Genomic DNA, 115,343 nt, shown 5'->3' on the forward strand with positions numbered 1-115,343 from the left:
CCATGGCGATGTAGCCATTGCCGCCATTACGTCTTGCACCAACACCTCCAACCCATCGGTGCTGATCGCTGCCGGCCTTCTGGCCCGCAACGCGGTTGCCAAGGGTCTGAAGTCCAAGCCTTGGGTCAAGACCTCGCTTGCACCTGGAAGCCAGGTCGTGGCGGAATATCTGGAGAAGGCTGGCCTGCAGAAGGAGCTCGACGCGCTCGGCTTCAACCTCGTCGGCTTCGGCTGCACGACCTGCATCGGCAACTCCGGCCCGCTGCCTGCGCCGATCTCCAAGACCATCAACGACAAGGGTCTGATCACCGCTGGCGTTCTCTCCGGTAACCGTAACTTCGAAGGCCGTATCTCGCCCGACGTTCAGGCGAACTACCTAGCTTCCCCGCCGCTCGTCGTCGCCTATGCGCTGGCCGGCACGGTGCAGAAGGACCTTACCACGGAGCCGCTCGGCGAAGACCAGGATGGCAACCCGGTATACCTGAAGGACATCTGGCCGACCTCTGCGGAAGTCCAGGAGTTCATCCAGAAATACGTTACGCGCGAGCTGTTCGAAACCAAGTATGCGGACGTGTTCAAGGGCGACGAAAACTGGCAGGCCGTGCAGGTTCCCGATGGCCAGACCTATGCCTGGGACGACAACTCGACTTACGTCCAGAACCCGCCTTACTTCGTCGGCATGGGCAAGAAGGGCACTGGCCTCAAGGACATCAAGGGCGCTCGCGTTCTCGGTCTCTTCGGCGACAAGATCACCACCGACCATATTTCTCCGGCCGGTTCGATCAAGGCAGCGTCTCCAGCCGGTGCATACCTCACCGAAAACGGTGTGGCGGTTGCCGACTTCAACCAGTACGGCACGCGCCGTGGCAACCACGAAGTGATGATGCGCGGCACCTTCGCCAACATCCGCATTCGCAACCACATGCTCGGGCCGAACGGTAAGGAAGGTGGCTACACCATCCACTATCCGTCCAAGGAAGAGATGTCGATTTACGACGCAGCGATGAAGTACAAGGATGAGGGCGTTCCGCTCGTCATCTTCGCTGGCGTCGAATACGGCAACGGTTCTTCGCGTGACTGGGCTGCAAAGGGCACCAACCTGCTCGGCGTCAAGGCCGTGATCGCGCAGTCCTTCGAGCGTATCCACCGCTCCAACCTGGTCGGCATGGGCGTCGTGCCCTTCACCTTCCAGGAAGGCACGACATGGGCAAGCCTTGGCCTGAAGGGTGACGAGACGGTTACGATCGAAGGCCTCGAAGGCGAGATCAAGCCACGCGAAACCAAGATCGCCAAGATCACCTACTCGGACGGCACAGTGAAGGAAATCCCGCTGCTTTGCCGCATCGATACGCTGGACGAAGTGACCTACATGGACAATGGCGGCATTCTGCAGACCGTTCTTCGCGATCTGGCAGCCTGATCCGATAGTCCAAATACATCGAACGCCGGGAGCGATCCCGGCGTTTTTTTGTGACCTGCGGGGCAGCATCTTCCGAGGGTCTGATCGGTGCGAAGGAACGGGTCTTAGCCCCTGCCTTTTCGCCGTCATGCGAAGGCTGCGAAGCTCACCCCATCGTGACTTCCTCTTGAACGGAGTTCGAGGCTATTTTCCGCCTTGCCACCATACCCGAATTGATTGCATCAATGGTTCGGACCGGCCTTCAGACAAGGGTTCACGCTATGCCGAATACAATTGGCCCGCAGCGAAGCGGCATTTTCAGAAACGGGCTTCGCAGCGTTGGCGTTTCGCTATGCCTGTTCGGCGGGCTTTCTGCGGGTGCGGCCTATGCTCAGGATCAGCTGAAAGGCGTGGTCGAACTCTTCACCTCGCAGGGCTGCGCCTCCTGCCCGCCGGCAGATGCCAATCTGCGCAAGCTCATCCAGAATGGCGATGTGATCGGCCTGTCCTACCATGTGGACTACTGGAATTATCTTGGCTGGACGGATTCGCTGGCGTCGAAGGAAAATACCGAGCGGCAGTACGGCTATGCCCGCGCGCTTGGGCGCAACAACGTCTACACACCGCAGGCGGTGGTCAATGGGCGTGACCATGTAAAGGGCGCGGATATCCAGACGATCTACCGCCGCCTGGACGATTTCAACAAGGCGGGCGAGGGCTTGAACGTGCCTATCAGCACCGAGCGGGTCGGCGATGAGATCGAGATCGATATCGGTGCCGGGCAGGGCAAGGCGGAGGTCGTGGTTGCCTATTTCAACCGCGAGCAGGTTGTCGACGTGCAGAAGGGTGAGAACCAGGGCAAGACGATCTCCTACTGGCACAGCGTCTATGATGTGCAGACGGTCGGCATGTGGGATGGCAAGGCGATGACCGTAAAGCTGCCGGCAAGCGTCATGAGCAAGGCGAAATCCGGCGGCTGTGCCGTACTGCTGCAAAAGATGGATGCGGCTGGCAATCCATCGGCCATCGTCGGCGCGAATGTGCTGATGCAGTCAGAGGGATAAGACGAGATTTTTGGGGATCCCCGCTGGGGGGGAGATCCGGCCCGGGCATTGGGGGCTGGGGGTAAAGGGTCAATGCACCGGACCGGGTCATCTTGGTGCCTAGGCATCAATTGACAATCGCACTATTCCATTGAATTCGGGCCATGATTTGTTCGAAATTGGGCATTTGCGCCCGCTTGTTCTGCCTCATTGGTTACCGGAAAAGCCGCTCCTTGCCGGACGACTTTGCGGGCTTGCAATTTCGCCAAGGCGAGGACAGACTGTCGCAGAGATGTCATAAGCAGTCGAGCGAGGTGCCGGATGGCCGATCAGCCGGATTTGCAATACGCGACTTCCCAGACCCGGGAAGGCTCTACCGTCGTTGATCTTCGGGAATACAAGCGAGCCAAGGACCCCTTGCCCGTGACCTTCCACCGCCGGGAACTGGACGCCATTTTGCGCGTCTACGGCCGCATGGTGGGCGAAGGTGAGTGGCGCGACTACGCCATCGACCACATGAAGGAAAAGGCAGTCTTCTCCGTCTTCAAGCGCTCCGGCGAAATGCCGCTCTTCAGGATCGAGAAGAACCCGAAGCTTGCTGCCAAGCAGGGAGCCTACAGCGTCATCAACACCGATGGTCGCATTCTCAAGCGCGGGCATGAATTGCCTCAGGTGCTGAAGGTGTTCGACAAGGCCTTGAAGCTGATCGACTAGAGTTGTGCGTCCGATGGGACGCAAAAGGGACGCATTACCTTTTTGAATCGACGCATGGTGCTTTCCGGACATCGAGTCCGATCTTCGGGCCGATGTTGTCAGGCGGCAGGGGAGCGACGCTTCCTCGGCCTCATAGGCGGGCATGAAAAAGGCGGCCAGTGGCCGCCTTTCTGTTTGAGCGCTATTGCGATCCTTAGTTGTTCCGGTTGCCCAGGAACTGAAGCAGGAACATAAACAGATTCAGGAAGTCGAGGTAGAGCGTCAGCGCACCCATGATCGCCTTGCGACCGGCCACGAGAACGTCGTCACCTTCGAAGTACATTTCCTTGATCTTCTGCGTGTCGTAGGCGGTCAGACCTGCAAAGATCAGAACGCCGATTGCAGAAGCTGCAAAGCTAACAGCGCTGGACTCCAACCAAATGTTAACGACCGACGCGATGATCAGGCCGAACAGACCCATGATCAGGAACGAGCCCATGGCGGACAGGTCCTTCTTGGTCGTGTAGCCGTAGAGCGACAGCGCGCCGAAAGAAGCAGCGGTGATGAAGAACGTTTGGACGACGCTAGCTGCGGTGTAGGCCACGAAAATCGACGAAATCGATAGTCCAACCAGGGCCGCGTAGACCCAGAACGTCGCTTGAGCAGCAGAAACGCTCATCTTATGAACGCGGAAGCTCAGAAAGAAGACGAGGGCCAGCGGTGCCAGCATGACGACCCAGCGAAGAGGCGATGCGTAGACCGCAGCGCCGAGCTGCGTGAGCATTGTACCGTTGCTAAGCGTCGCGACGGCCGCCGCAGGATCGGTTGTTACAGCAAGGCTAGCAAAACCGAAGGCAGCAACACCGGTAATCACCAGCGCGAGCGCCATAAGGTTGTAGACCTTCACCATGTAGGAGCGAAGACCTTGGTCGATCATCGCACCAGACTGAGCACGGCCTTGGGCCATACGGTTCTGGTAGTTGTTAAAGTCAGCCATTGTTTCCTCTTTTAGCTCCGAAGTTGCTACGGTGTCGGGATAAGACCGTTATGTGGATACTATCCCAGGCGCCGCTGCGGAGCTACAGCAAGCCTACCAGAGAATATGAGGCGATGGCGCAGCCGTTACAAGTGCCAAAAATAACGAAAAAACACCGTATGCGCGAAAAGCGATAACGTTTTTGACATCATTACCAAGAATTAATCGTAAAAGTTAAATCGCGCACAACTTTTCCGTTTTTTAGATTTTCACTTGCATCCAACGGCTTACTCGCCCGCCTGGCGCAGCACCGGTGCAGCCTTCTGGCCGAGGATGCGCCATGTGCCGATCAGCCCGATGCCCACCGTCATCACCAGCGAAACGACAAGCGTGCCGATTGCCACATCGGGCAGGAAGCTGGAGGGCAGCTTCATGATGCGGGCAATCACGAACCATGCGGAGACGCCGCCCGCCAGAAGGGCGAAGGTGGCGGTCGCTACGCCGAGGATCATGTATTCATAGGAGAAGGCGCGGATCAGCATGGATCGTGTGCCGCCGAGCGTTTTCAGGATCACGGCATCGCGGGTGCGCGCACGGTTGCCCGCCGCCAGGGCGCCTGCCAGCACCAGCACGGAGGCGATCAGCGCAACGGCAGCTGCCGCACGGATCGCGGTTGCGAGCTGACCGACCAGCCGGTCGACGATATCGAGCGCATCCTTGACGCGCACCGTGGTGATCGTCGGATAGGCGTTGGTGACGCTGCGCAGGATTTCGCCTTCCTTGGCGGGTGTCGCCGACGGGTCTGCCAGCGTTGCCAGCCATGCGTGCGGTGCGCCCCGGAAAGTGTTGGGTGAAAACACCATGACGAAATTGATCGACATGGACTGCCACTGCACATCGCGCAGATTGGCGATCTTGGCGGTGATGCTGCGGCCGAGGACATTGACGGTGACCGTATCACCGATCTTGAGGCCGAGTTCGCCCGCCTCTTCGGCAGCAAAGGAAACCAGCGGCTCGCCGCTATAATCCTTGCCCCACCACGTGCCTTGCGTGAGCTTGGCATTTTCCGGCAGATCTTCTGAATAGGTAATGCCGCGATCGCCGCGCAGAACCCAGCGGCCGGATGGCGGTACTTCGATCTTGGTGACGTCTTGGCCGTTCAGCGCCAGAATACGGCCGCGCAGCATCGGAACTTCCGTCAGCGTGCCTTCCGGCGCCTCGCGCTTGACGAGGTCGCGGAAGCCATCGCGCTCGCTTCCCTGAATGTCGACGAAGAAGAAGTTCGGCGCTTTCTCCGGCAGTGTCGACGTCAATTCCCGCCGCAGATTGCCGTCGATCAGTGTCAGCGTCACCAGAAGCGTAAGGCCAAGACCTAGCGATAGCACCACGGAGGGCGTCAGCGCGCCGGGGCGGTGGATATTGCCGATAGCGAGCCGGAGGGCTGCGGAGTGAACGCGTGGACTGCGTCTCGCCAGGGCGCGGATGCCCCAGGCGACAAGCCTCAGCACGACGAAGGCGAAGGCGATCGCACCGAGAAAGACCGAGGCGATGAAGCGATCATCCGCCGTGAAAATCGCAAGGCTCGCAAGCACTGCAAGAAGGATTGCCGTTGCAGCGAGATACGGCCAGGAGGGAAGCTTCCCTTCATCGAAGCCTTGCTCGCGGAAGAGTGCGGTTGCCGGCACTTCGCGTGCCTGACCGAGCGGCACGATGGCGAAGGCAAGTGTGGTCAACATGCCGAAGACGGCGGCAAGCCACAATGCCGAAGGATAGAAGGCAAGCTCCTTCGGCACCGGCAGCACGCCGTCGAGAAAGCGCATGGCGATGAGTGGTGCTATGGCGCCGAACAACAACCCGATCACAATGCCGACGCAGGCAATGAAACCAATCTGGAACAGATAGGTCATCGTCACCACGCTTGCCGGCGCGCCAAGGCATTTCAGCGAGGCAATCGTGGTGCGCTTGGAATCGAGAAAGGCGCGCACGGCATTGGCAACACCAACGCCGCCGACGATTAACGCAGTGAGGCCAACGAGCGTCAGGAATTGGGAGAAGCGATTGACGTTTTCGGTGAGTTGCGGCGCGGCGCGATCGCTGGTGCGAATGGACCAGCCGGCGTTCGGAAACTGCTTGTTGGTCGTTTCGATGATTGTCGCGCGTTGCGACGGGTCGGTCAGACGCACCTTGTAGGCATGCTCGACAAGGCTTCCCGTCTGGATCAGGCCGGAGGCGATCAGCGCATCGCGGCTGATGAGCAGACGGGGCGCGAAGCCGAAACCGTCAGACAGCGTGTCCGGCTCGGTGACGATGGTACCCGTCAGTTTCAGCCTGGCATTGCCAAGAAGCAGTTCGTCGCCGACCTTGATGCCGAGACGCTCAAGCAGCAGGGGGGCCGCGACCGCGCCGAAGCTCTCGCCTTGTTTGGCCAAAAGCGCGGGAAGGGGTTGCGCCGGCTCGGCGACGAAATCGCCATAGAGCGGATAGGCGCCATCGACGGCCTTGACCTCGGCCAGGCTCTGCTGTGAGCCGTCTTCCAGTCGCGCCATGGAGCGCAGCCCGTCCGAGACGGCGACATCACCGAGGCTGTCGATATAAGCGCGCTCTTCAGCACTCGCCTCGCGGTTTCTGAGTTCGAAGCGCACGTCGCCAGCCAGGATCGACTGGCCTTCGTCGGCGATAGCGCTGGTGACTGCGCGCGAGACCGAGTTGACGGCTGCGATAGCACCGGTGCCAAGCGCGATACAGGCGAGGAAGATGTAGAAGCCACCGAACCCGCCGCGGATTTCCCGGCGTGCCAATCTCAGCGCATTTCGAATGTTGGCGGCAGACGGGATCATGCGCTTGCCGCCTGTCTGGCGGCTGTGGAGCCGGCACTTTCGCCTTCGATCTGGCCGGAGCGAACCTTGATCTGGCGGGTGCAGCGGGCGGCAAGCGACGGATCGTGGGTCACGAGGATCATCGTCATGCCGCGCTCGGCCTGCTTCGAAAACAGCAGATCCGCGATCTGCTTGCCGGTATCGGTATCGAGATTGCCCGTCGGTTCGTCGGCGATCAGCACGGCAGGCGAGGGGGCAAGCGCTCTAGCAATCGCCACACGCTGCTGCTCGCCGCCGGACAATTGGCCGGGATAGTGGTTAAGGCGCTGGCCGAGGCCGACCGCGGTCAGTTCTCGCGTCGCAATGTCGAAAGCATTCGGCACATTGGCAAGTTCAAGCGGAACGGCGACATTCTCGAGCGCGGTCATGTTGGCGATCAGGTGAAAGGACTGGAAGACGATCCCGATATTCTTGCCGCGAAAATCCGCCAGCGCATCTTCGCCAAGCGTATGGAGATGCGTTCCCGCAATTGTGATCTCGCCGCTATCGAGCCTTTCAAGGCCTGCCAGAACCATCAGCAGCGTGGACTTGCCGGAGCCGGAAGGCCCGACAATTCCGACGGCTTCGCCCTCTTCAATGGTGAGATCGATGCTCTTCAAAACGTGGACGGAGGCGGCGGCGCTGCCAAGGGTGAGATCCGCTTTCTTCAGCTCGATGGTGCTTTTCGCCACGTTTTTGCGTTCCTATATGATCAAGAGTGCAGAAGCCTTGCTGGCTTCACCAATTAGGAAGGCTGGAATGAATTTTAAAGCCGTTGCCGCTCACTTCGTCGTCATCCTTGGGGCGTTTCTTTCTTCTTCATCCGCTGGCGCTCAAGATAAACCTTTGCAGATCGTCGGCTTTGGCGACAGCCTGATGGCCGGCTATCAGCTTGCGCCGAACGAAAGCTACGCCGCCCAGCTCGAAGCCGCGCTGAAAGCCAAGGGCGTCAATGCGGTCGTGACCAATGCGGGCGTTTCGGGTGACACGAGTTCTGCCGGCCTTGCGCGCGCCGAATGGTCGGTGCCGGATGGGACCGATGGCGTGATCCTGGAGCTTGGCGCCAACGATGCGCTGCGGGGCATTCCGCCTGCCGATACCGAGAAGAACTTGGCGGCCATCATCGAAGGGTTTCAGAAGCGCAATATCCCGGTTCTCATGATGGGCATCATCGTGCCGCCAAACATGGGCGGCGACTACGGCAAGGCGTTCAACCCTATCTATGAACGGCTGGCGCAGAAGTATCAGATCCCGCTCTACCCGTTCTTTCTGGACGGTGTCGTGCTCGATCAAAGCCTGCAGCTGGAAGACAGAATGCATCCCAATGCCAAGGGCGTTGCAGTGATGGTGGAGAAGTCTCTGCCCGCCGTCGAGGCCTTTGTTAAGACTATCCGTGAGCAAAAAAAATAAGCACTTGCGCAGCGAAGCTTTGCATGATTCGCTGTCCTTGTTCTGCCAAGAGATTCGGGGAGCTCGCCATGCCGAGACTGTTTACCGCCCTCGAAATTCCGCGCAATGCGGCGATGAGCCTTTCATTGTTGCGCGGTGGTCTACCGGGAGCCCGGTGGATTGACGTGGAGAATTATCACATCACCTTGCGCTTTATCGGCGATATAGACGGACGCACCGCTGACGAAGTGGTCGATCGGCTGGATCGTATCGATCGCGAGGAGTTTCAGATCAACCTGACGGGCATGGGCTCCTTCGGATCGAAGAAGCCGCATTCCCTCTGGGCCGGGGTTTCTCCCTCTCCGGAAATGGTCGCTCTCCAGGCAGAAATCGAGCGCATCTGCCAGCGTCTCGGGTTGCCGCCGGATCCGCGAAAGTTCACGCCGCATGTGACGCTGGCGCGGCTTCGCAATTCCAGGCTCGACGATGTGGTCCATTATCTTTCAGGCCGCGGGGATTTCCGAACCTCGCCCTTCACCGTCGGGCGCTTCGTGCTGATGTCCTCGAAGGAATCGGTCGGCGGCGGGCCTTACATCGTCGAAGAGGCCTTCCCGCTCTATGAGAGCCGTTCGACTGGCGTCTATGCCGACGCTGGACTGCTTCCGGAGAAGAGCCTGTTCTAACTCCATGATACCTGATCATAGCATCGGCTGGGCGAGCGCCCCGGCCGAGCATCCATTTGCGCGGTTGATCTGACGGTCAAAGGTGAACCAAAGCGCATGTCCGTCCGTTCAGTTGCATAGAACAGTCTATCAGGGGAAGGGACCATCATGACCTATGCGAAACTTGAAGCGGACGCAGTGCGCACGGCGCTTGAGACGCTGGACGGCTGGTCTTTGCGCGAAGACGGTCTGGCAATCGTCAAGGCCTACAAGTTTGCCAGTTTTGCCGAAGCCTTCGGTTTCATGGCTGAGTGCGCGCTGGCGGCAGAAAAGCTCAATCACCATCCGGAATGGTCCAATGTCTATTCGCGGGTGAAGATCTGTCTGACCACGCATGATTCCCAAGGGATTACCGAGCGCGATATCCTGCTGGCAAAGGCGATGGAGAAGGCGGCTGCCGGGCGCGGCAATTGAACAGCGGTCTTCATCGCCTATATTATCCGTCATGACCAAAGGAACTACGACCATGGATGACGTCAAGATCGGTGAAATCCTGCTTCCCGGCGATCCCGACACGCAGAAGGAACGCGAGGAGACTGTTCGATCCAAGTTCTGGCCGAAGATGAAGCGGGTCGTCAGCAAGGTACCTTTTGCCAGAGACGCGGCTGCGGCCTATTATTGCGCTGTCGATCCCTCCACGCCGCTTCGAGCCAAGGGTATTCTGCTTGCAGCACTTGGGTATTTCATCATGCCGATCGATGTGGTGCCGGATGTTCTGGCGGTCATCGGCTTTACCGACGATATTGCGGTTTTGACCGCAGCCCTTGCGATGATCCGTGCCCATATCAAGATGGAGCATTACGACGCCGCCGATCTTGCGCTGGAAAAGATGCGCGAGGAATAACGGCTCTGTGATGTGCCGTTAGACGCGGTTCCAAATCCCGACAAATTCTTGCCTGAATTGCCGTGTCATACCTTTTGCGTGGCGCTGACTCGCGTCGCTCGAAGCGTGTTTTACATGCGTTGAGGACCTCTGACGCATGCATTTCTGTCAAGGCGTTTTCAGCCTTGGCGCAGCATGGATCTTGGGGCGCGGGGAGTATCCGAACTGTAACACCGCGATACAATTCTCACCTTTTAATGATGGCGTTGACGGTTTGGTAACCGTTCCTTAGCCAAAATGAAGATGACGGCCTTCACCTCGCACCGGCCCGGCCTAGCCGTTCGGGCAACTGGAAGACAATAAACCCGGCAGGAATTTCAATGTTTGTAAGAAGTGTAGCAACCGCAGCCGCCATTTTGCTGACCAGCGTCAGCATTGCCTCTGCACAGTCGCCCACGCGCATCCAGCAGTTCAACGCTTGGGGTGCCTATTCGTACAAATCGGGTAAAAGCACCGTTTGCTATGTTCTTTCCGTTCCAACCGCCAAGGAGCCGGCAAGCGTCGACCATGGCGATATCTTTTTCATCGTGTCGCAGCGTCCCGGCCAGAACATTTCCTATGAGCCGCAGGCCATGGTTGGCTATCCTTTGAAGGAAGGCTCCAAGGTCAATGTGACGATCGATGCCAAGAACTTCGTGATGTTCACCAAGGACAAGGCGGCCTGGGTCGAAAATGCCGCTGAAGAACCGGCACTCGTTGCGGCCATGAAGGTTGGCAAGAGCATGACCGTCAAGGCGACCTCCGGTCGCGGGACGGCAACCTCCTATTCCTATTCGCTGTCTGGCATCTCGGCTGCTCTCAAGCAGATCGAAAGCTGCAAGTAAGCAGTTCTAAAAAAATTAGAGTCTGATGGCCGGTCCCTGACCGGCCATTTGCGTTTTTGCCGGTTTGATGCTAGATGCGCGCCAACACGAATGCTGGCGACACCAGGTGATCGCCGCGCTTTTGGATTTTCTCGACATGCAGATGACGTTCCGCCGTTTCGACTGGTCGGTTTCGCTCGTGCATTGGATGATGGGATAGGACGATGTCCACTTTGGAAGCTACACCCGGTCTTGCAGTCAAGGCGCCTCTGGTCGCCAACAGCGACCTCATGTCGGACAAGCCGTCGCTGATCGGCATGACGCGCGACGAGATGGCGGATGCGCTGATGGAGATCGGCGTGCCGCAAAAGCAGGTCAAGATGCGCGTCAGCCAGTTGTGGAACTGGCTCTATGTGCGCGGCGTCTCCGATTTCGACAACATGACCAATGTCGCCAAGGAGCTTCGCGAGACGCTGAAGGCGAAGTTCACCATCGCGCGGCCGGAAATCGTCGAAGAGCAGATCTCCAATGACGGCACGCGCAAGTGGCTGATGCGCTTTCCCCCGCGTGGCGCCGGTCGCCCGGTGGAAATCGAGACCGTTTATATTCCTGAAGAAGGCCGCGGGACACTTTGCATCTCCAGCCAGGTCGGCTGTTCGCTCACCTGTTCCTTCTGCCACACCGGCACACAGCGGCTGGTGCGCAACCTGACGGCGGAAGAAATTCTCTCGCAGCTTCTGCTCGCCCGCGATCGTCTGGGTGATTTCCCGGATGGCTCGACGCCGGTCGGGGCCTATGTGCCGAGCGAAGGCCGCAAGGTGTCCAACATCGTGATGATGGGTATGGGCGAGCCGCTCTATAATTTCGAGCATGTGAAGACCGCACTCCTGATCGCAACCGACGGTGACGGTCTGTCACTCTCCAAGCGCCGCGTCACGCTCTCCACCTCCGGCGTCGTGCCGGAAATCTTCCGCACCGGCGACGAAATCGGCGTGATGCTGGCGATCTCCCTGCATGCCGTGCGCGACGAGCTGCGCGACATGCTGGTGCCGATCAACAAGAAGTATCCGCTGAAGGAGCTGATCGACGCCTGCCGCAACTATCCGGGTCTCTCGAATGCGCGCCGCATCACCTTCGAATATGTGATGCTGAAGGACGTCAATGACAGCCTGGAAGATGCCAAGATGCTGACCCAGCTTCTCAAGGGCGTTCCGGCCAAGATCAATCTCATCCCCTTCAACCCATGGCCCGGCACCAATTATCAGTGCTCGGACTGGGCGCAAATCGAGAAGTTCGCCGACTTCATCAATCAGGCCGGCTACGCCTCACCGATCCGCACCCCGCGTGGCCGCGATATTTTGGCAGCCTGCGGCCAGCTGAAGTCGGAATCCGAACGCATGCGCAAGACCGAGCGCCTGGCGTTTGAAGCGATGATGATTGCCAATCACGGGGCTGACGACTGATTCTACGGTGTCGTCGCTCCGAGAGCAGCTTCAGTCTTGAGCTTCTCCGGTACGGGTCTGTGGCGACGCTCTTTCCGACGTCACGCCTGAAGCCAGATCATCTCCCGCTGCCTCCGGCAGCTTTTACCTTATCCGGTATGTTCCGCTGACGATTGCAGCTTGCTCGGCACGGGGTTCGTCCATAACTCATCCAGCTTAGCAAACATTTGCTTGGCAAAATCGTCTTCCAAGAGGGCAAGTGCTGAGATTGCCACTGGTTCTATGGTAAACCGTTCGGCATAGCCCAGCGCTGAAAGGCGTTGAGCACAGGAGGGATGAGAGGACAGTTCGTCAACCTCCATCGACCATGCGTGGCGCGCATAGATGTTTAACAGCTCACTCATATTGAGCATAGACACCGCGTTCAAAAGGCGTTTCGTGGGCGAAATGACAGTTGGCATTGTATCCGTGCGTTCTTTCCGCAACGACTCGTAAAATGTTTGCTCCAGAAATATGGCGGACGCATCGACCAGAAGCAGGGCGCGAGCGGCCTCTTCGCCGTGACCACCATTCGCCGCTTCAAGATCGGCCTTAATCTCGGCGTCTCGAGATAGGCGCATCTTCTCAAGCTCAAATGATGGTGAGAGTGTTTTCCATAAGGAGTAGAGCAGGTGTCCGGTGATTGATTTCTCCGGTGAAGCGAAGTCGAAGACGATGTTGAGGCTTTCTTCGAGTTCTGCCAGACGGAGCTTTCCGTTCACATCCTCGTTCAGCACGTGACCATTCTCATGCATCAGAATGGCGAACATCGCTTCTTTATCTGTGACTGCCAGCAAAGGAATGCCGACTATCAACTCGTAATGGCGGCGCAATCCGAGCAGAGTACGATGCATCCTGACGCCCGCATTCATCGCGTCACTCAATGTAATCGCGGTTTTCCTGGCTGTGGCCTTTCCGGCGACAGCTTCCCACATGGACCATAGTCCAGGGGCTTGGGCTCGACTGATCCCATTGACCTTTTCACGCGATAGATTTGTAAAGAATATGCCCTTCAACAGAGCGATCGTGATGTCTACCGTCCACAAGGCAAAGCCGATCAGAGCAAAAAGCCAAATGAAGTGCTGATCCAGCAAAAAGAACAACAGACTCATGATGAGCGCCAGCAGCGCGATCAGAAACAGTAAGGTAAATCGCCCGAAACGGCGACCGGCAGCCAGAATAATCTTTGCCAAATCAAGTCTCACTCAAAGGCTGACGCCACCAATCGCGCAGGATGGTTTCCTGAACATTCCGATGACATTTCCCATCCACCGTCTCAAGACCCTCATTCCTGTGACTTTGGTGATCTATCCAGGATAGTGCATGCCGACAAAGGCGTAAGGCGTCCTGTTTGCGGCAGGTTTGAGTGCTTATTGCGAGAACAAACCTCCATCGCGACCGCGGAAAACTTGTTTTACGTCAAGCGGTCGTGCGCTTCCGGCTTCAGAGTATCAGGCTTGCGCGGTATGGACCGCATTTGCGAGTAGAGGATCGGCAGTTTCGTTCCATTTTTCGACGGACTTACAGACCTCAGCAGCTTTTGATTGAACCTTACCCCTCCACCCAATCAAATATTTGATCGCTCCGATCTCTCCCGCGCGATTGATTTCGGCTTAACCCTTTCTTAAAGAGAGCGGGAAAAGCAAAATAATCGGAGGAATACCCTATGCGCGCACTTATTCTGGCGCTCGCCGCCGCCACGGCTCTCGTCCTACCTGCCAAAGCGGAAGACGTGACCGTTGCCGTGACTGCCATCGTCGAACATCCGGCCCTCGATGCCGCACGTGATGGTGTGAAGGCCGCGCTTGCCGAAGCTGGCTATAAGGAAGGCGAAAACCTGAAGTTCGTCTACCAGTCCGCGCAGGGTAACCCAGGTACCGCCGCACAGATCGCCCGTCAGTTCGTTGGCGACGCTCCGAATGTCATCGTGCCGATATCCACGCCTTCGGCTCAGGCCGTCGTTGCCGCAACGCGCGATATTCCAGTCGTCTTCACCGCCGTTTCCGACCCCGTCGGCGCGCAACTGATCAAGTCGATGGAAAAGCCCGGTCGCAACGTCACCGGTCTTTCGGACGCGCTTCCCGTCAACGAGCATCTGGCTCTGGTCAAGGAAATTGCACCGTCGGCAAAGACGATAGGCTACATCTACAACTCGGCCGAGGCCAACTCTGTCTCGACGCTCGCTCTGTTGAAGGAAGCCGCTGCAAAGGCCGGTCTGACGGTTGTCGAATCCGTCGCCACCAAGTCCTCCGAAGTTCAGGGCGCGACCCGCGCATTGGTCGGCAAGACGGATGTAATCTACGTTCCGACCGACAACACTATCGTTTCCGCCTTCGAGGCGGCTGCCGGTGTCGCGGCTGAGGCGAAGATCCCGCTCTTTGCTGCCGATACGGATTCCGTGGCACGTGGCGCTATCGCAGCGCTCGGCTTCAACTATTTCGATGTGGGCAAGCAGACGGGTGCTGTCGTCGTGCGTATCCTGAAGGGTGAGAAGCCTGGTGATATTGCGGCAACCACAGCTGTCGGCACCGACCTCGTTCTCAACAAGAAAGCCGCTGAAAAGATTGGCGTGACCTTCCCTGAGAGCGTCGTGAAGCGCGCTACGAAGGTGATCGAGTAAGGTCTCGTCGTCCGCCTCGCGCGATTGACATTGTTTATGTCGTTTCGTCCACACAAGGCCGGATCACCGAGATACATCACTTCCAATCGAGAGTGCCGCGCTTCAGCGGCACTCTTGCTCTATCGGCCCGGCGAAACGCCCGGTCGAAAAACCCAAGGACTTCTGTCGTGAGCCAAATCGCCTTCTGGGGTGCCGTCGAACTGGGGCTGGTCTTCGCCTTTGTCGCGATCGGTGTTTATCTCGCCTTTCGCGTGCTCGATTTTCCCGATCTGACCGTTGATGGTTCTTTTCCGCTCGGCGCTGCCGTGGCGGCGGTGCTGATCATTGCCGGTCTCAATCCATGGCTTGCAACAGGCGTTGCGATGATCGCCGGTGCTGGCGCTGGTATGGTCACAGCACTTTTGAATGTCCGCTTCAAGATCCTCAATCTTCTGGCCTCGATCCTGACGATGATTGCGCTGTTCTCAGTCAATCTGCGCGTCATGGGCAAGCCGAATGTCGCGCTTCTCAATCAGGAAACGGTCATCGAGCCCTTCTATGGTCTTGGCATATCCGATTATCTGGTGCGGCCGCTCTTCGTCGGCCTGCTGGTTATCGTTGCTGTCATCCTCGTGTGGCGCTTTCTGGAAAGCGATGCAGGTCTTGCCATGCGCGCCACTGGCGCGAATGCCCGCATGGCCCGCGCTCAAGGGGTAAAGACCGGCAACCAGATCTATCTCGGCATGGCGCTTTCCAATGCGCTCGTTGCGCTGGGCGGGGCGCTGTTTGCCCAGACCAACGGCTTTGCCGATGTGACATCGGGTGTCGGCACCATCGTTGTCGGGCTTGCCGCCGTCATCATCGGCGAAACGCTGTTCGGCTCTCGCGGCATTCTGATCGCGTTGATCGGCTGCGTCTTCGGCTCTATTGCCTATCGGCTGGCCATCCAGCTGGCGCTCTCCAGCGATGCGCTGGGCCTCAAGGCCTCCGACCTTAATTTCGTTACCGCCGTTCTGGTTGCCGTCGCCCTCATCCTGCCGCGCCTGCGCCGTGGAGGAGCCGCATCATGATTTCGCTGTCGGATATTCAGGTCATCTTCGGCAAGGGAACGCCCCTGCAAAAGCAGGCGCTCTCCAAGCTCAATCTCACCATCGAAAACGGCTCCTTCGTCACCGTGATCGGCTCGAACGGTGCTGGCAAGTCGACGCTTCTCGGCGTTCTGGCGGGCGACGTGCTGCCGAGTGCTGGCAAGGTGACGATCAGCGGCGTGGACGTCACACGCAAGCCGACCGCCAGCCGTGCGGGCCAGGTGGCGCGTGTGTTTCAGGATCCGTTGGCCGGAAGCTGCGGTGCGCTGACCATTGAGGAAAATCTGGCGCTCGCGGCTGCACGCGGCAAGGTGCGCGGTCTGCTTCCGGCGCTTGGCGGCGGCCGTCGTGCCTTCTTCCAGGACCGCATCGCCTCGCTTGGCCTTGGGCTGGAAAACCGGTTGAAGGACCGCATGGATCTTCTCTCCGGTGGCCAGCGCCAGGCGGTCTCGCTGGTCATGGCAACGCTTGCCGGATCCGATGTTCTGCTGCTGGATGAACATACCGCAGCGCTCGATCCGGGCATGGCCGAATTCGTCATGGAACTGACCCGCAAGGTGGTGGAGGAGCGCAAGCTCACCACGCTCATGGTGACGCACTCCATGCGCCAGGCGCTGGATTATGGCGACCGCACCATCATGCTGCATGCCGGTGAAATCGTGCTCGATGTCTCCGGCGAAAGCCGCAAGGGTCTCCAGGTGGAAGATCTGATCGAGATGTTCCGCAAGATCCGTGGTCAGACTCTCGATGATGATGAATTGCTCATCGGGTGATGCACAGGACGGGCTATGCTCCTGTCACCGTTAAAATGCGGGCAACAAGACCACGCTGGAACTTCACGACCGCTGCACCATTTCTACCGCATCCAATCCCTCACGAGGGACTGGATGTCCTGTCATGTTCGTTTCAGGTCGAATGTCACAGTCATGGAGAAATGATGTTTTTCAGAAAAAGTCTTTTCGCCGCACTCGCCGCCGCTTTTGCAATTCTTCTGACCGGTTGCAACGACAAGGATAATGAAAATAAGGGTGTTGTCGCCCCAGCGGCAGACCAGGCGGCGGTTTCCAAATACAACGCTTATGTCAAGGCAGCCAATTCGCTGGCGGTGAGCTTTAACCAAGTTCTGCAAAGCCACGTTCAGACATATGCTCGTGCCTTGGCTGGCGACAAACCGCTCCAGAATTACTCCGTCGCAAGCCCCATAGACGTTACCAAGGTTAAGTCTGCGCTGAATGAGGCGTTCGTCAAGGAGGCGACGTTTGCAGATATCGATCCTGCAGCGAAGTCTTATGCCGATGCTCTGGCCGGTTTCGAGCCGATCAACACTGACCTTGCGAATTATGCGCAATCCAAAGGGTATCTCGCAGATGGCGGCAAGACCGCACGTGAGAAGGACCCAGCCTTTGTGGATGCCCTGAAGAAGGTAGCGGCGGCAGAGGAGGCCTTCTTCAATAGTATGCAGAAGCACGATTACGATTTGGCGCGCAAAGCCTATGACGAGGCTGCGCCGGATAGTGTGGAGCGTGATCGAGCAGGGATCATTTTGTTTTCAAAGGACACAGTCTCCAAACTGACTGCCATGTTCGCAGCACCTGGTGACGCCAATCTCCGCGATGATACGAAAGCCAGCCTTAACCGCCTGAGTGATGTGTCGGTGGCATGGGACAAGAAACTTCGGTCCAGCGATGCGAAGGGATGTCCCGCCACGATGAGCGCTATCAACACCTTCATTGCTGGCGCACGCACAGCCGTGCAAAGAGCGGAAAAGGGCGATTACAGTGTTGAAATTGATCCTCGCTACGTCAACACCATCCAAGATCCCGTTTACACGGATGGCCGTCAGTTGAACATGAACTATAGCTGGCTGATCAGTTCATTTAACGGCAACAGGTGCTGATGGGCGCTGACTTGTAAGCTCACCCTCATCCTCGCCCTCGAGGCTGAGATCAATGTACTACGATGACTTACAAACGGTATTGAAAAGCCAGACCCCACGACGTTGCGGCTCCGTCTGGCAAGGCGGCAGTATGGTCCACGCAAAAATGTGCAACGGTTGCGATAACGACATGCGATAAAACAAGGATCCAGAGCTTGTGAGCAGATCTGAAAGATCGCGAAACGCTTTGGACAGCTCTCGCCTTACTTTGCCTGCGTCAGGAAAATCTTGACGGCGAAGAGCGAGAAGACGCCAGCGATGGTGTAATCCAGGCCGCGAAGAACCTTGCGATTGCGCTGCAGCCAGTCGGAGAGCGAGTCTGCAGCCACCACGATTCCGATGCCGATCGGCAGGGCGACGATGATCGACCAGAGACCGAGGAAGATCAGCTTGCCTGTCACGTGCGGATCGGAGGCTGTGACGAATTGAGGCAGGAAGGTCATGAAGAAGATGATGACCTTTGGATTGAGCAGGTTAACCCACAGCCCGTTGACCAGAGCAGACGTCATCGACGCGCCGGCCTTCTGTTCCTTCGGGCGCTCCATCACGAAGTTTGAGCCGTGGCGGATGGCCTGGATGGCGAGCCAGACGAGATAGGCAGCACCGCCCGTCTTCAAGATCATGAAGGCTGTCGGCGAAGCGACGATCAGCGCTGCCACGCCAAAGGCGACCAGCAGCGTATGGACGGTGATACCGAGATTGGTGCCCACGAGCGTCATGAAGCCTGCCTTGCGGCCCTCGCGCAGGGAGCGGCTGATCCAGAGCGTCATGTCCGGACCGGGCGTCACCGCCAGAACCAGGATGGCGACGGTGAAGGCAATCAGGGTTGGCAGGCTCGGAATGAAGTCCACGGTGATACCATCCAAAACGGGGTTGCTGCATACTCATAACGCCGTTTCGTGAGCCTGCCAATTCCTCTTCGTATTGCGTCAGCTATTCAAAAACGTCTTGAAGTGCTCGGCATAATCGCCATGCCAGCGCGACAGCGGTGGTCTGTTCTGGACAATGTCGTTGGCAGCCCAGAGAATGCGCTTCTCGTCGGTCTTTCTATCCACCTCGTTGTCGGGGCAGAGAATGTAGAAATCGCCGCGCCCAATGCTCTCCAGCATGAAGTCCACCGTCTGCTCCGGCGTCCATGCGCCATCCGGCTTTTCCGTGCGCTCGCCCGCGGTAAGACCGGTGAAGACGAAGCCGGGAATCAGGAGATGCGCTGAAATCGCGCCGGTGTTTGAAGTGCGCAGCTCATGTTGAAGCGCTTCGGTGAACGCCTTCACGCCCGCTTTCGATACGTTATAGGCCGGATCCCCGGGTGGCGTGGTGATGCCCTGTTTCGAGCCGGTGTTGATGATGAGGCCCGGCTCTCCATGGGCGACCATGCCCCCACCGAATACGCGGGCGCCGTTGATGACGCCCATAAGGTTGACGCCGATCACCCTGTCCCAGTTGACTTGGGGGCCGAAAAGGACGCTGCCCGGCTGGATGCCGGCATTGTTCATCAGCAGATGGACGCGGCCAAAGCGCTGAATCACCGCTCGTTCGAGTGCCTCGAGTTCATCGAGCTTGGAGACATCCGTCGGGATGGCGACGATCTTCGCCGCGCCATCCTCAACCGTGGCGGCAATGTCACGTTCTGCCGCTCGCAATTTCTCACCGTCCAGATCGACCAGCACGACGCTCATGCCGAAACCGGCACATTGTTTTGCCGCTGCAAGACCTATGCCGGAGGCGGCTCCGGTGATGACGGCAACATTATCCTGTTGGAATGCGGGGTGAAATGTCGACATTGGTTTCTCCTTCTCCAGGGCCGTCCTCATCAAACGGCAGTGGCATCCCATGCAACCAGACGCCTTTTGGCGCGCCTTTTGAAATCTATCGCTTTTCTCGTCTCAGTCACGTGACAAGTCATCCGGCAAGCAAAGCGTTCCCAGGTCCGATCCGTTTTCATTATCTCTTGCGCCGACCGATAAACTCGCTAAAAGTGCCGCAATCCCAAGGAAAGGCGAGGCTTGAAGCGATCGCCGGTTATGCAAATGGATTTCACGAATGGCACTCCCGAAAGACGTTAAGAAAGTCGTTCTCGCCTATTCCGGCGGTCTCGATACCTCGATCATCCTGAAGTGGCTGCAGACCGAACTCGGCGCGGAAGTCGTCACCTTCACCGCCGATCTCGGCCAGGGCGAGGAGCTGGAGCCGGCGCGCAAGAAGGCCGAGATGCTCGGCATCAAGGAAATCTTCATCGAGGATGTCCGCGAGGAATTCGTTCGTGATTTCGTATTCCCGATGTTCCGCGCCAACGCCGTCTATGAAGGCGTCTATCTGCTCGGCACGTCGATTGCCCGCCCGCTGATTTCCAAGCACCTGATCGAGATTGCCAAGAAAACCGGTGCTGACGCCATTGCCCATGGTGCGACCGGCAAGGGCAACGACCAAGTGCGTTTCGAGCTTTCCGCTTACGCCTTGAATCCGGATATCAAGATCATCGCACCGTGGCGCGACTGGACCTTCAAGAGCCGTACGGATCTCCTGAACTTCGCCGAACAGCACCAGATCCCGGTTGCCAAGGACAAGAAGGGCGAAGCGCCGTTCTCCGTCGACGCCAACCTGCTGCACTCCTCGTCCGAGGGCAAGGTTCTGGAAGACCCGGCGCAGGAAGCCCCGGAATATGTGCATATGCGCACCATTTCCCCGGAAGCTGCACCCGACAAGGCAACCGTCATCAAGGTCGGTTTCCGCAAGGGCGATGCCTGCTCGATCAACGGTGTTGAAATGTCGCCTGCAACCCTTCTGCAGACGCTCAACGATTATGGCCGCGACAATGGCATTGGCCGTCTCGACCTCGTGGAAAACCGCTTCGTCGGCATGAAGAGCCGTGGCGTCTACGAAACCCCCGGCGGCACGATCCTGCTTGCAGCGCACCGCGCCATCGAATCCATCACGCTCGACCGCGGTGCAGCACACCTTAAGGATGAGCTGATGCCGCGTTACGCCGAGCTGATCTATTACGGCTTCTGGTTCTCGCCGGAGCGCGAAATGCTGCAGGCCCTGATCGACAAGAGCCAGGAGCATGTGGAAGGCGAAGTGACCCTGAAGCTCTACAAGGGCAATGTCATGGTCACCGGTCGCGAGAGCGCGAAGTCGCTCTATTCCGACAAGCTCGTCACCTTCGAAGACGACCAGGGCGCCTACGACCAGAAGGATGCCGCCGGCTTCATCAAGCTGAACGCGCTGCGTCTGCGTACGCTCGCAAAGCGTAACCTCGGCAAGTAAGAGGTCCGCAAGGGCCGTCCTGAGCCTCCGCTTTTGCCGGGGCTCAGGTCTCTCAACCAACTTGGCTTAGAGGGCGTAAAGCCTCTCGGCCGTCATCCTCGGCTTTGAGCCGAGGATCCATAAACCGTTGACGCCATTGGAAAACTTGGATCCTCGGGTCAAGCCCGAGGACGACCAGAGGCGGAGGACGAGATCACCTCACGCATGGAAGCCCCGTTTTGCGCGGGGCTTTTTATTGCTCCCGGCTCAGCCTTCTGTCCGGTTCTTATCCATCGCCGCGGTGTGGAGGTTCTTCTGCAAGACGGAGAGCAGCGCATGGAAGCGCTCGATGTCTTCCCTGCCCAAACCTTCGGTCGCCTGCGCCATCAGGCCATCCACCTCCTCGCGCACCGATTTCAGCATCTGCGTCGAGCTTTCCGTCAAGTAGATGCACTTCGACCGGCGGTCGTCCGGGTTGGGGCGGCGCTCCACGAGGGCAAGCGATTCCAGCTTGTCGAGATAGGTGCAGACCGTCATCGGTTCGAGACCGATGCGAGCGGCAATGTCCGCCTGCTTGGCACCGTCGATGGCAGCAACGGTCAGCAGCGCGCGGGCCTCGCCGGGCGTCAGCCCAAGGCCTGCATTGGCAATACGCCGTTCGAACACGCTGTTGAGAAAACGGGCGCTGCTATTGAGCAGAAAGGCCAGCGGTTCTCGTTCGGGATTGGATGTCATCAAATGGGTGCTTTTCACTAGAACTATTCTACGTTGTGACAACTTCTGTCTTTCCATGCAATCGGATGGAAGAAGAAAGTGTTCCGCACGCTCCATGTCTTTGACATCCACGCATCGTGCTTTTGCGGAATCGACGCCGATTTTTAGGGCCGTTGCCGTTGCCCTTCTTGCGGTCTGATATTGAAAGCTTGCCGTCAGCATGCCCATATGGCTGACAATCACATCTGCATGAGGACATCACCATGACATCGACGATCGCGTATTATTCCGCTCTAACCGACTGGAACGGGAAAAACGGACTGCCGCGTTTCGATGCCGTCAAGGATGAGGATTTTGCCGGTGCGTTCGATGCGGCCCTTGCCGCCCATGATGCAGAGATCGATGCCATTGCCGGCAACAGCGAAGCGCCGAGCTTCGCCAATACGGTGATTGCGCTCGAAATCGCTGGCGACGAGTTGTCGCGCGTCTCGGCGCTGTTCTGGAACAAGGCGGGCGCCCATACAAACCCGCAAATCCAGGCGCTGGAACGCGAGATCGCGCCAAAAATGTCGCGCCACTATTCGCGCATCGGCATGAATGAGGCGCTGTTCAAGCGCATCGATACGCTGTGGGACAAGCGCGAGACGCTGGGACTGACCCATGAGGAACTGCGGGTCCTGGAGCGCCACTGGAAGGGCTTCGTGCGCGCCGGCGCGAAACTGCCCAAACCCGAGCAGGAGCGTCTTGCCGCCATCAACGAGGAGCTGGCAGGTCTTGGCGCAAACTTCGGCCAGAACGTACTTGCGGATGAAAAGAACTGGAAGCTGCTGCTGTCTTCTGATGAGGAACTTGCCGGCATTCCGGGCTTCCTGCGCGATGCCATGGCGGGTGCCGCCAAGGAGCATGGCGAGGAGGACAAGTTTGCAGTGACGCTGTCGCGCTCGATCATCGAGCCCTTCCTCACCTTTTCCGAGCGCCGCGATCTGCGCGAACAGGCCTTCAAGGCCTGGGTGGCTCGCGGTGAAAATGGTGGCGAGACCGACAATCGCGAGATCGTCAGGAAGACGCTGGCGCTGCGCGAAGAAAAGGCAAGGCTCTTGGGCTATGAGAGCTTCGCGGCCTACAAGCTGGACGACACGATGGCGAAGACGCCGGATGCAGTGAACGGTCTCTTGACCCAGGTCTGGGAAAAGGCCGTCGCGCGCGCTGGCGAAGAGGAAGCCGAGCTTGCCACGATCATTACCGACGAAGGCAAAAACCACGAGGTCATGCCCTGGGACTGGCGCCATTATGCGGAGAAGCTCAGAGCAAAGCGCTTCAATTTCTCCGAAACCGAGCTGAAGCCCTATCTGCAGCTGGAAAAGATCATCGAGGCCTGCTTCGACGTGGCGACACGCCTCTTCGGCATCCATGCCGTCGAACTGAAAGACGTCAAGGCCTACCACCCCGATGTCCGTACCTTCGAAATCCGTGACGCCAATGGCGAGCTGAAGGCTATGTTCCTCGGCGACTATTTCGCCCGGCCCTCCAAGCGCTCGGGCGCTTGGATGAGCTCCTTCCAGTCGCAGCACAAGCTGCCGCTGAAGAACGGCACGGTCGGTGAACTGCCGATCATCTACAATGTCTGCAACTTCGCAAAGCCATCAGCCGGCAAGCCAGCACTCCTGTCGCTCGATGATGCGCGCACGCTGTTCCACGAGTTCGGCCACGCGCTGCATGGCATGATGTCGAACGTCACCTATCCGTCCGTTTCCGGTACCGGCGTTTCGCGCGACTTCGTTGAACTGCCCTCGCAGCTTTACGAACACTGGCTGACCGTGCCGGAAATTCTCGAGACCTATGCGCTGCATTACGAGACCGGCGAGCCCATGCCGAAGGCGCTGCTGGACAAGGTGCTTGCGGCCCAGACCTTCAATGCCGGCTTCAACACGGTAGAGTTCACCTCCTCGGCGCTGGTCGATATGGCGTTCCACACCCGTGGCACGGTGGAGGATCCGATGGCGGTGCAGGCAGAGGTGCTGACTTCGCTCAACATGCCGAAGTCGATCACCATGCGCCACGCCACGCCGCACTTTCAGCACGTATTTTCCGGTGACGGCTATTCTGCCGGCTACTATTCCTACATGTGGTCGGAAGTGCTGGATGCCGACGCCTTCGAGGCTTTCGAGGAGACGGGCAATCCTTTCGATCCGGAAACGGCGCGCAAGCTTCTCGATAATGTCTATTCCGTTGGCGGCGCGGTCGATCCGGAAGTGACCTACAAGGCCTTCCGCGGCAAGATGCCGAGCCCGGAGGCCATGCTGAAGAAGCGCGGACTGGTCGCTGCGTAACGCATGCCGCGCAGAAGCGTGAAGCCGTCCTGCGACGCTGATATGCTGTCAAAGAAAGGGTGAGGGCGGGAAGAGCGAATCTGAACGATCGCACCCGCTTCAACCTTAAAAGCGCGCAAAAACCTGTCACACATCTCTGATACGGCGTTTTCGCAAGGGCCTTATGTCACAGGCCCCCCTTTCGCATTTGCAAAAAAAAGGTTATGAGCCCGCCAAACTAAATTGGCGCATCCCATACGATCAGCGCCCCAACCTCAGAGATTTAATCATATGGCCCTTCGCAACATCGCGATCATCGCGCACGTTGACCATGGAAAAACGACACTTGTTGACGAGCTTCTGAAGCAGTCTGGTTCGTTCCGCGACAACCAGCGCGTTGCCGAGCGTGTTATGGATAGCAACGATCTGGAAAAGGAACGCGGCATCACCATTCTCGCCAAGGCGACCTCGGTTGAGTGGAAGGGTGTTCGTATCAACATCGTCGACACCCCCGGCCACGCCGACTTCGGTGGTGAAGTCGAGCGTATCCTCTCCATGGTGGACGGTGCGATCGTTCTGGTCGACAGCTCCGAAGGCCCAATGCCGCAGACGAAGTTCGTCGTCTCCAAGGCGCTGAAGGTTGGTCTTCGCCCGATCGTCGCGATCAACAAGATCGACCGCCCGGATGGCCGCCACGAAGAAGTCATCAACGAAGTCTTCGACCTTTTCGCCAATCTCGACGCGACCGACGAGCAGCTGGACTTCCCGATCCTGTACGGCTCCGGTCGTGATGGCTGGATGAACGTCAACCCGGAAGGTCCGAAGGACCAGGGTCTTGCACCGCTGCTCGATCTGGTTCTCGAGCACGTGCCTGAGCCTACGGTCGAAGAAGGTCCGTTCCGCATGATCGGCACGATCCTTGAGGCCAACAACTTCCTCGGCCGTATCATCACTGGCCGTATCGCGTCCGGCTCGATCAAGCCGAACCAGGCCGTCAAGGTTCTGGGCCAGGATGGCAAGACCATCGAAACCGGCCGTATTTCGAAGATCCTCGCTTTCCGTGGTATCGAGCGCACCGCGATCGAAGAAGCCCATGCAGGCGACATCGTCGCTATCGCTGGCCTTTCCAAGGGCACCGTCGCCGACACGTTCTGCGATCCTTCGGTCACTGAAGCCATGACCGCACAGCCGATCGATCCGCCGACCGTCACCATGTCCTTCATCGTCAATGACAGCCCGCTGGCTGGCACCGAAGGCGACAAGGTCACGAGCCGCGTCATTCGCGACCGTCTGCTCAAGGAAGCCGAAGGCAACGTTGCGCTGAAGATCGAAGAAGCCGAAGGCAAGGACTCGTTCTTCGTGTCCGGCCGTGGCGAATTGCAGCTTGCGGTTCTGATCGAAACCATGCGTCGCGAAGGCTTCGAGCTTGCCGTGTCGCGTCCGCGCGTCGTGATGCACAAGGATGAGAACGGCACCCTGCTGGAGCCGATCGAAGAAGTCGTCATCGACGTCGATGAAGAGCATTCCGGTGTCGTCGTTCAGAAGATGTCCGAGCGCAAGGCTGAAATGGCCGAGCTTCGTCCTTCCGGTGGCAACCGCGTTCGTCTGAAGTTCTATGCGCCGACCCGTGGCCTGATCGGCTACCAGTCGGAACTGCTGACCGACACGCGCGGTACGGCCATCATGAACCGCCTGTTCCACGATTATCAGCCCTTCAAGGGTCAGATCGCGGGCCGCGTCAACGGCGTTCTGCTGTCGAACGGTTCGGGCGAAGCTGTCGCCTACGCCATGTTCAACCTGGAAGACCGTGGCCCGATGATCATCGAGCCGGGCGAAAAGGTTTATGCTGGTATGATCATCGGCATTCACACCCGCGACAACGATCTCGAAGTCAACGTGCTGAAGGGCAAGCAGCTCACCAACATCCGCGCCGCCGGCAAGGATGAAGCCGTGAAGCTGACGCCGCCGATCCGCATGACGCTCGACCGCGCGCTTTCCTGGATCCAGGACGACGAGCTGATGGAAGTGACGCCGAAGTCGCTTCGTCTGCGCAAGCTCTACCTCGATCCGAACGATCGCAAGCGCTTCGAAAAGGCCAAGATGGCCGGCTGATCGCCCTGCCATTAATCATGTTTCCAAGAACCCGGCTTGAGCGCGCCTCAGGCCGGGTTTTTCTTTGCCCGCGCGAATCAAGCCCGCTTGTCTCAATGGTAAAAAAAGCGTTAATCTTTTCTCCATCGTCCACATGATTAGGCTGTGGGTAAGCTTCCCGCCGTTAACCTTTATGGCTGGTAAGTTTTCATGGCCGGGGCCAGAATCGCGTTATGAAAACGTTATCCATCGATGTGCGCCGGGCTGAACCGGAAGACGCTGCCGCTATTGCAGAGACGCATCGGCTGTCCTGGGAGCAGGCCTATGCAGGACTTATTCCCCACAAGCCGCTCTGGCAGATGCTGGATCGTCGCGACGAGGACTGGTGGCGCCGTGCTGCCCGTGGTTCCGCCACGCTGTTGGTGGTCGAAGTGGCGGGTGTGGTGGCAGGCTACACGACGCTTGGCCTCAACCGTGCTCGCGGTCTTCCCTATGATGGCGAGATCTACGAGCTTTATCTGCGTCCGGAATATCAGGGCATCGGCCTTGGGACCGTTCTTTTCAAGGAAGGACGCCGCCTGTTGAAGTCGCTCGGCTGCAACGGCGTTGTGGCATGGTGCCTCGAGGACAGCGATGTCGCCAGCCGCTTCTTCCGCTCGCATGGCGGCAAGGATATTGCCGAAGGCATGGAAGACTTCGCCGACAAGCAGCTGCGCAAGATCGGTTTTGCCTGGCGCTGACTGTTCTTCAAGCCGCGTCATGTGCGCATTGACGCAAGTATCACGATTGGCCCGATCCCGTGATGCCGCCAGGGCACCTGTTAAAACTTCTCGCCCGTCGTTTCTTGTAGCGCTCTCAAACCTTTAAGCTCAGCCCATTCTTGGTTCGACAAAAGCGCAAAGGTTGCGGCGGGCGATGTTGCAAAGCGCTGCCTTTCCCAGTATCGAGGATCAATCTCAACTCACCGAAATAAGGAAAGAGTATGCGTATTGATGCAATCTCCGTCGGCAAGAACCCGCCTGAAGACGTCAATGTGATCGTTGAAGTGCCGGTCGGCGGCCATCCTATCAAGTACGAGATGGACAAGGATGCTGGCGCACTGATCGTCGATCGCTTCCTCTACACGCCGATGACCTATCCGGGCAATTACGGCTTCGTGCCGCACACGCTGTCGGAAGATGGCGACCCGATCGATGTGTTGATCTGCAATACCCGCCCGCTGGTGCCTGGCTGCGTCATCAATGTGCGCCCGATCGGCGTGATGATCATGGAAGACGATGGCGGCAAGGACGAAAAGATCCTCGCAGTTCCGGCTCCCAAACTGACGCAGCGTTACGACAAGGTCAAAAACTACACCGACCTGCCGGACATCACGCTGAAGCAGATCGAGCACTTCTTTGAGCACTACAAGGATCTGGAACCCGGCAAGTGGGTGAAGATGGGCGGCTGGCAGGATGTCGACGTTGCCAAGAAGCTGATCCTCGAAGCCGTCGAACGCTACAAGGCGCAGGGCTGATCTCAGCCAATCACCTTTTCAAGCTTACCTAAAAGATCCTCCGGTTCGCCATCGAGCCGGAGGATTTTTTTGCGCGATGTTTCCCCGGACACGAAACTGATCGATGACTTTGGGATCTTCAGCGTCTTAGACAGAAGCGCAATCAGCGCCTTGTTTGCCTTGCCGTCTTCCGGCACGGCGGTGACGCGGGCTTTGAGATAGGGCAGCCCTTCGGCATCCTTCTCCACCCCATCGATGGCATCACGCCCACCTGAGGGCGTGAGCCTCAATCTCAGCTCAATCTGCCGACCGGCGATCTTCCAGGGCTGGAGCGTCAAATGAAGAGCGAGATCAGGAAAGGTCTGATCGGATTCGCGATGATCATCTGAAGGAAGACAATGCCAAGCAGCACCACGAGCGGCGAAAGATCGATGCCACCCATGTTCGGAAGAATCCGGCGGATGGGGCGCAGAACCGGCTCGGTAGCCTGATACAGGAAGTTGCCGATCGCGTTTACGAACTGATTGGAGGAGTTGATGACATTGAATGCGTAGAGCCATGAGAAAATGGCGCTGGCGATCAAGATCCACCAGTAGATTTGCAACGCCAATAATATGATTGTAATCACCGCGTCGATAATGCCTACCATCAATGTCTCCTATGTTGTTGGCAGACATTTAGACATTACCACATGAGCCGACAAGTACCGTCACACGGAAGTGCGCGTTTAGAAAGTGTGTTGTCTTAGCGGCCTCTTTCCAAGGTGGGTAAAAAGCCGAAGACCAATCTCGGCTTTTGCTGCACCGAAAGCGTGACTGGATCTCTCATGCCAGCTTCCTCCGCTTTGCCACTCCAGCCTGCCGCGCGTCTTCGTCGCAAAACTGCTCTACACCGTCGCTCGACGCGGCTTAGATCGCGTCTGCGTCGGCCTCATCATGACCTTCAAGGTGCTTGTGGCTTGCCACCTGCTGGCGCTGCAGCACGCGGTCGCGCACGGAGACGCCAAGAAGCTCGGCGATTCGCCAGATGACGTTGTCTTCCATCTCGTTGCGCTCACCGTCTGCGTAGACGATGTCCCAGAGAATGCCGATGAGTTCGACGCGTTCCTGTTCGTTCAGGTGGCGGCGAATGTCGGTGGTGAAGCGGTAGTAATCCACCGCCTCCTTGCCGGCTTCCTGCCCCGCATCCATCAGCGCATCCAGCTTGCCGGAACTGAGGTCATAATGCTCCTGCAGCAATTCGCGCAGGCGCTCACGCTCCACCTTGGACACCGTTCCGTCCGCTTCCATCACCTGAAAGCAAAGGGCGGCGATGGCGACGCGCAGGTCGTCGGGCGGAAAATCGCGAGACGTGTCGCCACTCGTCAGGCTTTGGAAGAAGGTCTGGATACGGTCGAGCATGGCTCTCCTTGAGCGTTAAAGGCTGCCTTAAAACAGATTGAGGCGATTTTTTTCGTCCGCGGGGGCAGAGGGTTTCTTCACACCCGGATCATCCGGCAAACCGCCGAAGAAAGGAACGGCTTCGCCGCTTTTTTCGATCACTGTGGTTTTTGGCGCAGCGGCCTTGGATGTCTGGCTCGCCGGGGCCACGGGCTTTGCGGGTTCGGCAAGAGGGGCGCCCTCTGCTTTCTTCACGCCGGGGTCGTCCGGCGCGCCGCCGAAGAAGGGAACGACTTCCTCCGCTTTCGCCGAGGGCGTGACCTTTGCTGGTTCACCCGATTGGACCTTGGGCTTTCGCGTTTCGACAACGGGATGAACCGTGGTCCTCGTCTCGGCTTTGGGCTCAACTTTCGTATCGACGTGTGGCTTCGACTCGGTTTTCACCGGCTCTGCCTTTACTGGAACCGGGATTTCGATGATGCGCTCACGAATTTCCGGCTGCGCGACGTCTGGAAGAGAGGCGAGCGCGCTATCGACGCTCACATCTTCCACCGGGCCCTCCAGCTGGCCGAAGGGCGCCTTCCATTCAAAGGCATCCAGACGGCCGGAGACCGGCGAGACCGGATGCCATTTTTCCGAAACGATGCCGTCTGCCACCCAGGCCGGGTCGCGCGGCGCGCGCAGCGCCTGCGCCATCCAGTGACGCACACGGCCCTGGTCGCCGGTCTCGGCCTCCTCGATATCAGCCAGCAGCAGGAAGACGCTTTCGCGGGGGGCGATACGGGCGGCGGCCTGCGCCTTGGCTCTCGCCTTGGCGAAATCCTGCGCGGCCAATGCTGCCTGCGCCACGGCAAAGAGCGATTCGATGTTGTTTGGCTTCAGGCTCTCCAGACGCTCGGCGCGCTTCAGCCGGTCGATCGCCGTATCGCCGCTGCGGGCGCGAACATAAAGCTCGGCGATCTGTGGGTGCGGCTCAGCCTTCCAGACGGGTTCCAGAATGGCGGCCGCCTTGCGCAGATTGTCTTCGCGGAGATAGGACTTGGCGGCGACGAGCGCTGCCGGAACGAGCGCCTTCGACAGTTTCAGCGCAGCTTTTGCGTCGTCGCGCGCACCCTTCGGGTCGATCTCGAACTTCTCTTCCGCCTTCGCGGTCAGAAGCACGGCCTTCAGGCGCTCGGCTTCGCCACGCTCAATGACATGGGCGGCCTTCTGCTGGTCGAGCAGGCGGATCGCATCGTCCCACTCGCCACTGCGGCATTTGCTTTCCAGCGTCGCTTGCGCGGCCCAAGGCAGATAGGGTGCGTTTTTCGCCGCATCCTCGGCATACTGCAGAGCAGCTTCATGCGCGCCCTGGCGGCGAGCCTCGATATAGAGGCCGCGAAGACCAAGTTCACGCGTCTCCGGGTCATTTGCCATTGCCTCGAATTTGCGGCGCGCGGCGTCATACTTGCCTTCGATGAGATCGGCCTGGGCTTCCAGCAGATGGATCAAGGGCTCCTGATCGGCGCTGAGCAGACCCTGTGTTCTCGCGGTCATCTTGCGGGCCAGCAGGGCATTGCCAGCACCGGCAGCGATCAGGCCGGTCGACAGTGCCTGATAGCCGCGGTCGCGCTTACGGGCGCGGAAGTAGCGGCGTGCGGCATGTGGGGAGTTCCACAGCGTGCTGATCATCCACCACAAGATCATAATGGCTGCGATGAGGGCGGCAACCATGGAGGCCGCCACCATCATGCTCATCTGTATCAGCTGCCCCTGCCATTCCAGCGACAGAACGCCCGGACGATCCGCCAGCCAGGCGAAGCCGACGGCGATGAGAAGGACGATGACGACGAAGCTAACGATTCTGGTCATGTCTTACCCCTGCTGGCCTGTGCTGCTGACGGCGCGGTTCAATGTGCTGTTGACGAGATCCTCTACCTGAATGCGTGCGTCCAGCGACTTCTTGTAATCGGCCGATGCCGTCTTGGCGGCTTCGGGAAGAGCATCCCATTCAAGGGCCGCACCCTTCAGGTCGCCATTCTGCAGCTTGTCTTCCATGCGGGCGATCTTGGCATCGTCGCCTTCGCCCTCGACATTGCCGACAGGGCGCACCTTGACCAGCGACATGGCGCTGTTGGCCAGCCTGTCGAAAATGCCTTCATTCGGGTCGGTCGGGCGAAGGGCCGTCAGCATGGCATTGGCCACATCAGGGAAACGACGCACCAGTTCCGCGCGCGTCGGCACGCCGGTATTGGCAAAGGGGCGCAGCGACTGGATCGCCGGATCGTCGGGCGTGACCTTGGAGAGCGTGTCGAGTTCGGTGAGGAAAGGACCGCCGCGATCGATCGCCGCCTTGAGGGCTGCCGAGGCAATGGCGCGCGCCACTTCGACATCGTCCCGAGGCTCGTTGATCTTGGTTTCTGCCGCGTCAAGCCGCTGTGTCAGCGACGCGATCTTCTGGTCTTCTGCGGCGCGCTCGGACTGCAAGGTCGAAACCGTGGTCTCAAGCTGCGAGATCTTCGCGCTGGCGTCGCCGCCGGATGCGGTGGAGCTTTCCAGTGCGGCAAGGCGCTGCTCTAGCGCAGACGTGTCGGCGGTCTGTCCTTTTGGTACTTCTGCGATCTGCTGCTGCAGGCTGGCGACCTGAGATTTCAACGCGGCCAGTTCCGTCGACGAACCGCTATCGGCTGAACTAGACGGCAGGACGCCGGCATATTGCATGCTGCCTGCGGCCAGAAGCGCGATCAGGCCGCCGACAATGCCGGCGGCAATCAGGCCGGAATTGCCTTGCGGCTTCGCATCCCGCGATGTCGACGTGGTGGCGGCCGAAGGCTTGCTGGCCGACGATGCGCTGGAGGATGTGGATGCCGTCGTCTGCGGCTTGAAGGGTTCGCTCTTTGGGGCGTCCTTCCCGAAGGTGCTTGATGTTGTTTTGGCGCTATCGGCAGCGCTGCTCGATGCAGCAGACGATGTGGTGCCGGTGGAGGCGGATGCCGCTGCGGCTTTCGGTGGCTCCTGCTTCACCGTCGCGTCCGTCTTCGCTGGGCCTTCGTCTTTGCCGGATGCGTCCTGCGGTTTTCCGACATTCGGCTCCGGCTCGATCGGCGATTTGGTTGGCTGATCCCAGATCGGCTTCGGGTTTTCGGCTTTTGCGCCGTCCGCCACGCCGGTCGCTGGCTTGACAGGTTCGGTGGTGCTCGGTTCCGTCACCGGCTTCGCGTCACTTGGCGCGCTTGTCGCCGTCGTATCCGCAGGCGTGGATGGCTTGGTGGCGCTGACATCCGTCACGTCCTTGGCGTCCAGATCGATCGTGACCGGCTCGGTCTTGGATTTGGAGTGGCGTGGCGGCTTTCCGGATACCATGACAACCTCATTCTAGTCGTGTCTATTCCTCGGTCGCGGTGGCGACGTACCACCTTTCGGGAAGACGGGATCGCATGTCGCCACGCCCCAAACCTAGTCAGTGATGGTGGCAAAGGAAAGAGGCGAAAGGGAATTAGGTTCCAGCGCCCCTGTCCAGAAGCTGCAACATTGCGTGTTCGCTTGGCGTGGCGCTTGCACATGCGCGACTGCGATGCGGTGTCGGAACGACGTCCAGAACCTTTTCGCTGATGCAGATGAAGCGGCTGGTGTGCAGAAGGGGCGCCAGATCATGGGCCTGGACAAGGTCAAAGAAGATCCGCGCGGTCTCGCGGGAATAGAGGAGAACCGCATCCGGCGGGATGTCGATGAGGGCGCGCAAGGCTGGCCCTTCCCACAAGACCGGCTGCATTTCGTAAATCTCGGCGATATCCAGCGTGATCGCGCTTTCTGCGAGCATGTTTTCGAAACCGCCCTCACGGGGCCGTCCGGCAAGATAGAGCACGTGTGCAGCAAGGCTTTTCGCCGATGATGCTTGCGTGTCGGGCGCCAGTGTCGTCTTCACCAGACGGGCGAGTGCCGCGCCATCTCCCTCACCGGTAATGACGGTCTTAAAGCCGCACTCGCGTGCGGCCTGAGCAGTTGCCGCGCCAACGGCGAAAAGCGGGCGGCCGAGATGGCCGGACAGATCGATGCCGGATGTGTCCAGGGCGCGAAGGGCTTCTGCGCTGGTGACGGCGAGAGCGTCAGGTTGGCGCGTCAGCGCCTCCCTTGCGGCTTGCGCCTTGTGGACCGCCTCGGTCAGCGGCATCAGGATGGGTTCGTGGCCGCGCTCGCGCAACAGCGTCGCCGTCTTCTGCCCCGAACGCATCGGACGGGTCACGACGACGCGCATGGCTCAGGTCCAGCTTTCGAAGAAGCCGGGACCGGCGGCGTGCCGCACCTTTTCGCCGGCCTGGCGGCCGAGCGTTTCGGCATCGGCGAGCTTGCCGGAAATCTCGACGGCATGTTCGGTCTGCCCATCCGGTGTGAGGATGACGCCATGAAAGTGCAGATCCTCCCCATGACAGGTGGCAAGCCCCGCAATCGGCGTGCGACAGGAGCCGTCGAGCGCGGCTAGGAAGGCGCGTTCGCACATCACCGCATCATAGGTCGGCCCGTCATTGATGGCGGAGAGCAGATCCTGAATCCGGCTATCGCCAATGCGACATTCGATGCCGATGGCGCCTTGCGCGGGGGCAGGGGGGAATGCCCTCGGGTCCAGCAGTTCGGTCGGAACGTCGTCCTTGTTCAGCCGTTTCAGCCCGGCAAAGGCAAGCAGGGTGGCATCCGCCTGGCCTTCCGCCAGCTTGCGCAGTCTCGTATCGACCAGACCACGGAAGATGATGACCTCAAGGTCCGGGCGCAGGCGACGGATGAGCGCCTGACGGCGAAGCGAGGCAGAGCCTACGATGGCGCCGTGCGGCAGCTCCAGAAGGCGAGGTGCCGTTCTGCCGATAAAGGCATCGCGCACATCTTCGCGCGGCAGAAAGGCGCGCAGCTCCAGCCCGTCGGGCAGCTTGGTTGCCATGTCCTTGGACGAGTGAACGGCAAAGTCGAGATCGCCGGACAGCAATTGCGCTTCCAGCTCTTCGGTGAACAGGCCCTTGCCGCCGATTTCGGACAGGGGGCGGTCGGTCATGCGGTCGCCCTTGGTCGCGAGCGGCACGATTTCGAACATCTCCGGGGCCAGGTCATGGGCCGCCGCCAGCCGGTCGCGTGTTTCGAACGCCTGTGCCAGTGCCAGCGGGCTACCGCGCGTGCCTATTCGGAAAGGTTTTGTTTGCATCGGCATCTATCCGTTGTTACCGGAGGTGTTCGTACCTAAGTTTCAAAAGCACCGCAATCAACGAACCGGCTGATGACCCCCTTTCTTCGTATCCTCGGCATAGAGACCAGTTGTGACGAAACCGCTGCATCTGTGGTGGTTCGGCATGCTGATGGCCGTGGTGAGATCGTCTCTGACGTCGTTTTGTCGCAGCTGGAAGAACACAGTGCCTATGGTGGCGTGGTACCGGAAATTGCCGCCCGCGCCCATGTGGAAGCCCTCGATACGCTGATCGAGGAAGCGCTCGCCAAGGCGGGCGTGAGGCTGGGGCAAGTGGATGCGATTGCCGCCACCTCTGGGCCTGGTCTCATCGGCGGCCTGATCGTCGGGCTGATGACCGGCAAGGCAATTGCGAAGGCTGCGGGCAAGCCGCTTTATGCCGTCAACCATCTGGAAGGTCATGCACTGACGGCGCGGCTGACGGACGGGCTATCCTTCCCCTATCTGATGCTGCTCGTGTCCGGTGGTCATACCCAGCTGATCCTGGTGCGCGGTGTCGGCCAGTATGAGCGCTGGGGAACGACCATCGACGATGCGCTCGGCGAAGCTTTCGACAAGACGGCCAAGCTGCTTGGCCTGCCCTATCCTGGTGGACCGGCGGTCGAGAAAGCGGCGAAGAATGGCAATCCCGATCGCTTCCCCCTGCCGCGCCCGATGGTGGGTGAAGCAAGGCTTGATTTCTCCTTTTCCGGTCTGAAGACGGCCGTGCGGCAGGCTGCGACCGCTATCGCCCCGCTCACAGATCAGGACATTGCCGATATCTGCGCCTCCTTCCAGAAGGCGGTATCGCGCACATTGCAGGACCGGATCGGGCGCGGGCTTCAGCGTTTCACCGAAACCTTCCCCTCCGTCGAGGATGGACCGGCCCTCGTCGTCGCCGGTGGTGTCGCCGCCAATCAGGAGCTGCGCGGCACCTTGCAGGCGCTCTGCGACAAGCACCGCTTCCGCTTCATCGCGCCGCCGCTTGCGCTTTGCACCGACAATGCCGCGATGATCGCCTGGGCAGGCCTTGAGCGCATGGCGGAAGGCATGGAGCCGGACAGTCTCGACACGCAGCCGCGCTCGCGCTGGCCGCTCGATGCAGATGCCAAGACGCTGGTCGGCTTTGGCAAGCGCGGAGCCAAGGCATGAGCAAGCGCGAAACCATCGTCGTCATCGGGTCCGGCGCCTTCGGCACCGCGATTGCGGTGGTGATTGCGCTTGAGAATCGCCATGACGTGACACTGCTTGGCCGCGATCCGTCCTTGATGGCCGACCTGCAGGCCGATGGCGTGCATAATGCGGCGCTGCCAGGAATCGCGCTTCCCTATGCGCTGAAATATTCCGCCGAACCCGACGTGCTGCGCAATGCCGGCATCGTGCTGTTCGCCATGCCCTCGCAGGCCCAAGCGGATGCCGCGCGCCAATATGGTCCTTACCTGGCTAAGGATGCCGTGGTGATGACCCTGGCGAAGGGGATCGACCGCTCGTCCGGCTTGCTTCTCACGCAAGTGCTAGAAGAGGAATTGCCGTCGCATCCTGTGGCCGTGCTCTCAGGGCCGGGCTTTGCTGCAGATATTGCCAAGGGGCTGCCGACAGCCATGGCGGTTGCAGCCAGCGATGCGGCACTTGCCGAGCATTTGGCGCAAACCATCTCCGGACAGACCTTTCGGCTTTATGCCTCGACCGATCGTATTGGCGTGCAGCTTGGTGGCGCGTTGAAGAATGTGCTGGCGATTGCCGCCGGCATCGTCGAAGGCGCGGGGCTGGGTGAATCGGCGCGTGCGGCCTTGATTGCCCGCGGGCTTGCGGAAATGTCGCGGCTTGTCGTTGCCGTCGGCGGACAGGCGGATACGGTGCGCGGGCTTTCCGGTCTCGGCGATCTTGTCCTGACCGCCACCAGCCACCAGTCGCGCAATCTGCGTTTCGGCATATCGCTGGGGCATGGGGATGCACCCTCGGCCTTTCATGGCGGGCTTGTGGAGGGCGCCTACGCAGCCTCCGTCGCGTCCCGGCTTGCCGCCGACCACAAGATCGACATGCCCGTTACCGATGCCGTTGCGGCGATCATCGACGGGCGGCTGGACATTCGCACTGCCATGCGACAATTGATGACACGGCCCATCACCACCGAATAGGGACTGGGCAAAAGAGGAGAAGACAATGCTGTTTGCCTTTATCTGCAAGGACAAGCCCGGCCATCTGAATGTGCGCATGGACACCCGTCCTGCGCATCTGGAGCATCTGAACAAGCTGAATGCCGAAGGCACGCTGAAGATCGCCGGTCCGTTTCTGGATGCGGATGGCAAGCCGAATGGCAGCCTGGTGATCGTCGAAGCCGCCGATATCGATGCCGCGCGTGCGCTTGCCGATGCCGACCCTTACGCCAAGGCGGGTCTCTTCGAAAGCGTCGATGTGAAGCCCTATAATTGGGTCTTCAACAACCCGGCGGCGTAAGGGCAAAATACGACATGGCGAATTACTGGCTATTCAAATCCGAACCCGACACCTGGTCCTGGGAACAGCAGAAGGCCAAGGGCGAGGCTGGCGAGGAATGGACCGGCGTGCGCAACTATCAGGCGCGCAACAACATGCGGGCCATGAAGCTTGGCGACAAGGGCTTCTTCTATCACTCCAATGAGGGGCTGGAAGTCGTCGGCATCGTCGAGGTCTGCGAGTTGTCGAAGCCGGATTCCTCTGCCGAGGGGGATGCGCGCTGGGACTGCGTGCACATCAAGGCGGTCCGCGACGTGCCGAAGCCCGTGACCTTGAAGGCGGTGAAGGCCAATCCGAAGCTTGCCGACATGTCGCTCGTCACCTCCATGCGGCTTTCCGTCCAGCCGGTGACGGAAGAGGAATATCTGGAAGTCTGCCACATGGCAGGTGTCGACAAGCCACCGCGCTCGCCAGACTGATCCAGACTTTGAAGACCGCGCCAGACGCCTTCATCCGCGCCAATACCAGCATCATGGCACCGCCGCATGTTCCAGAGCTTCGCCTCCATCTGGCGAGTGAAGCGCATGATCTGTGGTTGAAGACCGAAGAAGAGCTGGAGGAGATCGGCCTGCCGCCGCCCTTCTGGGCCTTTGCCTGGGCCGGCGGGCAGGGGCTGGCGCGCTATATTCTCGATAATCCCGATATCGTGCGTGGCAAGCGGGTCGTCGATTTCGCCAGCGGTTCCGGCATGGTGGCAATCGCCGCGGCCCTTGCCGGTACCGCACACGTACTGGCGGTCGATATCGATCCCTGGGCGAAGAGTGCGGTGATGCTGAATGCTGCGGTGAATGGCGTCACGATCGACGTGATCTCAGAGGACGTCATCGGCAAGGATTTCGACGCCGACGTGCTGCTTGCTGGTGATGTGTTTTACGACAAGGGATTTGCCGACGCGCTGATCCCATGGTTTTCCACCCTCACGTCCAAGGGCGTCGTCGTGCTGGTCGGTGATCCGGGCCGCGCCTATCTGCCCAAGACGAAGCTTGTTGCCTGCGCCACCTATCAGGTGCCGGTGACGCGAGCGCTGGAGGATAGCGAAGTCAAGCAGACGACCGTCTGGCGTCTGTCCTGACTGCCAAAATGCCCTTACGGACGGATGACGCAGACACCTGCTTCATAATGGCAGCTGTCATTGAAGGTGCGCTGGTTCACGTGGATGATGCGCGGCTCTACTGTGCTTCGACGATAATCATCCGGCAGATAGGCGCCGCCGCTTTGGGCGTAGAAGTAGTTGCCGTTGCCGGGAAACCGCGCCGCCGTCAGTCCGCCCGCATAGGTGCCGATGCCTCTGACATAGGACGGCAGACCATAGCCACCGACCACGGAGGGCTGTGAATCGCTGTATCTCTGATAGGAGCGGTGGTCGCGATGATCGTCGTTCGCCGTCGCCAAGGAGGGGGAACCAATGGCGATCAGAAGGGTTGGAATGATCCAGGATGCCTGCTTGAACATGATCTTCTCCATCCAGTTTTTAAGCTCTCCGTTCGATCGGAAAGGCTGCTTTTATTTTACGTTTACGTAAATTAAATCGAATGCTGACGTTTGGAAACGCTCGATATTTTATTTTCGATCCCGAGAATCACGCAGAATTTTTTAGACCACAATCGATTAAATTCAAAACGGTTGCCGATTGTACTTGTCGTGATGCTCTCCTGCGATTAAAGGTCGCGCTTGGTGCAATGCACATTCTTTCGTCATGTGCGTTGTTTGGGGGCGCCCGGCTATCATCGGCGCCAGGAAACGCCGTGAGGTTCATATGGCGAACACGACAAACAATCGGCCTTTGTCGCCGCATCTTCAAATCTACAAGCCAATTCCGACAATGGTTGCGTCGATTGTACACCGTATCACCGGTGGCGCACTCTATTTCGGCACGCTTCTCGTTGCCTGGTGGCTGATTGCGACCGCCTCCGGCGTCGACGCTTATGCCTGGGTACAATGGGCCATGAGTTCGCTGATCGGCAAGCTTGTCCTCATCGGCTATACCTGGGCGCTGGTTCACCACATGCTGGGCGGTCTTCGCCACTTCATGTGGGACCTGGGCCATGGCTTCGACAAGCATTTCACCACCAAGCTCGCCAAGGCGTCCTTCGTCGCGTCGATCTGTCTGACCGCGCTGATCTGGGTTGTCGCCCTGATCGTGCGCTGAGGAGATAACATCATGGATATGCGCACCCCTCTCGGCAAGGTTCGCGGTCTCGGTTCGGCCAAGGAAGGCACCGAGCATTTCTGGCGCCAGCGCGTGACGGCCGTTGCCAACGTGCCGCTTTTGATCTTCTTCGTCGGTTTCCTGGTCATGTATGGCGGCGCACCCTATGAGGTCGTCGTTTCGGCTCTGTCGAACCCGCTCGTTGCGGTGACCATGGGCCTCGTCGTCATTTCCGGCCTCATCCACATGAAGCTCGGCATGCAGGTCATCATCGAGGACTATGTGCATGCGGAAGTTCCGAAGCTGGTTCTTCTGATGCTGAACACCTTCTTCGCGGTGGCCGTCGGCGGTCTCTGTCTCTTCGCCGTTCTGAAAATCGCATTCGCAGGATAATCCGTCATGGCACCGAACAGTTCACCCTCCCAGAACGGCAAGGCCTATACTTACGTCGATCACTCCTATGACGTCATCGTCGTGGGTGCCGGCGGCGCTGGTCTGCGCGCCACGCTTGGCATGGCCGAGCAGGGCTTCAAGACCGCCTGCATCACCAAGGTTTTCCCGACCCGTTCGCACACCGTTGCCGCCCAGGGCGGTATTGCCGCCTCGCTCGTCAACATGACGCCCGACTGTTGGCAGTGGCACCTTTACGACACCGTCAAGGGTTCCGACTGGCTCGGCGACGTGGACGCCATGCAGTATCTCGCCATGGAAGCGCCAAAGGCGGTCTATGAGCTCGAGCATTACGGCGTGCCCTTCTCGCGTAACGCCGAAGGCAAGATCTACCAGCGCCCGTTCGGCGGTCACATGCAGAATTACGGCGAAGGCCCGCCGGTACAGCGCACCTGCGCTGCCGCCGACCGTACCGGCCATGCCATTCTGCACACGCTCTATGGCCAGTCGCTGCGCAACAATGCGGAATTCTTCATCGAGTATTTCGCGCTCGACCTGATCATGTCGGATGACGGCCGCTGCACGGGCGTCGTGGCCTGGAACCTCGACGACGGCACCATTCACCGTTTCTCCGCCAAGATGGTCGTTCTGGCGACCGGCGGTTACGGTCGCGCCTATTTCTCCGCCACCTCCGCGCATACCTGCACGGGCGATGGCGGCGGCATGATCGCGCGCGCCGGCCTTCCGCTTCAGGATATGGAATTCGTTCAGTTCCACCCGACCGGCATTTACGGCGCCGGTTGCCTGATTACCGAAGGCGCGCGCGGCGAAGGCGGCTATCTCGTCAACTCCGAAGGCGAGCGCTTCATGGAGCGTTATGCCCCGTCGGCCAAGGATCTGGCATCGCGTGACGTCGTGTCGCGCTGCATGACCATGGAAATCCGCGAAGGCCGAGGCGTTGGCAAGAACAAGGACCACATCTTCCTCCACCTCGATCACCTTGATCCGGCGGTTCTGCATGAGCGTCTTCCGGGCATTTCCGAAAGCGCCAAGATCTTCGCAGGCGTGGACGTGACGCGCGAACCGATCCCGGTTCTGCCGACCGTTCACTACAATATGGGCGGCATTCCGACCAACTATTGGGGTGAAGTGCTGAACGCCGACAGCGAAAACCCAGGTCGCATCGCACCCGGCCTGATGGCTGTTGGCGAAGCGGGCTGCGCCTCGGTTCACGGTGCAAACCGTCTCGGCTCCAACTCGCTGATCGACCTCGTGGTCTTCGGTCGTGCGGCCGCCATTCGCGCCGCCCAGGTCATCAACCGCGAGGAGCCGGTACCGGCGCTCAACATTGCTGCCTGCGACAAGATCATGGATCGCTTCGATCGCCTGCGCAACGCCAGCGGCAGCACGCCGACGGCCGTGCTTCGCGACAAGATGCAGCGCGCCATGCAGGAAGACGCCGCCGTGTTCCGCACGCAGGAATCGCTTGCCAAGGGCTGCGAGCGTCTGTCCGCCATCTGGAAGGAACTTCCCGATGTGAAGGTGACCGACCGCTCGATGGTGTGGAATTCCGATCTGGTGGAAACGCTGGAACTGGAAAACCTGATGGCCAACGCCATCACCACGGTCTACGGCGCGGAAGCCCGCAAGGAAAGCCGCGGCTCGCATGCGCGTGAGGACTACACCGATGGTCCGTTCGCCGGCCGAGACGACGTCAACTGGCGCAAGCACACGCTGGCCTGGGTCAGCGAAGCGGGCGACGTGAAGCTCGACTACCGTCCGGTTCACACCGAACTCATCGCCGATGGCATCGATCCCAAAAAGATCGAGCCAAAAGCACGCGTCTATTGATTTGAGAGGTATTGGACATGGTTGAACTTGCTCTCCCCAAAAACTCTCAGATGACCGAAGGCAAGGTCTGGCCGAAGCCGGCAGGCGCGAAGAATATTCGCGAATACCGGATCTATCGCTGGAACCCTGACGACGGCCAGAACCCGCGCATCGATACCTATTACATCGATATCGATGATTGCGGCCCGATGGTTCTCGATGCGCTCTTGTACATCAAGAACAAGATCGATCCGACGCTCACACTTCGCCGTTCCTGTCGTGAAGGCATTTGCGGTTCCTGCGCGATGAACATCGACGGCACGAATACGCTCGCCTGCACCAAGGGCATGGAAGAGATCAACGGCACGGTAAAGGTCTATCCTCTGCCGCACATGCCGGTGGTCAAGGACCTGGTGCCGGATCTGTCGAACTTCTACGCCCAGCACCGTTCGATCGAGCCCTGGCTGAAGACGGTGTCTCCACCGCCTGCGAAGGAATGGAAGCAGAGCCACGAAGACCGCCAGAAGCTGGATGGTCTTTACGAGTGCATTCTGTGCGCTTGCTGCTCCACCTCCTGTCCCAGCTACTGGTGGAATGGCGACCGTTATCTTGGTCCAGCCGTTCTGCTGCAGGCCTATCGCTGGCTGATCGACAGCCGCGACGAAGCAACGGGCGAGCGTCTCGACAACCTCGAAGACCCTTTCCGTCTGTATCGCTGCCACACCATCATGAACTGCGCGCAGGCCTGCCCCAAGGGTCTGAACCCTGCAAAGGCGATTGCCGAGATCAAGAAGATGATGGTCGAGCGTCGCGTTTGATGATTGCTTGAGCGCTCACAAGATTGACAAGCCGCGGCCACAGGTCGCGGCTTCTTTGTTGCGAAGCGGCGAAGAATTTTCCTAAAATGCCGTCGAAATGGCAATTATCGTTGCCGCGTCTTGCCTTAGCTAAGGCTTTGGTAATAATTCAGCCGCTTTGTGTAACCATGAATTTTCCGAAGCGACGAGAATCGGGAGCTTGAGATGCAAGTTAGATATGTGGTGACGGGCCTTGCGGTCGTTATCGGCCTCGCCGGTTGCCAGCGTACCTCTTACGATTATAGCAGCAATTCGAATGCGGGTCCCGGCTACACGCCGCCGCTTCAGGCGCAGCCTGTTCCATCCGTCCAGTCCGGCGCGCTGCCTCCTCCCGGTGGTTCTTCCCAGTTCCCGACGGCTCCGACGGCAACGCCGCCCGGCAGCGCCAATGTCGCAGCGGGTGCGCCGACGACGGCTCTGGATGTGACCAAGGAATCGATGGTCGGCAACTGGCGTGTGTCCAATGGCGGCGCCAATTGCGACATGTTCCTGACGCTCACCAATCTCGGCAGCGGCTCGCGTGGCGGTACGCGCGGTTGCACCGGCGACCTGACAGCCATGGGCTCCTGGGAAGTCTCGGGCAAGATGGTCCAGTTCAAGAACCGTCAAGGCGATACGATCGGTCGCGTCTACAAGACCTCCGATGCCCGTTACGACGGTACGACCAATAACGGCCAGCCTCTGAGCCTCAGCCGATAACAGATCGACGGGGAGCGCGCGTCTGCTGTAGGCGACGTGCGCTTCGCGCGCGGGGTCTTTCTCCATGCAGCGAGTGCCGGACTACAACCATAGTGTCGTTGAGCAACTCAACGCATTGACGGCGTCCGGCGAGTTGAAGGCCGATGCCGCCCAACTCGGCGTTGCGGCCCATCTCGACAGAATCCTCTCCGACCTGAAGCTGCGCAAGCCCGCGAAGAAGAAGAGCGCGCTTGGCTGGATGTTTGCCCGCAAGGCCGCCGCCTCGCCGTCCGTCAAGGGGCTCTATGTCCACGGCAGCGTCGGGCGCGGCAAGACGATGCTGATGGACATGTTCTTTCAGATGGCGCCGGTGGAGAAGAAGCGCCGCTGCCATTTCCATGAATTCATGGCCGATGTGCATAATCGCGTCCACGCCCACCGGCAGAAGCTGAAGAACGGCGAGACCAAACAGGCCGATCCCATTCCGCCGGTCGCCGCGCAATTGCTTGCCGAAGCCGAACTGCTCTGCTTCGACGAATTCACCGTCACGGATATCGCCGACGCGATGATCCTTGCGCGGCTCTTCACCGAACTCTTCGCCAACGGCTGTACGCTGGTCACCACCTCCAATGTCGTGCCGGACAATCTCTACAAGGACGGCCTCAATCGCGGTCTCTTCCTGCCCTTCATCGATCTCCTCAAGCAGAATGTCGACGTCGTTTCGCTCGATAGCCCGATCGATTACCGCATGGAGAAGGTCAAAAGCCTGCCCGTCTATGTGACGCCGCTCGATGGCGCTGCCGATCAGGCGATGGACATGGCCTGGCATCATCTGACTGCGGGCCAAGTCGTTGCGCCAGTGGAGATCGAGATGAAGGGTCGTTCGGTTCTGGTGCCGCGCGCGGCGGGACGGGTGGCGCGCTTCACCTTCCGCGATCTTTGCGAGAAGCCGCTCGGCGCGTCCGACTTTCTGGCCATTGCCGATCGGTTCGATACCGTCTTTATCGATCATATTCCGCTGCTGAGCGCGGACCGCCGCAATGAGACCAAGCGTTTCATCATCCTGATCGACGCGCTTTACGATCACACCGTTCGGCTGTTTGCCTCTGCCGCTGCCATGCCGGAGGACCTTTTAGGCACCAGAAAGGGCACGGAAGGTTTCGAGTTCGATCGCACGGCATCGCGTCTGTTTGAGATGCGCAGCGCCGACTATCTCGCACTGCACAACGAAAAGCGTAATGCAGCGTGACGCTTTAATGACATAATATATTACGTTTACGTAAGAATTTTATCATCTAAACGATTGAAAAACCTTGCTCTGAAAGAATTGGTTGCCATTTTTGGCCAATGCGTCTAAGCCGAGTGCGACAATTTCAGCCGCAGTCCGTCTGCGGAAAATTGAGTTGAAGCTTAAGAGGAAGCATTCGATGTCTCGCAAAAAGATTGCACTTATTGGTTCTGGCATGATCGGCGGCACGCTGGCGCATCTCGCCAGCCTGAAGGAATTGGGCGATATCGTCCTCTTCGATATTGCTGACGGTATTCCGCAGGGCAAGGGTCTGGATATTGCCCAGTCCGGCCCGGTCGAAGGCTTCAACGCAAAGCTCACCGGCGCGTCCGACTACGCTGCCATCGAAGGTGCAGACGTCTGCATCGTCACCGCAGGCGTTGCCCGCAAGCCCGGCATGAGCCGCGACGATCTTCTCGGCATCAACCTCAAGGTTATGGAACAGGTTGGCGCGGGCATCAAGAAGTATGCCCCCAATGCTTTCGTGATCTGCATCACTAACCCGCTCGACGCCATGGTCTGGGCTCTGCAGAAGTTCTCCGGCCTGCCGAAGAACAAGGTCGTCGGCATGGCCGGCGTTCTCGACAGCGCCCGTTTCCGCCTCTTCCTCTCCGAAGAGTTCAACGTTTCGGTTGAAGACGTCACCGCCTTCGTTCTCGGCGGCCACGGCGACACGATGGTGCCGCTTGCCCGTTACTCCACCGTTGCCGGCATTCCGCTGACCGACCTCGTCAAGCTTGGCTGGGTTTCTGCAGAACGCCTCGAGCAGATCATTCAGCGCACCCGTGACGGCGGCGCCGAAATCGTTGGCCTCTTGAAGACCGGTTCTGCCTACTACGCACCTGCCGCTTCCGCCATCGAGATGGCCGAATCCTACCTCAAGGACAAGAAGCGCGTTCTGCCTGCTGCCGCCTATCTGTCCGGCCAGTACGGCGTCAACGACATGTATGTCGGCGTGCCGACGGTGATTGGTGCGGGCGGTATCGAGCGCATCATCGAGATCGAACTCAACAAGGACGAGGAAGCAGCCTTCCAGAAGTCCGTCGGTGCCGTTGCCGGTCTTTGCGAAGCCTGCGTCAACATCGCTCCGTCGCTGAAGTAATTGCCTCTCAGGCTGTAAACAGGGAATAACCCATGAATATTCATGAATATCAGGCCAAGGCTCTTCTGAAGGGCTATGGTGCGCCGGTTGCCGAAGGGGTTGCCATCCTCAAGGTCGAAGAAGCCGAAGCTGCCGCCAAGCAGCTTCCCGGCCCGCTCTACGTGGTCAAGAGCCAGATCCACGCTGGTGGCCGCGGCAAGGGCAAGTTCAAGGAACTCGGTCCCGATGCCAAGGGCGGCGTTCGCCTGGCAAAGTCCATCGAGGAAGTCGTTTCCCACGCCAAGGACATGCTCGGCAACACGCTGGTCACCGCCCAGACGGGCGACGCTGGCAAGCAGGTCAACCGTCTCTACATCGAAGACGGCGCAGACATCGCTCGCGAACTCTATTGCTCGCTGCTCGTTGATCGCTCCGTCGGCAAGGTTGCCTTCGTCGTTTCGACCGAAGGCGGCATGGACATCGAAGCTGTCGCGCATGACACGCCTGAGAAGATCCACACGATTGCCATCGATCCGGAAGCCGGCGTGACGGCTGAAGACGTTGCCAAGATTTCCAGCGCGCTCGAGCTCGACGGCGTTGCTGCCGAAGACGCCAAGTCGCTCTTCCCGGTCCTCTACAAGGCCTTCGTCGACAAGGACATGGCGCTGCTTGAGATCAACCCGCTGATCGTCATGGAAAATGGCCATCTGCGCGTTCTCGACGCCAAGGTTTCCTTCGACGGCAACGCGCTGTTCCGCCATGACGACATCAAGGCGCTGCGCGACGAGACCGAAGAAGACGCCAAGGAAATCGAAGCCTCCAAGTGGGACCTCGCTTACGTGGCGCTCGACGGCAACATCGGCTGCATGGTCAATGGCGCCGGTCTTGCCATGGCGACGATGGACATCATCAAGCTTTACGGCAAAGAGCCTGCAAACTTCTGCGACGTCGGCGGTGGCGCTGGCAAGGAGAAGGTCGCTGCAGCCTTCAAGATCATCACCGCAGACCCGAAGGTCGAGGGCATCCTCGTCAACATCTTCGGCGGCATCATGAAGTGCGACGTCATCGCTGAAGGCGTTATCGCCGCCGTGAAGGAAGTCGGTCTGAAGGTTCCGCTCGTCGTGCGCCTGGAAGGCACGAATGTCGAACTTGGCAAGAAGATCCTGAACGAATCCGGCCTCGCCATCACGGCTGCCGACGATCTGGACGATGCTGCCAAGAAGATCGTCGCCGCGGTCAACGGCTAATTTTTAAGGATCCTGATTAATGTCCATTCTCGTCAATAAAGACACAAAGATCCTCGTGCAGGGCCTAACCGGCAAGACCGGTACGTTCCACACCGAACAGGCTCTCGCCTATTACGGCACGCAGATGGTCGGCGGTATCCACCCCTCCAAGGGCGGCACCAACTGGACCGGCTCCAAGGGCGAAACCCTGCCGATCTTCGCAACCGTTGCCGAAGCCAAGGAAAAGACCGGTGCAGACGCGTCCGTGATCTACGTTCCGCCGGCAGGCGCTGCCGACGCGATCATCGAAGCGATCGACGCCGAGATCCCGTTCATCACCTGCATCACCGAAGGTATTCCGGTTGCAGACATGGTTCGCGTCAAGGCTCGCCTCGACCGTTCTAGCTCGCGCCTGCTCGGCCCGAACTGCCCAGGTATCCTGACGCCGGAAGAATGCAAGATCGGCATCATGCCGGGCTCGATCTTCCGCAAGGGTTCGGTCGGTATCGTCTCGCGCTCCGGCACGCTGACCTATGAAGCGGTGTTCCAGACATCCAACGAAGGCCTCGGCCAGACGACGGCTGTCGGTATCGGCGGCGACCCGGTCAAGGGCACCGAATTCATCGACGTGCTGGAAATGTTCCTCGCAGACGAAGCCACGACCTCGATCATCATGATCGGCGAAATCGGCGGCTCGGCTGAAGAAGATGCAGCCCAGTTCCTGATCGACGAAGCCAAGAAGGGCCGCAAGAAGCCGATGGCTGGCTTCATTGCCGGTCGTACCGCGCCAAAGGGCCGTACCATGGGCCACGCCGGTGCTGTCGTTTCCGGCGGCAAGGGCGACGCAGAATCGAAGATCGCTGCCATGGAAGCAGCGGGCATCAAGGTTTCGCCCTCTCCGGCACGCCTTGGCAAGACGCTGGTCGAAGTCCTCAAGGGCTGAGACTGACACAATCTGGCAGCGGGCAGGGGCTGGAAACGGCGGCCTGCCCGAAGCCGCATGAAGACGGACGCAAGAGCCTGATCACCATGGTTCGACCGGTTTTCGCGTCCGGTATGCAAGACCAAAGACTTTCGAGCATTTCGGCATTTCCTCTGAGACATGCGGCGATGCTCAAGCGGCAAGAATGCAAGCGACCGGTCGCGAATGGCCATCAACGGGATTGAGGAGGCGGACCATCACGTCCGCGAAAAAACAATGGCAAGGCAAGAAGCCAACGAGCAGTTTCAGATCACGTCGTTTCTCGACGGCGCGAATGCGGCCTATATCGAGCAGCTCTATGCCCGGTACGAAGAGGACCCTTCCTCGGTATCGCCTGAGTGGCAGAGTTTCTTCAAGGGTCTGTCCGACAATCCTGACGATGTGAAGAAGGCCGCCAAGGGCGCCTCCTGGAAGCGCGCCAACTGGCCGATCCCGGCTGGCGGCGATCTGATTTCCGCACTCGACGGCAACTGGGCGACGGTCGAAAAGGCCATCGAAAAGAAGGTTCAGGCCAAGGCCGAAGCCAAGGGCGCCGAAACCGGCAAGCCCGTCAGCGAAGCCGAAGTGCTGCAGGCGACCCGTGATAGCGTTCGCGCCATCATGATGATCCGCGCCTACCGCATGCGCGGCCACCTGCATGCCAAGCTCGATCCGCTCGGCATTGCCAGCGCTGTCGAGGATTACAACGAGTTGTCGCCGAAGTCCTACGGCTTCGAAGAGAGCGATTACGACCGCAAGATTTTCATCGATAACGTGCTCGGCCTCGAATACGCGACCGTTCGCGAAATGATCGATATTCTGGAGCGCACCTACTGCTCCACCATGGGCGTCGAGTTCATGCACATGTCCAACCCGGATGAGAAGGGCTGGATCCAGGAACGTATCGAAGGTGCCGACAAGGGCGTTGCCTTCACCGCCGAAGGCAAGAAGGCGATCCTGTCGAAGCTCGTCGAAGCCGAAGGCTACGAACAGTTCCTCGACGTGCGTTTCAAGGGCACCAAGCGTTTCGGTCTGGATGGCGGTGAATCGCTGATCCCGGCGCTGGAACAGATCATCAAGCGCGGCGGCCAGGACGGTCTGGAAGAAGTCGTTCTCGGCATGGCTCACCGTGGCCGTCTGAACGTTCTGACCAACGTCATGGGCAAGCCGCATCGCGCCGTGTTCCACGAGTTCAAGGGCGGCTCCTTCAAGCCTGACGACGTGGAAGGTTCGGGTGACGTGAAGTACCACCTCGGTGCCTCGTCCGACCGCGAGTTCGACGGCAACAAGGTTCACCTGTCGCTGACAGCAAACCCGTCGCACCTTGAAATCGTCAACCCGGTCGTCATGGGCAAGGCCCGCGCCAAGCAGGACCAGCTTGCCAAGATCTGGGATGGCGACACCATTCCGCTGTCCGAGCGCGCCAAGGTTCTGCCGCTGCTGCTGCATGGTGATGCCGCCTTTGCAGGCCAGGGCGTCGTTGCCGAAATTCTCGGACTGTCCGGTCTTCGCGGTCACCGCGTTGCCGGTACCATGCACTTCATCATCAACAACCAGATCGGCTTTACGACGAACCCGGCCTTCTCGCGCTCGTCGCCCTATCCGTCCGACGTTGCCAAGATGATCGAAGCGCCGATCTTCCACGTCAATGGCGACGATCCGGAAGCGGTGGTCTATGCGGCCAAGATCGCGACCGAATATCGCATGAAGTTCCACAAGCCTGTCGTCATCGACATGTTCTGCTACCGCCGCTTCGGCCATAACGAAGGCGATGAGCCAGCGTTCACGCAGCCGAAGATGTACAAGGTCATTCGTGGCCACAAGACCGTTGCCCGCATCTATGCCGACCGCCTCATCGCCGAAGGGCTGATGAACGAAGGCGAATTCGAAAAGATGAAGGCAGACTGGCGCGGCCATCTGGAGCAGGAATTCGAAGCCGGCCAGAGCTACAAGCCGAACAAGGCCGACTGGCTGGACGGTCAGTGGTCGGGTCTGCGCGCTGCCGACAATGCCGATGAGCAGCGTCGTGGCAAGACCGGCGTGCCGATGAAGCAGCTGAAGGAAATCGGCAAGAAGCTGTCGACCATTCCGGAAGGCTTCACCGCGCACCGCACGATCCAGCGCTTCATGGAAAACCGCGCGCAGATGGTCGAGACCGGCGAAGGGATCGATTGGGCGATGGCCGAAGCCTTTGCCTTCGGTTCGCTTGCCGTCGATGGCCACAAGATCCGGCTTTCCGGTCAGGATTGCGAACGCGGCACCTTCTCGCAGCGTCACTCGGTTCTCTACGATCAGGAAACCGAAGAGCGTTACATTCCGCTGGCGAACCTGTCGCCGACCCAGGCTCGTTACGAAGTCATCAACTCGATGCTGTCGGAAGAAGCCGTTCTCGGTTTCGAATATGGTTACTCGCTGGCCCGTCCGAATGCGCTGACCCTCTGGGAAGCCCAGTTCGGCGACTTCGCCAACGGTGCGCAGGTGGTGTTCGACCAGTTCATTTCGTCTGGTGAACGCAAGTGGCTTCGCATGTCCGGCCTCGTCTGCCTTCTGCCGCATGGCTATGAAGGTCAGGGTCCGGAGCACTCTTCCGCCCGTCTGGAGCGTTTCCTCCAGCTTTGCGCCGAAGACAACATGCAGGTTGCCAACTGCACCACGCCTGCCAACTACTTCCACATTCTGCGCCGTCAGGTGAAGCGCGACTTCCGCAAGCCGCTGATCATGATGACGCCGAAGTCCCTACTGCGCCACAAGCGTGCGACCTCGTCTCTGACGGAAATGGCGGGCGAATCCTCCTTCCACCGTCTGCTGTGGGACGATGCGGAAGTCATCAAGGACGGTCCGATCAAGCTGCAGAAGGATTCCAAGATCCGTCGCGTCGTGCTCTGCACCGGCAAGGTCTATTACGACCTTCTGGAAGAGCGTGAGAAGCGCGGTGTGGACGATGTCTACCTGCTGCGTATCGAACAGCTCTATCCGTTCCCGGCCAAGGCGCTCATCAACGAGCTGTCCCGCTTCCGCAATGCGGAGATGGTCTGGTGCCAGGAAGAGCCGAAGAACATGGGCGCGTGGTCCTTCATCGACCCGTATCTCGAATGGGTTCTGGCGCATATCGACGCCAAGTACCAGAAGGTCCGTTACACGGGCCGTCCGGCTGCCGCCTCTCCGGCGACCGGCCTGATGTCCAAGCATCTGGCGCAGCTTGCTGCGTTCCTCGAAGACGCATTGGGAGAGTAACCGCTCTCCCGCTTCGACCCTCGCAACAAAGACACCTGAATAACGGAACGATAACATGGCCACTGAAATCCGCGTACCAACACTGGGTGAGTCCGTCAGCGAAGCAACTGTCGGCACCTGGTTCAAGAAAGTCGGCGACACCATCAAGGCTGACGAGCCGCTGGTCGAACTGGAAACCGACAAGGTTACCGTCGAAGTCCCAGCCCCTGCTTCCGGCGTTCTGACTGAAATCGTCGCCCAGAATGGTGAAACCGTCGGCCTCGACGCACTCCTCGGCCAGATCGCCGAAGGTGCTGCTGGTGCCGCAACCTCTGCACCGGCTCCGGCTGCTGCCGCTCCTGCTCCTGCTGCCGCTACGGCTCCTGCCGCAGCGCCTGCTGCTTCAGCACCGGCGCCTGCTGCATCCGGCTCGGTTCCGCCAGCGCCTGCTGCCGGCAAGCTCCTGTCCGAAAACAATCTGTCTGCCGATCATGTCGATGGTTCGGGCAAGCGCGGCCAGGTTCTGAAGGGTGACGTTCTGGCGGCTGTCGCCAAGGGCGTTTCCGCTCCGGCCGCTGCTCCGGCACCGGTCGCTGCACCGCGTCCGGTCTCTGCCGAGCAGGATGCCGTTCGCGAAGAGCGCGTGAAGATGACGCGCCTGCGCCAGACGATCGCCCGTCGCCTCAAGGACGCGCAGAACACCGCTGCCATGCTGACCACCTATAACGAGGTGGACATGAAGGCGGTCATGGATCTGCGCAACCGCTACAAGGACGTGTTCGAGAAGAAGCATGGCGTGAAGCTTGGCTTCATGGGCTTCTTCACCAAGGCCGTGACCCACGCGCTGAAGGAACTGCCTGCGGTCAACGCTGAGATCGACGGCAACGACATCATCTACAAGAATTATTGTCACGTCGGCATGGCTGTCGGCACGGACAAGGGTCTTGTCGTTCCGGTCATCCGCGATGCAGATCAGCTCTCCATCGCCGGCGTCGAAAAGGAACTCGGTCGTCTTGCCAAGGCAGCCCGCGATGGCTCGCTCGGCATGGCCGACATGCAGGGCGGTACCTTCACCATCACCAATGGTGGCGTCTATGGCTCGCTGATGTCCTCGCCGATCCTCAACGCACCGCAGTCCGGTATTCTCGGCATGCACAAGATCCAGGAGCGTCCGGTCGCCATCGGCGGTCAGGTCGTCATCCGTCCGATGATGTATCTGGCGCTCTCCTACGATCACCGCATCGTTGACGGCAAGGAAGCCGTGACCTTCCTCGTTCGCGTCAAGGAAAGCCTGGAAGATCCGGAACGTCTGGTTCTCGATCTCTAATCGACTTGCTTTTCGTTTCAGCGGGGTTTCAAGTGAAATCCCGCTGAATTCTCGTCAGGAGCGCCCTTCTTGGAACCGACATTTCTCGCCGCGTCGCCCTTTCTGCCGCTCATTGGCTTGAGCGTTCTGATTCTCGTGGTGCATGTGACGCTGCAGGCGCTGATCGCGACCAAGGAGCTTGGGCGCGAGTGGAATGCCAGTGCTCGCGACGATGATCGCAAGCCTACGGGCAAGCTTGCAGGCCGCGCCGAACGGGCTTCGGCCAATTTCCGCGAGACCTATCCGGCTTTCATCGCTTTGGCCTTCGGCGTGATCATGGCGGGCGATCCGTCCGGCATTGCACTGATCGGTGCCTGGATCTGGCTGGTGTGCCGCATCATCTACATTCCGCTTTATCTGATGGGCATCCCTTACGTGCGGTCGCTCGTCTGGGTAGGATCAATGAGCGGCTTGCTGCTGATGTTCTTCGTGTTGATGTTCTGAGGGCGGATAAATCATGCACCAGTATGTCATTGAACTTGCATCCCTGATGGCAATCTTTGCCTTCGCCATCGTCTCTCCCGGTGCGGACCTGGCCATGGTGATGCGCCAAGCCATGGTGCATGGACGTCGCGAAGCCATCATCACCAGCTTCGGCATCGGCACGTCCTTGATGTTCCACGTCACCTACACGATCCTCGGTCTTGGCCTGATCATCTCGCAGTCGATCTACCTCTTCAATATCGTCAAGTGGCTCGGCGTCGCCTACCTGATCTATATCGGCATCAAGGCCCTGCGCGCCGGCAAGATGGAGCTTCCAGAGGTTTCGGACAATGCGGTGGCGCATAAGCGCCAATCCGGCCTTAAATCCTTCACGCTCGGCTTTGCCGCCAATGCCTTGAACCCGAAGCCGGTCTTCTTCTTCCTGTCGATCTTCTCGACGGTGGTTCATGCCCACACGCCGGTCATGATCAAGTTCGGCTACGGCATCGTCATGGCAAGCTGCCTAATTGCATGGTTCGTCGGCGTCAGCCTGTTCATGACGACGCCGCGCATGCGTGCGGCCTTTGCGCGCGCCAGCCAGTGGATCGACCGCACCAGCGGCGTGGTCTTCATTGCGCTTGGCATCAAGCTCGCAACCGAAAAAGCAGCCTGACATGCAGTTGCGACACGGCAGGGTAGGCGCTGATGACTGAAGGTCCGGTTCTTCTCGTGACGGGTGGCAGCCGTGGTATTGGTGCGGCCACCGCGCGTCTTGCTGCCAAACGCGGCTGGCGTGTGCTCGTCAATTACGCCACCAACGAAGCGGCGGCACAAAGCGTGGCCGATGATATTGCCCGCGATGGCGGCACTGCCCATATCGTGCAGGGCGACACGGGAACGGAAGACGGCATCGCCTCGATCTTTGCCGCACTGGATAGCCGTTTCGGTTGCATCGACGGGCTGGTCAACAATGCCGGCGTGGTCGATCAGACGGCCCGCGTCGAGGAATTTTCGCGCGAGCGGCTCGACCGGATGTTTGCGATCAACGTTATCGGCAAGATCCGCTGCGCGTCCGAGGCGGTCAAGCGCATGTCCACCAAGCATGGTGGGCGGGGCGGATCGATCGTCAATATTTCATCGATGGCAGCGGTGCTGGGAAGTGGCGGCCAATATGTGGACTATGCCGCGTCCAAGGGTGCTGTGGACACGTTCACCATCGGCCTTTCGCGGGAAGTCGCAACTGAGGGCATTCGCGTCAACGCGATCCGTCCCGGCATCATCGATACCGACATCCATGCATCGGGTGGGCTGCCGAACCGCGCCACGGATCTGGCGCCCATCGTGCCCATGCAAAGACCCGGTACTGCTCAGGAGATCGCAGACGCGGTCCTCTACCTCCTTTCGCCCGAGGCGTCCTATGTGACGGGCGCTCTATTAAATGTGAGCGGCGGCAGATAGCTGCCCAACAATGAAGGAAATCAAATGGCTTATGATGTAGTTGTTATCGGTACCGGCCCCGGCGGTTATGTTTGCGCCGTCAAGGCTGCACAGCTCGGTCTCAAGGTCGCTGTGGTCGAGAAGCGCGCCACCTATGGCGGCACCTGCCTGAACGTTGGCTGCATTCCTTCCAAGGCTCTGCTGCATGCGTCTGAGATGTTCGCTCATGTTGCCCATGGCATAGACAGCCTCGGCATCGAAGTGGCGGCACCGACGCTCAACCTCAACAAGATGATGGGGCACAAGGACGGCGTGGTGAAGGCCAATGTCGATGGCGTGGCCTTCCTGTTCAAGAAGAACAAGATCGATGCCTTCCAGGGCACCGGCAAGGTCGTGTCCGCCGGTAAGGTCTCCGTCACCGCTGAAGATGGCTCCGTGCAGGAACTCGAAACCAAGAACATCGTGATTGCCACCGGTTCGGATGTCGCCGGCATTCCAGGCGTTCAGGTCGATCTCGACGAGCAGGTCATCGTCTCCTCGACCGGCGCAATCGCGCTTCCAAAGGTTCCGGAAAAGCTCATCGTCGTCGGCGGCGGTGTCATCGGTCTCGAACTCGGTTCCGTCTGGCAGCGCCTCGGCGCCAAGGTCACCGTCGTCGAATATCTCGACAACATTCTCGGCAGCATGGATGGCGAACTGTCCAAGCAGGCGCAGCGCCTGTTTGCCAAGCAGGGCATCGACTTCAAGCTCGGCGCCAAGGTGACGGCGGTCGAAAAGACCGGCACTGGCGCCAAGGTCACGTTCGAGCCGGTCAAGGGCGGCGCAGCCGAAACGCTGGAAGCCGATGTTGTTCTGATCTCCACCGGCCGCAAGCCTTACACCGACGGTCTCGGTCTTGCTGAGTCTGGCGTCGCGCTCGACAGCCGCGGCCGCGTCGAAATCGACGGTCACTACAAGACCAATGTTGCCGGCATCTATGCCATCGGCGACGTGGTCAAGGGCCCGATGCTGGCGCACAAGGCAGAAGATGAAGGCGTGGCGCTTGCCGAAATTCTCGCCGGTCAGCACGGTCACGTCAATTACGACGTCATTCCGGGCGTGGTCTACACCCAGCCGGAAGTCGCCTCCGTCGGCAAGACCGAAGAGGAACTGAAGGCCGCGGGCATTGCCTACAAGGTCGGCAAGTTCCCCTTCACCGCCAATGGCCGCGCGCGCGCCATGCAGGTGACGGACGGCTTCGTCAAGATCCTCGCCGACAAGGAAACCGACCGCGTTCTCGGTGGCCACATTCTCGGCTTCGGCGCTGGCGAACTGATTCAGGAAATCTCCGTGCTGATGGAATTCAGCGGCTCGTCGGAAGATCTGGGTCGTACCTGCCACGCTCACCCGACCATGTCGGAAGCGGTGAAGGAAGCGGCACTCGCAACCTTCTTCAAGCCGATCCACATGTAATCGCCGGACTCGGTCCCTCGGTTTTTTCAGGGGCCGAACATTACATTTTTGTAAGCTCAAAAGCCGCATCTTGTCCTTCTTGATGCGGCTTTTATTGTGAGCTCCATAAACCTCACAATGGAGCAACCTCATGGGTTCAACGACGGTCACCGGCTACAGCATACCGCAGAAGGCGCTCCATTGGACGATGGCGCTGCTGATCCTCTTCAACCTGATTTTTTCCGATGGCATGGAGCATTGGAACCGGCTGATGCGCCGTGGTGAGCCGATCACGCCGGATGATATTTCGTCGGCCAATATCCATGCCTATGTCGGCATCGCCGTTCTGGTTCTCTGTCTTGTGAGGCTCTGTCTTCGGCTGGTGCAGGGCGTGCCGGAGGCACCTGCGGACGAGCCGCCGATCGCCAAGCTTGTGGCCAAGGTCACGCACTGGGCCTTTTACGCGATCTTCATCCTCATGCCGATGAGCGGCATCGGCAAATATTACTTCGGCAATGATATTGCGGGTGAGCTGCATGGCGGGCCGATCAAGCTCCTGCTTTGGGCGCTTATCGTGCTCCACATTCTTGGCGTGCTGGTCCATCAGTTCTTCTGGCGCACCAACCTGTTGCGGCGCATGGCTTGAGGACTTCTCAACTATAAAGGGGCAAGCCGCTCGGCGTCGGCTTGCCCCTCTTAGAACGTCGATCAGATCGCGCTACGCCCTGATGGCGTGAAGATACTGGAAGTGCCGTTCATATTGCTCGAGCACATCCTGAATGAGTTCGTCCTTCGAGAACTCCATGACGTCATAATTCTGGCCGCCATCGAGAAGGTAGATCTCCGCCCGGTAGTAATAATCGGCGCGTTTGCGGTTGCTCTGGCTTTCGAAGAAGCTGTAGCCCGGGGTTTCGTAGCGGCGCATGCGCACACCATAGACGAATTCTTCCGGCTGGCCCGGCGCGACCGTCAGCTTCAGCTTGCCGGGTTCTTCCGCAAGCGTGGTGACCAGCGAGCGCTTTTCAAGTTCCGTTGCGACGGCGCGCAGTGCATCGGTGGCCGTCTCACGCATGAAGCGCTCTCCCTCGGCCTTCGAGGGATGGTGGAGAATACCCTGCAACTGGCGCTGCCAGGAGATGGCGTTGCGTGGTCTTAAGTTCTGGATAAGGGCATCCTGGCGCACACCCTCGCGCCGCAAGCCTTTCCACAGACCCCAGCACATCAAGAGCATCACGAAGGTGAAGGGAAGCGCACCAGCAATCGAGGCGGTTTGCAGGGCATCGAGGCCGCCTGCGTAAAGAAGGATCGCGCCAATGATGCCCGACGTGATCGCCCAGAAGACGCGACGCGCCACCGGTCCATCTTCGCGTCCACCCGATGTAAGCGTATCGATGACGAGGGCAGAGGAATCTGCGCCGGTGACGAAGAAGAAGACGATCAGCGCCATGGCGAACCAGGACACATAGAGACCCAAGGGGAACTGCTCGAGGAACACGAAGAGCGCCAGTGTCACGTCCTTCGAAACGGCGTCCGACACAGCCGTCGTGGCGCCTGTCAGGTGAAACGCGATCGCGGTATCGCCAAAGACCGTCATCCAGGCGAAACTGAAGCCTGCCGGCACCAGCAGAACGCCGGCGATGAATTCGCGGATGGTGCGGCCGCGCGAAATGCGGGCAATGAACATGCCGACGAAGGGCGACCAGGCGATCCACCAGCCCCAATAGAACAGCGTCCAGCTTCCCAGCCATTTGCTCGGACCTTCGTCCGGCGAATAGGCATACATGTAGAAGGTGCGCATGACGAAATGATCGAGATAGGCGCCGAGGTTCTGGACGAAGGCGCGCATCAGGAAGGTCGTCGGCCCCATGACGAAGACGAAGAGCATCAGCGCCACGGCCATCAGCATGTTGAGGTTCGACAGGAACTTGATGCCCTTGTCGAGACCGGTCGCCACCGAAATGGTCGCCATGGCGGTGATGATGGCGATGAGCGGCAGTTGAACCCAGAAGTTGATCGGCCAGCCGAGAACATGGTTGAAACCGGCATTGACCTGCAACACGCCGAGCCCAAGCGATGTCGCGACACCGAAAAGCGTGCCGATGACAGCAAAGACATCGACGGCATTGCCGATCGGGCCATAGATGCGGTCACCGATCAGCGGGTAGAGAGCGGACCGCATGGTAAGCGGCAGGCCGTGGCGGAAGGAGAAGTAAGCCAGCGACAGGCCGATCACCGCATAAACGGCCCAGGCATGCAGACCCCAATGGAAATAGCTGATTTCCATGGCGGTTCTCGCCGCCTCGATCGTTGCGGGATCCCCGGTTGGCGGTGCGGTAAAGTGCTTGATGGGTTCGGCGACACCGAAGAAGACGAGCCCGATGCCCATGCCCGCGGCAAAGAGCATGGAGAACCATGCGCCATAGCTGAAATCCGGGTCCGCATGGTTCGGGCCAAGCTTGATGCGGCCATAGCTTGAGCAGCCGAGATAGAGCATGAAGATCAGAAAGATTGCCACTGACAGCAGGTAGATCCAGCCGAGTTCGGTGACGATCCAGGACTGCACTCCGCTGAAGACGCTGGCGGAACCTTGCGGCCAGATGACGCCGGCCAGAACGAAGATGGCGGTCAGACCGACCGACCAGAAAAATACGGGTTTGTTGACACCTTCCATCAACCCCACAGGCTTTGTGTCTTCTGAAGCTTGTTCTTCGCCCATGTGTTTTCCCTCTCAATCTACAACTTGAATATGTGCCTGTCAGGCAGGCGCGGATGCCCCACGCGAACCGCGCCCATGCCGCAAATGTATTGCGCGCCAAATAGTTGCGTGTGTCTGTCTGTTTTCGGACACGGCTTGCTAATACACGCGGAAGCCGAGCCAGCCGAGGTCGCAGCAGCGTCGGATTGTCGCGTATCCGCGCGTCGGGAAAAGGACCATAGTCCCTCTTGGGGACACCGAGGTGGAAGGCGAAGCGTTGGTGACGAAAGATTTGAGCGACATATTGCCGGGCGCGGATTGGCGCGATTGCTTTGAGGGGAAGGTGGACGACCACCGGCCGCATTCGCTCGATGTCGCTCGGCGTCTCCTCGATCATCCGCCGGCTTGGATCAACGGGTTGATGGCGCTTCGCAACAGTATCGTCGCAGTCTTCGATTTGAAAATGGTGGCGCTGGCGGCAGGCGAGTCAGCCGGCGGGTTTCCTGTCATCTCGTCTTCACCGGAGCGCACGGTTCTCGGCTTCGACGACCGCCATCTGGATTTCAGGATCGTGGTGGATCTAGAAGAAAGGACAGGCGGCACTTTGGTCCGCGTGACCACTCTGGTTCGGCGCAAGAACCTGTTCGGGCGGATGTACCTTCTCGCCGTCGGGCCGTTTCACCGGCGCATCGTGCCGGCAACGATGCGGCCCTTTTGCCGGGATGTTCGTCCCGCTCTGGTCTAGGAGCGCGTTTAAAGCGCGTCGCGATCTTTCAGATTCGCTCCATACGCTTTAAGTCCTTGTTTTGTCGCATGTCGTGATCGCAAAACCGCTGCACACTTTTGCGCGACATGCTTTAGTTCACGCGGGTCAGCGTAAAGCCCTTCTTCCGCAAAAGTTCGATCACGCCTTCATTGCCGGGCAAATGAAGTGCGCCGACGGCCATGAAGACGCCGCCCTGATCGAGATGGCTTTCGGCCCGGTCTGCCATCACGTGGTTGCGGTCGGTGATCAGCCGTTGTTCGAAGGCGGCGTAACCATCGTCGCCCTTGTTGTTCTCGTCCGGATCAATGCTCTTCATCATCGGCGTGACCATGCCGATCTCGCCCTTCAGATAAAGATCGATCATGGTGGCCATGATGTCCTGCATCCGGTCGCCCATGCGCAGCATCTCGATCAGCGACTGCACGTGGAAGGTCATCGGCAGATCGGACAGGGCGCTCATCTGTTCCACCAGCGTTTCCAGCCCGACGAGTTGCTTGCCCTCTTTCAGCGCATCATTGGCAAGCTTCATGTCGAGGAACTCCGCGCCCTTGGCCTTGCGCGCCAGTTCGCAGGCGGGCAGGGCCACGAAGCTTGAGAGGATCCAGGGCTTCATCTTGATCACCGCATTCAGCGGAATGCCGCGCGCCTTCAGGCCGGTTTCGAGCTTTGCCACATCGTCCGCAGACAGCATGTCGGTGATGGACTTGCCATCGACAAACATGGTCAAGTCAGGGCGGGCAAGAAGCGAGGCGCCTGCCTTCTTCTCGCTGGTGATCTCGTCGGACTCGACGATGACGGTTTTGGCCTTGGCAAAGGCTTCTTTCGCGCCCTTTGGCATATCGACCACGCGGGGATCGGCAAGGTGCATGGTGCCGAGAAGCCAGGAGGGGTCCTTGCCATCCTTCTCGATCTTCCAGAGCGTGCCTTCGCCATTTGGGATTTTCGAAGCCTCGGCGACGATGGCTGCGTAAGCTTGTGGGTCGGTCTTCTGCATCGCCACCAGGATGTCGCTGCCGCCGCAGGCATCGGCCTGTTGTTCGGCGGCATTGGCATCCGAGAGGGTCAGAAGCGTCATCAGCAGAATGGAGAGTGCAGCCAGATGCAGTGCGGCCAAGAGCCACAAAAGTGCGTTGCCGAACCGGCCCATCAGTAGCGCTGTCAGGCCTTGCGGCCGCAAGAGAACGGTCATCGAATCACCTCCGTCTGCACCTTATGGCTTATAGGAGCGCGCCTTTGCACGGACGGTTAATGCTCATGGTTTACAAAGCGTTAACAAGAATTATGCCCTTGGATGGGCCTTGTCGTAGATGTCGAGGAGCCGTGCCGTATCGACACCGGTATAGATCTGCGTCGTCGACAGGCTGGCATGGCCCAAGAGTTCCTGGATGGTGCGAAGATCGCCGCCGCCCGCCAGAAGGTGAGTGGCGAAGGAATGGCGCAGCGCATGCGGCGTGGCATTGTCCGGCAGGTTGAAGGCGCCGCGAAGCTTCTGCATTTCGCGCTGGATGATCGCCGGCTGGAGCTTGCCGCCGCGTGCGCCGAGGAAAAGCGGTTCGTCGCTGGCGAGCGCATAGGGGCAGAGCTTGCGATAGGTTTCCACCGCCTCCAGCACGACGGGCAGCAGCGGCACGAGGCGCATCTTCTTGCCTTTACCGATGACGCGCAGACTTCTGGTACCTGCTGGAAAATCGCCGGGCTTCAGATCGAGCGCTTCGGAAATGCGTAGACCGCAGCCATAGAGCAGCGCCAGCACCGCGGCGTTGCGCGCTGCGATCCACGGTTCTTCAGCCAGTTGCCCTTCCTGCGTGGTGATCCTGAGCGCCTGACCATCGGTCAAGGGTTTGGGCAGGGACTTTGGCTGTTTGGGTGCGCGCATGGCAGTGGCCCCTGCGGCATTGACGAGCCCGGTCTTTTCCAGAAAGCGCAGGAGCGAGCGCAGGCCCGCGAGGTTTCGGCCAAGCGATCGCGCGCCGGTTCCCTCCTTGCGGCGGGCGGCTAGAAAGGCGCGCAGATCGGTGGCGCGGAGATTTTCGATATCCTTGATGCGGGCCGGATGGCCGTTATAGCCGGTCATGAAGATCAGGAACTGGCGCGTGTCGCGCTCATAGGCATCCAGCGTGTGCTCTGACAGACGCCGCTCGTCTTCCAGAGCAGCCAGCCATTCCCGGCGCTTTTCTAGAAGGTCCGGATCGGCAAAGGTGAGAATTTCGTCCACGTCATGCATCCCTTTGTCTTTGGGCATTCATCATAGGCTCACGCGGTCAGTATTTGGTTAAAGGCGCGATAACGCGGTGGGAAGCTCCGATCATGATATGTGTGAAAACCGTTCCGATTTCCGCAACGATGCTATAGAGGTTCCCTTTTCGTTTCCTAAAGGACAATGTCGCCGCAACCATGGCAGACGATTCGACCGATCTTTTCGGGGCTCTGTTTGGCCCGACCTCCGGCGGCGTGAAGCCCGGTAGTGGCGGGCCAACCATCGCCGTTCCCGTTCTGGTGCCGATGCCGGCGCCCGGGCCCTATAGCTATGGCGTGCCGGAGGATATGGTGGTGGAGCCTGGCTCCATCGTGCAGGTACCGCTTGGTCCCAGACAGGTCATCGGCGTGGTGTGGGACAAGAATGACGGGCCGCCCGTCGATCCCAAGAAGCTTCGTCCGATCACAAAGACATTCGACTGCCCGCCGCTTCGCGAAGAAATGCGTCGCTTCATCGATTGGGTGGCCTCCTATACGCTCTCTCCGCCCGGACTGGTGGCGAAGATGGCATTGCGGGCGCCCGCCGCCTTCGATCCCGAGCCGATGGTCGAAGGATTGCGGCTGACCGAAGCCCGGCCGGAACGGCTGACCCCTGCACGCGAACGGGTGATCGAGCTTGCCGGCGAAGGCCATGGCTGGACGCGGAGCGGCCTTGCCCATGCGGCGGGTGTTTCCACCAGCGTGGTCGAGGGTCTTGCCAAGCAGGGTGTGTTCGAGACCGTCTTCCTGCCAGCGCCGCCGGTGGTGGCGGAGCCTGACCCCGAATATTCGCCAGCGCGACTGGAAGGGCCGCAAAGGCAAGCGGCCTCCGAAATTCTGGAGGATGTGCGCAAGGGTGGCTTTGCCGTTTCGCTGATCGATGGCGTGACGGGGTCTGGCAAGACGGAAGTCTACTTCGAAGCGGTTGCCGAGACTTTGCGCCAAGGCAAGCAGGTGTTGATCCTTTTGCCGGAAATCGCTCTGACCGCCGCCTTTCTCGACCGGTTTCAGGATCGATTCGGCTCGCGCCCGGCAGAGTGGCATTCGGATGTCTCGCCGCGCATGCGCGAACGGGTCTGGCGGCAAGCGGTGACGGGTGAGGTGAGAGTGGTTGCGGGTGCGCGTTCGGCACTCTTCCTGCCTTTCGACAATCTCGGCCTCATCATCGTCGATGAAGAGCATGATCCAGCCTACAAGCAGGAAGATCGTGTCTTCTATAATGCGCGCGACATGGCAGTGGTGCGGGCTCGGATTGGCGATTTTCCCATCGTGCTGGTTTCGGCCACGCCATCGGTGGAAAGCCAGGTCAACGGCAATTCCGGTCGTTACAATACCATTCATCTTCATACACGCTTTGGCGATGCGGCGATGCCGGATCTGCATCTGGTCGATATGCGCCGCCACCCGCCCGAACGTGGCGGCTTCCTCTCTCCTGTCCTGCTGCGCGGCATTGCCAAGACGATCGAGAAGGGCGAGCAGGCTCTGCTTTTCCTCAATCGACGTGGCTACGCACCCCTGACGCTTTGCCGGGTGTGCGGCCATCGCTTCCAGTGCCCGCAGTGCTCAAGCTGGCTGGTGGAGCATCGCTTCCGCAGCCAACTCCAGTGCCATCAATGCGGCTATAGCGAACCGACCCCGGATCATTGCCCGGAATGCGGGACCTTCGATCATCTCGCGGCCTGTGGTCCGGGCGTCGAGCGCATCGCCGAAGAGGTCGAGAAGCATTTCCCTGAAGCCCGCACCATCGTGCTGTCCTCCGACCTGATGGGCGTGAAGCGCCTGCGGCTGGAATTGGAAGCGATCGTAAAGGGTGAGGCGGATATCGTCATCGGTACGCAGCTCGTCGCCAAGGGCCACAATTTCCCGCTGATGACGCTGGTCGGCATTGTCGATGCCGATCTCGGGCTGGCAAATGGCGATCCGCGGGCGGCAGAGCGCACCTTCCAACTTCTGTCGCAGGTGACGGGCCGCGCCGGGCGCACCGGGCGCAAGAGCCATGGCCTGCTGCAGACCTATCAGCCGCAGCATCCGGTGATGCAGGCGATCGTGTCGGGCGATGCTGAGGCCTTCTACGACCGCGAGATCATCGAGCGGGAAAAGGCGATGCTGCCGCCCTTTGGACGCCTTGCCTCCATCATCGTGTCGGCTGATAGCAGGGCGGAAGCAGAAACCCATGCGCGTGCGCTTCGCGCCTCCGCGCCGCAAGCGCCGGGCATCATGCTGCTTGGTCCGGCGGAAGCGCCGCTGGCACTCATCCGCGGGCGGCACCGTTTCCGGCTTCTGGTGCATGGCAAGCGCAATTCCGACATGCAGTCCTTCCTGCGGGCGATGATCACCAATGGCCCGAAGGAGCGCGGCTCCATCCATGTACAGACCGATATCGATCCGCAAAGCTTCCTGTGACGGGGTCGGACGCAACCATCTTTCGGCATCGTTCCTGTCATGGCATAAGGCGGCCAAGGGATTCGCAATTTGGGGGCGCAATAATGGAGTTTTACTTTCCGACAGAACTCGGTGAGCAGCTAGCTTTTTTTGCAGCGGTTGTGTCGTCGCTGATCGGCCTGGTGGTGATGTTTGCGCCGATGATCACCTTTCGCCTCTTCGGCCTGCAGGTGGCGGGCGAACGTCGTGACGGGCTGGTGCTGATCCGCTCTTGCCTTGCCGGTTTCTATCTCGGTCTTGGCGCGTCGGCACTGCTTCTCGCCCAGCCGATGGTCTACCTTGCCTTTGGTGGCGCATTCGCGCTTGCCTCTTTCGGCGCGCTGCTCTCCATCCTCTCCGATGGAGGCGCAACGATCCGCAATTCTTTACTTCTGGTTGTGCATGCCGCGCTCGCTGCTCTTCCGCTGATGTATGTCTTCGGACTGGTCTAATGTACGATTTGAAGCATTTCTTTCCGGTATCAGCGTCACAAGCGCGTCATTGGGAAAATTAAACGGCATTCCCCCTTGCCCAAAAGAAGGTTTCCGCTATTACGCGTGTTGCGAGTCCCGGCGTCCTATGCTAGACGGACCGCGAAATCGAGATAAGGCAGGGGGGAATTCCAGCCTTTTTCGGGGAAATTGAAACGAATTCAAGAATTTGACGAAGCCGATCGCTCGGCTGCGTTTTCTTGGATGAATAGCAGGGAAAAATTGCCCGTGGCAGATACCTCCCATGGAACATCCGGTGTAGCGGAAAGGTATGCGTCTTCGCTTTTCGAGCTTGCCTTGGAAGCGGGTGTTGTTGAGGCAGTCGGTGCCGATCTCGACAGGTTTCAGGCCTTGCTCGATGAAAGTGACGACTTGAAGCGTCTGGTTGTGAGCCCGGTCTTCTCTGCGGAAGATCAGTCGAAGGCCATCTCGGCCATCGCTGAAAAGGCTGGCATTTCCGGTCTTGCTGCCAATTTCCTTAAGGTCGTGGCCAATAACCGCCGCCTGTTTGCCGTTCCCGGCATGATTGCCTCCTACCGTACCACTGCTGCTGCTCACCGCGGCGAAATTGTTGCCGAAGTTACTTCGGCGCATGCGCTCGATGAAGCGCAGGAAACTGAACTGAAAGCGGCGCTCAAGAGTGTGACCGGCAAGGATGTGACGATCGATCTTACGGTTGATCCCTCCCTGCTTGGCGGTCTCATCGTTAAGGTCGGTTCACGCCAGATCGATACGTCTCTTCGCACCAAACTTTCCACCCTTAAGCTTGCACTGAAAGAGGTTGGCTGATGGATATCCGCGCCGCGGAAATTTCCGCAATTCTGAAAGATCAAATCAAAAATTTCGGCAACGAGGCGGAAGTCTCCGAAGTCGGCCAGGTTCTGTCCGTTGGTGACGGTATTGCTCGCGTTTACGGCCTCGACAATGTCCAGGCTGGTGAAATGGTCGAGTTCCCCGGCGGCATTCGCGGCATGGCGCTGAACCTTGAAGCCGACAATGTCGGTGTTGTTATTTTCGGTTCCGACCGTGACATCAAGGAAGGCGACATCGTCAAGCGCACCGGCGCGATCGTTGACGTTCCTGTCGGTCCTGAGCTGCTCGGCCGCGTCGTTGACGCTCTCGGCAACCCGATCGACGGCAAGGGCCCGATCAATGCGACTGAACGCCGCCGCGTCGACGTCAAGGCTCCTGGCATCATTCCGCGCAAGTCGGTTCATGAGCCGATGTCGACCGGCCTCAAGGCTATTGACGCTCTGATCCCGGTTGGTCGTGGCCAGCGCGAGCTCGTCATCGGCGACCGCCAGACCGGCAAGACCGCCATCATTCTCGACACGTTCCTGAACCAGAAGCCGATCCACGACAACGGCCCGGACAACGACAAGCTGTACTGCGTCTACGTCGCCGTCGGCCAGAAGCGTTCGACCGTTGCCCAGTTCGTCAAGGTTCTGGAAGAGCGTGGCGCTCTGCAATACTCCATCATCATCGCGGCAACCGCATCCGACGCTGCTCCGATGCAGTTCCTGGCTCCGTTTGCCGGTTGCGCCATGGGCGAATACTTCCGTGACAACGGCAAGCATGCCCTGATCGCCTATGACGATCTTTCCAAGCAGGCTGTCGCCTACCGTCAGATGTCGCTTCTTCTGCGTCGTCCTCCGGGCCGCGAAGCTTACCCTGGCGACGTTTTCTATCTGCACTCGCGTCTTCTCGAGCGCGCTGCCAAGATGAGCGACGAAATGGGTTCCGGTTCGCTGACGGCTCTGCCGGTCATCGAAACCCAGGGCAACGACGTTTCCGCCTTCATTCCGACCAACGTGATCTCGATCACCGACGGCCAGATCTTCCTCGAAACCGACCTGTTCTATCAGGGTATCCGTCCGGCTGTTAACGTCGGTCTGTCGGTTTCGCGCGTTGGTTCTGCCGCTCAGATCAAGGCCATGAAGCAGGTTGCCGGCTCGATCAAGGGTGAACTTGCCCAGTATCGTGAAATGGCAGCATTCGCCCAGTTCGGTTCGGATCTCGATGCCTCCACCCAGCGCCTGCTGAACCGTGGTGCGCGTCTGACCGAGCTTCTGAAGCAGCCGCAGTTCTCTCCGCTCAAGACGGAAGAGCAGGTTGCGGTGATCTTCGCTGGCGTCAATGGCTACCTCGATAAGGTCGCGGTCAACCAGATCGGCAAGTTCGAACAGGGTCTGCTCTCCTACCTTCATTCCGAAGGCAAGGCGATCCTCGACACCATCCGCACGGAAAAGGCTATCAGCGACGATACCAAGGGCAAGCTCAAGGCTGCTCTCGATAACTTCGCCAAGTCTTTCTCCTGATTAGGCTCTGACTGGGACGGATAACGGATGCCTTCACTAAAGGATCTGAAAAACCGCATTGCCTCCGTAAAGGCGACGCAGAAGATAACCAAGGCGATGAAAATGGTCGCCGCGGCGAAGCTTCGGCGCGCCCAGGAAGCTGCGGAGGCCGCCCGCCCTTACTCGCAGCGCATGAGCGCCGTGCTGGCCAACATCGCTCAGGCGGTGGAAGCCGATGTCGCTCCGGCGCTGATGACCGGAACCGGCAAGGACGATGTGCATCTGCTCGTCGTCTGCACGGCCGAGCGCGGTCTTTGCGGCGGTTTCAACTCACAGATTTCCCGCTTTGCCCGCGATCAAGCCCGCAAGCTGATGGCGCAGGGTAAGACGGTCAAGATCATCACGGTCGGCAAGAAGGGCTATGACAGCCTGCGTCGCGAATTCTCGTCCAACATCATCGAGCGCATTGAACTGCGTGACGTGAAGCGGGTGGGCTTTGCCAATGCCGATACGATCGCCAAGAACATCATTGCCCGTTTCAACGCTGGCGAGTTCGATGTCTGCACGCTGATCTATTCGGAGTTCAAGTCCGTGATCAGCCAGATCCCGACCGGCCTCCAGCTGATCCCGGCTGCTGTTCCGACGGTCGAACAGGCAGCGACCAGCAACACGGCGATCTACGAATACGAGCCGGATGCGGCCTCCATTCTGGAAGACCTCATTCCGCGCAACATTTCCGTTCAGGTTTTCCGCGCACTGCTGGAAAACGTGGCTGGCGAAATGGGTGCAAAGATGAGCGCGATGGACAACGCAACCCGCAATGCCGGTGAAATGATCCACAAGTTGACGCTCTCCTACAACCGTCAGCGTCAGGCTCAGATCACCAAGGAACTCATCGAAATCATTTCGGGCGCGGAAGCGCTCTGAGGTAAGGAAAGAGGGTAAGGATAATGGCTCAGGCAGCTACCCCCATTAAGACCGCAGCGACCCAGGGCGCTACCGGCAAGGTTACGCAGGTTATCGGCGCTGTCGTGGACGTTGCGTTCGAAGGCGAACTGCCGGCGATCCTGAACGCGCTCGAAACCGACAACAACGGCAACCGCCTTGTTCTCGAAGTTGCGCAGCACCTTGGCGAAAACGTCGTTCGTACGATCGCGATGGACTCGACCGAAGGTCTGGTTCGTGGCCAGCCGGTGGCTAACACCGGTTCGCCGATTTCGGTTCCGGTTGGTCTTGAGACGCTCGGCCGTATCATGAACGTCATCGGCGAGCCGGTTGACGAAGCTGGTCCGCTGAACACGGCAACCAAGCGCTCTATCCACCAGGAAGCCCCTGCCTACGTCGACCAGTCGACGGAATCGGAAATCCTCGTCACCGGCATCAAGGTCGTCGACCTGCTGGCACCTTACGCAAAGGGCGGCAAGATCGGCCTGTTCGGCGGCGCTGGCGTCGGCAAGACGGTTCTGATCATGGAACTCATCAACAACGTCGCCAAGGCGCATGGCGGTTACTCCGTCTTCGCAGGTGTGGGTGAGCGTACCCGTGAAGGTAACGACCTTTACCACGAAATGATCGAGTCCGGCGTGAACAAGCACGGCGGTGGCGAAGGCTCAAAGGCTGCTCTCGTTTACGGCCAGATGAACGAGCCGCCAGGCGCACGTGCCCGCGTTGCTCTGACCGGTCTGACGATCGCTGAAAACTTCCGTGACGAAGGCCAGGACGTTCTGTTCTTCGTGGACAACATCTTCCGCTTCACGCAGGCTGGCTCGGAAGTGTCCGCTCTGCTCGGCCGTATCCCGTCTGCAGTTGGTTATCAGCCGACGCTTGCCACGGACATGGGCCAGATGCAGGAACGCATTACCACCACGACCAAGGGTTCGATCACCTCGGTTCAGGCCATTTACGTTCCCGCCGACGACTTGACCGACCCGGCACCTGCAACCTCGTTCGCCCACCTGGACGCAACGACGGTTCTGTCGCGCTCGATCGCCGAAAAGGGTATCTACCCGGCTGTTGACCCGCTCGACTCCACCTCGCGCATGCTCGACCCGCTGATCGTTGGCGAAGAGCACTACGAAGTGGCTCGTAAGGTTCAGTCGACCCTGCAGCGCTACAAGGCTCTTCAGGACATCATCGCCATCCTCGGCATGGATGAACTGTCGGAAGAAGACAAGCTGTCGGTTGCCCGCGCCCGTAAGATCGAGCGCTTCCTGTCCCAGCCGTTCTTCGTTGCCGAAGTCTTCACCGGTTCTCCGGGCAAGCTCGTGGCTCTCGAAGACACGATCAAGGGCTTCAAGGGTCTCGTCAACGGCGAGTACGACCACCTGCCGGAAGCGGCATTCTACATGGTCGGCTCCATGGACGAAGCCATCGAGAAGGCAAAGAAGCTGGCTGGCGAAGCCGCTTGATGTGATTGAACTGGTGCGCGGTTTTTCGCCGCGCGCCGTTGCCCCCCGCGACATCGTCTGTCGCGCAATCAGAAGAAGTGAATAGCCATGGCCGACACTTTCAAATTCGAACTTGTTTCTCCTGAGCGTCTCTTAGTTTCCGAGACGGTCAGCGAGGTCGTGATTCCGGCGACGGAAGGCGAAATGACGGTTCTGGTAAACCATGCGCCGGTCATGACCACGATCAAGCCCGGCATCGTGCGGGTAAAGACGGCGTCCGGCGAAACCCACAAATATGTGGTGTTCGGCGGTTTTGCCGACATCCTGCCAACCGGCTGCACGCTGCTTGCAGAGTCGGCCGTCTCGGCTGACGACATGAGCCCCGATGATCTGCAGAAGCGCATCGCGACGGCCCGTTCGGAGATCGAGGAAGGCAACCACCATCACGATCACCTGACGAAGCTGGAAAAGCACCTTTACGAGCTGACGAACCTGCACGAGGTTCTCGTCGCCGCTTGAAAGGACCGGGCGGGGTCGCGCGAGCACCCGTCCACATAGGAAATGAGAAAAAAGCGGTCCTGGTGACCGCTTTTTTTTATGTTGGCGCGCCGCTCTCAACGGTGGAAATATCCAGCGCAGCATAAATAGCTACAGGGCGTCGAATGCGACTGTCGACGTTCCCGACGGCTTTCAGGCCGATGACGTCACCCGGCTTATGTCACATCCTATCTCAGGGACAATCAGAGCGCCGCGCGTGCTATTGGACGCACAAAGGATGCTCTATCTTCGTTGATCGGCGCGTTGAGCTTTCCGCAAATCGGATGCGATTTTCGCCCAGATGCTGTCGGCCTTCAGAACTCCGTCCATTCCGCGGCAACGACGGCCGGTGCCGCTGAACCATGGCGTCGAGCCGGCGCGGGTCTCACAGCTGTGAAGACCTCTCGGGCAGGAGCAGGCGCAGCAGCCGGGGCTCCGGTCGCGAATCCCACATCAAACTGTGTCAGGAGTTGGCGGAGCGTCTCCGCCTCACGTGCAAGCCCATGGCTGGCTGCCGTCGTCTCTTCCACCATGGCGGCGTTCTTCTGCGTGGCCTGGTCCATGAGGTTGACGGCGTTGTTGATTTCGCTGAGGCCTGACGCCTGTTCGCGTGCCGCTTCGACAATGGCCGCCACGTTGGTGTCGATCAACTCGACCTGGGATGCGATATCCTTCAGGGCCTCGCCCGTTTCGCCCACCAGCCCCACACCGCGCGCCACATGCGCGCCTGATGCATTGATCAGTTGCCTGATCTCCTTGGCCGCTGCGGCGGAGCGTTGGGCAAGATCGCGCACCTCCTGCGCCACGACAGCAAAACCCTTGCCGGACTCGCCCGCGCGCGCCGCCTCAACGCCAGCATTCAGCGCCAGAAGGTTTGTCTGAAAGGCGATACTGTCGATGACGGTGATGATGTTGGTGATTTCACCGGCGGAATGGGAGATGGCGTCCATGGCGGCGATGGCACGTTGAACGATCTCACCGGAGCGCTCGGCGTTCGCCTTCGTCGCGCTGACGAGGCGGCCCGCCTCATCGGCCCGCTGGCTGGCGTCCGCGCCCGTGGTGGTGATTTCCTCGAGCGCTGCGGCGCTCTCCTCCAGAGAGGCGGCCTGCTGCTCCGTGCGCTGCGCAAGCTGGTCTGCGGCGACACGGATCTCTGCCGAGCCGGAGGCGATGATCTCCGAGTTCTGCGCCACGGTCTGCATCGTAATGCGCAGCTTCTCGATGACCTCGTTGAAGTCGCTTCTGAGCTTCTCCATGCTGGGCACGAATGGGGTGTCGAGCCTCTGGCGCAGATTGCCTTCAGCGAGTGCGCGCAGTGCCAGGCCGAGAGTCGAGATCGCGCTCATGCGTGGTGTCACGTCGGTGGCAAATTTCACCACCTTCACCACCGCGCCCCTGTCGTCAAGGATAGGATTGTAGGCTGCCTGGATCCAGACCTCTTTGCCATCCTTGCCAAATCGGACGAACTCGTCGGAGATGAATTCACCGGAGGCCAGCCGTCGCCAGAAATCGCGATAGGCCTCCGAGGTGGCATAGGCTTGCTCGCAGAACATGCGGTGATGACGGCCCTGGATATCGTTTAAGCCATAGCCCAGAGTACGACAGAAATTTTCGTTGGCGGTGATGATGTCGCCTGCTGGTGTGAACTCGATGACCGCCTGGGAGCGGGAGATCGCCTCCAGCTTGCTGTTATCCTCTTTTGCCTTCAGCTTCTTCTGCGTGATGTCGCTGGCGATCTTCACCACCTTGTAGGGCTTGTTGCCGCGAAAGACGGGATTGTAGGACGCCTCGATCCAGATTTCTCGCCCGTCTTTGCGCAGCCGCTTGAACTCGCCGGTCTTGAAGGAACCTGACGCAAGCGCGCTCCAGAAGTCACGGTAGTCTGGGGAGGTGACAAAGTCCTGATCACAAAAGATCCGGTGGTGCTTTCCCACGATGTCGGACAGTTCATAGCCCAGTGCAGCACAGAAATTCGCGTTTGCATCCAGCACATTGCCGTGCAGATCGAATTCGATCACGGCTTGCGATGCGGAGAATGCCTTTAAAACATTGGTCTTGTCTGCGCTCTTTACCAGCCAAAACATTTTCTTCTCCAGGACAGCCGAAATGTTGAGGTCGTGCTCCTGGTTAACTGAGCACAAGAACGCCCGTTACTTGCGCATCGGCCGGATCGATTATGCGCTCGTCTAAGTGTATTAGAGCAAATTAATATTAAAAGTTTCTTTCTTAGCGCGAGCGCAATAATGACGTGTAGAAAATACTCTTGTGTGGTGCGGTGATGGCTTCGGAGGTCAGCGGGATCAATCCGGTGTCTCGCTCCGCAAGGCCTCCAGGGAAAAGCAAAAAGCCGCGCGGAGCTGTCCGCACGGCTTTGATGATTGGTCTTGAAGATGAGGTGCCGATCAGGCGGCCAGTTCATCCATATCGGTTCCCTTGAACATCTTGGCGAGGTTCAGGAAGCAGATCATGCCATGCTCGTTGGCAATGATGCCTTCGGAGAAGGACTTGTCGAAGGAGGCGGAAACTTCCGGAACCGGTTGAACCTGGCTCGCCGGGATGGTCAGAATGTCGGAGACGCGGTCGACCAGCATGCCGATGACCATGTTGTGCACTTCGGCAACGACGATGGCGCTGCGCTCATTGGCAACCGTGCTCGTCATGCCAAGCTTGTAAGCCAGATCGATGATCGGAATGACCGAGCCGCGCAGGTTCATGACGCCGATCACATCCGGTGGAGCATGCGGGATGGGCGTGGACGGTGCCCAGCCGCGGATTTCGCGGATCGTGGTCGTCTTGACGCAGAATTCCTGATCGTGAAGACGAAACGCTATGATTTCGAGGGTTTCGCCGCCGAAGTTTGTCGAGTTGATCATTGCCATCAGAATTCTTCCCAATCCTTTTGTGTCGGAGCCAGAGCAAGAGAACCGGATGTCGCGTAGACCGCGGGTTTCGGCTTCCTCTCCGGAGCGCGCGCAACGGGCGTTCTTTGTTCCAGCTTCACTGGTTGATTCGTAACAGAAGAATGTTTCTCAAATCTAAATTGCGCGAGAAGTTCGTGCAGGACATGCGCTTCATGCGCGAGGCCGTGGCTGGAGCCGGTCGTCTGCTCCACCATCGCGGCATTTTGCTGAGTGTTGGTGTCCATGGCTTCAACGGCGTGGTTGATTTCCTTGATGCCGTTGGCCTGGTCATGCGCCGTCTCGACGATCGCCGCGACATTGGTGTCGATCTCCGCCACCTGGCCGACGATCTTGCTCAGCGCGTTGCCGGTCTCGCCGACGAGATCGACGCCTTCCTTTACCTGCGAGGCGGAGGTGTTGATCAGCGTCTTGATTTCTTTTGCCGCATTGGCCGAGCGTTGCGCCAATTCACGCACTTCCTGCGCCACGACCGCAAAGCCCTTGCCGGCTTCTCCGGCGCGTGCCGCTTCGACACCGGCGTTCAGTGCAAGCAGGTTGGTCTGGAAGGCAATGTCATCGATGACGCCGATGATGTTGCCGATCTCGTTGGAGGATTGCGAGATGCGGCCCATGGCATCGATTGCCTTGCCGACGATGAGGCCCGACTGTTCCGCATCAGCCTTCGTATTGGCAACGAGGCGGCCTGATTCTTCGGCACGCTCGGCGTTTTGCGCCACGGTGCGAGTGATCTCGTGCAATGCCGCCGAGGTTTGTTCAAGTGCCGCCGCCTGCTGTTCGGTACGCCGCGCGAGGTTGTCGGTGGCGTCGCTGATTTCACGCGCACCCATGGTAATGCTGCTGGTGCTTTTCGCCACATCGCGCATTGCGCCTTGAAGCTTTTCCAGCGAGGCGTTTAGATCGTGGCGAACTTTTTCCAGCGTCGGGGTAAAGGGTACGGAGATCGTGCCTGTCAGGTCACCATTCGACAATGCCGTCAGGCTGGCGGCAAGATCGTCCACAGCCACAACGCGATCGGTCACGTCGGTCGCGTATTTGACGATCTTGAACACCTTGCCGTTCTCATCGAAGATCGGATTGTAGGATGCTTGGATCCAGATCGGCTTGCCGCTTTTACTCAAGCGCTTGTACTCGGCTGCGGTAAATGTGCCGCCAGCCAGAGTCTTCCAGAATTCATTGTAGGACGGATCGTTGCGGACGCTGTCTTCGCAGAAAATGCGGTGATGCTTTCCCTGAATTTCTTCAAGTTTGTAGCCGACGGCATCGAGGAAATTCTGGTTCGCCGTGATGATGTCGCCGGTCGGGGTGAATTCGATGATGGCCTGCACACGCGAAATCGCCTCCAGCTTCCCGGCATCTTCGGACGCTTTCCGCTTCGTTTCGGTGATGACGGTTGCAAGCTTGACGACGCTCTTGACGCTGCCGCCGGCCATGACCGGATTGTAGGAGGCCTCGATCCAGACTTCCTGTCCGCCATTGGCGATCCGCTTATACTGACGCTTGTCGAAACGGCCAGCCGCGAGATTTTTCCAGAACTGCCGGTAATCATCGCTGTTTGCGTAGGACGGTTCGCAAAACATGCTGTGGTGCTTGCCGATCAACTCATCGGCTGTGTAACCCATCGCGGCGCAGAAATTCTCATTCGCAGACAGGATTTTTCCAGAAGTGTCAAATTCGATAATCGCCAGAGAACGACCAAGAGCGGCTAGAACCGCCTTGGCATGGGTTCCAGGAAGAGAAAGCATTCAGTGAACTCCATCACTCACGGTTCAACCGCAAGGTCACACCACTATTGCGTTGCGTGCAGACAAGAGCCTTAAGCGCAACCGGCGCGGATGGTTCAGGGCAACAACAATTGTTTTAGCCCATCAAATTTAAAAATCTCTGAATTTTGAAGGGTTTGACTATTCTCGCGATGCTACCTGCCGAACTCCTAAGGTTCACGCAAAAGTTGCTCAATATTCCTTCTCATAGAAGACGCCGGCGGCGCCTTCTCCATCTCCACCGGCGGAGCCGCGCAGCTTCACGCCACGGCCGACATCGAGATTGATGATCGCCTTGGCGCCGGAATCACCGCTCTGCTCAAGCTCGAGATAGGTTCTGTCGTTGATATATTTGCCGGCGGAGACACGCGCGCGTCCCTCGGCGTCGGTGGAGATATCGAGATCGTCAATGCCCAGATTGCTGCGCAGGCTGTCGAAAAGAGAAGTGGAGCGGCCGCCGGCGAGTTGGCTTGCCGCATCTGCCAGCCGTGCAATCTGCAAGGGCGAGAGTTTCGACATGGACTGGCCGAAGATCAGCTGCGCCATGATCTCGTCCTGTGGCAGCGCGGGAGAGGAGCTGAAGGCGAAGGACGGATCGTTTGCATTGCCGCTGACGGTGACCGTCACGGTGTTGGAGCCTACGGTGGAGTCGGCAGACATATTGAGAACGGGGATCAGGCCGCCGCCGAACGTGATGTCGCCATTGGTGAAATCAAGTCGACGGGTCAGAATTTCCAACCGGCCGCGGCGCATGGTGAAACCGCCAGAGACCTGTGGGTTCGCCGCCGTGCCGCGAACCGTCAGATTGCCGTTCAGCTCGGCGTCGACACCACGACCGCGCACGAAAATGCCACTTGGCGCATTGATCTGAAGATCGAGACCAATGGAGGACGAGGTGCCGTCGCCACCCTGGTCGGACCGCAGTTCAGCGTCCTGACGCCGGACCGCAGGAGGTGCGTTCTTGTGCTTGATGTCGATTTCCGTCAGCGAGGCCGGCAGGCGCTCAGGAATGGTGATGGCGCTCTTATCCAGCGTGATCGTTCCGGCCAGCATGGGCGAGGTCAGTACCGGCCCCTTCAACGTCACTGTACCGCTGGCCTGAGTGGAGAACAGCGTACCGTCCACGTATGTGGCGCGGTTCAGCGTGAGGCTGAGATCAGCCGGGAAACCCGCGCCGGGATTGATGCCGATGGTGCCGGAGCCCGAGAGCGTGCCGCCGCCTGACATGGCGCCCGTCAGCCGCGAAATGGTGGCGACATCGCGGTTAAAGCTGATCGTCGCGGCTATATTGTTGATGGTCAGATTGCGGCGAACATCAGTCACGCGGGCGCCGTCCGTGGTGATCGTGCCCGTCACCGATGGCGCGGTTGCCGTGCCTTCGATGCGAATATCGACAGCAGCGGAGCCGTTGACGACGAAGCCCTGGGCGGATGTCTGGGCTGCGAGCGCGGCAAAGGGAATATTGCCCTTGAAGCTCATGGCAAGCGGTCGGTCACCAGCAAGGCCGAGCGTACCGCCGCCGGAAAGCGCCAGGCCGCCACCTGCGGATAGCGTCGTATCAAGCCGCAACGTCTGCCCGGCATAACGGCCATTCGCCTTGATGCCCAAGGGGCCAAGGCCTGCGGCGCGTGTCTGGGCCACCGCTGCATCCGACCAGGTCAAATCGTAATCGACAGCCGGATCGGTCGCTGCCCCTTTTGCCACGACCGTGCCGGAAATGGTGCCTGCGGCATCGAGCCCCGGCGAGAAAGCATTGGCAAGATTGGCGGGCAGCGCGCGGATGGCGACGTTAAGATCAAGCGTGGACCCAGCCGTCCCGTTGACATCGACCCGCCCGTTGCCTGTCTGGATGGTGAGGCCTGCGATACGGGCAGCGCCGTTTTCGATGGCGATCACAGTGGGGGCGGCAAGCCGCACCGGAATGCCGCGCGGCGTTGCCGAGAAGGCGTCCACGGAGACGGTCATCGGCGAGGCACCGGTGTTTGCCCGACCTTTGAGCACCAGCGGCGCATTGTCATAACGACCGTTGAGATCAAATGTGGTGGCGTTGGCGGCGTGATCGATGTCAAGCGTGATGCCGGAGAGGGCCGCGGCACCCGCATCGATCTTGTCCGCCTTTACATTGCCGTTGATGGCGAGCGCCAGAAGATCGTCCACCTTCAGATCGGCCACCAGTCCGGCAATCGTCGTGGTGCCCTGCCGGAGGGTGTTGCCGCTGGCGCGGATGGTGGCGGCAATCTTGCCATTGGTATTGCTAATGGCGACATCGCCCTTCAGGTCGCCGCTTGCCTGCTGGGCGGCAAGCGCTGCCAAGAGCGAAATATCGGGGAAATCGAAGGAGAGGTCGCCGGATGGCAGGAATTGCGGCGTCAGTTGCAGCTTGCCGGTCAAGACATTCGGGCCGACCTTGACGTTCAGCTCCGGAATGGCCGTGCCTTCACCCGTCTGCACGAGCGCGGCAGAGGCATCGATCGGCTGGTTGTCGAGCGTACCGGTCGCCTGGAACTTGGCTTGCGGGGCTGCGACATCCGCCTTGCCGCTGGCGGAAACCTTGAGCGATTGCAGCGAGCGTCCCGCCAATGTTGCACGGGCCGCCGAGAGATTGGCGGTGAAATCCGCCGCATTGATCGGGCCGTTTGCCTCCAGCGAAAAGTCGAGCGAACCTTGCGCCCGCGGTGACAGCTTCTGCAGCGAGGGCAGGCGGCCGGAGAGTTTTGCGCCGATCGTGCCATTGTCGAGGGTCACATCGCCATTGGCTTCAAGCGTGCTCGATTTCACCACAAGGTTTTCAAGGCTGGTTGCGCCGCCGATGAGGCTGTTGACATAGCCGTCAATCGCAATCGTCCCGTCGAATTTCTCAGACAGACCAGCCGGCAGTACGGAGGGCAGCACGAAGAGGCGCAAGTTGGATGAGACGCGGCCCTCGGTGAGATCGTAGGAGCCACTTGCCGTGCCGCCGATGCTGGCGCTTTCCAGTGTGGCGCCTTCAAAGGCGATGGATTGCGGCGAGACGCGCAAGGGCGCGCTGAGCTTCAACGGTGCCTTGACGGCGCGCTCCAGATCGGGCGCGGTCAGCGCCGACTGATCGACGGCAAGCAGCGTGCGGATCGTGCCGGTGCGGCTGGCAACATTCAGATCGTCGCTGGTTGCGGTCAGCTTCACACCCTGAAGCGTGCCTTGCGGCGCGGTGAGCGAGCGCAGCGACACGACGGTGTTCAATCTGGCCGCATCGGCATTGCCGCGCAGGCTGAGATCGATGCCATCGACCAGCGCCTCAACCTCGTCCTGCCCAAGCGGCAGGCGCACATCGACGGGGCCGTTGGTGCCGATCAGATTGGCGGTAAGATCGTTCTGGCCTTGGGGATCGATGCTGCCGGAGGCCGTCAGGATCAGAGCGCCGGTTTCCAGATTGCCGCTTTCGACGCTGATGCGCCCTTCCGGCGAAATGGATGTGGCAAGGTCGATCTTGGTCTCTCCGGTAAAGAGCTGGCGCATCAGTGGTGGCAGCAGCCGATCCGGCTCCCCGCCGCCCTGCAGCGTGATCCGGCGCGTTCCATCGGATGCGAGGCTATGACGGCCATCAAGCGTCAGGACCTGATTTCCGCCAACGGAGCCGACGAGCTTGCCCGTCCAGTCCGATAGCGGTCCATCGCCATTGAGGTCGATCGAGACGGCGGGAGCGCCGGGAAGACGCAACAGATTGGCGAGCAGACCGCCTTCCGGCTCGTTCAACAGCGCCTTGAGTTTCAGCACGTTCTCGCCCGGAACATAGGCGAAGTCGGCGTCGATCGAGGCGCGCTGTTCGTCCTTGCGGGTGACGGAGAGGGAGGCTGTGATCGTGTCGGATGCGGCATAGCCATGGCCGGATGCGCTGAGCGAGAACGGACGGCCGGCAAGCTTCTGGCCAAGTTCGATATTCGGCAGGGAGAGATCGTCAATGGCCACTTCGACAGGCAGGGTGAAGCTGCCGGAACTCTGATCGGCCGGTTCCGTCGATGGAAGAGGGAGACGATCGACGGTGATAGTGGCGGCTGTCAGCTTCTCGGCATGGAATTTACCGGTCAGGAGATCGAGCGGCGACCAGTCGAGCTCGACGCCGTTGAGCTTGGCATAGGGGCCATCCCGATCGGCAATCGTCACCGCGTCCAGCCGCAGCCTGCCGCTCAACAGGCCTTCCGGCGGCGAAATGGTGATCGTCCGATCCTTGCTGGAGGCAAGCCGTGAGACTTCGTCTGCTACGAAACGTGCGCCGAAGGGGCTCAAGCCCAGGAAAAGAACCACCACCGCAACAAGGGCGATAGCCCCGAGTGCGATATAGGCGAACCACTTCAGCAATCGAATCAGCATTGTCATGAAGGATAATCTACACTTCGCTTCGTCGTCGTGACAGGTGTGGACATTGTGCCTTTGAGAGGCCAAGCCCGGCGTGGTTGGCTATACCTTCTTCAGCGTCAGAAGGCTTGTCCGATACCGGCGTAGATGCCGAAGCTGCTGCCGTTCGGATATTTCTCCAGCGGCATGGCGACATCAAGACGCAAAGGTCCGAAAGGTGTCTGATAGCGAAGGCCAATGCCAGCGCCGGCACGGATATCGGAAAAATCCGGGGTGATCTCGGAGGAGACGATCCCCGCGTCGACGAAGGGCACGATGCCGATGGTCTCGGTCACCTTGATGCGTGCTTCCAGCGAGGTGACGATATAGGAGCGCCCGCCGGTCGCTTCGCCATTGGCCGCATAGGGCGAGATTTCCTGGTAACTGTAACCGCGCACCGAGCCGCCACCGCCCGCAAAGAAGCGGCGTGTGGTGGGAATATCTTCCAGAGAGCCGCCGCCAACCAGCACGCCGCCTGCGAGCTTGCCCGCCAGCACCACCTGATCATCCGAGCCGAGGCCGAGATAGCCTGTGGTCGAGCCCTCGAGCGAACTGAAGATCGTGCCGTTCAAGGCTTCATAGCTTGGCGTGGCCGCAATCGAGGCGCGGAAGCCCTGCGTCGGGTTGAGCTTGTCATTGCGCTTGTCGCGGACAAATTCCAGGGGGACCGAGGTCGTCAGATACTGGTTTTCACCGAACGCATCCTCGGTGTTTTCCCACTCGACTTCGAGACCGGCAGATGCGGTGTCGTAGTCGTTGAAATCATAGGCAAAGCCAGCATAGGCCGTCACCGTCTGGGCGTCGTAGCTATCCGGATGCTCGGTCTTGGCTTTCAGGCTCGCGGTGAAGGTGGTCTCAGGCGTAAAGATCCCGGGCTTCACGAAGGTGATGCCGGCGGAATAATCCATGTCCTGAACGGTGGACGCTTCCCCAAGGCGCGTGACGGCACCTTCGATGCGGAGCGACTCGGCTTTTCCAAAGAGGTTCCGGTGGCCCCAATAGCCCTGCAATCCAGCGCCTTCGGTGGTCGAATATTGCGCGCCGACACCGAAATAGCGGAACTTGCCCTCCGACACTTCGATGGTCAGCGGCAATGTTCCGTTCGGCGCCAGCGTGTTGGCTTCCTTGATGGAGATGCTCGAAAAGACGCCGAGCTTGCGCAATCTGTCAGAGGCCTTGCGCAGTCTTTCCGGCGAGTAGGGCTCGCCGCTGTTCAAGCGCGAGTATCGGCGGATGAAGTCGGCATCAACGGCCCGGTCGCCCTTGACCGTCACATCCCCCGTTGCGGCGATAGGGCCGGCTTCTGCCACCATGGTCAGATCGACTGTGTTGTTAGCGTGGTTGGCGACGGCCTCGCGCTTGGTCAGCTTGGCGAAGGGCCGGCTTTCGGACTTCAGGTCTTCGATCAGCTTGTTGCCGGCGCGAATGATGGCGAGGGAGCCTGCGTCCCCGCCGGTCACGAGACCATATTCAGCGGGTGTGTGCCCGCCCACTTCACCCTCAAATCGTACGGTGCCGAGCGTGAAGACCGGTCCCGGCGTCACATCGATAACGATCGGCACAGGCCCAGAGGTGTTGAAGGTCGGAACGGGCGGGATGGAATCGATATCCTGCCCGGCAATGGTGATCTTGACGATGCCGCCATAGCGCGCGTTCTCATAAAGGGCCGCAACCAGCCTATCGCGATCGTCCTTGGCGCGGATCAAAAGCCCAAGATCGCCCGATGCCGGCTTGTCCGGCTCTGCTACCAGAAGAGAACTCTTTTCCAGACTGTCGCGCAGCTTGCTATCCGCACCCGGTGTGTTGAGGGTCACGGTAAATTTGACGGGATTGAGAACTTCATTCTCTTTGTCGTCGTCGGAGCCCCACAGCTGGATGCCGAAGATCTTCAGCGCGAAGGCCTCGCGCACGAAACCCGGAGAACAGGTAACGGCTGCCGCCACCGCCAATGCAGTGCCTGCCCTCCAGTACGCAATACTCTTCCGTTGGTCAGTCCGCTTGTTTGGCATACGCTGCTTTATGGTTGAGCATTTATTATTGCTCCCGCCCGTTTATCCTTCGTTAAAGCGCGTGGCGATCCAAAACAAATCGCGCGCTCCGCCTCCCGTCCGTCGCAAACCTGCGGCGCAGACAACGGCTTTGCCGTTTTGCGCTGGCTGCTGTTACCCTCAAATTTAATCATAAATCCGACACAGGGGGCACCCCAAAAACGGTCACATGCGTGTGGAAACAAAAAAGCCCCGGTTTTTGCCGGGGCTTCTGATGCAATTGTGCCACGCCTTAGCGGCAACGTGCCGTGTAGCGCTGACCGTACTGGTCGCGATAGTAGCAATAGCCCGGCTCGGACGCGCGACCGATAAGGTAGCCCGTCGCGCCACCAATCAGACCGCCGACTGCCGCGCCGCGCACGTTACCGGTAATCGCGCCACCAGCCAGCGCACCGATCACTGCGCCGCCACCAGTGGTCTTTTCGGTCTGCGTGCAGCTTGCGAGCGCCAGACCCATAACAGCAAAAACAACAGCCTTCTTCATGAACTCTCTCCACGTTACATTTGAGCTCGATGGCTCTCGGTAGGCGTCCCAATACATCTGCGGCGACTGCTACCTCCGACCGCTGCAGATATCTAACAAGTCGAGTGTTACTGTGGAAGCCCCCATTTAAGGCTGCGCTCCCCTGGTCAATCGATTGTGCCCTACTCAACGGCGCGTTGATTAAAAGGTTCCAAATTTTTTAGCAGTTTGACATGAATCAAGTTTGTCATTCCTTTAGAGTCTTATAAGAATATTGGAACGGTTCAAAAGTGGAGGCGAATTGACGCAGCGATGCAATATCGGCGTCAAGGGGGTTGACGGTTCAAGGAGGTGGACCGAAAACGCTTGCACGTATTCTGGAGCATGGAATGGACTTCGAGGCATATTTCAAGACCGAACTGGATGGCTTGCATTCGGAAGGCCGCTACCGCGTTTTTGCCGACCTCGAGCGGCAACAGGGACATTTTCCGAAGGCAACCCGTTACACCGCCGATGGTGAAAAGCGCGACGTCACGGTCTGGTGCTCCAACGACTATCTCGGCATGGGTCAGAACCCCAAGGTGATCGAGGCGATGAAAGCCGCGATCGATCACTGTGGCGCGGGTGCGGGAGGCACCCGGAATATCTCTGGCACCAGCCATTATCACGTCAAACTCGAGCGCGAACTTGCCGATCTGCACGGCAAGGAATCGGCGCTGATCTTCACTTCCGGTTACATCTCTAACTGGGCGACGCTTGGTACGCTTGGTCAGAAGATCCCTGGCCTGATCATCTTCTCGGATGCGCTGAACCATGCCTCGATGATCGAGGGCATTCGTTACGGCCGCTGCGAGAAGGTCATCTGGAAGCACAACGATCTGGAAGATCTGGAAGCCAAGCTGAAGGCCGCCGATCCGGCAGCACCCAAGCTGATCGCCTTCGAATCGGTCTACTCCATGGATGGCGATATTTCGCCGATCAAGGAGATCTGCGATCTCGCCGACAAGTACGGCGCCATGACCTATCTCGATGAAGTGCATGCGGTCGGCATGTATGGCCCGCGCGGTGGCGGCATCGCCGAACGCGAAGGCCTGATGGACCGCCTGACGATCATCGAAGGAACGCTCGGCAAAGCTTTCGGTGTGATGGGCGGCTATATTGCAGCGTCGGAAGCGCTCTGCGACTTCATCCGTTCCTTTGCCTCCGGCTTCATCTTTACGACAGCACTTCCGCCGTCTTTGGCAGCCGGTGCCGTGGCTTCGATCCAGCACCTGAAGGCCAGCCCCTTCGAGCGTGCCCGTCATCAGGAGCGCGTGCGCACGCTGCGTTCCATGCTGGACGCGAGCGGCATTCCGCATATGGCAAACCCCAGCCACATCGTTCCGGTGATGGTGGGCGATGCCGCCAAGTGCAAATGGATTTCCGATATCCTGCTCGATGACCATGGGGTCTATGTGCAGCCGATCAATTATCCGACCGTGCCGCGCAAGACGGAGCGTCTGCGCATCACGCCGACCCCGCTTCACACCAATGCGGATCTGGAAGGTCTGGTCGGTGCGCTTCATCAGCTGTGGTCGCGTTGCGCGCTGGCGCGGGCTGTCGCCTGATCGTCACCTCGTCTTTCTGAAAAGGGGCGCAGCTTGCCGGCTGCGCCCCTTTTTACGTTTTAATGCTCAAGCATTTCCTGGACGATCTCCTTGCCCGACAGGGATGACGGGTAGTAGGTCGGCCAATTGGTCAGCTCCTTCAGCACCGTGGCGCGGTCATCACCCCAATAGAGGTGGTAGTGGCCAGCCTTTTGCGGCGCGATGGTGTGGTCGCTGAACTGGATATATTGCGGTGCGGATGCATCGCCGCCGGTCTTCTTGAAGATGTAGCGAACGCCGCGATTTCCCTTCTTGTAGGTCAGGATTTCGTAACCGTCGCTGGCATACTTGCCTTCGGTGGCCTTGCCGCCCCGATAGAAGGTCACGTCGTCGCCCTTGATGGTGATGCGGTTGACGTCGGTCTTGTAGCCGACATCATATTCCTCACGAAACGCCTTGGCGCTCTTCTTGCCGTGCTCGGCCTTGTGCTGCATCACCGGATCGAGCGTGCCATCCACCAGATAGGGATAGACCGACTGCCAATCGCCTTCCCAATCGGAGAGCGGGCGCTCCTTCACGGCGCTGTCCTCGAAGTAGCCCTTATAGACGTCGCTGGAGCCGTGCGAGTGCCCATGGGAATGGTTATGGGCGTGGTTGTGGCTTTCGGACTTTGCCGGCGCTGATTTCTCCTGTGCCGCCGCGGCAGTGGACAGAAGCAGCAACGCGCTGACGGAGAGGGCGAGGGCTTGCGTGAGTTTCATCGTGTTTCCTCATTTGTGATGTAATAACGTAACAAGACGCGACATAACGAGAAAGCTGGGGCGTGGCAAGTCGGGATCGACATTTTACGCACAGCTACGCGCCCGATGGCGTCCACCGGGTCGTCGTCCTGTCGATCACCTGTGAGGAGAGGCCCTAAGCGGCCTTCTGCTTCTGCCGGATCACATCCTCGGCATAGGCGCGGGCTTGCGTGTCGGCGGCCAGAATGGCATCGATCGTATCGGCTGGCCTGCCATCATTCATCCGCTCCATAACGGATTCAACCGTATCGGCCATATGCAGGAAGCCGATCTTGCCATCGACGAAGGCGTGGAAGGCGGTTTCCTCCGCGGCATTCAATACTGCACCCTGCACGCCGCCGCGTTGCAGCGCCAGACGCGCGAGCCTGATCGAGGGGAAACGGTCCTCGTCCGGTGCCTCGAAATCCAGCCGTGCCAGCTTGGCAAAATCCAATCGCTCGACATCGAGCGTGCCGCGGCCGGGATAGGTCAGGGCATAGGCGATCGCCGTGCGCATATCCGGGCAGCCGAGCTGGGCGATGACCGAACCGTCGGTATAGGCCACCATGGAATGAATGATGGATTGCGGATGGACGATCACTTCGATCTGCGAGGGCTCAAGGTCGAAAAGATATTTCGCCTCGATCATTTCCAGCGCCTTGTTGAACATGGAGGCACTGCCAATCGAGACTTTCAAGCCCATGGACCAGTTGGGATGGGCGCGCGCGATCTCGGCGGTGACGTCATCCATCTGCTCGCGGCTCCAGGTGCGGAACGGGCCGCCGGATGCGGTGAGGACGATGCGCTCCACCTTGTCGCGGTTCTGAGGCTCCAGGCACTGGAAGATGGCGCTGTGTTCGCTATCGACCGGGATCAGCGTGCCGCTGCCCTCGCGCATGGTGGAGATGAAGACATCGCCGCCGGTGACGAGGCACTCCTTGTTGGCGAGTGCGATATTGGCACCGCGACGCGCGGCTGTGAGCGTCGGTTCAAGCCCGGGCGTGCCGGCAATCGCCGCCATGACCCAATCGGCCTCCAGGCTTGCGGCTTCCTGCAAGCCGCTTTTGCCCGATGCGACGGCAATGCCGCTTCCGGCCAGTGCGTCTTTCAGTTCGGCATATTTTTCGTCATCGGCGGTGACGGCGAGCTTCACGCCAAGTTCGCGCGCCTGTTCAGCCAGCAACGCCACATTGCCTGCCCCTGTCAGCCCCAAGATCTCGAAGCGATCGCGTCCGCCAAGCTGGCGGATGACATCCAGCGTGTTCGTTCCAATTGAGCCGGTGGCGCCGAGGACGGTCAGTTTTTCAGGCGGGGTGCTGCCCTTTTGGCGTGTCATGTGAAATCCGACTTTGGTGGAAACTGTTACCTCATGGCTCTACAAGCGAAACCGGGGCAGAACAAGGTCAAAGCCTGTCAGCGATTTTTCGCCACTATTGCGTCCTCTTCCTCACCGATGACATCTGCGTGCGTCGCTTGCCAATAATGGTGTGAGCATGCAGGTTGTGTGGCTTGATGCGACGCGCCCTGACGCATTGGATACGGCATTGATAAATAGAGGATTTTCATGAAGCGATTTTTGATCTCCAGCGGCTGGATTTTCGTCATCACCCTGTTGCTGGTGCTTGTTTTCATTCCCTTCGATCCGCGCATCTCGGAGCGGGCGCAGGCGCTTCCCGGCTCAATCGTCGGCTTCAACAAAGCGATCACCGATTTTGGCACCTTTCGCTGGATGCTCTACAGCACCGGGCTCTTTGCCATCCTTGCCTATATTGCCGCGCGCTTTCTGCTGGCGAGCCCCTATTCGGGGAGGCTGCGCACCGCATGGCGGCTCTTTGCCTATTTCTTCCTGACGATCGGCAGCGCCAGCATCTTCGTGCATCTTTTGAAATTCCTGATCGGACGTGGACGTCCCGAACTCTATGCCGAGATCGGCGCCTACAGCCTGACGCCATTTACCGGCGACAATCTCTATGAGAGCTTTCCCTCCGGCCATTCCACGGCGGCGGGTGCCTTCTTCGGCGCCTTTGCCATGCTGATCCCGCGCTTTCGCTATGTGTTCATGGCGCTGGCGCTCGTCATCGGCGTTTCGCGGGTGATCGTCGGGGCGCATTATCCAAGCGATGTGGCGGCGGGCCTTCTGCTCGGCATCTGGACGGCCATGCTCTTCGCCTTTATCTTCGCGCGCAAGGAATGGTTGTTCCGTTTGATCAAGGGCTGGCCCTATCCGAAGAACACGCCGCTTCCGCCTGCCGATCAGGCATGATGACACAGGACATTGCCATGCCAAGCGACGACCACGACGACGCCCAGGCGATAGAGACCACGGTTGCCATCGTCGGCGGTGGGCCGGCGGGCATGATGCTCGGTCTGCTTCTGGCGCGGGCGGGGATCGATGTCACCGTCATCGAAAAGCATGGCGATTTTCTGCGCGATTTTCGCGGCGATACGATCCACCCCTCGACGATTGCACTCATCGAGCAACTGGGTTTTGCCCAGGAATTTCTGGCGCTGCCGCATACCAAGGCGGAGAAGCTGCATGCGGATGTTGGCGGTCACAAGCGCACCATCGCGGATTTCTCCTGGCTGCCGGTCAAACACAAGTTCATCGCCTTCATGCCGCAATGGGATTTTTTGAACTTTCTCGCTGGCAAGGCCGGACAGTTCGAGAGCTTCCGCCTGTTGCACAATGCGGCTGTCAGCGACCTTATCGAGACCAAGGGGAAGGTGAGCGGCCTCAAGCTCTCCACGCCCTCCGGCGTCCTTACCGTGAAGGCCGATCTGGTCGTTGGTGCCGATGGCCGCAATTCCACGGTGCGCGACAAGGCCGGGCTGCATGTCGAGCGCTTCGGCGTTCCGACGGAAGTTCTGTGGATGCGGCTTTCGAAACAGCCGGGCGATCCCAACGAGACCATGGGCCATGCCGGCCCGCAGCAGGGCTTCGTGCTGATCGATCGTGGAGACTACTGGCAATGCGGCTATGTGGTACGCCGCGGCGTGTATTCCGAGATCAGCGAGAAAGGCATCGAAGCTTTCCGCACACGTGTCGCCGAGGTCTGCCCGCTGCCCGCCGAGCGGCTGCAGGAGATCAAGAGCTTCGACGATGTGTATCTTCTCACCGTCCGCATCGACCGGCTGACGCAATGGTGGAAGCCCGGCTTGATCTGCATCGGCGACGCCGCGCACGCCATGTCGCCGATTGGCGGTGTGGGCGTCAATCTCGCCATTCAGGATGCGGTGGCGGCGGCCAATATTCTGGTGCCGGCTTTTCGCGATCGGGGCGTCGTTTCCGATGACGATCTGGCGGCGATCGAACAGCGCCGGACCTTTCCGACGAAAGCCACGCAGAAGCTGCAATTGATGATGCGCAGCAAGAACCGCAAGGACCACGAGTCGGCCCCCAAGGCCAAAGGTCCGCCCGCCTTCGTGCGCGCGATAATGCGCTTTCCGCTGCTTGCGCATCTGGCGGGCCGCCTGATCGGGCTTGGGTTTAGGCGCGAGAGGATCAACTATTAAGCGGGCTGTCGGGCGTGGGGGTGCCTTGGAGACACCACACGTTTCCGGCTGATTCGGCCTTCAACACAGTGCGAAAACCTCTCCGCCGTCATCCTCGGCCTTGAGCCGAGGATCCACTGGTAGGATCGTAAACGCTTGAAAATGTGGATCCTCGGGTCAAGCCCGAGGATGACGAGGTGGAGGGATTTATCCCCATAACAACCTTGTGCGGAAGACGCCTTCTGACCTCAGGTGACTGGATACGCGGCCGTTGCTGTAAGGGCTGAAACCCTATTCATCGTCCATCTGATGCTCAGCATAGAGCCTACGCAGAACGCGCGCCGTGCCGTTGGCGCCATCGAGATCAAGGCTGATCTCGCCGGGCTCCGGTAGCGCCAGTGCTGCCCTGATCGCCTCTGCCATGGTCTGCGGCGAGATGGCGCTTTCCTCCAGCACCTGGGCAAGGCCAAGCTTTTCCAGACGCGAGGCGCGGGCGCCCTGTTCGGTTTCTCCGCCAGCAGCGAAGGGGATGAGCAGCGAACGGCATTTGGCCTGCAGGATATCGCAGACGGTGTTATAGCCGGCCTGCGAGATGGAGAGCTTGGCACCCGAGAGAAGGCTGGCGAAATCCTTGCGGAAGCGGAAGACGGAGATCGTTTCGCCGGCTTGAGCCGAGATCGCATCGAAATCCGCCTGCGGCATGTTGGGGCCGGTGATCAGGCACCAGGTTTTCAGTTCGGGGATGTTGGGTGCGGCGGCAAGCGCTGCTTTCAGAAGCGCACCGCCCACGGCGCCGCCGCCTGCCGAAACCGCCACGTCGAAACGCTCCTGCGGCGGCTGTGGTTTTGCTGGGGCAACAAGGCCTGTATAGACAATGCGCTGGCTGATCTGTTCGGCAAGCGGAAAGGTCTCTTCCAGCCGTACGAAGTTCGGATCGCCATGGACGAGCACCGTGTCGAAGTGCTTCTTGACGAGGTCGATGGTCTCTTCGTCGCGGCCGGGCTTGGCACGCTCCTGCAGGATATCGCGCAGCGACGTCATCACCAGTGGGCGCTTGATGCTTTTCTCGATGGCGGCGAGCAGCGGCAGCAGTTCGAAACGCACTTGTCTGCGGCCAAAGGGAAAGGCCTCGATGATGACGATGTCCGGCATGGCGCCGTGATAGGCACCGAGCAGCATGCTGGTACGATTGTCCTTGAAGGCATCGTCCACCGGCGCGCCATTGGCATCGACGAGGCCTGCAAAATTGCCATCGGCCACCGCCACCGGCGGCAGTTCGACATGGCGTATGCCTTCTCCCGGAAAGCCCGGAACCGGCGTTCCGCCTGTCACCATCGTCACGTCGAAACCATCGGCGACCAGTGCATGGGCCACGCGGCTGGCGCGGGCGATATGGCCGATGCCGAGGAGATGCTGGACATAGAAGAACACGCGAGGTGCTTGTGTAGCGTCGGTGGCAGTGGTCACGGGGTCTTCTCCCATTCCTGTTCGAAGAGATTTTTGAGGTCGGTGATGCTGGTGCGGTGATCGAAGGCGGTGCGCACGCGGTGTTCGGCGGCAGCGCCCAGCCTTGATCTCAGTGCCGGATCGGAGATGGCACGCTCCAGCGCTTTCGAGACGGCGGCTCCGTTTTCGGGCTCTGTCAGCAGGCCGTTTTCGCCATCCACGAAGAATTCCGGAATGCCCGAAATATTGGTGGAGACGCAGGTCAGCGCCTGGCTCGCGGCTTCCACGAGAACATTCGGCAGGCCGTCGCGGTCGCCATCGGCGGTGATGCGGCAGGCGAGCGCAAAGAGATCGGCCTTGCGATAGTGCTCCAGCACCTGTTTCTGATCCATCGCGCCTGTCCAGATGATCCTGTCGGCAATACCCAGTTGCTCGGCGAGCGCTTTCAGCGCCGCCAGTTCGTCGCCGCCACCAATATGGGTGAAGCGCCAGTGCAGAGACTGTGGCAGGGCGGCAAGCGCCTTCAGCAGAATGTCGATGCCCTTCTTCTTCACCGCGCGGCCAACGCTCAGAATCTGCACCGGATCGGCGGGGTCTGAGCCATCGCGTGGCGGGCGGGTACCCTCCATCGGCGGGAAGCGCGTGAGGTCGAGGCCGTGATAGCTTAAGTGCACCGTGGCTGGAGTGGGCGACAGGGCCTGCAGATGGCGATAGCCACTGGCGGTGCAGGTTACCGCCCAACGGGCGCTGCCGAGCTTGTAGGCGAGATCGGCATCCGTCGAAGTCCAGATATCCTTGGCATGGGCCGAGATCGTCCACGGAATGCCGGTGATCAGATGCGTATAGGCGGCAACGGAAGCGGGCGTGTGGATGAAGTGGACGTGCAGCCAGCCGGCATCCCGCGGCCATTCATGGGAGAGCACCGCCGCCTGACCGAATCGGCGGAAGCGGTTGCGCGAAACGTCGTGGCGGAGATCGTGGAGGAATTGGCGCAGCGCCTTGCCGAAGCCGGGCTTCTTCCGGCACGCCCACAGCGCTTTCAGCACGCGCAGCGGTTCCTCATGCAGATATTCCGGCAGGTAGGTGACGGGCGCGCGAATTTCGTCATGCACCGGATGGCGCTTCTTGTCGGTCGGGCGGCGCATGGAGACGAGGTCGAGGTCGAGACCTGCTCTTTCCAGTCCCAGCAGTTCCTGTGCGATGAATGTTTCGGAGAGGCGCGGATAGCCTTTCAGCAGCACCACGATTTTCTTTTTTGCGGTCACGTCGTCGTGCCTTCTTTTCTTTGGCGCAATCGTCCTTTGCGCAATGCCGGCTAATGTGAGGGGCGCAACATCACCAGACGTTTCGCGGACATCCTTCTGCCCGCCTCAGGCGGTGGCGGAGATGACGTTTGGCGTATCGTCCGGTTGCAGCCATTCTGCAACGCGCCGCGAGATGTTCTCCAAGCCGTCGAGCTTCATGTTGCGGCCATTGGCAGAGGGTGGCGGGCGTTTCAACAGCGCCTTCAGCGCCTTTGCCATCAGTTCTGGATTTTCCGCTTCTTCGGGCGAGAGCATGTCGAACAAGCCAAGTTCAGAGGCACGGCTGGCGCGGATCAGCTGTTCTTCACGCGGCACGATCCGCGGCACCACCAGTGCCGGCTTGTCGAAGGAGAGGATTTCGCAAACGGTGTTGTAGCCGCCCATCGACACCACGCCCTGCGCCCCGGCAACCAGATCTTCCATGCGGTTGTCGAAGTCGATGATTTCCATCTGCGGAATATCGGCAACGTTTGCTGCAAATTTCTGCCGCTGTTCGGTCGGCATATAAGGCCCGAGCACAACGAGCGCCTTCTGGGTGAGGGTTCGATCGAACTTGTAGGCGCGGATCACGTCGTCGATCAGCTCGCTGCCATCGCCACCGCCACCGGTCGTCACCAGAATATAGTCCTCCTCATGCCGGTTGGGGTTATCGCCCCGCGTCTTGGAGCGTTGCAGGAAACCGACGAATTCGGTCTTCTCGCGGACCCCGGGGGGCACCTCGAGGCCGGACAGCGGATCATGGAAATCCGGCGGGCCATAGACCCAGACATGGTCATAGAAGCGCTCGATCTTGTTCAGCACGTCGTTGCGCTTCCACTCGGCTTCCAGCAGTTGCGGCGCATCCATCACATCGCGCAGGCCGATGACCAGCTTGGTGCCGCGCGATTTCAGATAGGTGAGGGTTTCTTCCACTTCGCCGCGCAGCCCCATCGGCTCCTTATCGACGATGAAGATATCCGGCTGAAAGCTCTCGGCGGTGTGGTAGATGATCGAGCGGCGCATCTTCAGGGTTTCCTGAAGATCGATATGCTGGTCGAGCGAAGTGTACTCGCCGTTTCTAAGCTTGATGACGCTTGGGATTTTCACGAAGTCGACGCGCGCGCGATAATCGAAGGCGCCTGCAATGGTGGCGCCAGAAATGATCAGGACATTCAGGCCGCGATAATCCTCCACCAGCGCATGGGCAATGGTGCGGCATCGACGCAAATGTCCAAGCCCGAAGGAATCGTGGCTGTACATCAGAATGCGTGCATCGTTTAAACGAACTGTCACGAGCAGAACCTCTTCTTACCGCTTGGGCGTGCGGTGAGTGTCTTTATGCGGAAGGCGCAGAAGCGCCTTGTCTTGTCGCATGCCGTGGTCGCAAAACCGCCAAGCATGCTTGCAGTGAACCCCATCATTTAAACGGGTCTGCTGCATCACGTAGTCCATCGCCAAGGAAATTAAAGGCGAGCACGACGAGGACGACTGGAAGAATCGGGATTAGGAGCCAGGGATACAAGGCAATCACGCTGACGCTTCGCGCTTCCGTGAGCAGAATGCCCCAACTTGTGATCGGCGGACGAAGGCCGAGCCCCAAGAAGCTCAGTGCCGTTTCGCCGAGGATCATGCCTGGAATGGTGAGTGTTGCGGACGCAATCAGGTGCGACATGAAGCCGGGGATCAGATGGCGGCCGATGATGCGGCTGGTGCTGGCGCCCATCAACTGGGCGGAGAGCACATAATCCTCCTCGCGCAGTGCCAGAAGCTTGGAGCGCACGGCGCGTGCAAGCCCCGTCCAGTCCAGGAGGCCAAGGATGACGGTGATGCCGAGATAGACGAGGATCGGGCTCCAGGTGACCGGCATGATGGCGGCGAGCGCCAACCACAGCGGAATGCTGGGGATCGATTGCAGCACCTCGATGATGCGCTGGACGATGAGGTCGAAAACGCCGCCGCGATAGCCTGCCAGGCCCCCGATCACGATGCCGAGGACGAAGCTCATGGCTACGCCGAAAAGGCCGATGGTCAGCGATATGCGCGCGCCATAGATGATGCGCGACAGCACGTCGCGGCCAAGCCTGTCGGTGCCCAGCAGGAACATCTGGCCGTCCTTTGCCGGGCAGACGAGGTGGATGTTGGAATCGAACAGCCCCCAGAAAGTGTAGCCGTCGCCACGGCAGAAGAAGCGGAGTTTCTGCACATCTGTCGGCACATCGGAATAGACGCGGCGCAGATTGTCCATGTCGAGGCTCATGGTGCGGCCATAGACGAAGGGGCCGACGAACTCGCCGTCATGGAAGAGGTGAATGCTCTGCGGCGGAGCGTAGATGTTCTCCACGTCGCGCGTGTGGAGATTATAGGGTGCCAGAAACTCGCAGATGAAGATCGAGAGATAGGCTAGCAGCAGGAAGACGCCGGAATAAAGCGCCAGCTTATGCTGCCGGAACTGCCACCACATCAGCTTCCATTGCGATGCCCGGCCGACCATGGCGAGCGCCGTTGTGGAGGGCTCCACCAGATAGGGATCGAAGGGGGCGGTGGAAATGTAATGCGGCAGCGGCTCGCCGGGCTTTGGAATGGATGAAGTCATTTGACGCTCCCACCTCCCAATCGAATGCGAGGATCGAGAATGGCGAGCGCAATATCGGAGATCAGCACGCCAATGACGGTGAGGAAGGCGAGGAACATCAGGAAGGAGCCGGCCAGATACATGTCCTGGCTCTGCAGCGCGCGGATCAGCATCGGGCCGGTGGTTTCCAGCGAAAGCACCACGGCGGTGATTTCCGCACCCGAAATGATGGCTGGCAGGATGGAGCCGATATCGGAGATGAAGAAGTTCAGCGCCATGCGCAGCGGATATTTGGTCAGCACCTTGAAGGGGTGAAGCCCCTTGGCACGCGCCGTCACCACATATTGCTTCTGCAATTCATCCAGAAGGTTGGCGCGCAGGCGCCGGATCATGCCTGCCGTTCCTGCCGTGCTGATGATGAGAACGGGAATCCAAAGGTGTTCGAGGATCGACTTGAACTTGTCCCAGCTCATCGGCTGGTTCAGATATTCGCGGTCCATCAGATGGCCGATGGATGTGCCGAACCAGATATTGGCGAAATACATCAGGATCAGCGCCAGCATGAAATTGGGAATGGCAATGCCCAGCAGGCCGAGGAAGGTCAGGCCGTAATCGCCCCAGCTATATTTATGCGTGGCGGAATAGATGCCGATGGGAAAGGCGACGATCCAGGTGACGATGATGGTGACGAAGGACACCAGAACCGTCAGCCACAGACGCTCGCCCACCACTTCACTGACCGGCAACTGGTATTCGAAGGAATAGCCGAAATCGCCAACCAGCATGCCCGTCGCCCATCTGAAGTAGCGAATGGGGGCCGGTTGGTCGAAGCCATAGCGGCTGCGCAACTCCTCGATTTCGGCCATGTTGGCCGTCTCGCCCATGGCGCGCATTTCCGCGACATAGCTTTCGAAGTAATCGCCCGGCGGCAATTCGATTATGGTGAAGACCAACATCGAAATCAGGATCAGCGTCGGGATCATGAAGAGGATGCGCCCGATAATATATCTGAGCATGTCAGGCGCTCCCGTCGTACCAGAAGGTGTCTGGCATGTAGATACCGAGATAGGCGGTCGGCTCGAAGCCGAAAAGCGCCTTTTCCGGCACGTTCTTCAGCCGGGCTCTGTGAACGATCGGCTGAAGCGCGCCGTTCACCGTGCCGATGGAGAAGACCTGTTGCGTGTAGATCGACAGCATTTCCAGCCAGATCTCCTTGCGCTCCTCAAAGGTGACGCTGCGGCGCCATTTCTTGAAGAGGTCAAGCAGCTGAATGGCTTCCGGCAGATCCGGCGGTTTGCCTTCGCGCCCGCCGGAGAGATAATGGATGCCCCATACCGGCCATTGCAGCTGGTCGTCGCCGGTGGGTGCAAGCCCGGAGGGCAGCATGTCGGCGTTGGGAATGGCATTGTCCATGCCGAACCAGACAGACATCAGCACCTCGCCGCCCATGGCACGCTTGCGAAAGACGTCGCGCTGCGTCGGGCGGCTGGACAGCGAAATGCCGACCTTGCGCCAGTGATCGGTGATCAGCTCCAGCACATCGGTTTCCAGCGTGCTTTCGCCAGCCGTTTCGACAATCACATGGGCGGGCCTGCCATCGGGCAGAATGCGAATGCCACGGTCGTTGCGCTCCGTCAGCCCCATCTCGTCCAGAAGCCGGTTGGCAAGCTCGGGATCGAACTGCGCCCAGGCGGTCGCAAATTCCGGACGGAAGAGCGGGCTTTCCGGCAGCACGGTGTCGGCGCTTTCCTTGGCAAGGCCGTAGAAGCAGACCATGTTGATCTCGTGCCGGTCGATCGCTACCGAAAGAGCGCGGCGCATGCGCACATCGCGAAACAGCGTGCGCCAGGTATCGTCGGCGCAGTTCAGGTTCGGCAGCAGGCAGACGCGCGATCCCTGGCTGCGCTTCCACAGATTGACCTTCAGCGGATAGCGGGCCTCGGCATCCTTCAGAAAGGTGTAGTCGTTGAAATCGAGGTTCATGAACTGCAGGTCGCTATCGCCCGACGCCGTCTTGGCGGCGATGATTTCCGACGATGTGACGTTCAGCAGGTAGCGGTCGACATAGGGAAGCTGGCGGCCGTTCTCGTCGACGCGGTGGTAATAGGGGTTGCGCTCGAAGATGAACTGCTCGGCGGGAGGTGCGGTGATGACGCGCCAGGCATCGAGCGTCGGCAGATCGGGATTTTCCGGGCGCAACTGGCGCGACATCTTGATGTGCAGGCTGCTCCAGTCGTCCGCCTTGTTCTTCTTCATCAGCTTGGCCAGCATTTCCGGCGTCTGATATTTGACGTGGAACTGCTTCATATAGGCGGCGGGCAGGAAGACGCGGGCGGGTGACGCACCGGCAAGCTTCGCCAGGAAATCCGGGTTCGGACCGTCCCAGGTGTAGCGCACCGTCAGCGGGTCGACGGCCTCGACCAGAGGCGGCTTGCCATAGACTAGCAGCTCGATGGGGGGGCCGCCCTTGTGGATTTCCAGGTTCAGCGCCACGTCTTCCCAGAAATAGCGGAAATCTTCAGCGGTGAAATCGCTGCCATCCGACCATTTGTGGCCTTCGCGCAGTTTCAGCGTGAAGATGCGCTCCTCATCCACCGTGTAGGATTCCAGGATGTCGGGGATGAAGTTCAGCTTCTCATCGTAACCCACGAGCCGTGCGTAAGAGTCGATCGGCATCAGGCGAATGTCGCGCTGGCCACCGATCAGCATGCGGATATTGCCGCCATGCTGGCCGGGCTCGCGGCCCATGGCCTTCAGATTGATGACGCGCGGATTTTTCGGCAGGCGCTGATCGAGTGGCGGCAGCTCGCCTTTGTCGCGTTTTTCCTTGAAGAAATCGGCATCGATGTAGGTGGCGGCGGACGCCTTCCAGGGCGCGAAGACGGAGGCGAGCAGGGCAAGGGTGGTGCGGCGCGTGATCAAGACCGTAGCTCCCGAACATCCGCATTGGCATTGGCAAGCACGAGGTGTCCGCCGCCGAGATCGGCTGTTATCATCTGTCCGTTATCGTCATCGCGGAACTGCTTGCCCCAGTCGAACTTGCCGGTGGCGCTGATCTTGCCGATGGTCTTGAAATCCAGAGGCCGGTCGAGATCGGGGAAGGGGACGGCGGCCAGCAGCGATTTCGTGTAGGGGTGGATCGGGTTGCGCATCAGCGTTTCGCGCGGCGCCAGCTCCACGATCTTGCCTTCGCACATCACCGCCACGCGGTCTGCCATGTAGTCAACGACGGCGAGATTGTGGGAAATGAAGAGATAGGTGAGCCCCAGATCCTTCTGCAAATCCTTGAGCAGATTGAGGATTTGCGCCTGCACCGACACGTCGAGCGCGGAGACGGGCTCGTCGCAGATCAGCAGTTCGGGTCCCAGCATCAGCGCACGCGCAATGCCGATGCGCTGGCGCTGGCCGCCGGAGAAGCTGTGCGGATAGCGGTTCAGCGCATTGTCGCCAAGGCCGATGGCGCGCAGCAGGTTCTTGACGCGCTCCTGCCGATATTTCGAGTCACCGCGACCGTGAATTTCCAGCGGTTCGCTGAGGATATTGCCGACCGTCATGCGTGGCGACAGCGAGGAGACGGGGTCCTGAAACACCATCTGGATGCGGGTGCGCAATTCGCGCAGGTCGTCATCCCTGGCATTCAGCACATCGATGTCGCCGTTCTTACTGTGAAAGATGATCTCGCCGTCTTCCGGCCTGACGGCGCGCATCAGGATTTTGCTGACCGTGGTCTTGCCGCTGCCGCTTTCGCCCACAAGGCCCAGACATTCACCGCGCATGATATCGAAGCTGACGCCATCCACCGCCTTGGTGGCATTGGCACTGCCGGAGGTGAACCAGGTGGATTTGCGGGTCGTATAGGTCTTGGAGATGTTCTTGACGCTGAGCAGCACGCCCGGCGCCTTGTCGACATTCGCCGTCTTCTTGCCGATCAGGCTTTCCTTGTCGATGGTGACATCACGCAGCGCCTTAAGTCGCTCGCCGGGCTTCATGTCGAAATGCGGCACAGCTGCCATCAGGCCCTTGAGATAGGGATGCGAAGGCGCGCGGAAAATGTCATCCACCGTGCCGGCCTCCATGATCTCGCCCTGGTAGATGACGGCGACTTCATCGGCGATATTGGCGACGACGCCGAGATCATGGGTGATGAGCAGCATGCTCATATTGAGCCGGCTCTGCAGGTCGCGCAAAAGCTTGAGGATCTGCGCCTGGATCGTCACATCGAGTGCGGTGGTCGGCTCGTCGGCAATCAGCAGCGCCGGACGACAGATCAGCGCCATGGCGATCATCGCGCGCTGGCGCATGCCGCCGGAGAGCTCGAACGGGTACATCTGGCAGATCTTGGCCGGATTGGAAAAGCCGACGAGATCGAGCGTCTCTTCCATTTTTTCCTGCCGCTCCTTCGGTGTCAGAACCGAATGGATGCGCAGCGCCTCGTCGATCTGGTTGCCGATGGTGTGGAGCGGCGAAAAGGAGGTCATCGGCTCCTGAAAGATCAGGCCGATGCGGTTGCCGCGAATGGCGCGCAGGGGCTTGCCGTCGGGCTCCAATTGCAGGAGGTCGATGGGGCGTTCGTCGGGTTTCAGCGGATCGGAGAAGAGAACGCGGCCGTTGACCCTTGCGGTGCGCGGCTGGATGCCCATGATCGTCTGGCCGATGACGGATTTTCCCGAGCCGGATTCGCCCACAAGTGCGGTGACTTTTCCAGGCAGAATGCGAAGGCTTGCGCCCCGGACCGCCTCGATCTGTCCGCCCATGATGGAAAAAGAGACTTGCAGATTTTCGATGCGAAGCAAGTCTGCGCCTGCACTCATGCCATAGGTTCCCTTGCCGTCTTGTTGGATGCCTGTGGCATTATCACGCGGCGCTTGACATTCACGTTATCGCACACTCCAGGTTCTGTCCATGCTCTTGAAACCATGAAAATTTCCGGCTTTCTGCCTGATCTTGGGGTTGCGAGAAAACCTCTATTCCGAAGATATGTCGGGGATATTAAAGCTGCGGAGCGACCATGCCAGACAAAGCCACTTTCGATGAAACGCTTGCAGACATCCGCCGGTTGCTGGCGCAGAAAGATTTCGTGTCTGCGCAGGATCGCCTGGCGCGTCTTTCGGCAGAGGACGATCAGCACCTGATGGGTGAGGTGACCGCACTTGGTCTGCCGCGCCGCCTGCATTCGGCCTATCTGCGGCTTGCCAAGGCCAAGGGCGATGCGGTTGCCAAAGCCGGCTATCAATTTCTTTTGGTGCCGCCGCCCGAGATATTTGCGCCCTATGGTCGTTTCTCCCCTGATGAAAGACGAGCGATTGCGAAGAAGAACCGCGAGGCGGTGCCAAGGCTGATCCACCAGATCTGGATCGGCAACAGGCAAGTGCCGCCCGCAACCGATGCCTGGCGCCAACATGCTGAGGCCAATGGCTACATCTATCGCCTGTGGCGGGAGGCCGATCTTGAGGCGGAGGGCATCGATGCCGATCCGATCTTCCGGCGGATGCTGGAGGATGGGGATTATCCGGGTGCTGTGGATGTGGCGCGCTATTTCATCCTGTCGCGCGTGGGCGGCATCTATCTCGACTGCGATTTCTATCCAGCGCGCGACGACCTGAGTTTTGGCGATATCCTTCCCATGGTCGGTCTCACCGCCTTTGCCGAGGAGACGCCGCGGCTGACGGGGCAGGGAAGCGTGTTGCTCGCCAATTCCTTCATCGCCACACCTCCTGGCCATCCTGTCTTCGAACGTATCTTGCAGGCGCTGCCTACGATTGCCGAGCGACTGCCGCGTGCGCCCGCATGGTGGGGCACAGGCCCGCTGATCTTTAGCGTGGTGGCGCGTGCGGGATCGGTGACGCTGGCGGGTGCCGATTTCGTGGCCGCGTTGCTGGCAGACCGGGCGGATTTCAGTGCGGTGGAAGAGGCGCGTGCCGAAGCCAGGGCCAAGGGCGATGGGCTGCTGATCGCCTGGAAATCATGGTGAGGGCTGGGGTAGTTCCGTCAGTTCCGCATCACGCTCTGCAGCGGCTTTCGCGGCCGCAGCCATCTGCTGCTTGCGCTTCTCGTCTTCGGCGCGTTGCAGCTTGCCCTGATCGTAGTGCCATTTGACCGAATAATACATGCCGATGCCGACAACGAGCAGCTTCAGCGGCAACATTACGATCGGGAAATACTCGAACCATTCCATGTGCGTCACACTTTCCAAACAGAGCCTACAGCATCGGCCCGAAAATCGGATTCGATTTTCGGAAAGCACGATGCGTAGACTCAAAAATTAAAGCGTCCTTTGTGCGCCCATAGGGCGCACGGCGCTTTAGTGGCTCTCTGGCCGTGTGCTTACGCCTGCGCGGACCGACTTGATATTCGACATTTTGTCGCGTGGCATCAGGCCGCCGAGCCGGCCTCTTCGACCAGCTCTCCCGCGCTGCGCCAGCGGCAGCCGGGGTGGTTGGCCGTCAGCGCAAACAGCCGATCGAGAAAGGCCCATGCCGTCTCGTCATGATCGAGGTGATGGGTGAGAATGCCGGTGGTTCTTGCCCCTTGTTCGGCCACGGCCATGCGTTCGGCGGTCTCGGCAAAGAGCAGATCGTGATCCTTGCCGCCTCTCGTTCCCCGCCAGTCGATGATATCGACATGGGTGTTCAAGAGGGGAAGAGGTGCGGTCTTTTCCGGCCCATAGACAGACAGCGCCCGGTAGCCGATGGCAGGCAGGCCTTCGACGATGTCCGGATCGACCCGGTTCCATGGCGGCACCAGCATCGGCACGAAGCGGCTCGGAAAGAGGATCTGCAGCTTTTCAAAGCCGGCACGCAATTCGCCAAGCACGGTGTCCTTGGGGCGATGAAGCCCAAGCTCCCGCTTCTTCTCCTCCGGTCCGGCATGATTTTGATGCGCCCAGCCATGCACCGCGACATCGATTTTGTCGGCGCTGTCCAGCCGACGCGCCAAGGCATCACCGGTCGGCTCGGGAATGACAGCCAGCGTCATCGGCACGGCATAGCGGTCGGAGAGCGCCAGCAGTCGGTCAAGTGCTGGCGTCGGCTCCGTCGCATCGTCGTCGCGCAGCCAGAGGTCGGCGGCAACGCCGCGGCTCATAAAGCTGTCCAGCGTGTCCAGAAGTCTCTTTTCCGTCATGGTGCGTTTCCTCTGGCGTCTTGCAGAATCCGGTCGAGCGTCGATGCGGCCTTGCGCAGTGAACGCTCCTCGATGACGAATGCCCGCGCATTTTCTGCCATGGCCTGTCTCTTTTCCCGATCGGTCAGCAGGTCTTTTATGGCATCCGCATAGGTTTGCGTCTCTCCGGGCTCCGTCAGAATGCCGGTTTTTCCATCGATTATCACTTCCGGCACGCCTGCGATGCGCTCGGCAATGACCGGGAGGCCGGCGGCCTGAGCCTCCAGATAGGCAAGCCCATAGGCCTCGCCATGGCCGGGCCAGAGATAGAGCGACGCGCAGGACAGGATTTCGGCGATCTGCTGCGGGGTCTTTTCGCCATTCCAAACGAGGCGATGCGGCGCGATCGCCTGGAAGAGCTGCTGCACAGCCTGACGTTCTGGCCCGTCGCCGATGATATCCAGCGTCCAGTCGAGATCGGGCGGCAGGCGTGCCAACGCTGCCGATAGCGCCTCATAGCTGCTGAGCTTGTCGCCCGCGCGCATCATCGCCACCGTCGCCATTCGCCCGGCTTGCGGTGCCGGGGTCTTTGCTTCGAAGAGAGAGGTGTCGAGGAAGGGTGGCAGCATCTGCAGGCGCATCGCCGGATTGACCTTTCGCAGGCCGTCGCGGTCGCGATGGGTGAAGCAGATATTGACCGTAGCAAGGCTTAAGTCCTCCAGCAGCGTTGCCTGAACCTGCGCCCAGCCAGACGCATTGCGCTTGGGAGAGTAGGAGGCCTCCGCCGTCACATAGGGGATGGCATAGGAGCGGCTGAGTTGTGGCCCCAGACGATCGAGCGCCTTGTAATAGGAGTGGTAGCAAAACCAGAGATCGGGAGTGCCATGGCTCTTCCAGAGCGCCGAGATGCGCTGCCGTTCCTGCTCCGCGTCGCGCGCCAGCGCATCCGCCTCTTCGCCATCGGGCTCGCGCACAAAGGACCGCAGTTCCGAGATCACCTCGACCTCGTGGCCGGCCCGCCGCATGGCCTGCATCAACAGCCTTGCCATCAACCTGTCGCCGGAGGGGACCGGGTGGTTCGGAGACTTCATCGGGCAGTAGAATGCGATCTTCATGGCTTCCAGTCATGCGTTTTCGGCTGACGCTTCGTCAACTGTAATTTAGACCGTCGCAGCCTTGACACCATGGGTCTTCTTGCCCAACTGAAAGGCCAAGTTTTCCTCGCGCGCAGGACGCAAAACGCTTTGACCTCTTCTCCCAACGCACAGCGACTTCTCGACCTCATTCAATCGAAAGAAGCGCGGGCGGGTGTCATCGGCCTTGGCTATGTGGGCCTGCCGCTTGCCATGACGATCGCCACATCCGGCTTCAAGGTGACGGGTTTCGATATCGATCCGGGCAAGATCAAGGCCGTCGAGGCGCGCAAGAGCTACATCGAGGCGGTGCCGGATGACATTCTGGCAAGCACCTGTGATAACGGCACTTTCGAAGCCACCAGCGATTTCTCCAAGCTTGGCGACTGCGACGTGATTGCGATCTGCGTTCCGACCCCGCTCACCAAGTATCGCGATCCCGATCTCTCCTATGTGGAGAACACGTGCCGAGAGATTGCCGAAACGCTTCGCCCCGGCCAGCTCGTGGTGCTGGAATCGACCACCTATCCCGGCACGACCGATGGCATCGTCAAGACCATCCTGGAAAAGACCGGGCTGAAATCGGCAAACGACTTTTTCCTCGGATTTTCGCCCGAGCGCGAAGACCCCGGCAACCGTGACTTCCACACCTCCACCATTCCGAAGGTGGTGGCTGGCGACGGGCCGGATGCCGCCGAACTGATGACCGCCTTCTACGGCTCCGTGGTCAAGACCGTCATTCCCGTCTCCACCACGGCCACGGCCGAAGCGGTCAAGATCACCGAGAACGTCTTTCGTGCGGTCAATATCGCGCTCGTCAACGAGTTGAAGGTCGTCTATGAGGCGATGGGCATCGATATCTGGGAAGTGGTGGATGCGGCCAAGACCAAGCCCTTCGGCTACATGCCCTTCTATCCCGGCCCCGGTCTTGGCGGCCACTGCATCCCGATCGATCCCTTCTACCTGACCTGGAAGTCCAAGGAGTACGAACTCCCGACCCGCTTCATCGAGCTCGCCGGCCAGATCAACACGGCCATGCCACGCCATGTCGTCGGGCGGTTGGCGGAAGCGCTGGACGTCCACCAGGGCAAGGCGCTCAGCCGCTCCAAAGTGCTGGTGCTGGGGCTGGCTTACAAGAAGAACGTGCCGGACATTCGCGAAAGCCCGTCCTTGAAGCTGATCGAGCTCATTCTCGAGCGTGGCGGCAATGTCGCCTTCCATGATCCTTATGTGGCGGAAATCCCCAAGACCCGCGAATATAGCGAGCTGATGGGCATGAAGTCTGTCGCCTGGACCAGGGACAGCATTGGCAGCTTCGACGCGGTACTGGTTGCGACCGACCATGATAGTATCGATTACCAGCAGCTTGCCGACTGGTCGCCGCTGATCATCGATACGCGCAACGCGTTTGCCCGTCGCGGCATCAGCGCAAGCCACATCCTCAAGGCCTGATCGGAAACCCTTCACATGAGCAGACTGGACAGCTTCATCCGCCGCCTTAGCGCCCAGCGCGATATCTTGAACCATGTGCATGGCGATCTCGATCTGCCAGCCGAAGGTCCGATCATGGAGATCGGGCTCGGCAATGGGCGCACCTTCAACCATCTGCGCGAGCTGTTTCCCGATCGCCGCATCGTCGCCTTCGACCGCGCCATGGGCGCACATGCCTCTTCCGTACCGGAAGAGGGCAATCTGGTGCTCGGCGAAATCGACCAGACGGCGAAGGAATGGGTGGGCATCGGTGCAGCCCTCGTGCACGCCGATATCGGCACCGGCTATGACGAGAAGGATGCGGTGACACTGACATGGCTGCCGCAGATCGTTTCGGGCATGCTGGCCAAGGGCGGCATTGCCATCAGTGGCCTGCCGCTGAAGGAGCCTAGCCTCGATCCGCTGTCGGTGCCGGACACGGTGCCGACGGATCGGTATTTCCTTTACCGCAAGATTTGAGGCGTCAACGCTCTATATGACATGGGCGAGTGCTATCGCCTCGGCCACCTGCGCGTGGCCGGAGGTGAGCTTGCTGGTCGCCACACGGATATGAGCGCTGGGAAGTATGGAGAACTTGTTGCCGGATACGACGGCAATGTTTCTGGCTGCCAGGGTTACCATGGCGAAAGGTTCGGATTGCACCGGCACCCATAGACAGAGGCCGCTTCCCGGCATGGTTTGGACGCCGCGCTCGCGCAGCTCGCGGGCCAATGTGTCGCGTCGTTCCTGATAGGTGGCGCGCGCAGCTGCCACAATCTGAGAGGTTTCCTCGTCCCTGATCAACCAGGCAACGGCGGCCTGCAAAACCCGGCTGGTCCATCCCGCGCTAAACGCGCGGTAGGATTGGATCTGTTCAACGATGGAAGCCGAGCCGGAAAGCACCGCCAACCGTAAATCGGGACCTAACGTCTTGGAGAAGGATACGATCCGCACGGTTCGATCCGGGAAGCGCTTGCCGAGAGAGACCGGTCTTTCTGCCGAAATATCTGCCAGGCCGTCATCTTCGATGATCAGCGTATCGCTTTCGGCCAGAACATCTCCAAGCGCCTCAATGCGTTGAAGGGTAACGGTCTGGCCGGTGACGGAGTGAAGACGGGGCTGGAAGAGAAAGGCGGCGGGCCGCTCGGCGAGCGCCTGGCTCAAGGATGCGGGCAGTGGTCCCTCGGTATCCGACAGGACCGGCACGATCTTCACACCGAGATCTTCCAGAATATCCAGAAGCCGCATGGCGGTGGGATGTTCGACGGCAACCACCGATCCGGGGCGTACCAGGGCGCGCAGCGTGGTGTAAACGCCATTATAGCCACCATTGATGGCAAGAAAGGCTTCCGGCTCATAGGGCCAATCGCCCGCAATCGCGTCTCGAAGCTCGGGAACGATCCGGCTGCGCGCATAGCTGTTGAGATCACCGACGGATGTCGCATAGACCATTGCCTTGGCAAGCGGCGGCAGCAATGCCTGATCCGGCACAGCCATCGAAAGATCGAGAACATTGGCGCCATAATGACCGGCGCTTGCCAGACGCTCCGGCTTGGCAACGAAGCGTTCCGCACAGACCCATGTCCCGTTACGACCACGACCGCTGATGATCTTCTGCTGGCGCAGCTCGCTCCAGGCTTCGGAGATGGTCGCCGGGCTGACACCAAGTTCGTAGGCGAGGTCGCGCATGGCAGGAAGCCGCGTTCCCACCGGCAAGACACCGGCCCGCACAAGGGCGCTTGTTTCCAGTGCAATGCCGCGGATCGTCTTGTTGGTAATTCTCTCGGCGAGCCACCGGGCCTCGCAAATATCGCTCACTTCATTCTCTCACTTTAAATGTTCAATAACGTAATAACATTTGTGCACTTACGAGTGTACATTTAATCTTTCTGTAATGGAAAATAAATGAGTGCCAAATGATGCCGCTGAAACTCCGTCTTGCCCTTCGCGACTGGGACTATATGACGCCGCTCGTTCTGGGAGACGTCTCGTCCCCAAAGCTTGAGATCGAGGTCGATCGCGTCGGCACGCTCGTCTCCAATGTCGCCGAGGACGATCTGCATGACGCTGCCGAAACCTCTTTCAGCCGCTATGCGCAGATGCGCCATGACGGCGATGAGAGCGTTATCGGCATGCCGAACTTCATCATGCGCGGTTTTCGCCATCGCTGCATCATCACCACCAAGGATAGCCCGATCCGCACACTTGCCGATCTTGCCGGCAAGAAGATCGGCGTGACGGGCTGGCGTGATTCCGGCAATACATGGACCCGCGCGGCCTGCCGTCGCGAAGGCGTGGGCGTCGAGGACGCCATGTGGTACGCTGGCCGACTGACGGAAGCGCATCCCATCACCGACCGTCTGGATGGTTTCGGTCGTCCGGGCCGGATCGAAGCGGCGCCTGGCGAACGCCCGATGGTGGATCTGCTCATGGATGGCGGGCTGGATGCCATCTTCACTCCCTTCATGCCGAAGGGTTTCTTCGACCAGGACTCTCCGTTGCGTCAGGTCCTGCCGGACTACCGGGCGTCCGAAGTCGCCTATTTCAACGAGGTCGGCTACGTGCCTGGCATGCATCTGATCGGTTTCAAGGCGCAGTTCGTGCGCGAAAATCCATGGGTGATGGACGAGCTTAGCGCGCTCATCGACGCTTCGCAGCGCATGTGGCTGGAGAAGCGAGAGAAATACGCCGACACGACGCCATGGATGATCGATGAACTGCGCCGTTGCGCCGCAGACCTGCCGCCGCACTGGAATGTCAGCGGCTTCAAGGAGAACAAAGTCATGATCGCCGATTTCGCTCATGAGCTTCACGCTCAGGGCATTCTGCCGCGTCTGCTGACGCCTGCGGAGTTGTTTCCGCTGCATGCTGAGGTCAACTGACGAGGATAGTCAGGCCTTGGCACTTCCAATCGCTGCAAACAAAAAGGGGAATACCAAAATGCATCCGAAACTGATTGCTTCCGTCGCCCTCGCCGGGCTCATTCTCGCCGCACCGGCTTTCGCCGAAACGGCGGCCATTCCCAAACAGAGCGTGAATGAGGAACTTCGCGCCCGCCTGCCGGAAAAGATCCGCTCCGAAGGGAAGATGATTTCCGTCAATAACGGATCCTTCCCTCCTTATGAAATCGTGACTGGCACGAAGATGGAAGGCGCCAGCGCCGACCTGACCGACGCGCTGGGCGAAGTGCTGGGCATCAAGATCGAGCATGCAACCGTGGGCGGATTGCCAGCGCTTCTGGCAGGCGTCAATTCCGGGCGCTACCAGTTCGCCTTCGGGCCTGTCGGCGATTTCAAGAGCCGTGAAGAATCGAATGATTTCGTTGATTGGGTGCAGGAATTCGTGGTCTTTGCCGTTCACAAGGGGAACCCCAAAGGCATCGTTTCGCTCGAAACATCCTGCGGCCAGCGCATCGCCGTCATGGCGGGCGGCTCGGCAGAGCGCGTGATCCAGGCCCAAGCGGAAAAGTGCAAGGCTGATGGCAAGGCTGCTATCGAGGTGCAGTCCTACACCGACCAGCCAAGCTCAATTCTTGCGGTTCGCTCCAAGCGCGCCGATGCCTTTTTCTCCTCGCAGGCGCCGCTAACCTACTTCGTGTCCCAGGCGAATGGCCAGCTGGAACTGACCGGCGTTGGACAGAAGAACGGCTTCGACGATCTGTACCAGGGTGCCGTCGTTCCGAAGGGTTCGGAACTCGGTCCGGTCCTTCTCGATGCCATCAAGGTCCTCATGGACAACGGAACCTATGAGACGATCATGAAGAAGTGGGGTCTTGAGAATAACATCCTCAAGCAGCCGGGCATCAACCTCGGGGGCCAGTTGCCAAAATGACGAGCCCTGTTGAAACGAAAGTGCCATCCTTGGGTGGCACCGATCTGCGGGATGTGGCGTCAGCCCACACCCCGTTCCGCACCGGCCGCCTTGTCCTTTGGCTGGTCATTGCGCTGGTCGTCGTCAACTTCGCCTGGATCGTTGCCAACAACGAAAACTTCGGCTGGCCTGTCGTTGCTCAGTATTTCTTCGATCCTGTGGTCATCAGCGGCCTGTATGTCAGCCTTGGGCTGACCGTCATCGCTATGATCCTCGGCGTCTTTCTCGGCCTAATCATCGCCATTGCCAAAATGTCTCAGGATGGGCTGGCAAGCTCCTTTGCCTCCTTGTTCATCTGGTTCTTCCGCGGCACGCCGCTGCTGGTCCAGTTGATCTTCTGGTACAACATGTCCACCTTGTTTCCGCAGCTCTCCATATCGATCCCCTTCGGGCCGACCCTTGCGAGCTGGGATACAAACTCCGTCATCACGCCGATGACCGCAGCCATCGTCGGCCTGGCTCTCAACGAGGCGGCCTATATGGCGGAAATCATTCGCGGCGGCCTTCTCTCGGTCGATCGCGGCCAGGCAGAAACGGCAGAAGCCTTCGGCATGACGAAGGCGCGCGCTCTGTGGCGCATCATCATTCCCCAAGCGATGCGCTCGATCGTTCCACCAACGGGCAACCAGCTGATCAGCATGATCAAGGCAACCTCGCTCGTCAGCGTGATCGCAATGGCCGACCTGCTCTATTCGGTTCAGTCCATCTATAACAGGACCTTCGAAATCATTCCGATGCTTCTGGTCGCAGTGATCTGGTACCTGCTCATCACGTCCGTCCTCAATATCGGACAGAGCTACATCGAGGCCTATTACGGTCGCAGTGATCGCCGCAATGCAGGCGTTGCCAGGCCTGCTCTAGACGAGGAGGCAAGCCATTGACCGCAGTTGCAAATACCAAGCCTCTCGTCGTGGCGCGCAACGTCCATAAATCCTTCGATCATCTCGAGGTTTTGAAGGGCATCGATCTGGATGTGATGCCAGGGGAGGTGGTGGTCATTCTGGGGCCCTCAGGCTCGGGAAAATCAACCTTCCTGCGCTGCATCAACCATCTGGAAACCATCCAGCAAGGCGCGATTGCCGTGGACGGTGAGCAGATGGGGTACCGGGTGAAGAACAACCGGCTGGAGAAGCTTTCCGCCAACGGCATTGCGCGCCAGCGCCGCAAGATCGGCATGGTGTTCCAGCAGTTCAACCTCTACCCGCATATGACGGTGTTGCAGAACATCATCGAAGCACCCGTCGGCGTTCACGGCGAGAGCCGCAAGAGCGCGACCGAAAACGCCATGCGTCTTTTGGAGCGGGTCGGCCTGTCGGAGAAAGCGTCCGCTTATCCGCGACAGCTTTCCGGTGGGCAGCAACAGCGTGTCGCAATCGCGCGTGCCCTGGCCATCAAGCCGAAACTCATGCTGTTCGATGAGCCGACATCCGCACTCGATCCCGAACTCGTCGGTGAAGTTCTTGCCACGATGAAGGATCTTGCCAGCCAGGGTCTGACGATGATCGTCGTCACGCACGAAATCGGCTTTGCGAAAGAGGCCGCTGATCGCGTGGTCTTCATGGATGGCGGCCACATCGTCGAGATGGGCAAGCCGGAAGACGTCATCGGCAACCCGCAACATCCGCGCACGCAGGCCTTTCTCTCGCGCTTCCTGTAAGCGCGCGATTTTTCCCCAACTTGGCGCCAGCCTCACGGCTGGCGTCCTTTTTCAAGATCTTGGTGGACCCAATGCTGAACGACAATCACTATGCCCGCGTATCCGATTTCGAGCCGATGGAGGCGGAGCTGAAGGCCACGCGCCAGTATCTGCATGCCAATCCGGAGCTTTCACTGGAGGAGGCCGAAACCGCCCGCTATGTGGCGGAGAAGCTGGAAGGATGGGGCTACGAGGTCACCCGGAATGTGGGTGGTCACGGCGTTGTGGCTTGCTTGACGAACGGTACTGGAAAGAAGAGCATCGGCATTCGCGCCGATATGGATGCGCTTCCAATCCTGGAGGAAACGGGACTACCCTATGCCAGCAAGACGCCTGGCAAAATGCATGCCTGTGGCCATGATGGGCACACGACCGTTCTGCTTGGTGCAGCGGAATATCTCGCTCGCACTCGCCGTTTCGATGGCACGGTGACCCTGATCTTCCAACCGGCGGAAGAAAATGGCAAGCCATCCGGCGCGCAGAAAATGATCGAGGATGGCCTTTTCGAGCGCTTCCCGATCGACGCGATTTTCGGCCTGCATAACCACCCTGGCGCACCGGAAGGGACGATCTTGACGCGTTCGGGGCCGATGATGGCATCTTCCGATACCGTCTACATCACCATCAAGGGCAAGGGCGGTCATGCCTCGCGTCCTCACCTCACCATCGATCCCATTGTGGTGGCCTGCAACCTCGTCGTCTCGCTTCAGACGGTCGTATCCCGCAACATCGATCCTACACAGACGGCGGTGGTCACCGTCGGTACCATCTATGCGGGAGAAGCGGTGAACGTCATTCCTGAATATGCAAAGCTGGCGGTGAGCGTGCGCTGCTTCGAGCCCAAGATCCGCGAACTTCTGGAGCGGCGCATCACCAAGCTCGCCCGATCCATGGCAGACGCTTATGATGCTACAATCGAGGTCGATTACGAGCATGGCTACCCGGTGGTTGCCAATTCCGAGGCCGAAACGGATTTTGCGCGGCTCGTGGCACAAGAGCTGATCGGCTCCGACAAGGTCGCCACCTGCCCGCTCATCCCTGGCAGCGAGGACTTTTCCTATTTCCTCGAGCGAAAACCAGGCAGCTTCCTGCGCTTGGGCAACGGAATGGACTCCGCCATTCTCCACAGTCCCAAATATGATTTTGCCGATGGCAGCCTGACCGTGGGTGCGGCTCTGTGGGCTCGCCTGGCGGAACGATTTCTTGCAGCGTAAGTGATGCAGGGCTTGGCCGAACGTCGTTCGGCCGAGCAAAGCACCCTTGGTCTGAAGCATGGAATCGAAGGCATTATCTCATGGGATGCGCTCATCAGATGACGCAGGCCTCGGGTCGCGTTCAGGTCAAGACAGCAGCACTCGACTTTCTTCCTCGGAGATCAGGAAGACCTTCATCTCCGAGCTGCGCCCACGAATGGGAATGGTGCGGCTTCGAAGTCCGTCACGCTTGTGCCCGGACTGGACCATCACCGGTTCCGAGACGACGATGGAGGTGTCGAATTCCTTTGCGGCCGTCTCCAGGCGGCTTGCAACATTGACCGTATCGCCGATCGCCGTCAGCGTCTTTGCTGCGCCATAACCCATGATGCCGACGATCGATGGGCCTGCGTGAATGCCGATGGCGATGCGCAGGCGCACGGCAAACTGCTGTTCCAGTTCTTCATTCAGCTTTTCGACATTGCGCAGGATCAGGCAGGCGGCCTTCAGCGCGTCGGCCGAGGCGGTTTCCCGGTTGCCGTCCAGACCGAACAGCGCCATGGCGCCATCGCCGATGAATTTGTCGATGCGCCCGCCTGCCTGCTCCACCGATTGGCTGACAACGGTGAAATAGCGGTTCAGCAGAAACACCATGTCATAGGGCAGGCGTGATTCCGACAGGGCGGTGAAGTTTCTGAGATCGCAGAAAAGAACCGCAATCTCCTCCTCGCGACCGGGGCGGATCGGCTCGTTATTGGCCGGTGCGTCATCCTGCTGGCGGGCAGCAAGAAGTAGCGCCACCTTGACGCGACCGGTCGGACGAAGCTGGCAGCCGAGTCTCACATCGGAATCGGCGTGAATACGCTGCAGGGTGGCGCGCTCGATATCGCCCGGCTCCGGCAGGGGAGCCTCCGATTCCAGGATCTTGACGCGGCAGGTGGAACACCGCCCCTTGCCGCCGCAGGCGGAGAAGTGCGAAATGCCTTCAAGCCGGCTCGCCTCCAGAATGCTGAAGCCCGCGGGCGCGCGCAGCGCATGGCCGTCTTCATACAGGATTTCGAAGCCGCGCGATCTTTGCCGCCAGCCTCTTATGGCACGCGCGGCAAATGTCAGGATGACGGCCGCGCCAAAGGCAAGACGTATCCCGAAGGTGATATGCGAGATCGTCGCCTGGCGCTCCGGCGACCGTGGCGAAGGGGCGGGCGGCGGGTCTGAGGGCGAGCGCATTCCCGCTTCGGAATGGGGATGATCGGCGGGAAGGTCCATCTCCATCTGCCGCCCGGCATCGCTGAAACCGAGAAGCGCCATGATGGGCAGCAGAACCGCAAACATTAGGAGATACGGCGCCACCTGCCGGTACCAGCTTCGATACCGCAGCCAGAAATAGACGCCGAGACAGCCATGCGCCCAGATCAGCACCAGCGCGATGCTCTGGCGAAGGCCGAGATAGGGGGAGATGATCCAGAACCGGCGAATGACGACGTCATAACCCTCATCGATGCCGAAGAGCATGCGTGAGAAACGGATGCCGGCCGCGTGGTCGATGATGAGGAAGGGGATAGCCAGGCCAAGCAGGATTTGCAGCGCTTCGCGCCACGGCATCTGTAGCGATCGCAGCAGGTAGATGGAGCGCAGCACGAGGAAGAGGTGAACGACGACCGAGCCGTAGAAAATGACGCTGCTGACCGGGTTCAGCCAGATGAGACTGAACCAGCCTCTGCCATATTCAGCCGTATCGATGGAAATCAGTGCAAGGGCGTGGTTGAAGAGGTGACAGGCGACGAAGGCCAGCATGACGAGACCTGAGAGCAATCGTGCTCGCCGCAAAGAGGTCTCTGTCACGTATTGCGCCAATCCCGACCTCAAATCTCGTTCAATACAAATGGATATTCAAATAATCGTCGTCTGTCGCGGTCCGCAGGAGCACGCTTGGTCGTGACCTGCCGATACACCGGCTGTCGTTGCCTGCTCAAGACGAATCCTGCGCCTCACGGAGATAATGTTTTTTAGTCTTATTCGAGGCAGCCGCTGGTCCAAAGCATGGTTCACGCAAAACTGTGCAGCGGTTTTGCGACAACGACATGCGATACAACAAAGACCTAAAGCTCGATCGTCTGCCCGTCATAGGCCGCAAAGGCGCCGGCAAATTCCTTCTTCGCATCCTGGTCGATCTGGTCGAGTTCATCATCCGTGCGGAAGGGGGCGTGGTGAATGAAGCCGACCGATTTTGCGTTGGCATGTTTGGCAAGCTTGATCCCCTGCTGCCAGGAAGAGTGGCCGTACCCCTTGTAAAGCTCCATTTCCGCGTCGGTGAAGCTCGCGTCGTAAAGGAAGAGATCGACATCGTCGATGAGCTTCAGCACGGCCTTGTCGAGCTTGCCCGGCTCATGCTCGGTATCGGTGATGATGGCAAGGCTCTTGCCCTGCCAGTCAATGCGGTAACCGATGGCGTTGCCCGGATGGGTGAGCATACCGGTGCGGATCGACAGGTCCGGATGGACCGACAGCGTGTCTTCGGCGGTAAAATCGCGGGTATCGATATGGGCGCAGCAAATGTCGAGCGGTGCCGGAAACCAGGGCGGGCTCATGAATTCGCGCAGCATGTCGCGGGTGGTCTTGTGGCCTGCCAGATGGCCGGACCAAATGCGAACGTCGTTCTCGCGCTTGAAGAAGGGTTTGAAATAGGGGAAGCCGACAATGTGGTCGTAGTGGCAATGGGAGAAGAACATGTCGACGCTGCCGGCACCTTCGGCCCTCAGCGCCAGACCGGCCGGGTGAAGACCCGAGCCTGCGTCAAAGAGCAGAATATGCTCGCCGCATCGAACCTCGATGCAGATGGTGTTGCCGCCATATTTGTGGAATTTTTCTCCCGATACAGGAAGCGTCCCTCTCGCTCCCCAGATCTTGACCCGGAATTCCTGTCTATTGCCCCGACGGTCTCCGTCGGAATTCAACGCCATCATATACCCCAACCTGCCACGGCAACCCGTCTCAACGCTTCCTCCGTAGGGTCCCGTTTTCTCTTCGCCAACAACTGGCGCGTGCCTACTCCACGCAGCATTTCAGTTTTATGACCGCAGCACCACTTTTATTTTTTCCTTAAAGCACCGCAGTCTGGAAGAATATATTATCAAACGCTTGAATGCGCGCGCGCCTTGCTCAGTTCCGTCGTCGTCTGTGTCAGACGCTCGGCCAGAACACGCATGACCTTGATGGTGATCTCGGGGAAGTCCGACATCAGCTTGAAGAATTGCTCCTTGCCGATGCGCAGCGCCTCTACCGGCGTCGAGGCTTTCACGGTCGCGGTTCTGACACTGTCGCAAAGAATGGCGATCTCGCCGACGATGGCGTTGCCGCTCATTTCCGTCAGCTTGATCTGGCCCGATGGCGAGTCGATCAGGACATCGACCTTGCCGGTCAGAAGCACATAGGCGCTATCGCCAAGATCGCCCTGCCGGAATAGCTCGTCTCCTGCAAGATAGGAAACGCGGTCCGAAGCAAAAGCAAGTAGCTTGAGTTTCGACGGCTCCATCTCACTGAAGAAGGGGACGCGCTTCAGCATCTGAATTTCATCTTTGAAAAGCATAGCCCTGTCCTGGTTGGTATTACCGATTCACGTTGCTGTCGTGTGCCCGCGACATGTCACGCAGCGATCATTTCCTTAAATGTACCGTTTTCTTCCACAAGAGTCTCGTATGATCCGTCTGCAACAATTGTACCGTGGTTAACGACGATAACTCTATCGAACATCTTGGAAAGCGACGGATTTGACAAGACCCACAGAACTGCAGGATTTGCGCCGTCTCTCCTCAGGAAGGCGATGACGTTATCGACGATTTCCTGCTGCAGGCGATGGTCGAGACCCGGTAGCGGACGGTTGAGCACGTAATAATCCGAGCGCCGCATCAAAGCCCGCGCGAGATTGAGCTTCTGGCGCTGCAATGGCCCAAGACGCTTGCCGCCGGCACCGAGATTGAAGTCAAGCCCCACGGCAAGAACCCGCTCATAGACACCCTGCTTGCGCATGGCATCGGCCACAAGCCGGGTGATACGGCGCGAGGCGTCGGTGTAACGATGGCTGACCTTGCCGAAGAGGATGTTGTCGAGCAGGCTGGTCGATGCGGCATACTGATCGGGATCGTAAGGCTCGATGACGTCGCGCAGTTCTTCGGGCAGGTTCTCGTGGAACATGTGGCGCACTTCGACGATGCGGTTCATCACTTCCGGTGTCAGAAGGCCGAAACGCTGTCTTGGTTCGACATAGAAGAAGCTGAGGCGGATCATGGCACGGCGGTCTGCCTCGTTCGCATCATCGTAATGCTTGCCCTGCAGGCGCTGCAGGATCTGCTGATAGTTTGGAATGTCATCCGCGGTCATGAAGGTCAGCTGCTGGTAGAGCGGATGATCAGGCGGCAGATCGGAGAAGATTTCGACGATGTTCTCGGCGATCGTATAACCCATGTCGAAGAGCGTTTTGGAAAGGCCCGTTCCGCGCATGAGCGACAGGAAATACTTGCTTTCGATGATTTTGCTGCTGCCGGTCTGCGCATCGCGCATCGTGCCGAACAGGATGTTTTCGCCGACGGTCGCTTCGGTGTTGTAGCTGTCCGGCTCGAAGGGAACGATGAGACCAGAGAGGTTTTCCCGCTCCAATTCGCTGCGCAGCGTCCGGCGCAGTTCGACGATGCGGGCTGCCAGATGCAGGTCGCTCATTGGATCGATGGAGGAGCGGAGCGCAAATTCCAGAATGTCCGGCGAAAGCTGAACCGTGTCCAAAACGGCGAGCATGGATTTGAGAAATTGCTCCGGATCCTCGCGGCCTGCCGGGCTCGACTCGTAATCGATCCAGTCGCCGTTGAGATCCATGTCCGGGTTCTCGGCAAGCTTGGCCTCGCGGACTTCCCATTTTCGGTGCTCGAGTTCAGTCCCTTCATACTGCTTGGGTTTGAGGGGCGCATGCTTCAGCCCGTAGAGAAGATTGTCCTTCAGGCTTGCGTGGAAGAAGTAGCTGTCGGCCGAGACGTATGAAATGCGCCGTCCGGTGACGGATTCGGGCAGATCGTGGAAATCTGTATCGCCGATGGAAATCTTGCCCGATGTTGGCCAGAGCGTGCGTCCCAGGGCATCTGCCAGGGCTTCGCCGCCGGCACTGCCGACGATCGCCACGGTTTCTCCGGGATTGATGGTAAGTGTTGCCTGATCGAGGAGGCGCGTGCCGCTGTCATCATCAAGCGAAAGTGCGGAAATGACGATCGGGCCTGTGATCGCGGCAGCTGCCGCCGGAGACAGATCCTGGATTTTGGGGTCGATCATGCTTGGAGAATCGAACTGCTCGAAGACCTGTTCGTATTTCACCTGCACGTCCTGGCGGGCCTGATCCCAATCGATCAACTCTTTCAGTGGTCCTGGCAGTTCCTTGTAGGCGTTGATCACGGCAACGAGCTGACCGACATCGAGGCTGCCGCGCAGCGTCAGGTAACCGCCGACTGCGTAGAAGAAGAAGGGCGTCAGCTGCGCCAGGAAGTTGTTGATGAACTTGACCAGAAATTTCCACTGATAAAGGTCGTAGCGGATCTTGAAGATCTGGCCGAGACGCTGGCCGGCATCGGCGCGTTCGTAGTTCGAGGTGTCATAGGCGTGGATGGTGCCGATGCCATCGACCATTTCTCCGATGCGACCGGCAAGCTCGCGCGCGGTCAGCTGTCTCTGGCGTCCAAGATCGATCAGGCGGCGGCGCATTTTCGGGATGATGCCCACCTGAATGGCGGCCATGAAAGCGGCAATCATGCCGAGCCAGAAATTTTGCACCAGAATGAAGAACAGCGCCGACAGTGCCTGGCCGCCGAGCAAAGCAGGCTGGACGAAGGCGTCGCCGGTAAAGCCGCCGAGCGGCTCCACCTCGTCCTTGATCATGCTGGAGATTTCCGCGCCCTTGACGCGCTTGAAATGCGTGGGCGGAAAGCGCAGGACCCGGTCGATCAGCTGGAAGCGGATGCGGCGCAGCAGGCGCTCGCCAAGTCGGCCCTTGTAGGTGTTGATGTAATATTTGAAGAGGCCGTTGATGATGACCAGCGCCAGGAAGGTGAGGCTGAGGCCCATCAAGGTGGCCATGCGGTTCAGCTCGATACCCGGAAAAAGTGTGACCGTGCCGAAGTAAGGCAGGTTAAGTGTCAGATGCATGAAAAGCTGCGTGGCGTTGGCGCCTTCGAAGCCATCGCCCTGGATCGGCCCGTTGACGATCTGCTTGGGCAGATCGAAGGCCAGGAAGTACGGGATCATCGACAGCGCCACGATCAGCAGAATGAAAAGCTGCTGCTTCTTGGTATGCGTCCAGATGTAACGCGTCAGACTTTTTTCCATCGAGGACTTCTATGCCGTGCCGGATAAAGTGGAAGGTAATGGATGTTCATGCTGGCGTCAAAGCGGCTCTGGAGGGGGAAGGAGAGCGCTGAAACGGGGATAGGATATGGTGGTTCACATACTGGTGAAACAAGCCGCTTCCCTACAATATCGCGTAGGGAAGCGAAACTTTTTTATTAGAAGCCAAAATGCAGGCGTGAGCCGAGCGACCGGATTTCGCCATGGGGCTCGGCAGGGGCGTTCTCCTCAGCGATCAGTGCGATGGTCTTGGCCTCACCGGGAGCCAGATGGAACCAGTCATCGGCTGGGCGGAAGCCATCGGTACTGATATTGACCGACTGGGCCAGCCGATCCGTCGTCAGCGTCAGGAACCATTGCCCGTTCTTCTGCTCTGTCGTTGCGCTCAGGTTTGCGGCATGCAACGCCGCGCTGCGGCCGCGTGGAAAGTGGAAGGCTTCGGCAATCAGCTCTCCCGTCACGGCGTTCTTCAGCCTTGCAACCGTCACATCATGGGCGGGCGGACCGAAGCGATAGGCATAGGTCGTGTCGAAGAATGCGCCAAAGCAATCGGTGGCGGCAAGGCTTGTCTTGGATCGCGGTGCGAGATCGAGTTGCTTCTGGCCGCGGACGACGGGTTGCAGGCCATCGCGCAGGCAGGCGAGTTCGACGGTGAGCTTGCGGCTTTCCGCCGTCTCGTTGACGAGATGGACGGCAAGCCCGTTGATCCCTTCATCGGTCAGGATCAGCTGTACCGGGCGAAATGCCCGCTTCAGCCCGTACCAAGCCGACTTCGGTTTACCGGTGGAATCGATTACGCCCCAGCCCGCACCCGGTACAAGATCCTGAAGGGTCAGCACC

100 protein-coding genes (2 of these 100 only partly in view) are annotated in these 115,343 nt (G+C 59.6%); 58 read left to right on the plus strand and 42 right to left on the minus strand.

The window, feature by feature from the left end; translation table 11 throughout:
- The 3 genes from acnA to ACTJKV_RS20220 form a co-directional block, all read left to right on the plus strand.
- Window positions 1–1,420: the 3' portion of an aconitate hydratase AcnA gene (gene acnA, locus ACTJKV_RS20210; protein ID WP_274103427.1), read on the plus strand. The gene continues 1,274 nt to the left of window position 1, outside the view; 1,420 of the gene's 2,694 nt are visible here — the last part of the coding sequence; its start codon lies off the left edge, out of view; its stop codon occupies window positions 1,418–1,420.
- A 260-nt stretch (window positions 1,421–1,680) separates the two neighbouring features.
- Complete coding sequence (locus ACTJKV_RS20215) at window positions 1,681–2,463, plus strand: DUF1223 domain-containing protein (protein WP_082478871.1); 783 nt, start codon at window positions 1,681–1,683, stop codon at window positions 2,461–2,463.
- 300 nt (window positions 2,464–2,763) lie between these two features.
- Window positions 2,764–3,156, plus strand: coding sequence for a DUF2794 domain-containing protein (locus ACTJKV_RS20220; protein ID WP_062424926.1), 393 nt, complete (start codon window positions 2,764–2,766; stop codon window positions 3,154–3,156).
- A gap of 193 nt (window positions 3,157–3,349) precedes the next feature.
- Here the strand turns inward: ACTJKV_RS20220 and ACTJKV_RS20225 are convergent, their stop codons facing one another.
- The 3 genes from ACTJKV_RS20225 to ACTJKV_RS20235 all read right to left on the minus strand — a co-directional run bounded on the left by ACTJKV_RS20225 (window position 3,350) and on the right by ACTJKV_RS20235 (window position 7,658).
- A complete protein-coding gene (locus tag ACTJKV_RS20225; protein ID WP_440599369.1) occupies window positions 3,350–4,132 on the minus strand; it encodes a Bax inhibitor-1/YccA family protein in 783 nt (260 codons plus the stop codon).
- Between the two features lie 266 nt (window positions 4,133–4,398).
- The gene (locus tag ACTJKV_RS20230) at window positions 4,399–6,948 is read right to left on the minus strand and encodes an ABC transporter permease (protein WP_274103426.1); all 2,550 of its coding nucleotides are present in this window, start codon (window positions 6,946–6,948) and stop codon (window positions 4,399–4,401) included.
- On the minus strand, window positions 6,945–7,658 hold the full coding sequence (locus tag ACTJKV_RS20235) for an ABC transporter ATP-binding protein (protein WP_062597379.1): 714 nt from the start codon (window positions 7,656–7,658) through the stop codon (window positions 6,945–6,947). The genes ACTJKV_RS20230 and ACTJKV_RS20235 overlap by 4 nt, the downstream gene beginning before the upstream one ends.
- A 67-nt stretch (window positions 7,659–7,725) precedes the next feature.
- Here ACTJKV_RS20235 and ACTJKV_RS20240 point away from each other — a divergent pair, with 67 nt between their 5' ends.
- From ACTJKV_RS20240 to rlmN, 6 genes are all read left to right on the plus strand, one after another.
- Entirely contained in the window at window positions 7,726–8,376 is a 651-nt protein-coding gene (locus ACTJKV_RS20240; RefSeq protein ID WP_113273078.1) for an arylesterase, read from the plus strand.
- Window positions 8,377–8,444: 68 nt separating this feature from the next.
- Complete coding sequence (gene thpR / locus ACTJKV_RS20245) at window positions 8,445–9,038, plus strand: RNA 2',3'-cyclic phosphodiesterase (RefSeq protein WP_113226933.1); 594 nt, start codon at window positions 8,445–8,447, stop codon at window positions 9,036–9,038.
- Between the two features lie 147 nt (window positions 9,039–9,185).
- Complete coding sequence (locus tag ACTJKV_RS20250; protein WP_062424920.1) at window positions 9,186–9,491, plus strand: 4a-hydroxytetrahydrobiopterin dehydratase; 306 nt, start codon at window positions 9,186–9,188, stop codon at window positions 9,489–9,491.
- 52 nt (window positions 9,492–9,543) lie between these two features.
- Window positions 9,544–9,921 carry a YkvA family protein gene (locus ACTJKV_RS20255; RefSeq protein WP_062424919.1) on the plus strand — a complete coding sequence of 126 codons (378 nt, stop codon included), beginning with the start codon at window positions 9,544–9,546 and terminating at the stop codon, window positions 9,919–9,921.
- A gap of 359 nt (window positions 9,922–10,280) precedes the next feature.
- The gene (locus ACTJKV_RS20260; RefSeq protein ID WP_062424918.1) at window positions 10,281–10,784 is read left to right on the plus strand and encodes an invasion associated locus B family protein; all 504 of its coding nucleotides are present in this window, start codon (window positions 10,281–10,283) and stop codon (window positions 10,782–10,784) included.
- 269 nt (window positions 10,785–11,053) lie between these two features.
- Window positions 11,054–12,226, plus strand: coding sequence for a 23S rRNA (adenine(2503)-C(2))-methyltransferase RlmN (gene rlmN, locus ACTJKV_RS20265; RefSeq protein WP_113273198.1), 1,173 nt, complete (start codon window positions 11,054–11,056; stop codon window positions 12,224–12,226).
- Between the two features lie 128 nt (window positions 12,227–12,354).
- Here the strand turns inward: rlmN and ACTJKV_RS20270 are convergent, their stop codons facing one another.
- Window positions 12,355–13,437, minus strand: a complete 1,083-nt coding sequence (locus tag ACTJKV_RS20270) for a M48 family metalloprotease (RefSeq protein WP_274103425.1) — start codon at window positions 13,435–13,437, stop codon at window positions 12,355–12,357.
- A gap of 473 nt (window positions 13,438–13,910) precedes the next feature.
- Between ACTJKV_RS20270 and ACTJKV_RS20275 the strand changes: the two genes are divergently transcribed.
- From ACTJKV_RS20275 to ACTJKV_RS20290, 4 genes are all read left to right on the plus strand, one after another.
- Complete coding sequence (locus tag ACTJKV_RS20275; protein ID WP_274103424.1) at window positions 13,911–14,864, plus strand: ABC transporter substrate-binding protein; 954 nt, start codon at window positions 13,911–13,913, stop codon at window positions 14,862–14,864.
- A 167-nt stretch (window positions 14,865–15,031) separates the two neighbouring features.
- Window positions 15,032–15,913, plus strand: coding sequence for an ABC transporter permease (locus tag ACTJKV_RS20280; RefSeq protein ID WP_274103422.1), 882 nt, complete (start codon window positions 15,032–15,034; stop codon window positions 15,911–15,913).
- Window positions 15,910–16,704, plus strand: coding sequence for an ABC transporter ATP-binding protein (locus tag ACTJKV_RS20285; protein ID WP_274103421.1), 795 nt, complete (start codon window positions 15,910–15,912; stop codon window positions 16,702–16,704). The genes ACTJKV_RS20280 and ACTJKV_RS20285 overlap by 4 nt, the downstream gene beginning before the upstream one ends.
- A 164-nt stretch (window positions 16,705–16,868) precedes the next feature.
- Complete coding sequence (locus ACTJKV_RS20290; protein ID WP_274103420.1) at window positions 16,869–17,828, plus strand: DUF3829 domain-containing protein; 960 nt, start codon at window positions 16,869–16,871, stop codon at window positions 17,826–17,828.
- A gap of 242 nt (window positions 17,829–18,070) precedes the next feature.
- Here ACTJKV_RS20290 and ACTJKV_RS20295 read toward each other — a convergent pair whose 3' ends face one another.
- A complete protein-coding gene (locus ACTJKV_RS20295; protein ID WP_113267556.1) occupies window positions 18,071–18,718 on the minus strand; it encodes a LysE family translocator in 648 nt (215 codons plus the stop codon).
- Between the two features lie 78 nt (window positions 18,719–18,796).
- Window positions 18,797–19,651: an SDR family NAD(P)-dependent oxidoreductase gene (locus tag ACTJKV_RS20300; protein ID WP_274103419.1), complete on the minus strand. Its 855-nt coding sequence runs from the start codon at window positions 19,649–19,651 to the stop codon at window positions 18,797–18,799.
- Between the two features lie 259 nt (window positions 19,652–19,910).
- On the opposite strand from ACTJKV_RS20300, the gene ACTJKV_RS20305 reads away from it, so the two are divergent.
- Window positions 19,911–21,134: an argininosuccinate synthase gene (locus ACTJKV_RS20305; RefSeq protein WP_062444382.1), complete on the plus strand. Its 1,224-nt coding sequence runs from the start codon at window positions 19,911–19,913 to the stop codon at window positions 21,132–21,134.
- A 246-nt stretch (window positions 21,135–21,380) separates the two neighbouring features.
- Here ACTJKV_RS20305 and ACTJKV_RS20310 read toward each other — a convergent pair whose 3' ends face one another.
- Window positions 21,381–21,848 (minus strand): MarR family winged helix-turn-helix transcriptional regulator, encoded by a 468-nt coding sequence (locus tag ACTJKV_RS20310; protein WP_274103417.1) that lies wholly within the window; start codon window positions 21,846–21,848, stop codon window positions 21,381–21,383.
- Window positions 21,849–22,090: 242 nt separating this feature from the next.
- Between ACTJKV_RS20310 and ACTJKV_RS20315 the strand changes: the two genes are divergently transcribed.
- From ACTJKV_RS20315 to ppa, 4 genes are all read left to right on the plus strand, one after another.
- Window positions 22,091–24,157 carry a M3 family metallopeptidase gene (locus ACTJKV_RS20315; protein WP_274103416.1) on the plus strand — a complete coding sequence of 689 codons (2,067 nt, stop codon included), beginning with the start codon at window positions 22,091–22,093 and terminating at the stop codon, window positions 24,155–24,157.
- Window positions 24,158–24,427: 270 nt separating this feature from the next.
- A complete protein-coding gene (gene typA / locus ACTJKV_RS20320) occupies window positions 24,428–26,248 on the plus strand; it encodes a translational GTPase TypA (RefSeq protein ID WP_062424909.1) in 1,821 nt (606 codons plus the stop codon).
- A gap of 212 nt (window positions 26,249–26,460) precedes the next feature.
- Window positions 26,461–26,967, plus strand: a complete 507-nt coding sequence (locus ACTJKV_RS20325) for a GNAT family N-acetyltransferase (protein WP_062597372.1) — start codon at window positions 26,461–26,463, stop codon at window positions 26,965–26,967.
- Window positions 26,968–27,209: 242 nt separating this feature from the next.
- Window positions 27,210–27,743, plus strand: coding sequence for an inorganic diphosphatase (gene ppa, locus ACTJKV_RS20330; protein WP_062424907.1), 534 nt, complete (start codon window positions 27,210–27,212; stop codon window positions 27,741–27,743).
- A 2-nt stretch (window positions 27,744–27,745) separates the two neighbouring features.
- Here the strand turns inward: ppa and ACTJKV_RS20335 are convergent, their stop codons facing one another.
- The 7 genes from ACTJKV_RS20335 to hemC form a co-directional block, all read right to left on the minus strand.
- Window positions 27,746–28,060, minus strand: a complete 315-nt coding sequence (locus ACTJKV_RS20335) for a DUF167 domain-containing protein (RefSeq protein ID WP_274103415.1) — start codon at window positions 28,058–28,060, stop codon at window positions 27,746–27,748.
- The gene (locus tag ACTJKV_RS20340; RefSeq protein WP_062424905.1) at window positions 28,057–28,371 is read right to left on the minus strand and encodes a YggT family protein; all 315 of its coding nucleotides are present in this window, start codon (window positions 28,369–28,371) and stop codon (window positions 28,057–28,059) included. Before ACTJKV_RS20340 ends, ACTJKV_RS20335 begins: the two co-directional genes overlap by 4 nt.
- 259 nt (window positions 28,372–28,630) lie before the next feature.
- Window positions 28,631–29,122, minus strand: a complete 492-nt coding sequence (locus tag ACTJKV_RS20345; protein WP_062424904.1) for a TerB family tellurite resistance protein — start codon at window positions 29,120–29,122, stop codon at window positions 28,631–28,633.
- Window positions 29,123–29,149: 27 nt separating this feature from the next.
- Window positions 29,150–30,952 carry a heme biosynthesis protein HemY gene (locus ACTJKV_RS20350; protein WP_274103413.1) on the minus strand — a complete coding sequence of 601 codons (1,803 nt, stop codon included), beginning with the start codon at window positions 30,950–30,952 and terminating at the stop codon, window positions 29,150–29,152.
- A gap of 3 nt (window positions 30,953–30,955) precedes the next feature.
- The gene (locus tag ACTJKV_RS20355; RefSeq protein WP_274103411.1) at window positions 30,956–32,443 is read right to left on the minus strand and encodes a hypothetical protein; all 1,488 of its coding nucleotides are present in this window, start codon (window positions 32,441–32,443) and stop codon (window positions 30,956–30,958) included.
- A gap of 133 nt (window positions 32,444–32,576) precedes the next feature.
- Window positions 32,577–33,335: a uroporphyrinogen-III synthase gene (locus tag ACTJKV_RS20360; RefSeq protein WP_274103409.1), complete on the minus strand. Its 759-nt coding sequence runs from the start codon at window positions 33,333–33,335 to the stop codon at window positions 32,577–32,579.
- A gap of 3 nt (window positions 33,336–33,338) precedes the next feature.
- Entirely contained in the window at window positions 33,339–34,268 is a 930-nt protein-coding gene (hemC, locus tag ACTJKV_RS20365; RefSeq protein WP_274103408.1) for a hydroxymethylbilane synthase, read from the minus strand.
- A gap of 72 nt (window positions 34,269–34,340) precedes the next feature.
- Here hemC and tsaD point away from each other — a divergent pair, with 72 nt between their 5' ends.
- Genes tsaD through ACTJKV_RS20390 form a run of 5 tightly spaced genes read left to right on the plus strand, consistent with a single transcriptional unit; the run spans window position 34,341 to window position 37,854 of the window.
- The gene (tsaD, locus tag ACTJKV_RS20370; protein ID WP_274103406.1) at window positions 34,341–35,438 is read left to right on the plus strand and encodes a tRNA (adenosine(37)-N6)-threonylcarbamoyltransferase complex transferase subunit TsaD; all 1,098 of its coding nucleotides are present in this window, start codon (window positions 34,341–34,343) and stop codon (window positions 35,436–35,438) included.
- Entirely contained in the window at window positions 35,435–36,424 is a 990-nt protein-coding gene (locus ACTJKV_RS20375) for an NAD(P)H-dependent glycerol-3-phosphate dehydrogenase (RefSeq protein ID WP_274103405.1), read from the plus strand. The genes tsaD and ACTJKV_RS20375 overlap by 4 nt, the downstream gene beginning before the upstream one ends.
- 25 nt (window positions 36,425–36,449) lie before the next feature.
- Window positions 36,450–36,743: a YciI-like protein gene (locus ACTJKV_RS20380; protein ID WP_062424898.1), complete on the plus strand. Its 294-nt coding sequence runs from the start codon at window positions 36,450–36,452 to the stop codon at window positions 36,741–36,743.
- 14 nt (window positions 36,744–36,757) lie between these two features.
- Window positions 36,758–37,201, plus strand: coding sequence for an EVE domain-containing protein (locus ACTJKV_RS20385; protein ID WP_062424897.1), 444 nt, complete (start codon window positions 36,758–36,760; stop codon window positions 37,199–37,201).
- Window positions 37,202–37,209: 8 nt separating this feature from the next.
- The gene (locus ACTJKV_RS20390) at window positions 37,210–37,854 is read left to right on the plus strand and encodes a class I SAM-dependent methyltransferase (protein ID WP_062424896.1); all 645 of its coding nucleotides are present in this window, start codon (window positions 37,210–37,212) and stop codon (window positions 37,852–37,854) included.
- A 14-nt stretch (window positions 37,855–37,868) separates the two neighbouring features.
- On the opposite strand, the gene ACTJKV_RS20395 is transcribed toward ACTJKV_RS20390, so the two are convergent.
- A complete protein-coding gene (locus tag ACTJKV_RS20395; protein ID WP_274103401.1) occupies window positions 37,869–38,234 on the minus strand; it encodes a hypothetical protein in 366 nt (121 codons plus the stop codon).
- A gap of 304 nt (window positions 38,235–38,538) precedes the next feature.
- On the opposite strand from ACTJKV_RS20395, the gene sdhC reads away from it, so the two are divergent.
- From sdhC to ACTJKV_RS20475, 16 genes are all read left to right on the plus strand, one after another.
- Window positions 38,539–38,931, plus strand: coding sequence for a succinate dehydrogenase, cytochrome b556 subunit (gene sdhC, locus ACTJKV_RS20400; protein ID WP_062424894.1), 393 nt, complete (start codon window positions 38,539–38,541; stop codon window positions 38,929–38,931).
- Window positions 38,932–38,943: 12 nt separating this feature from the next.
- A complete protein-coding gene (gene sdhD, locus ACTJKV_RS20405) occupies window positions 38,944–39,324 on the plus strand; it encodes a succinate dehydrogenase, hydrophobic membrane anchor protein (protein ID WP_062424893.1) in 381 nt (126 codons plus the stop codon).
- Window positions 39,325–39,330: 6 nt separating this feature from the next.
- The gene (sdhA, locus tag ACTJKV_RS20410) at window positions 39,331–41,172 is read left to right on the plus strand and encodes a succinate dehydrogenase flavoprotein subunit (protein WP_274103400.1); all 1,842 of its coding nucleotides are present in this window, start codon (window positions 39,331–39,333) and stop codon (window positions 41,170–41,172) included.
- A 17-nt stretch (window positions 41,173–41,189) separates the two neighbouring features.
- Window positions 41,190–41,969 carry a succinate dehydrogenase iron-sulfur subunit gene (locus ACTJKV_RS20415; RefSeq protein ID WP_062424891.1) on the plus strand — a complete coding sequence of 260 codons (780 nt, stop codon included), beginning with the start codon at window positions 41,190–41,192 and terminating at the stop codon, window positions 41,967–41,969.
- Window positions 41,970–42,173: 204 nt separating this feature from the next.
- On the plus strand, window positions 42,174–42,707 hold the full coding sequence (locus tag ACTJKV_RS20420) for a protease inhibitor Inh/omp19 family protein (protein ID WP_062444358.1): 534 nt from the start codon (window positions 42,174–42,176) through the stop codon (window positions 42,705–42,707).
- A 64-nt stretch (window positions 42,708–42,771) separates the two neighbouring features.
- Complete coding sequence (gene zapE / locus ACTJKV_RS20425; protein WP_440599370.1) at window positions 42,772–43,935, plus strand: cell division protein ZapE; 1,164 nt, start codon at window positions 42,772–42,774, stop codon at window positions 43,933–43,935.
- Between the two features lie 178 nt (window positions 43,936–44,113).
- Window positions 44,114–45,076 (plus strand): malate dehydrogenase, encoded by a 963-nt coding sequence (mdh, locus tag ACTJKV_RS20430; protein WP_062424888.1) that lies wholly within the window; start codon window positions 44,114–44,116, stop codon window positions 45,074–45,076.
- A 32-nt stretch (window positions 45,077–45,108) separates the two neighbouring features.
- On the plus strand, window positions 45,109–46,302 hold the full coding sequence (gene sucC / locus ACTJKV_RS20435; RefSeq protein ID WP_062424887.1) for an ADP-forming succinate--CoA ligase subunit beta: 1,194 nt from the start codon (window positions 45,109–45,111) through the stop codon (window positions 46,300–46,302).
- Between the two features lie 19 nt (window positions 46,303–46,321).
- Window positions 46,322–47,224 carry a succinate--CoA ligase subunit alpha gene (gene sucD / locus ACTJKV_RS20440; protein WP_062424886.1) on the plus strand — a complete coding sequence of 301 codons (903 nt, stop codon included), beginning with the start codon at window positions 46,322–46,324 and terminating at the stop codon, window positions 47,222–47,224.
- Between the two features lie 255 nt (window positions 47,225–47,479).
- On the plus strand, window positions 47,480–50,476 hold the full coding sequence (locus tag ACTJKV_RS20445) for a 2-oxoglutarate dehydrogenase E1 component (protein WP_062424961.1): 2,997 nt from the start codon (window positions 47,480–47,482) through the stop codon (window positions 50,474–50,476).
- Window positions 50,477–50,531: 55 nt separating this feature from the next.
- Window positions 50,532–51,782: a 2-oxoglutarate dehydrogenase complex dihydrolipoyllysine-residue succinyltransferase gene (gene odhB / locus ACTJKV_RS20450; protein WP_274103396.1), complete on the plus strand. Its 1,251-nt coding sequence runs from the start codon at window positions 50,532–50,534 to the stop codon at window positions 51,780–51,782.
- 69 nt (window positions 51,783–51,851) lie between these two features.
- A complete protein-coding gene (locus tag ACTJKV_RS20455; RefSeq protein ID WP_274103394.1) occupies window positions 51,852–52,265 on the plus strand; it encodes an MAPEG family protein in 414 nt (137 codons plus the stop codon).
- Between the two features lie 13 nt (window positions 52,266–52,278).
- Window positions 52,279–52,917: a LysE family translocator gene (locus tag ACTJKV_RS20460; RefSeq protein ID WP_062424883.1), complete on the plus strand. Its 639-nt coding sequence runs from the start codon at window positions 52,279–52,281 to the stop codon at window positions 52,915–52,917.
- 32 nt (window positions 52,918–52,949) lie between these two features.
- Window positions 52,950–53,702, plus strand: coding sequence for an SDR family oxidoreductase (locus ACTJKV_RS20465; RefSeq protein WP_274103392.1), 753 nt, complete (start codon window positions 52,950–52,952; stop codon window positions 53,700–53,702).
- Window positions 53,703–53,726: 24 nt separating this feature from the next.
- Complete coding sequence (lpdA, locus tag ACTJKV_RS20470; RefSeq protein ID WP_274103391.1) at window positions 53,727–55,133, plus strand: dihydrolipoyl dehydrogenase; 1,407 nt, start codon at window positions 53,727–53,729, stop codon at window positions 55,131–55,133.
- Window positions 55,134–55,263: 130 nt separating this feature from the next.
- A complete protein-coding gene (locus ACTJKV_RS20475) occupies window positions 55,264–55,758 on the plus strand; it encodes a cytochrome b (protein WP_112954608.1) in 495 nt (164 codons plus the stop codon).
- Window positions 55,759–55,830: 72 nt separating this feature from the next.
- On the opposite strand, the gene ACTJKV_RS20480 is transcribed toward ACTJKV_RS20475, so the two are convergent.
- Window positions 55,831–57,828 carry a BCCT family transporter gene (locus tag ACTJKV_RS20480; protein ID WP_274103389.1) on the minus strand — a complete coding sequence of 666 codons (1,998 nt, stop codon included), beginning with the start codon at window positions 57,826–57,828 and terminating at the stop codon, window positions 55,831–55,833.
- A gap of 259 nt (window positions 57,829–58,087) precedes the next feature.
- On the opposite strand from ACTJKV_RS20480, the gene ACTJKV_RS20485 reads away from it, so the two are divergent.
- Window positions 58,088–58,552: a DUF2867 domain-containing protein gene (locus ACTJKV_RS20485; protein ID WP_274103388.1), complete on the plus strand. Its 465-nt coding sequence runs from the start codon at window positions 58,088–58,090 to the stop codon at window positions 58,550–58,552.
- 112 nt (window positions 58,553–58,664) lie between these two features.
- Here ACTJKV_RS20485 and ACTJKV_RS20490 read toward each other — a convergent pair whose 3' ends face one another.
- Entirely contained in the window at window positions 58,665–59,762 is a 1,098-nt protein-coding gene (locus ACTJKV_RS20490; protein ID WP_274103387.1) for a TraB/GumN family protein, read from the minus strand.
- Window positions 59,763–59,852: 90 nt separating this feature from the next.
- The gene (locus tag ACTJKV_RS20495; protein WP_274103386.1) at window positions 59,853–60,788 is read right to left on the minus strand and encodes a tyrosine recombinase XerC; all 936 of its coding nucleotides are present in this window, start codon (window positions 60,786–60,788) and stop codon (window positions 59,853–59,855) included.
- 179 nt (window positions 60,789–60,967) lie between these two features.
- Between ACTJKV_RS20495 and ACTJKV_RS20500 the strand changes: the two genes are divergently transcribed.
- From ACTJKV_RS20500 to ACTJKV_RS20530, 7 genes are all read left to right on the plus strand, one after another.
- Window positions 60,968–63,211: a primosomal protein N' gene (locus tag ACTJKV_RS20500; RefSeq protein WP_274103385.1), complete on the plus strand. Its 2,244-nt coding sequence runs from the start codon at window positions 60,968–60,970 to the stop codon at window positions 63,209–63,211.
- 83 nt (window positions 63,212–63,294) lie between these two features.
- A complete protein-coding gene (locus tag ACTJKV_RS20505) occupies window positions 63,295–63,681 on the plus strand; it encodes an AGROH133_08824 family phage infection protein (protein ID WP_062424875.1) in 387 nt (128 codons plus the stop codon).
- Window positions 63,682–63,942: 261 nt separating this feature from the next.
- A complete protein-coding gene (locus ACTJKV_RS20510; RefSeq protein ID WP_186330269.1) occupies window positions 63,943–64,509 on the plus strand; it encodes a F0F1 ATP synthase subunit delta in 567 nt (188 codons plus the stop codon).
- Entirely contained in the window at window positions 64,509–66,038 is a 1,530-nt protein-coding gene (gene atpA, locus ACTJKV_RS20515; RefSeq protein ID WP_062424873.1) for a F0F1 ATP synthase subunit alpha, read from the plus strand. The genes ACTJKV_RS20510 and atpA overlap by 1 nt, the downstream gene beginning before the upstream one ends.
- 27 nt (window positions 66,039–66,065) lie before the next feature.
- Entirely contained in the window at window positions 66,066–66,944 is an 879-nt protein-coding gene (locus ACTJKV_RS20520) for a F0F1 ATP synthase subunit gamma (RefSeq protein ID WP_062424872.1), read from the plus strand.
- Between the two features lie 23 nt (window positions 66,945–66,967).
- On the plus strand, window positions 66,968–68,425 hold the full coding sequence (gene atpD, locus ACTJKV_RS20525; RefSeq protein WP_062424871.1) for a F0F1 ATP synthase subunit beta: 1,458 nt from the start codon (window positions 66,968–66,970) through the stop codon (window positions 68,423–68,425).
- Between the two features lie 87 nt (window positions 68,426–68,512).
- Entirely contained in the window at window positions 68,513–68,923 is a 411-nt protein-coding gene (locus ACTJKV_RS20530) for a F0F1 ATP synthase subunit epsilon (protein WP_062424870.1), read from the plus strand.
- 332 nt (window positions 68,924–69,255) lie between these two features.
- On the opposite strand, the gene ACTJKV_RS20535 is transcribed toward ACTJKV_RS20530, so the two are convergent.
- From ACTJKV_RS20535 to ACTJKV_RS20560, 6 genes are all read right to left on the minus strand, one after another.
- Window positions 69,256–71,025 (minus strand): methyl-accepting chemotaxis protein, encoded by a 1,770-nt coding sequence (locus ACTJKV_RS20535; RefSeq protein WP_274103383.1) that lies wholly within the window; start codon window positions 71,023–71,025, stop codon window positions 69,256–69,258.
- A 318-nt stretch (window positions 71,026–71,343) separates the two neighbouring features.
- Window positions 71,344–71,820 (minus strand): chemotaxis protein CheW, encoded by a 477-nt coding sequence (locus ACTJKV_RS20540; RefSeq protein WP_062424868.1) that lies wholly within the window; start codon window positions 71,818–71,820, stop codon window positions 71,344–71,346.
- Window positions 71,820–73,604 (minus strand): methyl-accepting chemotaxis protein, encoded by a 1,785-nt coding sequence (locus tag ACTJKV_RS20545; protein WP_112359253.1) that lies wholly within the window; start codon window positions 73,602–73,604, stop codon window positions 71,820–71,822. The genes ACTJKV_RS20540 and ACTJKV_RS20545 overlap by 1 nt, the downstream gene beginning before the upstream one ends.
- A 210-nt stretch (window positions 73,605–73,814) precedes the next feature.
- Window positions 73,815–77,975: a translocation/assembly module TamB domain-containing protein gene (locus tag ACTJKV_RS20550; RefSeq protein ID WP_274103382.1), complete on the minus strand. Its 4,161-nt coding sequence runs from the start codon at window positions 77,973–77,975 to the stop codon at window positions 73,815–73,817.
- Between the two features lie 98 nt (window positions 77,976–78,073).
- A complete protein-coding gene (locus ACTJKV_RS20555) occupies window positions 78,074–80,002 on the minus strand; it encodes an autotransporter assembly complex protein TamA (RefSeq protein ID WP_112954628.1) in 1,929 nt (642 codons plus the stop codon).
- A 271-nt stretch (window positions 80,003–80,273) separates the two neighbouring features.
- On the minus strand, window positions 80,274–80,525 hold the full coding sequence (locus tag ACTJKV_RS20560; protein WP_062424864.1) for a glycine zipper domain-containing protein: 252 nt from the start codon (window positions 80,523–80,525) through the stop codon (window positions 80,274–80,276).
- Window positions 80,526–80,893: 368 nt separating this feature from the next.
- On the opposite strand from ACTJKV_RS20560, the gene hemA reads away from it, so the two are divergent.
- Window positions 80,894–82,111 (plus strand): 5-aminolevulinate synthase, encoded by a 1,218-nt coding sequence (gene hemA, locus ACTJKV_RS20565; RefSeq protein ID WP_062444330.1) that lies wholly within the window; start codon window positions 80,894–80,896, stop codon window positions 82,109–82,111.
- Between the two features lie 59 nt (window positions 82,112–82,170).
- On the opposite strand, the gene ACTJKV_RS20570 is transcribed toward hemA, so the two are convergent.
- Window positions 82,171–82,851, minus strand: coding sequence for a metal-binding protein ZinT (locus ACTJKV_RS20570; RefSeq protein WP_274103380.1), 681 nt, complete (start codon window positions 82,849–82,851; stop codon window positions 82,171–82,173).
- A 154-nt stretch (window positions 82,852–83,005) separates the two neighbouring features.
- A complete protein-coding gene (gene dxr, locus ACTJKV_RS20575; protein WP_274103379.1) occupies window positions 83,006–84,205 on the minus strand; it encodes a 1-deoxy-D-xylulose-5-phosphate reductoisomerase in 1,200 nt (399 codons plus the stop codon).
- Between the two features lie 228 nt (window positions 84,206–84,433).
- Here dxr and ACTJKV_RS20580 point away from each other — a divergent pair, with 228 nt between their 5' ends.
- Window positions 84,434–85,132, plus strand: a complete 699-nt coding sequence (locus ACTJKV_RS20580) for a phosphatase PAP2 family protein (protein ID WP_112519445.1) — start codon at window positions 84,434–84,436, stop codon at window positions 85,130–85,132.
- Window positions 85,132–86,382 carry an FAD-dependent oxidoreductase gene (locus ACTJKV_RS20585; protein WP_440599371.1) on the plus strand — a complete coding sequence of 417 codons (1,251 nt, stop codon included), beginning with the start codon at window positions 85,132–85,134 and terminating at the stop codon, window positions 86,380–86,382. The genes ACTJKV_RS20580 and ACTJKV_RS20585 overlap by 1 nt, the downstream gene beginning before the upstream one ends.
- A gap of 270 nt (window positions 86,383–86,652) precedes the next feature.
- Here the strand turns inward: ACTJKV_RS20585 and ACTJKV_RS20590 are convergent, their stop codons facing one another.
- The 7 genes from ACTJKV_RS20590 to ACTJKV_RS20620 all read right to left on the minus strand — a co-directional run bounded on the left by ACTJKV_RS20590 (window position 86,653) and on the right by ACTJKV_RS20620 (window position 96,473).
- Window positions 86,653–87,828: a glycosyltransferase family protein gene (locus ACTJKV_RS20590; protein ID WP_440599372.1), complete on the minus strand. Its 1,176-nt coding sequence runs from the start codon at window positions 87,826–87,828 to the stop codon at window positions 86,653–86,655.
- Window positions 87,825–89,072, minus strand: coding sequence for a glycosyltransferase (locus tag ACTJKV_RS20595; RefSeq protein ID WP_274103370.1), 1,248 nt, complete (start codon window positions 89,070–89,072; stop codon window positions 87,825–87,827). Before ACTJKV_RS20595 ends, ACTJKV_RS20590 begins: the two co-directional genes overlap by 4 nt.
- A 105-nt stretch (window positions 89,073–89,177) precedes the next feature.
- Window positions 89,178–90,383 (minus strand): glycosyltransferase family protein, encoded by a 1,206-nt coding sequence (locus tag ACTJKV_RS20600; protein WP_062424857.1) that lies wholly within the window; start codon window positions 90,381–90,383, stop codon window positions 89,178–89,180.
- Between the two features lie 124 nt (window positions 90,384–90,507).
- Window positions 90,508–91,683 carry an ABC transporter permease gene (locus ACTJKV_RS20605; protein WP_130976832.1) on the minus strand — a complete coding sequence of 392 codons (1,176 nt, stop codon included), beginning with the start codon at window positions 91,681–91,683 and terminating at the stop codon, window positions 90,508–90,510.
- Window positions 91,680–92,678 carry an ABC transporter permease gene (locus ACTJKV_RS20610; RefSeq protein WP_062444318.1) on the minus strand — a complete coding sequence of 333 codons (999 nt, stop codon included), beginning with the start codon at window positions 92,676–92,678 and terminating at the stop codon, window positions 91,680–91,682. Before ACTJKV_RS20610 ends, ACTJKV_RS20605 begins: the two co-directional genes overlap by 4 nt.
- A 1-nt stretch (window position 92,679) precedes the next feature.
- Entirely contained in the window at window positions 92,680–94,584 is a 1,905-nt protein-coding gene (locus ACTJKV_RS20615; RefSeq protein ID WP_112954641.1) for an ABC transporter substrate-binding protein, read from the minus strand.
- Window positions 94,581–96,473: an ABC transporter ATP-binding protein gene (locus ACTJKV_RS20620; protein WP_062532295.1), complete on the minus strand. Its 1,893-nt coding sequence runs from the start codon at window positions 96,471–96,473 to the stop codon at window positions 94,581–94,583. The genes ACTJKV_RS20615 and ACTJKV_RS20620 overlap by 4 nt, the downstream gene beginning before the upstream one ends.
- Window positions 96,474–96,670: 197 nt before the next feature.
- On the opposite strand from ACTJKV_RS20620, the gene ACTJKV_RS20625 reads away from it, so the two are divergent.
- Window positions 96,671–97,633 carry a glycosyltransferase family 32 protein gene (locus ACTJKV_RS20625; RefSeq protein WP_274103365.1) on the plus strand — a complete coding sequence of 321 codons (963 nt, stop codon included), beginning with the start codon at window positions 96,671–96,673 and terminating at the stop codon, window positions 97,631–97,633.
- On the opposite strand, the gene ACTJKV_RS20630 is transcribed toward ACTJKV_RS20625, so the two are convergent.
- The 3 genes from ACTJKV_RS20630 to ACTJKV_RS20640 all read right to left on the minus strand — a co-directional run bounded on the left by ACTJKV_RS20630 (window position 97,625) and on the right by ACTJKV_RS20640 (window position 99,878).
- The gene (locus ACTJKV_RS20630) at window positions 97,625–97,837 is read right to left on the minus strand and encodes a hypothetical protein (protein ID WP_112359265.1); all 213 of its coding nucleotides are present in this window, start codon (window positions 97,835–97,837) and stop codon (window positions 97,625–97,627) included. The genes ACTJKV_RS20625 and ACTJKV_RS20630 overlap by 9 nt on opposite strands.
- Before the next feature lie 197 nt (window positions 97,838–98,034).
- Entirely contained in the window at window positions 98,035–98,784 is a 750-nt protein-coding gene (locus ACTJKV_RS20635; RefSeq protein WP_274103364.1) for a polysaccharide deacetylase family protein, read from the minus strand.
- Window positions 98,781–99,878, minus strand: a complete 1,098-nt coding sequence (locus ACTJKV_RS20640; protein ID WP_274103363.1) for a glycosyltransferase family 4 protein — start codon at window positions 99,876–99,878, stop codon at window positions 98,781–98,783. Before ACTJKV_RS20640 ends, ACTJKV_RS20635 begins: the two co-directional genes overlap by 4 nt.
- A 69-nt stretch (window positions 99,879–99,947) precedes the next feature.
- Here ACTJKV_RS20640 and ACTJKV_RS20645 point away from each other — a divergent pair, with 69 nt between their 5' ends.
- Window positions 99,948–101,348 carry a nucleotide sugar dehydrogenase gene (locus ACTJKV_RS20645; RefSeq protein ID WP_440599373.1) on the plus strand — a complete coding sequence of 467 codons (1,401 nt, stop codon included), beginning with the start codon at window positions 99,948–99,950 and terminating at the stop codon, window positions 101,346–101,348.
- Window positions 101,349–101,363: 15 nt separating this feature from the next.
- Window positions 101,364–101,846, plus strand: coding sequence for a class I SAM-dependent methyltransferase (locus tag ACTJKV_RS20650; protein WP_062424848.1), 483 nt, complete (start codon window positions 101,364–101,366; stop codon window positions 101,844–101,846).
- A gap of 12 nt (window positions 101,847–101,858) precedes the next feature.
- Here ACTJKV_RS20650 and ACTJKV_RS20655 read toward each other — a convergent pair whose 3' ends face one another.
- The gene (locus tag ACTJKV_RS20655) at window positions 101,859–103,184 is read right to left on the minus strand and encodes a PLP-dependent aminotransferase family protein (RefSeq protein WP_440599374.1); all 1,326 of its coding nucleotides are present in this window, start codon (window positions 103,182–103,184) and stop codon (window positions 101,859–101,861) included.
- 101 nt (window positions 103,185–103,285) lie between these two features.
- On the opposite strand from ACTJKV_RS20655, the gene ACTJKV_RS20660 reads away from it, so the two are divergent.
- The 5 genes from ACTJKV_RS20660 (at window position 103,286) to ACTJKV_RS20680 (ending at window position 108,146) form a co-directional block, all read left to right on the plus strand.
- Window positions 103,286–104,248, plus strand: a complete 963-nt coding sequence (locus ACTJKV_RS20660; protein ID WP_112519495.1) for an ABC transporter substrate-binding protein — start codon at window positions 103,286–103,288, stop codon at window positions 104,246–104,248.
- A gap of 58 nt (window positions 104,249–104,306) precedes the next feature.
- Window positions 104,307–105,197, plus strand: a complete 891-nt coding sequence (locus ACTJKV_RS20665) for an ABC transporter substrate-binding protein (RefSeq protein WP_274103358.1) — start codon at window positions 104,307–104,309, stop codon at window positions 105,195–105,197.
- Window positions 105,194–106,117, plus strand: coding sequence for an amino acid ABC transporter permease (locus ACTJKV_RS20670; protein ID WP_274103357.1), 924 nt, complete (start codon window positions 105,194–105,196; stop codon window positions 106,115–106,117). The genes ACTJKV_RS20665 and ACTJKV_RS20670 overlap by 4 nt, the downstream gene beginning before the upstream one ends.
- The gene (locus ACTJKV_RS20675) at window positions 106,114–106,893 is read left to right on the plus strand and encodes an amino acid ABC transporter ATP-binding protein (RefSeq protein ID WP_274103356.1); all 780 of its coding nucleotides are present in this window, start codon (window positions 106,114–106,116) and stop codon (window positions 106,891–106,893) included. The genes ACTJKV_RS20670 and ACTJKV_RS20675 overlap by 4 nt, the downstream gene beginning before the upstream one ends.
- 71 nt (window positions 106,894–106,964) lie before the next feature.
- A complete protein-coding gene (locus ACTJKV_RS20680; protein WP_274103354.1) occupies window positions 106,965–108,146 on the plus strand; it encodes a M20 aminoacylase family protein in 1,182 nt (393 codons plus the stop codon).
- A gap of 126 nt (window positions 108,147–108,272) precedes the next feature.
- Here ACTJKV_RS20680 and ACTJKV_RS20685 read toward each other — a convergent pair whose 3' ends face one another.
- From ACTJKV_RS20685 to ACTJKV_RS20705, 5 genes are all read right to left on the minus strand, one after another.
- Window positions 108,273–109,919: an adenylate/guanylate cyclase domain-containing protein gene (locus tag ACTJKV_RS20685; protein ID WP_440599388.1), complete on the minus strand. Its 1,647-nt coding sequence runs from the start codon at window positions 109,917–109,919 to the stop codon at window positions 108,273–108,275.
- Between the two features lie 305 nt (window positions 109,920–110,224).
- Window positions 110,225–111,085: an MBL fold metallo-hydrolase gene (locus ACTJKV_RS20690; RefSeq protein ID WP_274103352.1), complete on the minus strand. Its 861-nt coding sequence runs from the start codon at window positions 111,083–111,085 to the stop codon at window positions 110,225–110,227.
- A gap of 170 nt (window positions 111,086–111,255) precedes the next feature.
- Entirely contained in the window at window positions 111,256–111,711 is a 456-nt protein-coding gene (locus ACTJKV_RS20695; RefSeq protein ID WP_112954666.1) for a cyclic nucleotide-binding domain-containing protein, read from the minus strand.
- A 56-nt stretch (window positions 111,712–111,767) separates the two neighbouring features.
- The gene (locus ACTJKV_RS20700) at window positions 111,768–114,485 is read right to left on the minus strand and encodes an ABC transporter transmembrane domain-containing protein (protein ID WP_274103351.1); all 2,718 of its coding nucleotides are present in this window, start codon (window positions 114,483–114,485) and stop codon (window positions 111,768–111,770) included.
- A gap of 176 nt (window positions 114,486–114,661) precedes the next feature.
- Window positions 114,662–115,343: the end of a glycosyl hydrolase 2 galactose-binding domain-containing protein gene (locus tag ACTJKV_RS20705; protein WP_440599375.1), read on the minus strand. It continues 1,784 nt past the right edge of the window; 682 of the gene's 2,466 nt are visible here — the last part of the coding sequence; the start codon falls outside the window, past its right edge; it ends in the stop codon at window positions 114,662–114,664.

Origin of the sequence: Agrobacterium sp. 22117 (genome assembly GCF_052045735.1) — a bacterium.
Classification (GTDB): Bacteria; Pseudomonadota; Alphaproteobacteria; order Rhizobiales; family Rhizobiaceae; genus Agrobacterium; species Agrobacterium cavarae.

Excerpts from the sequence above, each read along its gene's own strand:
- sdhD (WP_062424893.1), top strand. The coding sequence starts at position 38,944 with ATGGATATGCGCACCCCTCTCGGCAAGGTTCGCGGTCTCGGTTCGGCC.
- ACTJKV_RS20605 (WP_130976832.1), bottom strand. The coding sequence starts at position 91,683 with ATGACTTCATCCATTCCAAAGCCCGGCGAGCCGCTGCCGCATTACATT.
- ACTJKV_RS20540 (WP_062424868.1), bottom strand. The coding sequence starts at position 71,820 with ATGGCAATGATCAACTCGACAAACTTCGGCGGCGAAACCCTCGAAATC.
- ACTJKV_RS20700 (WP_274103351.1), bottom strand. The coding sequence starts at position 114,485 with ATGGAAAAAAGTCTGACGCGTTACATCTGGACGCATACCAAGAAGCAG.
- dxr (WP_274103379.1), bottom strand. The coding sequence starts at position 84,205 with ATGACACGCCAAAAGGGCAGCACCCCGCCTGAAAAACTGACCGTCCTC.
- ACTJKV_RS20240 (WP_113273078.1), top strand. The coding sequence starts at position 7,726 with ATGAATTTTAAAGCCGTTGCCGCTCACTTCGTCGTCATCCTTGGGGCG.
- ACTJKV_RS20680 (WP_274103354.1), top strand. The coding sequence starts at position 106,965 with ATGCTGAACGACAATCACTATGCCCGCGTATCCGATTTCGAGCCGATG.
- atpD (WP_062424871.1), top strand. The coding sequence starts at position 66,968 with ATGGCTCAGGCAGCTACCCCCATTAAGACCGCAGCGACCCAGGGCGCT.
- ACTJKV_RS20490 (WP_274103387.1), bottom strand. The coding sequence starts at position 59,762 with ATGACCGTTCTCTTGCGGCCGCAAGGCCTGACAGCGCTACTGATGGGC.
- ACTJKV_RS20630 (WP_112359265.1), bottom strand. The coding sequence starts at position 97,837 with ATGGAATGGTTCGAGTATTTCCCGATCGTAATGTTGCCGCTGAAGCTG.
- ACTJKV_RS20325 (WP_062597372.1), top strand. The coding sequence starts at position 26,461 with ATGAAAACGTTATCCATCGATGTGCGCCGGGCTGAACCGGAAGACGCT.
- sdhC (WP_062424894.1), top strand. The coding sequence starts at position 38,539 with ATGGCGAACACGACAAACAATCGGCCTTTGTCGCCGCATCTTCAAATC.
- ACTJKV_RS20660 (WP_112519495.1), top strand. The coding sequence starts at position 103,286 with ATGCCGCTGAAACTCCGTCTTGCCCTTCGCGACTGGGACTATATGACG.
- ACTJKV_RS20290 (WP_274103420.1), top strand. The coding sequence starts at position 16,869 with ATGTTTTTCAGAAAAAGTCTTTTCGCCGCACTCGCCGCCGCTTTTGCA.
- odhB (WP_274103396.1), top strand. The coding sequence starts at position 50,532 with ATGGCCACTGAAATCCGCGTACCAACACTGGGTGAGTCCGTCAGCGAA.
- ACTJKV_RS20685 (WP_440599388.1), bottom strand. The coding sequence starts at position 109,919 with ATGCTGGCCTTCGTCGCCTGTCACCTCTTCAACCACGCCCTTGCACTG.
- ACTJKV_RS20300 (WP_274103419.1), bottom strand. The coding sequence starts at position 19,651 with ATGTCGACATTTCACCCCGCATTCCAACAGGATAATGTTGCCGTCATC.
- hemC (WP_274103408.1), bottom strand. The coding sequence starts at position 34,268 with ATGCAAACAAAACCTTTCCGAATAGGCACGCGCGGTAGCCCGCTGGCA.
- ACTJKV_RS20570 (WP_274103380.1), bottom strand. The coding sequence starts at position 82,851 with ATGAAACTCACGCAAGCCCTCGCCCTCTCCGTCAGCGCGTTGCTGCTT.
- ACTJKV_RS20620 (WP_062532295.1), bottom strand. The coding sequence starts at position 96,473 with ATGAGTGCAGGCGCAGACTTGCTTCGCATCGAAAATCTGCAAGTCTCT.
- ACTJKV_RS20530 (WP_062424870.1), top strand. The coding sequence starts at position 68,513 with ATGGCCGACACTTTCAAATTCGAACTTGTTTCTCCTGAGCGTCTCTTA.
- ACTJKV_RS20375 (WP_274103405.1), top strand. The coding sequence starts at position 35,435 with ATGAGCAAGCGCGAAACCATCGTCGTCATCGGGTCCGGCGCCTTCGGC.
- ACTJKV_RS20475 (WP_112954608.1), top strand. The coding sequence starts at position 55,264 with ATGGGTTCAACGACGGTCACCGGCTACAGCATACCGCAGAAGGCGCTC.
- ACTJKV_RS20315 (WP_274103416.1), top strand. The coding sequence starts at position 22,091 with ATGACATCGACGATCGCGTATTATTCCGCTCTAACCGACTGGAACGGG.
- ACTJKV_RS20690 (WP_274103352.1), bottom strand. The coding sequence starts at position 111,085 with ATGGCGTTGAATTCCGACGGAGACCGTCGGGGCAATAGACAGGAATTC.
- ACTJKV_RS20340 (WP_062424905.1), bottom strand. The coding sequence starts at position 28,371 with ATGGTAGGCATTATCGACGCGGTGATTACAATCATATTATTGGCGTTG.
- ACTJKV_RS20580 (WP_112519445.1), top strand. The coding sequence starts at position 84,434 with ATGAAGCGATTTTTGATCTCCAGCGGCTGGATTTTCGTCATCACCCTG.
- ACTJKV_RS20535 (WP_274103383.1), bottom strand. The coding sequence starts at position 71,025 with ATGTTTTGGCTGGTAAAGAGCGCAGACAAGACCAATGTTTTAAAGGCA.
- ACTJKV_RS20345 (WP_062424904.1), bottom strand. The coding sequence starts at position 29,122 with ATGCTCGACCGTATCCAGACCTTCTTCCAAAGCCTGACGAGTGGCGAC.
- ACTJKV_RS20505 (WP_062424875.1), top strand. The coding sequence starts at position 63,295 with ATGGAGTTTTACTTTCCGACAGAACTCGGTGAGCAGCTAGCTTTTTTT.
- ACTJKV_RS20695 (WP_112954666.1), bottom strand. The coding sequence starts at position 111,711 with ATGCTTTTCAAAGATGAAATTCAGATGCTGAAGCGCGTCCCCTTCTTC.
- ACTJKV_RS20215 (WP_082478871.1), top strand. The coding sequence starts at position 1,681 with ATGCCGAATACAATTGGCCCGCAGCGAAGCGGCATTTTCAGAAACGGG.
- lpdA (WP_274103391.1), top strand. The coding sequence starts at position 53,727 with ATGGCTTATGATGTAGTTGTTATCGGTACCGGCCCCGGCGGTTATGTT.
- ACTJKV_RS20640 (WP_274103363.1), bottom strand. The coding sequence starts at position 99,878 with ATGAAGATCGCATTCTACTGCCCGATGAAGTCTCCGAACCACCCGGTC.
- ACTJKV_RS20385 (WP_062424897.1), top strand. The coding sequence starts at position 36,758 with ATGGCGAATTACTGGCTATTCAAATCCGAACCCGACACCTGGTCCTGG.
- ACTJKV_RS20560 (WP_062424864.1), bottom strand. The coding sequence starts at position 80,525 with ATGAAGAAGGCTGTTGTTTTTGCTGTTATGGGTCTGGCGCTCGCAAGC.
- ACTJKV_RS20480 (WP_274103389.1), bottom strand. The coding sequence starts at position 57,828 with ATGGGCGAAGAACAAGCTTCAGAAGACACAAAGCCTGTGGGGTTGATG.
- ACTJKV_RS20635 (WP_274103364.1), bottom strand. The coding sequence starts at position 98,784 with ATGACGGAAAAGAGACTTCTGGACACGCTGGACAGCTTTATGAGCCGC.
- ACTJKV_RS20610 (WP_062444318.1), bottom strand. The coding sequence starts at position 92,678 with ATGCTCAGATATATTATCGGGCGCATCCTCTTCATGATCCCGACGCTG.
- ACTJKV_RS20665 (WP_274103358.1), top strand. The coding sequence starts at position 104,307 with ATGCATCCGAAACTGATTGCTTCCGTCGCCCTCGCCGGGCTCATTCTC.
- ACTJKV_RS20465 (WP_274103392.1), top strand. The coding sequence starts at position 52,950 with ATGACTGAAGGTCCGGTTCTTCTCGTGACGGGTGGCAGCCGTGGTATT.
- ACTJKV_RS20310 (WP_274103417.1), bottom strand. The coding sequence starts at position 21,848 with ATGACATCCAATCCCGAACGAGAACCGCTGGCCTTTCTGCTCAATAGC.
- ACTJKV_RS20260 (WP_062424918.1), top strand. The coding sequence starts at position 10,281 with ATGTTTGTAAGAAGTGTAGCAACCGCAGCCGCCATTTTGCTGACCAGC.
- ACTJKV_RS20555 (WP_112954628.1), bottom strand. The coding sequence starts at position 80,002 with ATGCCAAACAAGCGGACTGACCAACGGAAGAGTATTGCGTACTGGAGG.
- ppa (WP_062424907.1), top strand. The coding sequence starts at position 27,210 with ATGCGTATTGATGCAATCTCCGTCGGCAAGAACCCGCCTGAAGACGTC.
- ACTJKV_RS20395 (WP_274103401.1), bottom strand. The coding sequence starts at position 38,234 with ATGTTCAAGCAGGCATCCTGGATCATTCCAACCCTTCTGATCGCCATT.
- ACTJKV_RS20500 (WP_274103385.1), top strand. The coding sequence starts at position 60,968 with ATGGCAGACGATTCGACCGATCTTTTCGGGGCTCTGTTTGGCCCGACC.
- typA (WP_062424909.1), top strand. The coding sequence starts at position 24,428 with ATGGCCCTTCGCAACATCGCGATCATCGCGCACGTTGACCATGGAAAA.
- ACTJKV_RS20255 (WP_062424919.1), top strand. The coding sequence starts at position 9,544 with ATGGATGACGTCAAGATCGGTGAAATCCTGCTTCCCGGCGATCCCGAC.
- tsaD (WP_274103406.1), top strand. The coding sequence starts at position 34,341 with ATGACCCCCTTTCTTCGTATCCTCGGCATAGAGACCAGTTGTGACGAA.
- sdhA (WP_274103400.1), top strand. The coding sequence starts at position 39,331 with ATGGCACCGAACAGTTCACCCTCCCAGAACGGCAAGGCCTATACTTAC.
- rlmN (WP_113273198.1), top strand. The coding sequence starts at position 11,054 with ATGTCGGACAAGCCGTCGCTGATCGGCATGACGCGCGACGAGATGGCG.
- ACTJKV_RS20625 (WP_274103365.1), top strand. The coding sequence starts at position 96,671 with ATGCCAGACAAAGCCACTTTCGATGAAACGCTTGCAGACATCCGCCGG.
- ACTJKV_RS20670 (WP_274103357.1), top strand. The coding sequence starts at position 105,194 with ATGACGAGCCCTGTTGAAACGAAAGTGCCATCCTTGGGTGGCACCGAT.
- ACTJKV_RS20445 (WP_062424961.1), top strand. The coding sequence starts at position 47,480 with ATGGCAAGGCAAGAAGCCAACGAGCAGTTTCAGATCACGTCGTTTCTC.
- ACTJKV_RS20250 (WP_062424920.1), top strand. The coding sequence starts at position 9,186 with ATGACCTATGCGAAACTTGAAGCGGACGCAGTGCGCACGGCGCTTGAG.
- ACTJKV_RS20585 (WP_440599371.1), top strand. The coding sequence starts at position 85,132 with ATGACACAGGACATTGCCATGCCAAGCGACGACCACGACGACGCCCAG.
- ACTJKV_RS20460 (WP_062424883.1), top strand. The coding sequence starts at position 52,279 with ATGCACCAGTATGTCATTGAACTTGCATCCCTGATGGCAATCTTTGCC.
- hemA (WP_062444330.1), top strand. The coding sequence starts at position 80,894 with ATGGACTTCGAGGCATATTTCAAGACCGAACTGGATGGCTTGCATTCG.
- ACTJKV_RS20360 (WP_274103409.1), bottom strand. The coding sequence starts at position 33,335 with ATGCGCGTCGTCGTGACCCGTCCGATGCGTTCGGGGCAGAAGACGGCG.
- ACTJKV_RS20520 (WP_062424872.1), top strand. The coding sequence starts at position 66,066 with ATGCCTTCACTAAAGGATCTGAAAAACCGCATTGCCTCCGTAAAGGCG.
- ACTJKV_RS20275 (WP_274103424.1), top strand. The coding sequence starts at position 13,911 with ATGCGCGCACTTATTCTGGCGCTCGCCGCCGCCACGGCTCTCGTCCTA.
- mdh (WP_062424888.1), top strand. The coding sequence starts at position 44,114 with ATGTCTCGCAAAAAGATTGCACTTATTGGTTCTGGCATGATCGGCGGC.
- ACTJKV_RS20380 (WP_062424898.1), top strand. The coding sequence starts at position 36,450 with ATGCTGTTTGCCTTTATCTGCAAGGACAAGCCCGGCCATCTGAATGTG.
- ACTJKV_RS20650 (WP_062424848.1), top strand. The coding sequence starts at position 101,364 with ATGAGCAGACTGGACAGCTTCATCCGCCGCCTTAGCGCCCAGCGCGAT.
- ACTJKV_RS20305 (WP_062444382.1), top strand. The coding sequence starts at position 19,911 with ATGGCACTCCCGAAAGACGTTAAGAAAGTCGTTCTCGCCTATTCCGGC.
- ACTJKV_RS20645 (WP_440599373.1), top strand. The coding sequence starts at position 99,948 with ATGGGTCTTCTTGCCCAACTGAAAGGCCAAGTTTTCCTCGCGCGCAGG.
- ACTJKV_RS20225 (WP_440599369.1), bottom strand. The coding sequence starts at position 4,132 with ATGGCTGACTTTAACAACTACCAGAACCGTATGGCCCAAGGCCGTGCT.
- ACTJKV_RS20550 (WP_274103382.1), bottom strand. The coding sequence starts at position 77,975 with ATGACAATGCTGATTCGATTGCTGAAGTGGTTCGCCTATATCGCACTC.
- ACTJKV_RS20415 (WP_062424891.1), top strand. The coding sequence starts at position 41,190 with ATGGTTGAACTTGCTCTCCCCAAAAACTCTCAGATGACCGAAGGCAAG.
- ACTJKV_RS20420 (WP_062444358.1), top strand. The coding sequence starts at position 42,174 with ATGCAAGTTAGATATGTGGTGACGGGCCTTGCGGTCGTTATCGGCCTC.
- ACTJKV_RS20285 (WP_274103421.1), top strand. The coding sequence starts at position 15,910 with ATGATTTCGCTGTCGGATATTCAGGTCATCTTCGGCAAGGGAACGCCC.
- ACTJKV_RS20220 (WP_062424926.1), top strand. The coding sequence starts at position 2,764 with ATGGCCGATCAGCCGGATTTGCAATACGCGACTTCCCAGACCCGGGAA.
- sucC (WP_062424887.1), top strand. The coding sequence starts at position 45,109 with ATGAATATTCATGAATATCAGGCCAAGGCTCTTCTGAAGGGCTATGGT.
- sucD (WP_062424886.1), top strand. The coding sequence starts at position 46,322 with ATGTCCATTCTCGTCAATAAAGACACAAAGATCCTCGTGCAGGGCCTA.
- thpR (WP_113226933.1), top strand. The coding sequence starts at position 8,445 with ATGCCGAGACTGTTTACCGCCCTCGAAATTCCGCGCAATGCGGCGATG.
- ACTJKV_RS20355 (WP_274103411.1), bottom strand. The coding sequence starts at position 32,443 with ATGGTATCCGGAAAGCCGCCACGCCACTCCAAATCCAAGACCGAGCCG.
- zapE (WP_440599370.1), top strand. The coding sequence starts at position 42,772 with ATGCAGCGAGTGCCGGACTACAACCATAGTGTCGTTGAGCAACTCAAC.
- ACTJKV_RS20230 (WP_274103426.1), bottom strand. The coding sequence starts at position 6,948 with ATGATCCCGTCTGCCGCCAACATTCGAAATGCGCTGAGATTGGCACGC.
- atpA (WP_062424873.1), top strand. The coding sequence starts at position 64,509 with ATGGATATCCGCGCCGCGGAAATTTCCGCAATTCTGAAAGATCAAATC.
- ACTJKV_RS20545 (WP_112359253.1), bottom strand. The coding sequence starts at position 73,604 with ATGCTTTCTCTTCCTGGAACCCATGCCAAGGCGGTTCTAGCCGCTCTT.
- ACTJKV_RS20350 (WP_274103413.1), bottom strand. The coding sequence starts at position 30,952 with ATGACCAGAATCGTTAGCTTCGTCGTCATCGTCCTTCTCATCGCCGTC.